The sequence below is a fragment of the Alterirhizorhabdus solaris genome (genome assembly GCF_007785815.1).
GTDB lineage: Bacteria > Pseudomonadota > Alphaproteobacteria > Sphingomonadales > Sphingomonadaceae > Alterirhizorhabdus > Alterirhizorhabdus solaris.
In genome coordinates, this window is sequence record NZ_VNIM01000003.1 from 1 (window position 1) to 112,689 (window position 112,689).

99 protein-coding genes and 1 tRNA gene are annotated in these 112,689 nt (G+C 68.7%); 38 read left to right on the top strand and 62 right to left on the bottom strand.

The features are described from left to right. Positions 1-24 precede the first annotated feature (24 nt). The 4 genes from FOY91_RS01305 (at position 25) to FOY91_RS01320 (ending at position 2,068) form a co-directional block, all read left to right on the top strand. Positions 25-441: a VOC family protein gene (locus FOY91_RS01305; RefSeq protein ID WP_145147333.1), complete on the top strand. Its 417-nt coding sequence runs from the start codon at positions 25-27 to the stop codon at positions 439-441. Between the two features lie 5 nt (positions 442-446). Then, complete coding sequence (locus FOY91_RS01310; RefSeq protein ID WP_145147335.1) at positions 447-821, top strand: VOC family protein; 375 nt, start codon at positions 447-449, stop codon at positions 819-821. After that, entirely contained in the window at positions 805-1,542 is a 738-nt protein-coding gene (gene gloB, locus FOY91_RS01315; protein WP_145147337.1) for a hydroxyacylglutathione hydrolase, read from the top strand. The genes FOY91_RS01310 and gloB overlap by 17 nt, the downstream gene beginning before the upstream one ends. 124 nt (positions 1,543-1,666) lie before the next feature. Next, positions 1,667-2,068 (top strand): hypothetical protein, encoded by a 402-nt coding sequence (locus tag FOY91_RS01320; protein WP_145147339.1) that lies wholly within the window; start codon positions 1,667-1,669, stop codon positions 2,066-2,068. 4 nt (positions 2,069-2,072) lie between these two features. Here the strand turns inward: FOY91_RS01320 and FOY91_RS01325 are convergent, their stop codons facing one another. From FOY91_RS01325 to FOY91_RS01335, 3 genes are read right to left on the bottom strand one after another with little or no spacing between them, the layout of a single operon-like run. After that, positions 2,073-3,863, bottom strand: coding sequence for an AMP-dependent synthetase/ligase (locus tag FOY91_RS01325; RefSeq protein WP_145147341.1), 1,791 nt, complete (start codon positions 3,861-3,863; stop codon positions 2,073-2,075). A 19-nt stretch (positions 3,864-3,882) separates the two neighbouring features. After that, entirely contained in the window at positions 3,883-5,553 is a 1,671-nt protein-coding gene (ggt, locus tag FOY91_RS01330; RefSeq protein ID WP_145147343.1) for a gamma-glutamyltransferase, read from the bottom strand. A 43-nt stretch (positions 5,554-5,596) separates the two neighbouring features. After that, on the bottom strand, positions 5,597-6,631 hold the full coding sequence (locus tag FOY91_RS01335; RefSeq protein WP_145147345.1) for a quinone-dependent dihydroorotate dehydrogenase: 1,035 nt from the start codon (positions 6,629-6,631) through the stop codon (positions 5,597-5,599). Positions 6,632-6,923: 292 nt separating this feature from the next. Between FOY91_RS01335 and FOY91_RS01340 the strand changes: the two genes are divergently transcribed. Continuing rightward, on the top strand, positions 6,924-7,793 hold the full coding sequence (locus FOY91_RS01340) for a helix-turn-helix domain-containing protein (protein ID WP_145147347.1): 870 nt from the start codon (positions 6,924-6,926) through the stop codon (positions 7,791-7,793). A 54-nt stretch (positions 7,794-7,847) separates the two neighbouring features. After that, entirely contained in the window at positions 7,848-10,529 is a 2,682-nt protein-coding gene (ppc, locus tag FOY91_RS01345; RefSeq protein WP_145147348.1) for a phosphoenolpyruvate carboxylase, read from the top strand. A 418-nt stretch (positions 10,530-10,947) separates the two neighbouring features. Here ppc and FOY91_RS01350 read toward each other — a convergent pair whose 3' ends face one another. The 8 genes from FOY91_RS01350 to FOY91_RS01385 form a co-directional block, all read right to left on the bottom strand. Beyond that, positions 10,948-12,945, bottom strand: a complete 1,998-nt coding sequence (locus FOY91_RS01350; protein ID WP_145147350.1) for an acetyl-CoA carboxylase biotin carboxylase subunit — start codon at positions 12,943-12,945, stop codon at positions 10,948-10,950. 296 nt (positions 12,946-13,241) lie between these two features. Continuing rightward, the gene (gene bioB / locus FOY91_RS01355; protein WP_145147352.1) at positions 13,242-14,267 is read right to left on the bottom strand and encodes a biotin synthase BioB; all 1,026 of its coding nucleotides are present in this window, start codon (positions 14,265-14,267) and stop codon (positions 13,242-13,244) included. After that, complete coding sequence (locus FOY91_RS01360; RefSeq protein WP_145147354.1) at positions 14,255-14,623, bottom strand: lysozyme inhibitor LprI family protein; 369 nt, start codon at positions 14,621-14,623, stop codon at positions 14,255-14,257. The genes bioB and FOY91_RS01360 overlap by 13 nt, the downstream gene beginning before the upstream one ends. Continuing rightward, positions 14,620-16,773 carry a methylmalonyl-CoA mutase gene (gene scpA / locus FOY91_RS01365; protein ID WP_145147508.1) on the bottom strand — a complete coding sequence of 718 codons (2,154 nt, stop codon included), beginning with the start codon at positions 16,771-16,773 and terminating at the stop codon, positions 14,620-14,622. Before scpA ends, FOY91_RS01360 begins: the two co-directional genes overlap by 4 nt. 61 nt (positions 16,774-16,834) lie before the next feature. Further along, positions 16,835-17,272, bottom strand: a complete 438-nt coding sequence (gene mce, locus FOY91_RS01370) for a methylmalonyl-CoA epimerase (protein ID WP_145147356.1) — start codon at positions 17,270-17,272, stop codon at positions 16,835-16,837. Beyond that, a complete protein-coding gene (locus tag FOY91_RS01375; protein WP_145147358.1) occupies positions 17,269-17,481 on the bottom strand; it encodes a hypothetical protein in 213 nt (70 codons plus the stop codon). Before FOY91_RS01375 ends, mce begins: the two co-directional genes overlap by 4 nt. Continuing rightward, positions 17,478-17,765: a hypothetical protein gene (locus FOY91_RS01380; protein ID WP_145147360.1), complete on the bottom strand. Its 288-nt coding sequence runs from the start codon at positions 17,763-17,765 to the stop codon at positions 17,478-17,480. The genes FOY91_RS01375 and FOY91_RS01380 overlap by 4 nt, the downstream gene beginning before the upstream one ends. 52 nt (positions 17,766-17,817) lie before the next feature. Next, complete coding sequence (locus FOY91_RS01385) at positions 17,818-19,350, bottom strand: acyl-CoA carboxylase subunit beta (protein WP_145147362.1); 1,533 nt, start codon at positions 19,348-19,350, stop codon at positions 17,818-17,820. A 98-nt stretch (positions 19,351-19,448) separates the two neighbouring features. On the opposite strand from FOY91_RS01385, the gene FOY91_RS01390 reads away from it, so the two are divergent. Next, positions 19,449-20,879, top strand: a complete 1,431-nt coding sequence (locus tag FOY91_RS01390) for a helix-turn-helix domain-containing protein (protein ID WP_238995165.1) — start codon at positions 19,449-19,451, stop codon at positions 20,877-20,879. Between the two features lie 16 nt (positions 20,880-20,895). Here the strand turns inward: FOY91_RS01390 and FOY91_RS01395 are convergent, their stop codons facing one another. Then, positions 20,896-22,992 (bottom strand): RelA/SpoT family protein, encoded by a 2,097-nt coding sequence (locus tag FOY91_RS01395; RefSeq protein ID WP_145147364.1) that lies wholly within the window; start codon positions 22,990-22,992, stop codon positions 20,896-20,898. Positions 22,993-23,090: 98 nt separating this feature from the next. Next, complete coding sequence (locus FOY91_RS01400; RefSeq protein ID WP_145147366.1) at positions 23,091-23,336, bottom strand: hypothetical protein; 246 nt, start codon at positions 23,334-23,336, stop codon at positions 23,091-23,093. A 231-nt stretch (positions 23,337-23,567) separates the two neighbouring features. On the opposite strand from FOY91_RS01400, the gene FOY91_RS01405 reads away from it, so the two are divergent. Next, positions 23,568-24,506, top strand: a complete 939-nt coding sequence (locus tag FOY91_RS01405) for a methyltransferase (protein ID WP_238995166.1) — start codon at positions 23,568-23,570, stop codon at positions 24,504-24,506. 13 nt (positions 24,507-24,519) lie between these two features. On the opposite strand, the gene FOY91_RS01410 is transcribed toward FOY91_RS01405, so the two are convergent. The 3 genes from FOY91_RS01410 to FOY91_RS01420 form a co-directional block, all read right to left on the bottom strand. After that, complete coding sequence (locus FOY91_RS01410) at positions 24,520-25,206, bottom strand: SDR family NAD(P)-dependent oxidoreductase (protein WP_145147370.1); 687 nt, start codon at positions 25,204-25,206, stop codon at positions 24,520-24,522. A gap of 73 nt (positions 25,207-25,279) precedes the next feature. Further along, positions 25,280-26,389 (bottom strand): GGDEF domain-containing protein, encoded by a 1,110-nt coding sequence (locus tag FOY91_RS01415; RefSeq protein WP_162527096.1) that lies wholly within the window; start codon positions 26,387-26,389, stop codon positions 25,280-25,282. A 184-nt stretch (positions 26,390-26,573) separates the two neighbouring features. After that, positions 26,574-27,047, bottom strand: a complete 474-nt coding sequence (locus FOY91_RS01420; protein WP_420822848.1) for a Ros/MucR family transcriptional regulator — start codon at positions 27,045-27,047, stop codon at positions 26,574-26,576. Positions 27,048-27,488: 441 nt separating this feature from the next. Here FOY91_RS01420 and FOY91_RS01425 point away from each other — a divergent pair, with 441 nt between their 5' ends. Genes FOY91_RS01425 through FOY91_RS01440 form a run of 4 tightly spaced genes read left to right on the top strand, consistent with a single transcriptional unit; the run spans position 27,489 to position 29,599 of the window. After that, the gene (locus FOY91_RS01425; protein WP_145147377.1) at positions 27,489-27,992 is read left to right on the top strand and encodes a hypothetical protein; all 504 of its coding nucleotides are present in this window, start codon (positions 27,489-27,491) and stop codon (positions 27,990-27,992) included. Between the two features lie 7 nt (positions 27,993-27,999). Then, the gene (locus FOY91_RS01430; RefSeq protein WP_145147378.1) at positions 28,000-28,272 is read left to right on the top strand and encodes a hypothetical protein; all 273 of its coding nucleotides are present in this window, start codon (positions 28,000-28,002) and stop codon (positions 28,270-28,272) included. Continuing rightward, positions 28,259-28,663, top strand: coding sequence for a YbaN family protein (locus FOY91_RS01435; RefSeq protein ID WP_145147380.1), 405 nt, complete (start codon positions 28,259-28,261; stop codon positions 28,661-28,663). Before FOY91_RS01430 ends, FOY91_RS01435 begins: the two co-directional genes overlap by 14 nt. Positions 28,664-28,714: 51 nt before the next feature. Beyond that, positions 28,715-29,599, top strand: coding sequence for a GNAT family N-acetyltransferase (locus tag FOY91_RS01440; protein WP_145147382.1), 885 nt, complete (start codon positions 28,715-28,717; stop codon positions 29,597-29,599). Here FOY91_RS01440 and FOY91_RS01445 read toward each other — a convergent pair. Further along, on the bottom strand, positions 29,545-30,129 hold the full coding sequence (locus FOY91_RS01445; RefSeq protein ID WP_145147384.1) for a DNA-3-methyladenine glycosylase I: 585 nt from the start codon (positions 30,127-30,129) through the stop codon (positions 29,545-29,547). The genes FOY91_RS01440 and FOY91_RS01445 overlap by 55 nt on opposite strands. Positions 30,130-30,225: 96 nt before the next feature. On the opposite strand from FOY91_RS01445, the gene FOY91_RS01450 reads away from it, so the two are divergent. Continuing rightward, positions 30,226-31,257, top strand: a complete 1,032-nt coding sequence (locus FOY91_RS01450) for an extracellular catalytic domain type 1 short-chain-length polyhydroxyalkanoate depolymerase (protein WP_145147386.1) — start codon at positions 30,226-30,228, stop codon at positions 31,255-31,257. Between the two features lie 300 nt (positions 31,258-31,557). Here FOY91_RS01450 and FOY91_RS01455 read toward each other — a convergent pair whose 3' ends face one another. Next, entirely contained in the window at positions 31,558-32,421 is an 864-nt protein-coding gene (locus FOY91_RS01455; RefSeq protein ID WP_238995167.1) for an acid phosphatase, read from the bottom strand. A gap of 109 nt (positions 32,422-32,530) precedes the next feature. Next, positions 32,531-34,204, bottom strand: coding sequence for an MFS transporter (locus FOY91_RS01460; protein ID WP_145147389.1), 1,674 nt, complete (start codon positions 34,202-34,204; stop codon positions 32,531-32,533). Between the two features lie 282 nt (positions 34,205-34,486). Here FOY91_RS01460 and FOY91_RS01465 point away from each other — a divergent pair, with 282 nt between their 5' ends. Both FOY91_RS01465 and FOY91_RS01470 read left to right on the top strand, forming a co-directional pair. Continuing rightward, positions 34,487-35,161 (top strand): glutathione S-transferase family protein, encoded by a 675-nt coding sequence (locus FOY91_RS01465; protein WP_203234457.1) that lies wholly within the window; start codon positions 34,487-34,489, stop codon positions 35,159-35,161. A gap of 174 nt (positions 35,162-35,335) precedes the next feature. Beyond that, a tRNA-Arg gene (locus tag FOY91_RS01470) sits at positions 35,336-35,412 on the top strand. 323 nt (positions 35,413-35,735) lie between these two features. Here the strand turns inward: FOY91_RS01470 and FOY91_RS01475 are convergent. The 3 genes from FOY91_RS01475 to FOY91_RS01485 all read right to left on the bottom strand — a co-directional run bounded on the left by FOY91_RS01475 (position 35,736) and on the right by FOY91_RS01485 (position 39,261). Further along, entirely contained in the window at positions 35,736-36,011 is a 276-nt protein-coding gene (locus FOY91_RS01475; RefSeq protein ID WP_145147390.1) for an acylphosphatase, read from the bottom strand. 2 nt (positions 36,012-36,013) lie between these two features. Beyond that, positions 36,014-37,948, bottom strand: a complete 1,935-nt coding sequence (gene acs, locus FOY91_RS01480; protein WP_145147392.1) for an acetate--CoA ligase — start codon at positions 37,946-37,948, stop codon at positions 36,014-36,016. A gap of 122 nt (positions 37,949-38,070) precedes the next feature. Continuing rightward, positions 38,071-39,261 carry a penicillin-binding protein activator gene (locus FOY91_RS01485; protein ID WP_145147394.1) on the bottom strand — a complete coding sequence of 397 codons (1,191 nt, stop codon included), beginning with the start codon at positions 39,259-39,261 and terminating at the stop codon, positions 38,071-38,073. A gap of 12 nt (positions 39,262-39,273) precedes the next feature. Here FOY91_RS01485 and rsmI point away from each other — a divergent pair, with 12 nt between their 5' ends. Both rsmI and FOY91_RS01495 read left to right on the top strand, forming a co-directional pair. Continuing rightward, positions 39,274-40,173 carry a 16S rRNA (cytidine(1402)-2'-O)-methyltransferase gene (rsmI, locus tag FOY91_RS01490; RefSeq protein WP_145147396.1) on the top strand — a complete coding sequence of 300 codons (900 nt, stop codon included), beginning with the start codon at positions 39,274-39,276 and terminating at the stop codon, positions 40,171-40,173. Further along, entirely contained in the window at positions 40,170-40,538 is a 369-nt protein-coding gene (locus FOY91_RS01495; protein WP_145147398.1) for a YraN family protein, read from the top strand. The genes rsmI and FOY91_RS01495 overlap by 4 nt, the downstream gene beginning before the upstream one ends. 7 nt (positions 40,539-40,545) lie before the next feature. On the opposite strand, the gene FOY91_RS01500 is transcribed toward FOY91_RS01495, so the two are convergent. Next, entirely contained in the window at positions 40,546-40,920 is a 375-nt protein-coding gene (locus FOY91_RS01500; protein ID WP_145147400.1) for a hypothetical protein, read from the bottom strand. Then, complete coding sequence (locus FOY91_RS01505) at positions 40,917-41,777, bottom strand: hypothetical protein (protein ID WP_145147402.1); 861 nt, start codon at positions 41,775-41,777, stop codon at positions 40,917-40,919. Before FOY91_RS01505 ends, FOY91_RS01500 begins: the two co-directional genes overlap by 4 nt. 231 nt (positions 41,778-42,008) lie before the next feature. Here FOY91_RS01505 and gshB point away from each other — a divergent pair, with 231 nt between their 5' ends. Beyond that, on the top strand, positions 42,009-42,968 hold the full coding sequence (gene gshB / locus FOY91_RS01510; protein WP_145147516.1) for a glutathione synthase: 960 nt from the start codon (positions 42,009-42,011) through the stop codon (positions 42,966-42,968). Next, positions 42,961-43,563: a DedA family protein gene (locus FOY91_RS01515; RefSeq protein WP_145147404.1), complete on the top strand. Its 603-nt coding sequence runs from the start codon at positions 42,961-42,963 to the stop codon at positions 43,561-43,563. Before gshB ends, FOY91_RS01515 begins: the two co-directional genes overlap by 8 nt. Positions 43,564-43,971: 408 nt before the next feature. Here FOY91_RS01515 and FOY91_RS01520 read toward each other — a convergent pair whose 3' ends face one another. Beyond that, positions 43,972-44,904: a tyrosine recombinase XerC gene (locus FOY91_RS01520; protein ID WP_145147406.1), complete on the bottom strand. Its 933-nt coding sequence runs from the start codon at positions 44,902-44,904 to the stop codon at positions 43,972-43,974. Positions 44,905-45,023: 119 nt separating this feature from the next. On the opposite strand from FOY91_RS01520, the gene purB reads away from it, so the two are divergent. Further along, positions 45,024-46,340 (top strand): adenylosuccinate lyase, encoded by a 1,317-nt coding sequence (gene purB / locus FOY91_RS01525; protein WP_145147408.1) that lies wholly within the window; start codon positions 45,024-45,026, stop codon positions 46,338-46,340. Positions 46,341-47,033: 693 nt separating this feature from the next. Here purB and dnaJ read toward each other — a convergent pair. Next, a complete protein-coding gene (gene dnaJ, locus FOY91_RS01530; protein WP_145147410.1) occupies positions 47,034-48,155 on the bottom strand; it encodes a molecular chaperone DnaJ in 1,122 nt (373 codons plus the stop codon). A gap of 56 nt (positions 48,156-48,211) precedes the next feature. Further along, positions 48,212-50,119 carry a molecular chaperone DnaK gene (dnaK, locus tag FOY91_RS01535; protein WP_145147412.1) on the bottom strand — a complete coding sequence of 636 codons (1,908 nt, stop codon included), beginning with the start codon at positions 50,117-50,119 and terminating at the stop codon, positions 48,212-48,214. A 170-nt stretch (positions 50,120-50,289) separates the two neighbouring features. Between dnaK and FOY91_RS01540 the strand changes: the two genes are divergently transcribed. Continuing rightward, entirely contained in the window at positions 50,290-50,754 is a 465-nt protein-coding gene (locus FOY91_RS01540; protein ID WP_145147414.1) for a copper chaperone PCu(A)C, read from the top strand. Positions 50,755-51,054: 300 nt separating this feature from the next. Next, positions 51,055-51,483: a hypothetical protein gene (locus tag FOY91_RS01545; RefSeq protein WP_145147416.1), complete on the top strand. Its 429-nt coding sequence runs from the start codon at positions 51,055-51,057 to the stop codon at positions 51,481-51,483. On the opposite strand, the gene FOY91_RS01550 is transcribed toward FOY91_RS01545, so the two are convergent. From FOY91_RS01550 to hrcA, 3 genes are read right to left on the bottom strand one after another with little or no spacing between them, the layout of a single operon-like run. Continuing rightward, positions 51,450-51,980, bottom strand: coding sequence for a hypothetical protein (locus tag FOY91_RS01550; RefSeq protein ID WP_145147418.1), 531 nt, complete (start codon positions 51,978-51,980; stop codon positions 51,450-51,452). The two genes, FOY91_RS01545 and FOY91_RS01550, sit on opposite strands and share 34 nt — an antisense overlap. 56 nt (positions 51,981-52,036) lie before the next feature. Beyond that, positions 52,037-52,594, bottom strand: a complete 558-nt coding sequence (grpE, locus tag FOY91_RS01555; protein WP_145147420.1) for a nucleotide exchange factor GrpE — start codon at positions 52,592-52,594, stop codon at positions 52,037-52,039. Beyond that, positions 52,591-53,649, bottom strand: coding sequence for a heat-inducible transcriptional repressor HrcA (gene hrcA / locus FOY91_RS01560; protein WP_420822849.1), 1,059 nt, complete (start codon positions 53,647-53,649; stop codon positions 52,591-52,593). Before hrcA ends, grpE begins: the two co-directional genes overlap by 4 nt. A gap of 313 nt (positions 53,650-53,962) precedes the next feature. On the opposite strand from hrcA, the gene rph reads away from it, so the two are divergent. The 4 genes from rph to FOY91_RS21515 all read left to right on the top strand — a co-directional run bounded on the left by rph (position 53,963) and on the right by FOY91_RS21515 (position 56,782). Beyond that, on the top strand, positions 53,963-54,679 hold the full coding sequence (rph, locus tag FOY91_RS01565; protein ID WP_145147422.1) for a ribonuclease PH: 717 nt from the start codon (positions 53,963-53,965) through the stop codon (positions 54,677-54,679). Beyond that, positions 54,676-55,287: an RdgB/HAM1 family non-canonical purine NTP pyrophosphatase gene (rdgB, locus tag FOY91_RS01570; protein ID WP_145147424.1), complete on the top strand. Its 612-nt coding sequence runs from the start codon at positions 54,676-54,678 to the stop codon at positions 55,285-55,287. The genes rph and rdgB overlap by 4 nt, the downstream gene beginning before the upstream one ends. A 101-nt stretch (positions 55,288-55,388) precedes the next feature. Continuing rightward, the gene (gene hemW / locus FOY91_RS01575; RefSeq protein ID WP_238995174.1) at positions 55,389-56,510 is read left to right on the top strand and encodes a radical SAM family heme chaperone HemW; all 1,122 of its coding nucleotides are present in this window, start codon (positions 55,389-55,391) and stop codon (positions 56,508-56,510) included. A 104-nt stretch (positions 56,511-56,614) separates the two neighbouring features. Continuing rightward, positions 56,615-56,782, top strand: a complete 168-nt coding sequence (locus FOY91_RS21515) for a hypothetical protein (protein WP_162527097.1) — start codon at positions 56,615-56,617, stop codon at positions 56,780-56,782. 482 nt (positions 56,783-57,264) lie between these two features. Here the strand turns inward: FOY91_RS21515 and FOY91_RS01580 are convergent, their stop codons facing one another. After that, a complete protein-coding gene (locus FOY91_RS01580) occupies positions 57,265-57,657 on the bottom strand; it encodes a hypothetical protein (protein ID WP_145147429.1) in 393 nt (130 codons plus the stop codon). Further along, a complete protein-coding gene (locus FOY91_RS01585; protein WP_238995168.1) occupies positions 57,657-59,189 on the bottom strand; it encodes a L,D-transpeptidase family protein in 1,533 nt (510 codons plus the stop codon). The genes FOY91_RS01580 and FOY91_RS01585 overlap by 1 nt, the downstream gene beginning before the upstream one ends. Positions 59,190-59,394: 205 nt before the next feature. Between FOY91_RS01585 and FOY91_RS01590 the strand changes: the two genes are divergently transcribed. After that, positions 59,395-60,030, top strand: a complete 636-nt coding sequence (locus FOY91_RS01590; protein ID WP_145147431.1) for a murein L,D-transpeptidase catalytic domain family protein — start codon at positions 59,395-59,397, stop codon at positions 60,028-60,030. Between the two features lie 8 nt (positions 60,031-60,038). Here FOY91_RS01590 and bla read toward each other — a convergent pair whose 3' ends face one another. The 3 genes from bla to FOY91_RS01605 all read right to left on the bottom strand — a co-directional run bounded on the left by bla (position 60,039) and on the right by FOY91_RS01605 (position 64,234). Then, a complete protein-coding gene (gene bla / locus FOY91_RS01595) occupies positions 60,039-61,151 on the bottom strand; it encodes a class A beta-lactamase (protein ID WP_145147434.1) in 1,113 nt (370 codons plus the stop codon). Between the two features lie 86 nt (positions 61,152-61,237). Further along, positions 61,238-61,810 carry a peptidase S14 gene (locus FOY91_RS01600; RefSeq protein ID WP_145147436.1) on the bottom strand — a complete coding sequence of 191 codons (573 nt, stop codon included), beginning with the start codon at positions 61,808-61,810 and terminating at the stop codon, positions 61,238-61,240. 192 nt (positions 61,811-62,002) lie between these two features. Continuing rightward, the gene (locus tag FOY91_RS01605; protein ID WP_238995169.1) at positions 62,003-64,234 is read right to left on the bottom strand and encodes a putative bifunctional diguanylate cyclase/phosphodiesterase; all 2,232 of its coding nucleotides are present in this window, start codon (positions 64,232-64,234) and stop codon (positions 62,003-62,005) included. 103 nt (positions 64,235-64,337) lie between these two features. Here FOY91_RS01605 and FOY91_RS01610 point away from each other — a divergent pair, with 103 nt between their 5' ends. The 4 genes from FOY91_RS01610 to FOY91_RS01625 all read left to right on the top strand — a co-directional run bounded on the left by FOY91_RS01610 (position 64,338) and on the right by FOY91_RS01625 (position 70,835). Continuing rightward, positions 64,338-65,033, top strand: a complete 696-nt coding sequence (locus FOY91_RS01610; protein ID WP_145147440.1) for a TorF family putative porin — start codon at positions 64,338-64,340, stop codon at positions 65,031-65,033. A 302-nt stretch (positions 65,034-65,335) separates the two neighbouring features. Next, complete coding sequence (locus FOY91_RS01615) at positions 65,336-67,543, top strand: putative bifunctional diguanylate cyclase/phosphodiesterase (RefSeq protein ID WP_145147442.1); 2,208 nt, start codon at positions 65,336-65,338, stop codon at positions 67,541-67,543. Further along, positions 67,540-69,810, top strand: a complete 2,271-nt coding sequence (locus FOY91_RS01620) for a TonB-dependent receptor (RefSeq protein WP_145147444.1) — start codon at positions 67,540-67,542, stop codon at positions 69,808-69,810. The genes FOY91_RS01615 and FOY91_RS01620 overlap by 4 nt, the downstream gene beginning before the upstream one ends. Before the next feature lie 164 nt (positions 69,811-69,974). Continuing rightward, positions 69,975-70,835, top strand: coding sequence for a DMT family transporter (locus FOY91_RS01625; RefSeq protein ID WP_145147447.1), 861 nt, complete (start codon positions 69,975-69,977; stop codon positions 70,833-70,835). A 6-nt stretch (positions 70,836-70,841) separates the two neighbouring features. Here FOY91_RS01625 and FOY91_RS01630 read toward each other — a convergent pair whose 3' ends face one another. Then, positions 70,842-71,576, bottom strand: a complete 735-nt coding sequence (locus FOY91_RS01630; protein WP_145147448.1) for a GNAT family N-acetyltransferase — start codon at positions 71,574-71,576, stop codon at positions 70,842-70,844. A gap of 203 nt (positions 71,577-71,779) precedes the next feature. Between FOY91_RS01630 and FOY91_RS01635 the strand changes: the two genes are divergently transcribed. The 3 genes from FOY91_RS01635 (at position 71,780) to FOY91_RS01645 (ending at position 77,228) form a co-directional block, all read left to right on the top strand. Then, complete coding sequence (locus FOY91_RS01635) at positions 71,780-72,280, top strand: hypothetical protein (protein ID WP_145147450.1); 501 nt, start codon at positions 71,780-71,782, stop codon at positions 72,278-72,280. Positions 72,281-72,709: 429 nt separating this feature from the next. Then, positions 72,710-74,017: an MFS transporter gene (locus tag FOY91_RS01640; RefSeq protein WP_145147452.1), complete on the top strand. Its 1,308-nt coding sequence runs from the start codon at positions 72,710-72,712 to the stop codon at positions 74,015-74,017. A gap of 154 nt (positions 74,018-74,171) precedes the next feature. Next, entirely contained in the window at positions 74,172-77,228 is a 3,057-nt protein-coding gene (locus tag FOY91_RS01645; protein WP_238995170.1) for a TonB-dependent receptor domain-containing protein, read from the top strand. 112 nt (positions 77,229-77,340) lie between these two features. Here the strand turns inward: FOY91_RS01645 and FOY91_RS01650 are convergent, their stop codons facing one another. From FOY91_RS01650 to FOY91_RS01670, 5 genes are all read right to left on the bottom strand, one after another. Further along, entirely contained in the window at positions 77,341-79,722 is a 2,382-nt protein-coding gene (locus tag FOY91_RS01650; protein ID WP_145147456.1) for a CaiB/BaiF CoA-transferase family protein, read from the bottom strand. 25 nt (positions 79,723-79,747) lie between these two features. Next, positions 79,748-80,392 (bottom strand): glutathione S-transferase family protein, encoded by a 645-nt coding sequence (locus tag FOY91_RS01655; protein WP_145147458.1) that lies wholly within the window; start codon positions 80,390-80,392, stop codon positions 79,748-79,750. A 20-nt stretch (positions 80,393-80,412) separates the two neighbouring features. Next, entirely contained in the window at positions 80,413-81,912 is a 1,500-nt protein-coding gene (locus tag FOY91_RS01660; RefSeq protein ID WP_203234458.1) for a carboxylesterase/lipase family protein, read from the bottom strand. Between the two features lie 119 nt (positions 81,913-82,031). Further along, on the bottom strand, positions 82,032-82,859 hold the full coding sequence (locus tag FOY91_RS01665) for an aldolase/citrate lyase family protein (protein WP_145147460.1): 828 nt from the start codon (positions 82,857-82,859) through the stop codon (positions 82,032-82,034). Continuing rightward, entirely contained in the window at positions 82,853-83,683 is an 831-nt protein-coding gene (locus FOY91_RS01670) for an HTD2 family dehydratase (protein WP_145147462.1), read from the bottom strand. The genes FOY91_RS01665 and FOY91_RS01670 overlap by 7 nt, the downstream gene beginning before the upstream one ends. A 254-nt stretch (positions 83,684-83,937) precedes the next feature. Here FOY91_RS01670 and FOY91_RS01675 point away from each other — a divergent pair, with 254 nt between their 5' ends. Both FOY91_RS01675 and FOY91_RS01680 read left to right on the top strand, forming a co-directional pair. Then, positions 83,938-85,311 carry an MFS transporter gene (locus FOY91_RS01675; protein WP_238995171.1) on the top strand — a complete coding sequence of 458 codons (1,374 nt, stop codon included), beginning with the start codon at positions 83,938-83,940 and terminating at the stop codon, positions 85,309-85,311. Positions 85,312-85,314: 3 nt separating this feature from the next. Further along, a complete protein-coding gene (locus FOY91_RS01680) occupies positions 85,315-86,787 on the top strand; it encodes an aldehyde dehydrogenase family protein (protein WP_145147464.1) in 1,473 nt (490 codons plus the stop codon). A gap of 23 nt (positions 86,788-86,810) precedes the next feature. On the opposite strand, the gene FOY91_RS01685 is transcribed toward FOY91_RS01680, so the two are convergent. The 8 genes from FOY91_RS01685 to FOY91_RS01720 all read right to left on the bottom strand — a co-directional run bounded on the left by FOY91_RS01685 (position 86,811) and on the right by FOY91_RS01720 (position 95,122). Continuing rightward, positions 86,811-87,446, bottom strand: coding sequence for a flavin reductase family protein (locus tag FOY91_RS01685; RefSeq protein ID WP_145147465.1), 636 nt, complete (start codon positions 87,444-87,446; stop codon positions 86,811-86,813). Between the two features lie 4 nt (positions 87,447-87,450). Then, the gene (locus FOY91_RS01690; RefSeq protein ID WP_145147467.1) at positions 87,451-88,248 is read right to left on the bottom strand and encodes an enoyl-CoA hydratase/isomerase family protein; all 798 of its coding nucleotides are present in this window, start codon (positions 88,246-88,248) and stop codon (positions 87,451-87,453) included. An 84-nt stretch (positions 88,249-88,332) separates the two neighbouring features. Further along, positions 88,333-89,025, bottom strand: a complete 693-nt coding sequence (locus FOY91_RS01695; RefSeq protein ID WP_238995172.1) for a TetR/AcrR family transcriptional regulator — start codon at positions 89,023-89,025, stop codon at positions 88,333-88,335. Positions 89,026-89,130: 105 nt separating this feature from the next. Continuing rightward, entirely contained in the window at positions 89,131-90,669 is a 1,539-nt protein-coding gene (locus tag FOY91_RS01700; protein WP_145147471.1) for an AMP-binding protein, read from the bottom strand. Positions 90,670-90,684: 15 nt separating this feature from the next. Continuing rightward, positions 90,685-92,010: an MFS transporter gene (locus tag FOY91_RS01705; protein ID WP_145147473.1), complete on the bottom strand. Its 1,326-nt coding sequence runs from the start codon at positions 92,008-92,010 to the stop codon at positions 90,685-90,687. A gap of 117 nt (positions 92,011-92,127) precedes the next feature. Then, positions 92,128-93,357 (bottom strand): acyl-CoA dehydrogenase family protein, encoded by a 1,230-nt coding sequence (locus tag FOY91_RS01710; RefSeq protein ID WP_145147474.1) that lies wholly within the window; start codon positions 93,355-93,357, stop codon positions 92,128-92,130. A 17-nt stretch (positions 93,358-93,374) separates the two neighbouring features. After that, positions 93,375-94,109, bottom strand: coding sequence for an SDR family NAD(P)-dependent oxidoreductase (locus FOY91_RS01715; protein WP_145147476.1), 735 nt, complete (start codon positions 94,107-94,109; stop codon positions 93,375-93,377). Beyond that, positions 94,106-95,122 carry a phosphotransferase family protein gene (locus FOY91_RS01720; RefSeq protein WP_238995173.1) on the bottom strand — a complete coding sequence of 339 codons (1,017 nt, stop codon included), beginning with the start codon at positions 95,120-95,122 and terminating at the stop codon, positions 94,106-94,108. The genes FOY91_RS01715 and FOY91_RS01720 overlap by 4 nt, the downstream gene beginning before the upstream one ends. Before the next feature lie 157 nt (positions 95,123-95,279). Between FOY91_RS01720 and FOY91_RS01725 the strand changes: the two genes are divergently transcribed. Continuing rightward, positions 95,280-96,452 carry an acetyl-CoA C-acetyltransferase gene (locus FOY91_RS01725; RefSeq protein WP_145147480.1) on the top strand — a complete coding sequence of 391 codons (1,173 nt, stop codon included), beginning with the start codon at positions 95,280-95,282 and terminating at the stop codon, positions 96,450-96,452. Positions 96,453-97,679: 1,227 nt separating this feature from the next. On the opposite strand, the gene FOY91_RS01735 is transcribed toward FOY91_RS01725, so the two are convergent. From FOY91_RS01735 to FOY91_RS01795, 13 genes are all read right to left on the bottom strand, one after another. Then, entirely contained in the window at positions 97,680-99,365 is a 1,686-nt protein-coding gene (locus tag FOY91_RS01735) for an acyl-CoA dehydrogenase family protein (RefSeq protein ID WP_145147483.1), read from the bottom strand. Continuing rightward, positions 99,362-100,243 carry an enoyl-CoA hydratase gene (locus FOY91_RS01740; RefSeq protein ID WP_145147485.1) on the bottom strand — a complete coding sequence of 294 codons (882 nt, stop codon included), beginning with the start codon at positions 100,241-100,243 and terminating at the stop codon, positions 99,362-99,364. Before FOY91_RS01740 ends, FOY91_RS01735 begins: the two co-directional genes overlap by 4 nt. A 32-nt stretch (positions 100,244-100,275) precedes the next feature. After that, entirely contained in the window at positions 100,276-101,058 is a 783-nt protein-coding gene (locus FOY91_RS01745) for an SDR family NAD(P)-dependent oxidoreductase (protein WP_145147487.1), read from the bottom strand. Continuing rightward, the gene (locus FOY91_RS01750; protein ID WP_145147489.1) at positions 101,048-102,310 is read right to left on the bottom strand and encodes a CaiB/BaiF CoA transferase family protein; all 1,263 of its coding nucleotides are present in this window, start codon (positions 102,308-102,310) and stop codon (positions 101,048-101,050) included. Before FOY91_RS01750 ends, FOY91_RS01745 begins: the two co-directional genes overlap by 11 nt. A gap of 9 nt (positions 102,311-102,319) precedes the next feature. Continuing rightward, positions 102,320-102,691 (bottom strand): c-type cytochrome, encoded by a 372-nt coding sequence (locus FOY91_RS01755; RefSeq protein ID WP_145147491.1) that lies wholly within the window; start codon positions 102,689-102,691, stop codon positions 102,320-102,322. A 68-nt stretch (positions 102,692-102,759) separates the two neighbouring features. Then, positions 102,760-103,968, bottom strand: a complete 1,209-nt coding sequence (locus FOY91_RS01760; protein WP_145147493.1) for an acetyl-CoA C-acetyltransferase — start codon at positions 103,966-103,968, stop codon at positions 102,760-102,762. A gap of 13 nt (positions 103,969-103,981) precedes the next feature. Then, positions 103,982-105,133, bottom strand: coding sequence for an acyl-CoA dehydrogenase family protein (locus FOY91_RS01765; protein WP_145147494.1), 1,152 nt, complete (start codon positions 105,131-105,133; stop codon positions 103,982-103,984). 94 nt (positions 105,134-105,227) lie between these two features. Beyond that, positions 105,228-106,436 carry a CoA transferase gene (locus tag FOY91_RS01770; RefSeq protein ID WP_145147496.1) on the bottom strand — a complete coding sequence of 403 codons (1,209 nt, stop codon included), beginning with the start codon at positions 106,434-106,436 and terminating at the stop codon, positions 105,228-105,230. After that, positions 106,433-107,443 (bottom strand): NADP-dependent oxidoreductase, encoded by a 1,011-nt coding sequence (locus tag FOY91_RS01775; RefSeq protein WP_145147498.1) that lies wholly within the window; start codon positions 107,441-107,443, stop codon positions 106,433-106,435. The genes FOY91_RS01770 and FOY91_RS01775 overlap by 4 nt, the downstream gene beginning before the upstream one ends. A gap of 12 nt (positions 107,444-107,455) precedes the next feature. After that, the gene (locus tag FOY91_RS01780; protein WP_145147500.1) at positions 107,456-108,586 is read right to left on the bottom strand and encodes an acyl-CoA dehydrogenase family protein; all 1,131 of its coding nucleotides are present in this window, start codon (positions 108,584-108,586) and stop codon (positions 107,456-107,458) included. Positions 108,587-108,600: 14 nt separating this feature from the next. Then, positions 108,601-109,794, bottom strand: coding sequence for an acyl-CoA dehydrogenase family protein (locus FOY91_RS01785; RefSeq protein WP_145147502.1), 1,194 nt, complete (start codon positions 109,792-109,794; stop codon positions 108,601-108,603). A 146-nt stretch (positions 109,795-109,940) separates the two neighbouring features. After that, entirely contained in the window at positions 109,941-110,147 is a 207-nt protein-coding gene (locus FOY91_RS01790; RefSeq protein WP_145147504.1) for a ferredoxin, read from the bottom strand. Continuing rightward, positions 110,144-111,367, bottom strand: a complete 1,224-nt coding sequence (locus FOY91_RS01795; protein ID WP_145147506.1) for a cytochrome P450 — start codon at positions 111,365-111,367, stop codon at positions 110,144-110,146. The genes FOY91_RS01790 and FOY91_RS01795 overlap by 4 nt, the downstream gene beginning before the upstream one ends. 280 nt (positions 111,368-111,647) lie before the next feature. Here FOY91_RS01795 and FOY91_RS01800 point away from each other — a divergent pair. After that, on the top strand, positions 111,648-112,689 hold a 1,042-nt coding region (locus FOY91_RS01800; protein WP_203234461.1), incomplete at its 3' end, for a CoA transferase.

Sequence of the window (112,689 nt, forward strand, 5' to 3'; positions counted from 1 at the left end):
CGCCCGGCCCCTACATGGGCGGGCATGAAATATCTCCACACCATGATCCGCGTGTCCGATCCGGACGCCACCGTGAAATTCTTCGAGCTGCTCGGCCTGCGCGAGGTGAGGCGGATCGACAACGAGAAGGGCAGGTTCAGCCTGATTTTCCTCGCAGCGCCGGGCGACGAGGCCGCACAGGTGGAGCTGACCCACAACTGGGGCGAACAGGGCTATGACGGCGGTCGCAATTTCGGCCACCTCGCGTACCGCGTCGACGATATCTACGAGACGTGCGCGCGGCTGGCGGAGGCCGGCGTGACGATCAATCGCCCGCCCCGCGACGGCCACATGGCCTTTGTCCGCACGCCCGACGATATCTCGATCGAGTTGCTGCAGGCGGGCGATCCGCTGCCGGCCGCAGAGCCGTGGGCCTCGATGCCAAACACCGGCGTCTGGTAGGCGCCGTGCCGCGGCTGCTGGTCAATATCGACGTGCCCGATCTGGCAGCGGCCGAGGCCTTCTATACGCAGGGGCTCGGCTTCGTCCCCGGTCGCCGGTTCGGCACGGCGGTGACGGAACTGACCGGCGGCGAGACCCCGCTGTATCTTATCGCCCGGCCCGAACGCGACTATGCGCGTCACTGGACGCCGATGCATCTCGATCTCGTCGTCGACGATCTCGAAGCGGCGGCGGCACAGGCCGAGGCCGCGGGCGCCGTGCCGGAGGGTGGTCTATGCTCTGCCGGCTATGGCCGCATCGCCACCTTTGCCGATCCGTTCGGCCACGGTTTCTGTCTCATCCAGTTCAGTGCGGAGGGTTATGATGCCATCGCCGATTGAAGTCGTCCGCATCCCCGTCCTCAGCGACAATTATGTGTGGCTGATGCACGATCATGACAGCGGCGAGACGGTGGCGATCGACCCGTCGGTCGCCGAGCCGGTGCTGGCGGCGGCGGCTGCGAAAGGCTGGCGGATCGGGCAGGTCTGGAACACGCACTGGCACGGTGACCACACCGGCGGCAACGCCGCGATCAAGGCGGCAACCGGCTGCACCATCACCGGCCCGGCGTCGGAGGCGGCGAAGATCCCGACGCTGGACCGTACCGTCGCCGAGGGCGATGCGGTGCGGATCGGCGCGCACGCCGCGACGGTGATCGAGGTGCCGGCGCATACCGCCGGCCACATCGCCTTCCATCTGGCGGAGGACGCGATCGTCTTCGTTGGCGACACTTTGTTTGCAATGGGTTGCGGCCGGCTGTTCGAAGGGACGGCGGCGCAGATGTTCGCCAACATGCAGCGGCTGGCTGCGCTGCCACCCGAGACGACGGTGTATTGCGCGCACGAGTACACCGAGTCGAACGGCCGCTACGCCCGCGTCGCGGAGCCGGACAATCGCGCCATCGCGGAGCGGCTGGACACCGTGCTGGCGGCACGCGCCAAGGGCGAGGCGACCGTACCGACCACGATCGCGCTGGAACGCGAAACCAACCCCTTCATGCGTGCCGCAAGTGCGGACGAACTGGCCGAGCGGCGCGCGGCGAAGGATTCGTTCAAGGGTTGAGCGCCGGCCGGTGCTGCGCGATTTATCCGCCGGATCAGTAGGTTGAAATCGACAAATGCCATCGCGTGGCAAATGCGAACCATGCTACCGTCTGCGGGCACGCCGCCCCGAAAGGCCTAGCCCCATGCGTATCGCGATCGCCCTCGCCGCCCTCGCCCTGCCGCTGTCGGTACTTGCTGCAAAGCCCGAGCGCCCGCCGATCCCCGAAACCCCCAGTCCCAGGCTGGCCCAAGCCCTGAAGGGGCGCATCGCCGGCAAGCCCGTGGGCTGCATCAACCTGCGGCCGCAACTCTCTTCGCAGATCGTGGATAGTACGGCGATCATCTACAAGGAGAGCCGCCGCCGCTGGTATGTCACCTACCCCAATCGCGGCGACTGTCCCGGCCTCGCCCCCGGCCGCTCGATCATCACCCGTACGCCCGGCACGCGGCTATGCTCGGGCGATCTGGCGCGGGTTGTCGATCTGCCGATGCGCTTCGAATATGGCAGTTGCGCGTTCAGCGACTTCACACCCTATGTGAAGTGACGCGCTATTTCCCCCGGTAAAGGGCGTCCAGCCGGTCAACATAGGCCGTGCGGATCACGTGGCGGCGGATCTTCATCGAGGGGGTAAGCTGTTCGTTCTCGATGGTGAAGGGCGCATCGGCGATCAGGATACGGCGCACCTTTTCGGTCGTCGACAAATGGGCGTTTACCCGATCGACCGCTGCCATCAGTGCGCGCTGGAACTTCGGCTCCTCGTGCAGCGTGGCAGGATCGAGCCCTTCCGCCGCGCCCCATGCGCGTGCCCATTCCGGATCGGGCACGATCAGGCCGACGAGGTGCGGCCGGCTGTCCCCCGCCACCATCGCCTGCAGGATTTCCGGCTCCAGCGTCAGCATCCCCTCGATCCGTTGGGGCGCGACATTGTCGCCCTTGTCGTTGACGATGAGGTCCTTCTTGCGATCGGTGATGACGACGCGACCCTGCGCGTCGAGGTGGCCGATGTCGCCGGTATGGAGCCAGCCGTCCTGCAACACCCGCGCGGTTTCCTCCGGGTTGCGCCAGTAGCCGTGCATCACCAGTTCGCCGCGCACGAGAATCTCGCCATCGTCGGCGATGCGCACCTCGGTATCGGCGATCGGTGGCCCGACCGAATCCATGCGGATGCCGGCCTTCGGGCGGTTGCACGAGATGATCGGCGCTGATTCGGTCTGCCCGTAGCCTTGCAGCAGGGTGATGCCGAGCGAGTGGAAGAACAGGCCGACCTCTGGATTGAGCGGCGCCCCGCCCGCCACCATCGCCTTCAACCGCCCGCCGAACTTCGCCCCGACCTGCGGGCGCAGCGTGCGCGAGAGGATCAGGTCCAGCGGCCGGTCACGCAACCGCATTCCGCCGTGCGCCTCGGCCGCCGCGCCGATCGCCAGCGCGCGGCGCAGCAGATATTGCGGCACCCTGCCCTGCTTGCCGATCGCCTTCAGCACGCGGGCGCGCAGCACCTCGAACAGGCGCGGCACCACCACCATGATCGTCGGCCGCACTTCCTCGATATTCGAGGCGAGCTTCTCCAGCCCTTCCGAATAATAGATCTGCGCGCCCAACCCGATCGGCAGGAACTGGCCCCCGGTGTGCTCATAGGCGTGGGAGGCGGGCAGGAAGCTGAGGAACACCTCGTCCCCCCAGCCGAAATCCTCGGCGATCACGGCGGAGGCGCCGGCGACGTTGTGCAGGATCGCGCCGTGATGCTGGCACACCCCGCGCGGCGCGCCGCCGGTGCCGCTGGTGTAGATGATGCACGCCAGATCCTCGCGGGCGAACCCGGCGGCGGCGGCGCAGGCGGCCATCTCGCCGGGGTGGGCATCGATCAGCCCCTGCCAGTCGTGAACGTGCGCCGCGCCGGACTGGCCGATCCGCAGCGGCTCGATCCCGATCACGATGCCGCAGGCGGACGAGCGCATCACCGCCGGCATCAGCGTGCGTGCCAGCTTCGGCGTCGAGACGATCACCGCGCGCGCGCCGCTGTTCTCCAGGATGTGGGCGTGGTCGCGTTCGGTGTTGGTGATGTAGGTCGGCACCGTCACGCAACCGGCGGCCATGATCGCCAGATCGGCGATGCACCATTCGGGTCGGTTCTCCGACACCAGCATCACCCGGTCGCCGGGCATCAGGCCGATCGCGCGCAGCGCCTTCGCCATCGCCGACACCTGCGCGCCGGCCTGCGCCCAACTGGTCGATCGCCACGCCCCCTCATGCTTCGCCCAGAGGAACGGCGCGTCGCCCAGCGTCGCCACGCGCGCTGCGAACATCGCGACGAGGTTCGGGAATCGTTCGAGTCTGCGCATCGCCTCCCCTTCCCGCCGCTTATTCGGCCAGTGCCACGCCTTCGCTGCGTGGATCGGCGGCGCCGCGCCAGCCGGTTGCGGTGCGCTCGATCGCGTTGACCTTCGATCCGACGTCCGCGACGACGACGGTCTGGCCGAGACGCTCCAGCGCCGGCTTCATCGCGGCAAGGCTCGTGCCCCGTTCCACCAGCAGCGCGCCGCCGCCGAAGTAGATGTTGGGCAGCGCGATCGCATCGGCCACCGGCAGCCCCCAGTCGAGCACGCCGACCAGCGTTTTCAGCACATGCATCGGGATGCGTCGCCCCCCGGCCGAGCCGAGGGCCAGCACCACCCTGCCCCGCGCATCATAGACGATCGTCGGTGCCATGGAGGAGAGCGGCCGCTTGCCCGCCTCAACCCGATTGGCGACGGGGGCGCCGTCCCACTCGGGCGCGAAGCTGAAATCGGTCAGCTCGTTGTTGAGCACCATCCCGTCCGTGACGATCTGGCTGCCGAACGGCCCCTCGACGGTGGAGGTCATCGTGACGACATCGCCCTGCCCGTCGACGGTGACGAAGTTGGTGGTGGCCGGCACCTCCGACGAGACGGCGGCGGTGCGCGGGGCGGCGCCGGGGGGCGTGCCCGCCTCGTAGCGGGGCAGCGAACTTGCCGGGTCGATCAAGAGCGCGCGACGGGCGATGTACCGCTTGTCCAGCAGCCCGGCGAGCGGCACCGCGACGAAATCGGTATCGCCCAGATATTTGTCACGATCGGCGTAGGCCAGCTGCATCGCCTCCCCGATCAGGTGCCACGATATCGGATTGTCCGGCCCCAGTGCCTTCATGTCGAAACGTTCGAGCAGGCCGAGGATCTGGAGCACCGTCATCGCGCCGGCCGAAGGCGGCCCCATCCCGCACAGCCGGTATGTCCGGTACGGCGCGCACACCGCCGGCCGTTCCTTGGCCTCGTAGCCGGCGAGATCGGCGGCGGTCAGCGCGCTGGGATTGCGCTTCGCCGTCGCCCCCGCCGTGGTGATCGAGGCGGCGACGGGGCCGGTGTAGAAGGCATCCGCCCCCCCTTGCGCGATCGTCCGCAGCAGCCGGGCAAGCGCGGGGTTGCGCAGCGTGGCGCCCGCCACCGGCGGCTTGCCGCCCGGATGGTAGAGCGCGGTGATCGCGGGAAAATCGCCCCACAGCCGGTCCACCGCGCCCACCGCCGCCACCAGCCGGGGGGTGGCGGCAAAGCCACCGTCGGCCAGCGCGATCGCCGGCTCGAACAGGGTGGCCCACGGCAGTCGGCCCCAGCGCCGGTGCGCCGCCGCCATCAGCCGCACGTTGCCCGGTACGCCCACCGAAAGCCCACCGGCCACCGCCTGCACGAACGGCAGCGGCTTGCCGTCCGCCCCCAGGAAACGGCGCGGGCCGGCGGCGGCGGGGGCCGTCTCGCGGCCGTCGATCGTGCTCACCTGCCCGCGCGCGTCGCTGTGGACGAGGAAGCCGCCGCCGCCGATGCCGGACGATTGCGGCTCCACCACGGTCAGCGCGATCATCGTGGCCATCGCCGCATCGGTGGCGGTGCCGCCGGCGCGCAGCATCGCCTGCCCCGCCGCCGCCGCGCGCGGATCCGCGGCCGAGACGACGCCGCCCTTCGCCAGCGCCACGGCCGGCAGGGAGAGGAACAGGACGAAGGAGAGGAGGAACCGCTGGATCATCCGCCGGACAGTAAAGCCTCGCGGGAAGGCGGCAAGCCCCCGCCTATCCCCGCCCCACCGCATCGGCCACGGAGCCGAAACCGTCCCGCGCCAGCAACGTGGCCAGCCCGTCCGCGATCCGCTTCGCCAGCCCCGGCCCCTGATAGACGAGCGCGCTGTACAGCTGCACGAGGCTCGCCCCCGCCAGGATGCGGGCATAGGCCTGATCGGCGGTGGCGATACCGCCCGCCGCGATCAGCGGCATGTGGCCGGCGGTGGCCGCGCGGAAATCGATCAGCCGACGCAGCGCCAGATCGTGCAGCGGTGCGCCGGAAAGCCCGCCCGTCTCCCCCGCCAGCGGCGACAGCAACGAAGGCCGCGAGATCGTGGTGTTCGACACGATCAGCGCATCCACCCCCCGGCGCAGCGACACCTCGGCGATGTCGTCCATGTCTGCCGGCGTCAGATCGGGCGCCAGCTTGAGGAAGATCGGTGGCCCCTGCCGACCCCGCGCCTCCACGACTGCGGCCAGCAGTTCATCCAGCGCATCGCGCGACTGGAGCGTGCGCAGGCCCGGCGTATTGGGCGACGAGACGTTGACCGTGAGGTAGCTCGCGACGCCGCGCATCACCGTCACGCCCGTCACATAGTCGGCGATGCGGTCGGTCGCATCCTTGTTGGCGCCGATGTTCACGCCCACCACGCCGCCACGCGCGCGCCGTCGCAGCAGTCGCTCCAGCGCCGCTGCCTGCCCGCCGTTGTTGAAGCCGAAGCGATTGATGACCGCCTCGTCCTCGACCAGGCGGAACAGGCGCGGGCGCGGGTTGCCCGGCTGCGGCTGCGGCGTGAGCGTGCCGACCTCGACGAAGCCGAAGCCCGTCGCCAGCATCGCATCGGGCACCTGCGCGTCCTTGTCGAACCCGGCCGCCAACCCGACCGGCGAGGGGAAGTCGATGCCGGCGATCCGGCTGGCCAGCACCGCCGGAAACTTCGGTCGTCGCCCCCCCGGGCGAAGGCGCAGCGCGGTGATGGTCGCACGATGCGCCTTCTCGGCGTCGACGGAGAAAATCAGCGGACGGAGGGTGCGATACAGACTCATTCGCGGGGCTATGGCGCAGCCGTCCGGCTTAGGCGACCCCTGACGGATCACCGACAATTGCCTCCATTCCGGCGGCATCCATTAAATAGACAGGAGTGTGTCGTTTCCATCCAATGCAGCCGCCGGCGCCCGGTCTAGAAGGTGTTTGCGACCCGAAGGAGCCTTACTCACGTGAGGTACCTTTCACTTAGGGCCCGGCCGAGAGATCGGCCGGGCCTTTTTTTCGATGACACGATCTTCGATCGGTGCGACCGCATGAGCGGGTCGTAAGGCGAACTGGGGTTTCGTTGTCATGCGGATACGTTTGCCGGGGGCGGCGACAAGCATCGGCCTTCGCTATTTCGAGCCGGCGCCCGATCTCGCGGCGCTCGTATCTTCCTATTACCTGTTCCGCGCGGACGTGACGCGGGTGGCGGACGTGATGCGCGCCGATCTCGGCCAGATCCGCTTCATGTTGCGCGGCTGCGGGCATTACATGTTCGGCGACCAGATCGTCGAGACGCCCGAGGTCTGCCTGCTCGGGCCGAGCAACGCGGCGACCCGGTTCGACGTGGCCGGCCCGCTGCTGGTGTTCGGCATCGGCCTGCATCCGGCCGGCTGGGCCGCACTCGTCCGTGAGGACGCCAGCCTCCACGCGGATCGTGCCGGCAATGCGGTAGGCCGCTTCGGGCCGCTGCTGGAGGATGCGCTCGACGCGATGAGGTCCGCGCCCGACACGCAGGCGATGGTCAGCATCGCCGACGTGGTGATTCGCGCGCTCACCCCGCAGGCGGCGGAGGCACCGTTCGACCTGACCCGCATCACCGATGCCTGGCTGACCGGCGCGACCGACCCGAGCGTGGATGCGCTGGTCGCCAGCCTCGGCGTATCGGCGCGGCAGGCGGAACGGCTGACCAAGCGCATCTACGGCGCGCCCCCCAAGCTGCTGGCACGCAAGTATCGCACGCTGCGCGCCGCCTCGCTGATCGGCACGAGCGAACTGCACTGGTCCGAGGCGGCGGGCGATGCCTTCTTCGACCAGTCCCACTTCATCCGCGACTTCAAGCGGTTTACCGGGCTGACCCCCACCCTGTTCCAGAACGATCCGCCGCCGGTGACGCGGCTGACGCTGCAGCGGCGCGGAATCACCGGAAATATTGCCCCGCTCGCGCGGATCAGCTGAACCGGCCGACGATTCGGGGTTGAGCGCCCGGCGGGTGCGGTGCAGCAATAGGCGATGGCACAGGCACCGATCACCCAGAATCCCGACATCCGATTCCTCGGCAAGCAGCTGGGCGACGTCATCCGCGCCTATGGCGGCGAGGCGCTGTTCCGGCGGATCGAGTATATCCGCTCCACCTCGGTCGATCGCCATCGCGGGATCGTTGAAGCGGATGCGATCGACGCCGGGCTTGAGGCGCTGACGCTGGACGACACGCTGGCCTTCGTGCGTGGCTTCATGCTGTTCTCGATGCTCGCCAATCTGGCGGAGGACCGGCAGGGCGTGGCGACCGAGCCGGGCGCCGATCTCGCCTCGGCGGTCGAGCGGCTGGGCAAGGAAGGCGTCGACCGCGAGGCGATCATGGTGCTGCTCGATCAGGCGCTGGTGGTGCCCGTGCTCACCGCCCACCCCACCGAGGTGCGGCGCAAGAGCATGATCGACCACCGCAACCACATCGCCGCCCTTCTCCAGCTGCGGGATCGCGGACGCGAGGAGACCGACGACGGCGAGATGATCGACGATTCGATCCGCCGCCAGATCGCCCTGCTCTGGCAGACCCGCCCGCTGCGGCGCGAGCGCTTGTACGTGCAGGACGAGATCGACACCGTGCTCGCCTACATGCGCGACATCTTCCTGCCGGTGATCCCGGCGCTGCACGCCCGCTGGAAGCGCACGCTGGGCGAACGCGCACCCTCGTTCCTGCGGCTGGGCAACTGGATCGGCGGCGATCGCGACGGCAACCCGAACGTGAACGCCGACACGCTGCGCTACGCGCTGCGCCGCCAGTCGGAGGTGCTGATCGGCCATTATCTCGAACTCATCCACGCGCTCGGCGCCGAGCTTTCGATCTCCACCGAACTTGCCGAGGTGACGCCGGAGGTGGAGGCGCTGGCCGACAGGAGCCATGACCAGAGCCCCGCCCGCCGCGACGAGCCATATCGCCGCGCGCTTTCCGGCATCTACGCGCGCCTCGCCGGCACCTATCAGGCGCTGACCGGGAACGGCCCGCCACGCCCCGGCACCGTCGCGGCCGACCCCTATGAAAACCCGGAGGCGCTGCGCGAGGATCTGGTCGAGATCGGCCATGCGGTGAAGAAGGGCGGCGGCGGCACGCTGGCCAACGGCGGCGCGATCGGCCGGCTGATCCGCGCGGTCGATACCTTCGGCTTCCACCTCGCCACGCTGGACCTGCGCCAGAACGCCGACGTGCACGAGCGCGTCGTCGCCGAATTGCTGAAGGTCGCCGGGGTGGAGGCGGATTATCTCGCGCTGGACGAGGCGGCGCGCGTTGCGCTGCTGCGCGACGAGCTGGCCGGCGGACGGCTACTGTGGATCGCCTATGCCGATTACTCGGACGAAACCCGCTCGGAGATCGCGATCGTGCAGGCCGCAGCCGAGGCGCACCGGCGCTACGGCCCCCAGTCGATCACCACCTACAACATCTCCAAGGCGGAGAGCGTCTCCGATCTGCTGGAGGTGCATGTCCTGCTGAAGGAGGCGGGCCTGTTCCGCCCCGGCACGGGTGAGACCCCGCCCAGCGCCGCGATTATGGTGGTACCGCTGTTCGAGACGATCGGCGATCTGGAGAACGCGCCCAAGGTGATGGCGGACTGGTTCGCCCTGCCCGAGGCCGCCGCGATCACCGCCGCGCGCGGTCATCAGGAGGTGATGGTCGGCTATTCGGATTCGAACAAGGACGGCGGCTATCTCACCTCGGTCTGGTCGCTGCACCAGGCCAGCCGCGCGCTGGCGCCGGTGTTCGAGCAGGCGGGGGCGGCAATGCAGTTGTTCCACGGGCGTGGCGGCGCGGTCGGGCGCGGCGGCGGTTCCTCGTTCGCCGCGATCCGCGCGCAGCCGCCCGGCACGGTGAAGGGCCGCATCCGCATCACCGAACAGGGCGAGGTGATCGCCGCCAAATACGGCACGCGCGAGAGCGCCGCCGCCAATCTGGAGGCGATGGCCTCCGCCACCCTGCTCGCGTCGCTGGAAAAGCCCTCGCTGCCGCAGAAGGATTTCGAGCGGTATTCGGCGGCGATGGACACGATTTCGTCCGCCGCCTTCACCGCCTATCGCGAGCTGGTGTACGGCACCGACGATTTCCGCACCTTCTTCCGCCAGTTCACTCCCATCGCGGAGATCGCGACGCTCAAGATCGGCTCGCGCCCGGCCAGCCGCACCAAGAGCGACCGGATCGAGGATCTGCGAGCGATCCCGTGGGTGTTCAGCTGGGCGCAGGCGCGGGTGATGCTGCCGGGGTGGTACGGCGTCGGCCACGCACTGAAGGGCTTCAAGGATCAGGCGCTACTGCGCGAGATGCTGGATGCATGGCCGTTCCTGCAGGCGACGCTTGCCAATCTGGAGATGGTGCTGGCTAAATCGGACATGGTGATCGCCAGCCACTATCTGCCGCTGGTGGAGGATCAGGCGATGGCGCAGGCCACCTTCGGCAGCATCCGCGACGGCTGGCAGGTGACGCACGACTGCCTGCTGTCGATCACCCGCCAGACCCGGCTGCTGGAGAAAAGCCCGGCGCTCGATCACTCGATCCGGTTGCGGCTGCCCTATATCGAGCCGCTCAACCACCTTCAGATCGAGCTGCTCAAGCGCCACCGCGCGGGCGAGGACGACCCCCGCATCCGCGAGGGCATCCAGCTCTCGATCAACGCGATCGCGACGGCGTTGCGGAACAGCGGCTAGGCGAAACGCGCCCCTTCCTTGAGGCGGAGGGCAAGGAGGTTACCTGAGGCGGACGCCCCTTGCGCGTGGTGACAGCCAGTCGCAGGCGACAGGGGCGCACCACCGCCCGTCACGCCGACCCACCCGTACCCCGGCCCACCCGTACCCCGGACCACCCGTTCCGCCGGCTTCGTGCGGAAGTTCACGGTGGATCGAGCACGGTGGATCGAGCGACGCCGCCTAACGTCTGATGACGCCGCCCGGAACCCGGACTGCGGCGCCCTCGGAACGGTGGACCCCGGAACAAACTCGGGGCGATGACGCGAGCGTTTCCTCCTCCCATGACGGGACAGCGATCCGCCGTGAGAGCGCCCCGGGAAGGATCTCGCCCGATCCGCCTGTCACAGCCCCTCCCCCCGAAAGGGAGGGGCTGAAAACCTTATTCGAACTCCAGGATCACCGCGTCCACCGCCAGGCTCTCGCCCGCCTTGGCCATCACCGCCTTCACCTTGCCGCTCTTCTCGGCGCGAAGGATGTTCTCCATCTTCATCGCCTCGACGATGGCGAGCGGCTGGCCCGCCTCCACCGCGTCGCCCTCGGCCACGTTCACCGCCGTGACGAGGCCCGGCATCGGGCACAGCAGGAAGCGGGAGAGATCCGGCGGCACCTTCTCGATCATGTGGTGCGCCAGGTCGTTCACCGCCGGGCGCAGCACCCGCAGCGAGTGCGACGCGCCGCGCGTGGTGAAGCGCCAGCCGGTGCGCTTGCGCTCGACCCGGATGATCAGCGGATCGTCGTCCACCGTCGCCTCCACCAGCCGCTGGCCGGGCACGTAGGGCGCATCGACCACGACGACCTCGCCGTCCACCGTCACCGCGCCGACCCCGATCGAGACGAGGTGCTCGGTCCCGTCCAGCGTCACCACCCAGTCATTAGCGGCGGTCGTGGTCGCGACCGCGCTGGACGGTGCGAGCTGGCCGTCGATCAGCCCGGCGCGATCCGCTTCCACGCTAGCGATCATCCCCGCCACCGCCGCGAGCCGCGCGATGAGCCGCGCATCGGCAGGTGCGCCCTTGAACCCCTCGGGATATTCCTCGGCGATGAAGCCGGTGGTGATGTTGCCCGAACGGAAACGCGGATGCTGCATCAGCGCCGACAGGAAATCGACGTTGTGGCCGATGCCGTCGATCTCGAAATTGTCGAGCGCGGCGATCTGCCGGTCGATCGCTTCCTCGCGCGTCTCGCCATACGTCACGAGCTTGGCGATCATCGGATCGTAGAACATCGAGATTTCGGAGCCTTCGTACACCCCGTCGTCCACGCGCACGTTCTCCTGTCCGCTCGGCGGGCGATAGCGCGAAAGGCGCCCGGTCGAAGGCAGGAAGCCGCGATAGGGATCCTCGGCGTACACCCGGTTCTCGATCGACCAGCCCTTGAGCTGCACCTCGTCCTGCGTGAAGGCCAGCTTCTCGCCATAGGCCACGCGGATCATCTGCTCCACCAGATCCAGCCCGGTGATATATTCGGTGACGGGATGCTCCACCTGAAGGCGGGTGTTCATCTCGAGGAAATAAAAGCCCTGCCCCGTGGTGTCCGCACCGGAGACGATCAGCTCCACCGTGCCGGCCGAGAAATAGCCTACCGCCCGCGCCAGCGCGACGGCCTGCTCGCCCATCGCCTTGCGCATCGCCGGGGTGACGAACGGCGACGGCGCCTCCTCCACCACCTTCTGGTGGCGGCGCTGCACCGAGCATTCCCGCTCGTTCAGGTAGAGGATGTTGCCGTGCTTGTCGCCGATCAGCTGGATCTCGATGTGGCGCGGGCTTTCGATGAACTTCTCGATGAACACGCGATCGTCGCCGAAACTGGCCAGCCCCTCGCGCTTGGTCGCCTCGAAGCCCTCGCGCACGTCCTTCTCGCTATAGGCCAGCCGCATGCCCTTGCCGCCGCCGCCCGCCGAGGCCTTCATCATCACCGGATAGCCGATCTCCCCGGCGATCTTCACCGCTTCGTCGGTATCGGCGATCTCGCCGAGGAAACCGGGCACCACGTTGACGCCGGCCTCCTTGGCCAGCTTCTTCGATTCGATCTTGTCGCCCATCGCGGCGATCGCGTTCACCGGTGGGCCGATGAAGGCGATGCCGGCGTCTTCCAGCGCCTGCGCGAAGCTGGTGCGCTCCGACAGGAAACCGTAGCCCGGATGCACCGCCTGAGCGCCGGTGGCCTTGCAGGCGGCGATGATGGCATCGGCCAGCAGGTAGCTCTCGCCAGCCGGCGGCGGCCCGAGCCGCACCGCCTCGTCCGCCATCTGCACATGCTTGGCGCGCGCATCGGCATCGGAATAGACGGCGACCGTCTTGATGCCCATTCTCTTGGCCGTGCGGATCACGCGGCAGGCGATTTCGCCGCGATTGGCGATCAGGATTTTATCGAACATCTATTCGCGTCCTTAGCGTTCGGTTCGTTCACAGACGTTCAAGCCACTATGGCCGGCGTCCCGCTTGCATTTGTAACCACACTCATAGTCACCTTCAGTCTTCTCACCGCTCTGATACCGATTAAAGTTTGCGAGAAGAGGACGAGCGGAATTTCGGCATTCATCAAGACTGTCGAAAGCACCGATCGGAATATCTTGGGTCAGATCTGAACCATCTGGATAAACCCAGCCTTTCCAAGCCGGCGTCGTGTTGCACGCCGTCAAGCAAAGCGCTGCTAGAGTAACTGCCGTCTGCCTCACTCCGCCGCGATCCGCTCCGGCTCGGCGCCCTGCATCGGCTTCAGCCCCAGCGTGGCGAACAGGCGGGCGTCGCTGTCGTCGCCGGCGTTGCCGGTGGTCAGCAGCCGGTCGCCGGTGAAGATCGAGTTCGCGCCGGCCAGAAAACACAGCGCCTGCGTCGAGACCGGCATGCTCTCACGCCCGGCCGACAGCCGCACGATCGCCTCGGGCATGGTGATCCGCGCCACCGCCACGGTGCGGACGAACTCCACGTCGTCCACCGCGGGCGGCACGTCCTTCAGCATGTCGCCCAGCACGGTGCCGGCGATCGGCACCAGCTCGTTCAGCGGCACGCTTTCGGGATGCGCGGGCAGCGTGGCGAGCGCGTGAATGAAGCCCACCCGGTCGGCCCGCGTCTCACCCATCCCCATGATCCCGCCGCAGCACACCGACATGCCGGCCGCGCGCACCTGCGCCAGCGTATCCAGCCGGTCGGCATAGGTGCGGGTGGTGATGACCTCGCCATAATATTCGGGCGAGGTATCGAGGTTGTGGTTGTAGTAATCCAGACCCGCCTGCTTAAGCCGCACCGCCTGATCGCCGTCCAGCATCCCCAGCGTCATGCAGGTTTCCAGACCCAGCGCCTTTACCCGGCTCACCATGTCGAGCAGCGCGGGCATGTCGCGCTCCTTGGGGCTGCGCCAGGCGGCACCCATGCAGAAACGGTCAGAGCCGGCCGCCGCCGCCGCGCGTGCCTCGGCGACCACGGTTTCCACGTCCATCAGCTTCTCGGCTTTCAGGCCGCTGTCGGCGAAGGCGGACTGGCTGCAATAGCCGCAATCCTCGGCGCATCCGCCGGTCTTGATCGAAAGCAGCGTCGAAAGCTGAACCTCGTTGGCCGGGTGGTAGGCGCGGTGTACCCCTTGCGCCTGCCACAGCAGGTCGTTGAACGGCAGATCGAACAAGGCGGCGATCTCGCCGCGCGTCCAGTCGGTGCGTACGCCGGCTGCGCTGTCGCGCGGATCGACGGTCAGTCCTGCCATATCAGTTCCTTGAGTTGGGCTGCGCGCACGGTCGTGAGGTTCGCCTTGCAGAAGGCGACGGTCATGCCCTGGGCCGAGCCGCCGGCGTAACGCCCACCTTCCACCCGGCACTGGGCATCGCGATAGGCGATCCAGGCGCGCTGGCTGGCCAGTAGGGCTGCGGCATGGCCGAAGGCGCCGCCGCCCGCACCGCGCCGCTTCATCGCGGCGTAGGTGCCGGTCCACTGGCGGTTGAGCGCACCGTCCGCGCGCGCGTAGGCGGTGGCCGCGCACCGGTTGAGCGCGGCCTGCCTCACGTCCTTGCCGCACGCATCGGCCATCGCCATCGCCGCGCCGAACAGCAGCACCATGCTCATTCCGCCGCCTCGGGAACGCCCTCGGGCGGCACGTTGTGGCCGAGCAACTGGAGCACCGAGCCGGCCGCATCGACCAGGTTGGTGCCCGGCCCGAAGATGCCCTGCACCCCGGCATCGCGCAGGAACTGGTAATCCTGCGCGGGGATCACGCCGCCGGCGATCACCTTGATGTCGGTGCGCCCGGCGTCTTTCAGATAGCCGATCAGTTCCGGGATCAGCGTCTTGTGCCCGGCGGCGAGCGACGAGGCGCCCACCACGTCGACATCCGCCTTGATCGCCAGCTCGGCGGCTTCCTTCGGCGTCTGAAACAGCGGGCCGGCGACAATCTCGAACCCGAGATCACCGAAGGCCGACGACACGAGATTGGCGCCGCGATCGTGCCCGTCCTGGCCCATCTTGGCGACGAGCATCTTCGGCTTGCGGCCCTTGCGCCGCTCGATCGCGGATACGCCGTCGATCAGGTTGCTCCAGCGCTGGTCGTCGCCATAGGCACCGCCGTACACGCCCTTCACCGGCGTCGGGTTGGTGCCGTAGCGGCCGAACACATCCTCCATCGCCTGGCTAATCTCGCCCAGCGTGGCACGCTGGCGGGCGCATTCCACCGCCAGCTCAAGCAGGTTGCCGGTGCCCCGGGCGCCCTCGCGCAGTGCATCGAGCGCGGCGGTGCATGTCGCCTCGTCGCGCCCGGCCTTCACCTTCTCGATGCGGCGGATCTGCGCCTCGCGCACCGCGACGTTATCCACATCGAGGATGTCGATCGCATCCTGCTCGGCCAGCTTGTACTTGTTGACGCCGACGATCACCTGCTCGACGCGATCGACCCGCGCGGCCTGCGCGGCGGCGGCCTCCTCGATCATCGCCTTGGGCCAGCCCGCCGCCACGGCCTTCGCCATGCCGCCGTCGGCCTCCACCTTCTCGATGATGGCCCACGCCTTATCGACCAGTTCCTGCGTCAACGCCTCGATGTAGTAGCTGCCGCCGAGTGGATCGACGACCTTGGTCATCCCCGTCTCTTCCTGGATCACGATCTGCGTGTTGCGCGCGATGCGGGCGGAGAAATCGGTTGGCAGCGCGATCGCCTCGTCCAGCGCGTTGGTGTGGAGCGACTGCGTGCCCCCCAGCATCGCCGCCATCGCCTCGATCGTGGTGCGCATCACGTTGTTGTACGGATCCTGCTCGGTCAGCGAGACGCCGCTGGTCTGGCAGTGCGTCCGCAGCATCTTGCTGCGCTCGTCCTTCGCGCCGAGGTTCGTCATCACGCGGTGCCACAGCACGCGCGCGGCACGCAGCTTGGCGATCTCCATGAAGAAGTTCATGCCGATCGCGAAGAAGAAGCTCAGGCGCCCGGCGAACTTGTCGATATCCAGCCCGCTGGCGACGCCGTACTTCACATATTCCTGGCCGTCGGCGATGGTGAAGGCCAGCTCCTGCACCTGCGTCGCGCCAGCTTCCTGCATATGATAGCCGCTGATCGAGATGCTGTTGAACTTCGGCATCTCCCGGCTGGTGTAGCCGAAGATATCCGAGATGATCCGCATCGAAGGCTCGGGCGGGTAGATATACGTGTTGCGGACCATGAACTCCTTGAGGATGTCGTTCTGGATGGTCCCGTCGAGCTGCGCGCGCGGCACGCCCTGTTCCTCGCCCGCCACGATGAAGAAGGCGAGGATCGGGATCACCGCGCCGTTCATCGTCATCGAGACGGACATCTTGTCGAGCGGGATGCCGTCGAACAGGATCTTCATGTCGTCGATCGTGTCGATCGCGACACCGGCCTTGCCGACGTCGCCGGTCACGCGCGGATGGTCGCTGTCGTAGCCGCGATGCGTCGCCAGATCGAACGCGACCGACAGCCCCTTCTGCCCCGCCTTCAGGTTGCGGTGGTAGAAGGCATTGGAGGCTTCCGCGGTCGAGAAACCGGCGTATTGCCGGATCGTCCACGGCCGCCCGGCATACATCGAGGCGCGCACGCCGCGCGTGAACGGGGCGAAGCCGGGAAGGCCGGGATCGGTCTTCACGTCATCCGCCGTGTAGAGCGGCTTGACCGCGATCCCTTCCGGCGTGTTCCAGGTGAGATCCTTGCCCTTCACCTCCTTGGCGGCGGCGGCCTCCCACTTGTCGAGCGTGGGGCGAGCGGAAGGCTCGGGCAGGTCGCGCGCCTTCGGGGCGGCGCCGGCATCCTCGCCCGTGTTCAGCTCGATGTTCGCCGGATCAATGCTGCTCACTGGGCGTCTCCATGATCTCGGTCAGCACGCCGTTCATATCCTTGGGGTGCACGAAGAAGATAGGCGTGCCGTGCGCGCCGATGCGCGGCTCGCCCAGCACGCGCGCGCCCTTGCCCTCGAACCACGCCTTGGCCTCGTGGATGTCGGCCACCTCGTAACACATGTGATGCTGCCCGCCGGCCGGGTTCTTGGCGATGAAGCCGTGGATCGGCGAGGCATCGCCCAGCGGCTCGATCAACTCGATCTGGGTGCCGGCGGTGCCGTTCTCCCCCGGCGTATCGACGAAGCACACCTTCACCCCCTGCGCGGGCAGGTCGAACGGCGCGTGGATCTTCGTCGCGCCCATCACGTCGCGATAGTAAGCGATGCTCTTGTCGAGCGACGGCGTGGCGACGCCGATGTGGTTGAGGCGGCCGAGTTTCATCCTTCAATCCTTGCCAGGGGGCTAAGTCCGCCACGCACTTCCTCGATCGTTTCCAAGCGGATAAGCCGCCGGTCGATCTGGATGATCATGCGCGCGATCTGCCTCACGTCGTCATTGGTCCGCGCCAGTTCCTCGTTGAGCCGTTCGACCTTGCCGCGGAGCAGAACGACCGATTCGATCGTCCGCATGGCGTCGCCCATCAGGCTCATGCGCGCAGGCCGGCGTCGCGCATCAACGTATCGACCTCGGCCCGCAACTGCTGTTGTCCGGCGATGGCGTCGTCCAGCGCGGCGTGCATCGCGGGCAGCGCCTCGTTCAATTCGCGAACCAGAAGCTTGAAGCTTTCTTCCTCGCCCATCTCGCTGTCGGCGACGTAGCGCGAGGACGCCTCGCGCAGCACATGCCCGACAGACTGGCCACTGCCACGCGCAAAGGCATCCAGGGCCGCCTTATGATCGGGCGTGGTGAGGAACGTCACGCGTTCGGTCTGCATCCCATGTCTCCTTCACATGACATGATAATGCACACAATCTGGCCCGACAAGATCACAGCGGGATGTTGTCATGCTTCTTCCAGGGGTTCTCGAGCTGCTTGTTACGCAGCTTGCGCAGGCCCTGCGCGATACGGCGCCGGGTGGTCTGCGGCATGATGACCTCGTCGATGAAGCCCTTGCTCGCCGCCACGAACGGGTTGGCGAACCGCTCCTCATACTCCGCCGTGCGTGCCGCGATCTTGTCCTTGTCGCCGATGTCCTTGCGGAAGATGATCTCCACCGCGCCCTTGGCGCCCATCACCGCGATCTCGGCGGTGGGCCACGCATAGTTCAGGTCGCCGCGCAGATGCTTGCTGCTCATCACGTCGTAGGCGCCGCCATAGGCCTTGCGGGTGATGACGGTGATCTTCGGCACGGTCGCCTCGGCATAGGCGAACAGCAGCTTGGCGCCATGCTTGATGATGCCGTTATGCTCCTGCGCGGTGCCGGGCAGGAAGCCGGGCACGTCCACGAAGGTGATGATCGGGATGTCGAACGCATCGCAAAAGCGCACGAAGCGCGCTGCCTTCTTCGACGAGTTGATATCCAGTACGCCCGCCAGCGCCATCGGCTGGTTGGCGACGATGCCGATCGTGCGCCCCTCGATCCGCGCGAAGCAGGTGACGATGTTGGGCGCGTGGGTGGGCTGCACCTCGAAGAAGTCGCCCTCGTCCACCACCTTGGCGATCAGCTCCTTCATGTCGTAGGGCTTGTTCGCGCTGTCGGGGATCAGCGTGTCGAGGCTGGCCTCGTTGCGATCCCACGCATCGCCGGTCGGCCGCTCCGGCACGTCCTGCCGGTTGGACAGCGGCAGGAAGTCGACGAACTCGCGGACCGACAGCAGCGCCTCGATATCGTTCTCGAACGCCACGTCGGCCACGCCGGACTTGGTGGTGTGCGTCACGGCACCGCCCAGCTCCTCCTGCGTCACGACTTCGTTCGTCACCGTCTTCACCACGTCCGGGCCGGTGACGAACATGTAGCTGCTGTCCTTCACCATGAAGATGAAGTCGGTCATCGCCGGCGAATATACCGCGCCGCCCGCGCACGGCCCCATGATGACGCTGATCTGCGGGATCACGCCCGAGGCCATCACGTTGCGCTGGAACACCTCGGCATAGCCGGCGAGGCTGGCGACACCCTCCTGGATGCGCGCGCCGCCGCTGTCGTTCAGGCCGATCACCGGCGCGCCGACCTTCATCGCCATGTCCATGATCTTGCAGATCTTCTGCGCGTGCCGCTCCGACAGCGAGCCGCCGAATACGGTGAAATCTTGGCTGAAGACGAACACCAGCCGGCCGTTGATCGTACCCGATCCGGTGACGACGCCGTCGCCCGGGATCACCTGATCCTGCATGCCGAAATCGATGCAGTTATGCTCGACGTAGGTGTCCAGCTCCTCGAACGAGCCGGGATCGACCAGCACGTCGATCCGCTCGCGCGCGGTGAGGCGGCCCTTCCGGTGCTGCGCATCGATGCGCGCCTGCCCGCCGCCAAGCTTGGCCTGATCGCGCTTTTCTTCCAGCTTCTGCAAAATCGCCAGCATCGGGCCTCGTCCAATCGATCGTTCGGCATTCCCCTTTCCAAGCCGGGCGCGGCAGTGCAAATGTGAATTTGCGGAATTGCGAAGAGGGTGTTTGCAGAATGTCGTCCCCCGCCATGCCTCCCCGCCGGCGCCTTTTCGCAGGACCGGCCCTGCGCGCGCTGCGCCAGCGGCACAGCCTGGGGCAGGCCGCGATGGCGGCGCGGCTCGGCCTGTCGGTCAGCTACCTGTCGCAGCTGGAGAACGACGACCGCCCGATCACGCCGATGGTGTCCGACGCGCTGGCCGGCGCCTTCCCGCTCGACTGGAACCCGGCCGACGCCGGGGGCGCCGCGCACCTCGCCACGTTGCGCGCCGCGATCGCCGACCCGCTGTTCGCCGACCTGCCCGCCGAGCGGCAGTCGCTGGAACGCGCGGCCGAGCAGCAGCCGGGCCTCGCCGAACGCTTCGTCCGCCTGCATGCCGCCTACCGCCGCAGCGAGGAACAGCGGCTGATCGCCGACGAGGCGATCGGCAGCGGTGTGCCCGGCGGCGGCCGCCTGCCGTGGGAAGAGGTGCGCGACTGGTTCCACGACGCCGGCAACTACGTCGACCCGATCGATCGCGCGTCGGAGGCGCTGGCCGATACGCTGGATGCCGAGCCGATCCCCGACGCGCTGCTGATCCATGCGCTGAAGACGTGGCACGGCGTGGACGTGGTCGCCTCGGGCGACGAAACCACCGCCCATCCGCTTCGCCGCTTCGACCGCGCGCGCGGGCTGCTGACGCTGGACCGGGCGATGCCGCAGGCCACCCGCCGCTTCTTCCTCGCCCACCAGCTCGTCTCGCTCTCGCTGGCGGACGTGATCGCGCAGGTCCGCCACGAGGCCGAGCTGGTCAGCGGGGAGGCGCGGCGCCTGCTCTCGGTCGGCCTCGCCAACCATGCGGCGGGCGCGCTGCTGATGCCGTACGTGCGGTTCCGCGAAAGCGCGCGGGCCTGCCGCCACGATATCGACCGGCTGTGCCAGCGTTTCGGCGTCAGTTTCGAGCAGGCCTGCCACCGCCTCTCCACGCTGCAACGGCCGGGCGCGCGCGGCATCCCCTTCTTCTTCTGCCGGGTGGACATGGCCGGCAACATCACCAAGCGCCATTCCGCCACGCGGCTGCAGTTCGCCCGGTTCGGCGGCGCCTGCCCGTTGTGGATCGTGCACGAGGCGGTGGCGATCCCGGATCGCATCCTCGTCCAGCTCGCCGAGACGCCGGACGGCGTGCGCTACGTCTCGATGGCCAAGGGGCTGGTGAAACCGAGCGGCAGCTACACCCGGTCGCCGCGCCGCTATGCCGTGGCGCTGGGTTGCGAGACGGAACATGCCGGCGACTTCATCTATGCCGACGGCCTCGATATCGCCAGCCGCGCCGCCGCCACGCCGATCGGCATCTCCTGCCGGCTGTGCCCGCGCAGCGACTGCGACCAGCGCGCCTTCCCCCCGGCCGACCGCGCGATCGCGGTGGACCCGGATCTGCGCGAGGTGGTGCCCTACCGCGTGCTGTGACACGGGGGCGCCTGCGCTAGAGCCGCTCCGCCGAGGACACCGCATCCGCCGCGCGCAGCGCCGCGAGGATCCGCATCAGGTGCTGCACGTCACGCACCTCCACCGCCAGATGGAAGGTGTGGAAGCTGGCATCGCGGTGCACCAGCAGCAGGTTGACGATGTTCGCGCTCTGGCTGCCGAGGATGCCGGCCATCACGCCCAGCGCGCCCGCCTCGTTGCGGATCACGATCGCCAGCCGCGCGGTGCCGCCATCCGACACATCGCCCCACGCCAGATCCACCCAGTCCGCATCCACCCCGTCGGCCAGACGCGGGCAGTCTATCGCGTGGACCTCCACCGCCTCGTCCGGGCGGCGCAGGCCGACGATGCGGTCGCCCGGCACCGGATGGCAGCAGGGCGCCAGCGTATAGGCGACGCCGGGGGTGAGCCCGCGGATCGAGATCGCCTCGCTCTGCGGCGCGGCAGCGGCGCGCACGGCCAGCGCCGCGCCACCCGCACCCGGCATCAGCGCCTCCAGCACCGCCGCATCGCTGACCGACTGGAGCGCGATCGCCTCCATCAGCGCGTCCTGATCGGGCAAGCCCAGCCTCTTCAGCGCCTGTTTGAGAGCCTGGGGGCCAAGCTGCGCCGGCAGCCGTTTGATGATCTCGTCGTAGAATTTGGTGCCCAGCGCCACCCGCTCGCCACGTTCCTTCTGGCGGACGTAGCGGCGGATCGAGGCGCGCGCCTTGCCGGTGGCGACGAAGTTCATCCAGCCGGGCTGCGGCTCCTGCGCCTTGGACCGCAAAATCTCCACCTGATCGCCGTTCTCGATCACGGTCCGCAGCGGCATCACCCGCCCGTTGATCTTGGCCCCCACCGTCTGGTCGCCGAGATCGGTGTGGACGGCGTAGGCGAAGTCGACCGGCGTGGCGCCCTTGGGCAGCTGGATCAGCTCGCCGGTGGGGGTGAAGGCGAAGATGCGATCCTGATACATCGCCATGCGGGTATGTTCGAGCAGTTCCTCCGGGCTTTCGGCATGATCGAGGATCTCGACCAGATCGCGGATCCAGCTGGACTGGCTGTCCGGCTTGCCCGTCTTCTGCTTGTAGGCCCAGTGGGCGGCGAGGCCATGCTCGGCCTGCCCGTGCATCTCCTGATCGCGGATCTGGATCTCGATCCGCATCCGCTCCGAATGGATCACGGCGGTGTGCAGCGAGCGGTAGCCGTTGCGCTTGGGGGTGGAGATGTAATCCTTGAACCGCCCCGGCACCATCGGCCACTTGCGGTGGATCAGCCCCAGTGCGCGATAGCACTGGTCCGGATCGGCCACGATCACGCGAAACGCCATGATGTCCGAGAGCTGCTCGAAGCTGATGTGGCGCTCGGCCATCTTGCGCCAGATCGAATAGGGATGCTTCTCGCGCCCCGACACCTCGGCGCGGATGCCGTGGCGGCCGAGGTGCAGCGTGATGCCCGAGCCGATCCGGGCGATCTGGTCCCCGCCGCCCTCGCGCAGCTGCTCCAGCCGGCGGGTGATCGATTCGTAGGCCTCTGGCTCCAGCTCGCGGAAGGCGAGCGTCTGCATCTCCTTCATGAACTCGTACATGCCCACCCGCTCGGCAAGGGGCGCGTAGATATCCATCGTCTCGCGTGCGATCCGGCGGCGCTTCGCCTCGCTGGGGATGTGATGCAACGTGCGCATGTTGTGCAGCCGGTCCGCCAGCTTCACCAGTAGCACGCGGATATCGTCCGACATGGCGAGCAGGAACTTGCGCAGGTTCTCCGCGGCGCGCTCGTTCTCGGTTTGCGCCTCAATCTTGGAGAGCTTGGTCACGCCGTCCACCAGCCGCGCCACGTTCACGCCGAACTTGCGTTCGATCTCCTCGTGCGTGGCGACGGTATCCTCGATCGTGTCGTGGAGGATGGCGGTGGCGATCGTCTCGTCGTCCAGCCGCAGGTCGGTGAGGATGCCGGCCACCTCGATCGGGTGACTGAAATAGGGGTCGCCGCTGGCGCGTTTCTGGCTGCCGTGCGCCTGCATGGAAAAGACGTAGGCGCGATTCAGCAGCGCCTCGTCGGCATCCGGGTCATAGCCAAGCACCCGATCGATAAGTTCATATTGTCTCAGCACCTGCCCAACATGGGGCGATGGCGGGCCTCGACGCAAGAGAGCGTTGTCGCTTCTCTACGACCGAGGCCGACAAACCCCGCCAGCACCGTCCCGGTGCTTCAGGCGGCCACGCTCATGATATCGGGGCTGAACGATGCAATCGCGCCGAGCGCGGCAAGGGCCGCTGCATACGTGGCAAGATAAAGTCTCGAACCACGCTCGACCTCGCTCCAGTCGATCTTCCAGCTGCGATGATAGACATCGTGCCAGATCTTGGCGGCCAACTGGTCGATCTCTTCAGCACGCGGTTCGCGGCCATCGACAAGACAAGCGACGGCGGCGGGGGCAAACATGGGGGATTTCATCAGGCTATCCTCGGCCTCGCCGCTCTTATGGCGACGATGGAGTGCTGTATTAGCACGATTATTTGGCGTTGTCATGTCCGTACCACAGCCGGCGCCATGCCTTTGCAGTAGCAGATGCAGTAAGAACAATCGGCCCCGCGGGCCGTTCCCGGCGCAACAAACTGATTTGTGGCGATGGCCGGGCGGCGTCCGGCGGGCTACGGCCGGCCGCTGTCGTATCGAGGAACCACCGTGCTCAAGACCCCCGCCGCCCGCGATGCGCTGCGCGACCTGCTCGCCCGGCTCGAGTCGTCAGGCTATGATTTCGTCACGCCCACCCCCGCCACCCATGCCCGCATCCTCGCCCGGCCCGGCCGGCAGGTGGCTCGCGATCTGCGCGACGTGTTCGGCTGGAGCCTGCCGTTCGCCCCGGCGCTGCTGCCGCCGCAACTGATCGCCGCGCTGGAAGCGGCCGGGGCGGTGGAGTTGCACCCGGCGGGGCTGAAGGCGTCGTTGCGCGTGTCGCGGGTGGGCGGCACGCTGTTCCTCCATTCGGCCTACCCCACCGAGCATCGGGATGCCGTATTCCTCGGCCCCGACACCTATCGCTTCGCCGATTTCATCCGCACCCGGCTGGAGTGGACGCCGGAGCCGACCCGGATCGTCGACATCGGCACCGGCGCGGGCGTCGGCGGGGTAATCGCCGGGCTTCGCCATCGCACCGCGACGCTGACACTCGTGGACATCAACCCGGATGCGCTGTTCCTGGCCGAGATCAATGCCGTCCACGCCGGCCTGCATGCCGTCACCCGTCTGGGCAGCGGGCTGGACGGGCTGGACGGGCCGTTCGACCTCGTGCTGGCCAATCCGCCGTTCATCGTCGATCCGGGCGCTCGTGCCTACCGCGACGGCGGCGACATGCACGGCGCGCGCATCTCGATCGACTGGGCGGAGGCCGCAGCACGGCGGCTGGCGCCCGGCGGGCGGCTGCTGCTGTATACCGGCAGCGCGATCGTGGACGGACGGGATGCGATGCGCGAACGGCTCGCCGCCGATGCCGCCACGCTCGGCTGCACCTTCGACCATGCCGAACTGGACCCCGACATCTTCGGCGAGGAGCTGGACCAGCCGGCCTATGCCGATGTGGATCGCATCGCCGCCGTTCGGATCGTGATGACGCGGATGGCATAGCCCCCGCCCCGCATCACCAGCGGTGGGGCGCTCCGGTCCAGTCGAAGAAACCGCCGGTCGTCTCGGGCGTGAGCGCGGCCGTGCCCTTCGCGATCCCCGCCGCACTCTGCGCCGGGGAAATGTCGGCCCCCGACCCGCCCATGTCGGTCTGCACGAAGCCGGGGTGGACGAGGCCGATCAGGATACCGCGCGCCTTCACGTCCACCGACATGCTGCGCATCAGCCGGTTCAGCCCGGCCTTGGCGGCGGCATAGGCATAATAGCCGCCATGCCGCCACGTCGAGGCACCGATCTGGCTCGTCACGTTCATCACCCGTGCGGTGCCGGCACGCTCCAGATTCGGCAGGAACGCCTGCAGCACCCGGAACGGGCCGATCAGCATCACCTCGTTGACCTCACGGAACACCTCCGTCGTCATGGCAAGGCCCTGCCCCGGTGGATTGATCCCGGCGTTGTTGATGAGCACGTCCACCGCCGCGCCGTCGAGCGCGGCTGCACCGCCCTGAACGGAAGCATCGTCGGCCACGTCCATCGCATGCGCCGTCAGCCGGCCAGAGGAGGACGTCGCCAGCGTGGCCAGCGCCTCCGCCCCTGCCGGATCGCGACAGAAAGCGAACACCCGATCGCCCGCGGCGGCATAATGCCGGGCCAGCTCCAGCCCGATGCCCCGGCTCGCCCCGGTGATGACCACGTTCGCCATGTCGACTCCTCGCTCGTTCGCAGCGCTGCGGTCAGGCTCGTCCGCGCCCAACCCTCGCCGGCCGATCGAACGGCTAGATGCCCAGTTCGATCCGGTTCCGGCCGTCCTGCTTGGCGCGGTACAACGCGGTATCGGCGCGTCGCACGGCATCGCGCACCGCCTCGCCGGGCGCGACCGTCACGACCCCGCCGGAGAAGGACAGCCGTTCCAGCGTCTCGCCGCTGCCCGCCACCTTGAAGCTGCGAGCACTGATCGCCGCGCGGGTGGCATCCAGCGCCTGCGCCGCCTCGACCGCATCGCAGCCGTCGAACAGCATCACGAATTCCTCGCCGCCATACCGGGCCACGACCGCATCGTCGCAGCCGTCCGCCAGTTGCTTGCCCACCAGCCGGATCACCCGGTCGCCGACATCGTGGCCGTGCCGATCGTTGATGCCCTTGAACATGTCGATGTCGCACATCGCCAGCGACACCGTGCACGGGATCGGCCGGTTCATGAGATCGGCGAACCGGGTCTCGAATGCGCGGCGGTTGGGCAGGCCGGTCAGCGGATCGGTCCCCGCATCCTGCCGCGCCGCCGCCAGGCTGGCCCGCAGGTCGTCCATCTCGACCGATGCGGCACGCAGCTGCTCCTCGGCCGAGCGGGTCTTGCCGATCATCGACTGGGTAAGGGCGAGCAATGCCGCCAGCGTCTCGGCCTGTGCGGCGGCCGCACTGGCGACCGGCGTGAGCGTGGCAGCGCCGCTGACGAGCGCGTCGCCGTAATCCTGCGCGTCGCGCCGGGAGGTATCGACGATGCCGGCGAATCGCTCGAAGCGCTCGCGCGCATCGTCGATCGACCGCATCAGGTCGGCCATCGCGGCGGCGGCCGCCTGCGTATCCGCGACTGGGACCGCGACAGGGGCAACCGGTTGTGCAAGCCCGCCGATGCGATCCGCTTGCGCCTGGGTAAGCCTGACATCGCCGAACGTCGCCTCGGCGACCGCCCGCAATACCGTGGCATTGCCATCCGTCACCACGACATGCGCGAGCGCGTAATTGGCAGGGGTCGGCTCCAGCCGGTGATCCGCGAGGAACTTGCCGATCCGGCGGAACAGCCCGCCCTGCTCGTCACAAGAGCCGGCGAAGATCCCGTCAAGCCGCCAGGATCGTTTCGAAGATGCTGCGGATAATCTGCCGATCACATTCCCGACCCGGTGATGCCTGAACCGGCGCCCGGTATCGGGGGTAAACCTTTCGCAACCACCAACAGCGTTCATAATCTGCGTTAGTTTCTGCGGGCGGGGCGGATCGTTACTTGCGACGACGAAATCTGCCCCAGATCGGGCCGGCGCGCGATCCGCCACGGCAGGATCGCGCGCCGGGGCCTTACTCCGCGTCGGCCACCTTGCGCGACTGACGCCGACGCGGTGCCTCGACCGGCTCGACCGGCTCGGGCGTGCGCTTGTGGCCAAGGCCGATGCGGTGCGCCAGTTCCTTGCGCTGTGCCGCGTAATTGGGCGCGACCATCGGGTAATCGGACGGCAGATCCCACTTGCGGCGATAGTCGTCCGGGGTCATCCCGTAGCTGGTGAGGAGGTAGCGCTTGAGCATCTTCAGCTTGCGGCCCGACTCGAGCGAGATCAGATAATCGGGCTTCACCGAAGCCCGCACGGACACGGCCGGCTCCGGACGGGGAGCGACGGCCTCAGGCTCGTTGCCCAGCCCGACGAGCGATGTGTGGACGGTCGTGATGAGTGCCGGAACGGCCTCGATCGGGACATTGTTGTTACTGACATGAGCCGCGACGATGTCCGCGACGAGAGCGAGAATATCCGGCGACGGCGTTTCGGTGGACACGATGGCGACCTTTCTTTTTTGGATGTACCGGCCGCCTCATCAGCATGCCCGGAACCCGGTGTCATATAGGTGTAGTAATCAGCGTACGCCACTACCCAACAAGACAAGCTGCCCGCAAAAACGGACAAGAAGCGAGCGATTACGGACATCGCAATGGTTACACCCAGTAATCCAGGTCGTCCGCGTGGAGTTTGGCCACGCCGTTGCAGTCAACCTTGTCCGTCGACAACAAAGAACGATGATTGCCTCTGGCCGTCGCTGTCGCAACAAACTTGCGCCTGTCCCGCCTTCGACGATGATTGACCGGCATTGAAGTTGGCGCTTGCCACCTGCGTCGCCGTCGTTCGCACCGCCCGATATGCGGTCGCCCGTGGGTGAAAACGGACGGCGGGCATGGCCCGACCGCAAAATCTTCCCTAAGCGGAAAGCCCCCTGGAGTTTTGCATGACTGTCCAAGAGACCCTCGATCCCGCCGTCAGCGCGCCGCCCCCCGCGACGTTTCACGATCTGATGGCCGGCGTCGGCTACACGCTGTTCCAGTGGAGCATGGTCGAGCAGTCGCTCGACGACGAGATCCTCGAACTGCGTCGCGCCGCCGGCGATATCGCGGCGCCGCACGTTCGCCCGCGCTCGATCAGCGAGCGGCTGGGCGAATGGCGCGCTTTGCTCGGCCGCGGACGCCGCCGCAATGCCGACCAGCATGCCGGGATCGAGCAACTGGGCGACCGCGTCCAGGATGCATTGCGGCTGCGCAACCTCGTCGCCAACGGGCTGACCTCGGCGGCGATCGAGGGTGACGAGCCGGTGATCCGTTGCGCGCTGGGCTCAGCACGGGTCGCCGGCGCGGAAGAGGTGCGGCTCGGCATGACCGACCTGCTCGCCGCGATCGACGCGATGGAACGGATCCGCGCCGACCTGCCGTCGTTTCGCGGCCACGGCGAGTCCTGAGCGCCCCATGGACCTCGACGCGCTGCTGTATCACTACCTCGGCACGGACGACCCGGCCACGGCGGACGCCGCCACGCTGGCCGCCGCGACCGATCGCATCGCCATCGACCTAGGGGTCGAGCGCGAGGCCGGCCGCCGTTTCGCGCTGTGGGCGCTGATGGCGGTGCTGGGCCGCGCGCCCGACTCGGAGACGACCTTCAAGGGAGCGACCGAGCGCCGGGCGGCGCATGATTTCGCCCGCCTGCTGCGCCGGGGTGAGGCGCTGGATGACGCCGGCTGAACCGCCGCCACCGGTACTGACACCGCCCGCCGGCGTCTCGACCGCCCGGCGGCGGCTGTTCAACGCGCTCGGCATCACATCGTTCGTGGTCGGCAGCATCGGGATCGCGTTGCCATTGCTGCCCACAGTGCCGTTCTACATCCTCGCCGCCTTCCTGTTCGGCAAGGGCAACCCCGCGTTCGAGCGACGCCTGCTCGACCATCCGCATTTTGGCCCGCACATCCGGGCGTGGCGGGAACGTGGCGCGATCAGCCGACGCGGCAAGATCGCCGCGATCGTGATGCTGGCCGGCAGCGGCGTGATGGGGTTGATCTTCCTGCCGGCGCCATGGGCCTATGTGCCTGCCGGCGTCGCGCTCCTCTCCGGGACCTGGATCGCCACCCGCCCCTGACGTAGCGGATCGCCGATTGTTCGACGCCAACGCCTGTCCTATCCCGTCGCGATGGCGGAAGACGGCGAAGCGGACGAACTGCGCGCGATGGCGTCGCATCGCGGCTTTCGCCTCGTCCGTTCGCGGCGGCGCACGCCGGGGGTCGGCGATTATGGTCGGTACGGCCTTGCCGATCCGGCCACGGGCAAGCCGCTGTTCGGCATCGCCGACGACGGCGCCCTGACCGCCACCGCCGGCGAGGTGGCCGATCACCTGCGCGGCAGTGTCGCGGCGGGGTGGCGCGAGTCGGCCGATGCCACGCCCGACCCCCCGAAGCGTCCGGCCGGAAAACGACCGCCTGACAGCAGATCTCTCGCCGTATCGAAACCGGCCGCCGCACTGCCCGCGGGTGAACGCGACCGTGGCGACACCCGGCCTTCCGCGCCGGAACCCGCTCCCGCACCGAAGCGTCGCCGTGCCGCCAGACCCGAGCATCCGCCGAAGCCCGCTGCCCCGCCCCCCGAACCGGTACTGGCGATCCGCCATGCCACGCGCGCCGATGCGCCCGCCATCGCCGCGCTGCTTGGCATGTCATCGGCGGCGATCGAACGGCATATTGCGGCACAGGCGCGGGCTAGGGCGCCGTTGCTGGTCGCCGATCGCGGCGGGGTCGCCGGTTGCCTCGGCTGGCATCCGATCCCGCTGCCCGATGGCGCGATAGGCCGCCTCGTGACGCTGGTGGTGGCCGAGCGATCGCGGCGACAGGGCATCGGCCGTGCGCTGGTCGAGAGCGCGATCGCCGCGATCACGGCGCGGGGCTGTAGGGCGATCGAGGCGATGAGCGATATCGAGGTCCGCAACGTCCACGGCTTCTTCCGCGCCACCGGCTTCACGCAGACCAGCTATCGCTTCGCGCTGGACATCCCTTCGCCGCGACGGAAGCAATCGACCGCGTGATCGTCGACGATGCCGACCGCCTGCATCCATGCATAGACGATCACCGGCCCGACGAACTTGAAGCCGCGCGCCTTCAGCGCCTTCGATATCTCGGCGGAAAGCGGCGTCTGGGTCGGGATCGTCACGCCGTCGCCGCGTAACGGCACGCCATCGGTGAACGACCAGCAGAAACCGGCGAAGCCCTCACCCGCCTCCTGCATCGCCAGCCACGCGCGCGCGCCGCCGATCGTCGCCTCGATCTTGGCGCGGGAGCGGATGATGCCAGCGTCGCCGAGCAACCGCGCCACATCCGCCTCGCCGAACCGTGCCACCACCGCCGGATCGAAGCCGGCGAAGGCGGCACGGAACGCCTCACGCTTGCGGAGCACTGTGATCCACGCCAGCCCGGCCTGAAAGCCGTCGAGCGCCAGTTTCTCCCACAGCGCGCGGCCGTCCCCCTCCGGCACGCCCCATTCGGTATCGTGATAGGCCCGCATCAGCGGGTCGCCGCGCGCCCAGCCACAACGGACCGGCTCCTCCCGATCATCCATCGTTCATCCTTTTGCTGCACTGCGGGATCGACCCCTCGGTCCCGTGCGTTGACCCCGAGATCGGCACGGCTGGTCCGTGGGCGCAAGGTGAAATCGATGCAGAACCCGTTCCGTACGATTGCCAGGGCGCAGAAGCTGGTCCGCACCGGCCGCCCTTTCGCCGCCGCCACCGCGTTGCACACCCTGCTCGCGCCGCCTCCGGCGAAGCCCCGTGCCGCGCCGAAACGACGGACGAAACCCCCGCTGCCGGCACGCCCCGCCCCCGGCACCTTCGTGCAGGGCCGGCACACCAGCGCGCAGGGGGAAATGATCTACAAGCTCTACACCCCCGTCGGCTCCAACCGGCGGAAGTTGCCGCTGGTGGTGATGCTGCACGGCTGCGGCCAGTCCGCCGATGATTTCGCGGCCGGTACGGCGATGAACCGCCTCGCCGACGAATACGGCTTTCTCGTGCTGTATCCCGAACAATCGCGGCAGGCCAATTTCGGGCGCTGCTGGAACTGGCACCGACCCGGCGACCAGGTCCGCAGCGGCGAGCCGAAAACGATCGCCGCGCTGACCCGCGACATCGCAGTGATCTGTCATGCCCATCCCGGCCGCATCTACATCGCCGGCATCTCGGCCGGCGGCGCGGCGGCGGCGATCACGGCGGCGGCGTATCCGGAGCTGTTCGTCGCCGTCGGCGTGCATTCCGGCGTGGCGCGGGGTGATATCACGACGCTGACCGGGGCGCTGGGGGCGATGCGGAGCGGTAACGGCGGCGGCACCGGCAAGGCCCGCACCCCGCCGCCCACGATCGTTTTCCACGGCGACAGGGACAAGATCGTCCACCCCGCCAACGCCGCCGGTTTCCTCGGCCACCTGCGTCGTTCGACGACGAAGCCGCTCGTCAGTCGCGTCTCGCACGGGCGATCGGCGGGCGGGCGGGATTACACCTGCACCGTCCATGCCCACGCCGATGACGCGGTGGTGCTGGAGGATTGGGTGATCCACGGCAGCGGGCATGCGTGGTCGGGCGGCAGCGTCGCCGGCTCGCACACCGATCCGGCGGGGCCGGACGCCTCGCGCGAGATGATCCGCTTCTTCCTCGCCCGCCGCCGCCCGACCGCACCGAAACACGCGGCATAGCGCTCGACGCCGGGGCCGGGCCGGCGGATATCGCCATGACGCGCCTTGTGCCGGTTGCCGGACGTTCGTGCAGTCGGCAACCATACGGTCGGATGGGAGGGGCGGCATCTTACCCAAACCGTCAGGACGATGGTCGTCCTCAAAAAAGTGTTGCAGCGCGGCCACCGTTATATCGCGCAGATTATGAGACTTTCCCTATAAGCCATTATAGGAAAGGGGACTTTCACGGCGCGCTTCCAGCACCCCGGAAGACCTTCAAACGTCATGGAGAGGTCAAGCTTTCCGATCGGCGGTCGATCGTCAGCGGTCGGTCGCCGACGCCGCTCCCGCCTCGCTTGCACAGTCACGTGGCTCCGCGCGAACCTTCTTCAGCTCCTTGCGTGCGCGATCCATATCCTTCCGGAACACGGGGTCGGCGTTGAGCCGCGCGACATTCGCAGCGGCCGCGATCCGCCCCTCTTCCACGTCGCTCAGCCAGTGGACGTTGCAGATGCGGCGGCTGTCGCCGAACGCACGGCCCCTCGCCACCAGCGCGGCGGCCCGATCGGGGATCACCTCGGCCAGTATCAGTCCCCAGCCGAAGCCGATGGCACTGTGGCCCGAGGGGTAGGAGCCGTCGCGTCGCAGCAGCGGTTCCCAGTCAGGGGTGCAGGTCGGCTGGCCGTTGACCATGAACGGACGCGGCCGCTGATACCGACGCTTGATCGCCGAGGTGGAGAGGCCGAGGTCCGCCATCGACTTGCGCATGAGCGCGTCGGTCTTCGGCGTCGTCTGCGGCCCGATCTCCACCCCCGCCGCGCAGGAGAAGCCGCTGGTGGCATGTGGGCCGAACAGTTCGGCGTCAGCCGTCGCCTGCGCCCAGCGCGGGGTGCCGCGCAACGCCAGCGCCGCCTGCATGCCCTCTGTGTCGCGCGCATCGGCAGCCGATCCCGCCACCGGCGGCGAAGGCGACAGGCCCGCATCGGCGGACAATGCCGGCTCGGCGAGATAGCCGGCCGCCATACGGTTCGGCGCGGCCGTGCCCGGCGAATCTGATCGCGCCATCGCCGGTATCGATGCCGGGGCCGTAGAAGGCTCGGCCGGAGATGCCTCGACCAGCCCCTGATGCCCCGCGAACAGGACGGCACCGGCCGCCAGCATCGCCCAACGGTTCGCCATCGTCATCGTCTTCCTTCCACCACCTGCCGTATCGCCACCGGCCCCATAATCCGGCCGCATGGCACCTGTGCGACAGGCCGCGTCGCCGGCCTGCCCCGCCCGAACGGACCGCCGCTCAGGGGGCGATATAGCCCAGCGTCTGCTGCTGCGGATCCGGTGAATCCGCCCGCCAGCGGACCGAGCCGAACGGCCGCTCCAGCCGGCGGCGGACGTGCCGGTCGGCCGGTGCCCTGCGATCGAAGCTGTTGGCATGCTCCTGCGCGGTATGATCCGTCTGGGTGAAGCGCGCGCGCATCCGCAGGTAATCCCCCCACGTCTGGCACTGATAGCGCTCCGTCCATCCGGCGGAGTCGGCGATATCGCGCGAGATCGACCAGCCGAACGCGCCGTTGCGCAACCGCACCCGCTGCACCTTCAGCATCGCGCCATAGAATTCGCGCGCATCCGCCGGGTCCACGTCATAATCGATCTCGATCACCACCGGGCCGGATCGCGGGGTCAGGGCGAGCGCCACCTCCGGCGTGTTCGTCAGTTCCACCAGCGCGACGTCGGCCTGGCTTACCTCCGGCAGCGGCAGCAGGCGGGCGACCAGCGGCATCGCCAGCAACATGACGCCCGAAGTGACGATCGCGCCCGACAGCGACCATTCCCCTGCGACCGAACCCCACACCCAGGCGCCGAACGCGATGCCGCCGGTGAGCGCGGAAGAGAACAGCGACAGCGCCCGGGCCGTCACCCAGCGCGGCGCGGAAAGCTGGACGGAGATGTTGAACAGCGCGATCGTGACGATGTTGGCGCCGCCTGCAATGCCCAGCATCGCGCAGGTCAGCGCCAGCGAGTGGCTCAACCCGATTACGACCAGCGCCACGCCCGAGACGGCGGCCAGCAGCCTGGTCGAGATTTCGGTGCCCAGCCTTTCGCGAAAGCGATTGATCGTGAGCGCCCCCACCACCGCGCCGACCCCGCTGGAGCCCAGCATGATGCCATAGGTGCCGGCATCGCCGCCCAGCATGGTCTTGGCGATCAACGGCGCCAGCGCCGTCGTCGTCGCACCAGCCATGCCGAACAGGAAGGCACGGATCAGCACCACCCGGATCGAACCGGCGTACAACACATAACGCGCGCCCGCGACGATCGCCCGGTCGATCCGCTCCGGCGGCAGACGCGAGGGGATATGACGGCGGCGCCAGATAAGATACGCAAAGAGCAACGGCGCATAACATACCGCATTGATGGCGAAAGCCGCCTTCGCGCCCGCCGCCAGCACGATCACCCCGCCCAGCGCCGGGCCGAAGCTGCGCGCCAGATTGTAGCTGATCGTGCCCAGCGCGACCGCGGCGGGCAGATGCTCCGGCACCACCTGTTCACCGATCGAGGCCTGCCACGACGGTGCATAGAGCGCGACGCCGGCGCCGATCAGGAAACAGAAGGCGAGCAGCACCCACGGCGTCGCCAGCCCCGCCCACGCAAGGGTCGTCAGGATCGCACCGAACAGCATCGAGATCGCCAGCCCGATCATCGCCACGCGGCGGCGATCGAACATGTCGGCGATGGCGCCGGCAGGCACCGCCACCAGCATCAGCGGCAGCATCAGCGCAGTCTGCACCAGCGCCACCATGCCGGGCGAGGAGGTGAGCCGGGTCATCTCCCACGCAACGCCGACACCCAGGATAAGCTGGCCGAAGTTCGACAGCAGGCTCGCCGTCCAGATACGCCGGAATACCGGCTCGCGCAGCGGCTCGAACGCACCTACCTTGCGCGCCGTATCGCTGCTGCTACTTGCCACCATTTCGGCGCGATCCCCCGTAGTCCATTGATATTGCGTGGAACGAAACGCACCGTCAGCCCGCAGGACGACCTGGCCACCCGTTCCGGCCGATACCATGATTGGCCGTCCGACCCGTCGCAGCGGGAGTGGCATGGCCCCGGCGGGCACGCAATAGCCGAGCACCGTGGTTCTCCCGACGGGCCACGGCATTGTCTTTGCGGCCGGCCCCCGGCACGATCCCGCCATCGAGTCGTACCATCGGGCACCGACCGGGGGACGGCTGCCACAATGTGGGAGAGGTTCGTGATCCCTGTCATCACGACATTTGGCTGGGTGCCGCCTTTCGCGCGCGGGTTCGTCCGCGATCTGCGCCCGCGCTGGGCCTTCGAGGAAGTCGGCCAGCCTTATGAGGTCGCGCTGATCACCGATGCCAAGACGCCCGAGCATCGTCGGCACCAGCCTTTCGGGCAGGTGCCGAGCTACCGAGACGACATCGTCGACATCTTCGAGTCGGGCGCGATCGTGCTGCATATCGCCGAGCGCGCGGCCGTGGCCGGTGCGGGCCGCCTGATTCCGGCCGATGGAGCGGCGCGTATCCGGGCGATCCAGTGGCTTACGGCGGCGCTCAATTCGGTCGAGCCGTTTGTCATGGCCCTGGCGATAAATGACATCTTCGAGGCCGACCGGGAATGGTCGGCCGCGCGCCATGCCAAGGTGGTCGAGGATCTCGATGGGCGCCTTGCCGACCTTCAGACGGCATTGGGCGAAAGGACGTGGCTGGAAGGCGAGGATTTCGACGTCGGCGACCTGATGATGGTGTCGGTGCTGGGCGGCCTGCGAGGCACCGGCGTCCTCGATCGCTTTCCGGCGCTTGCCACCTACGTCGCGCGAGGGGAGGAGCGCCCCGCCCACCGCAAGGCGATGGCGGACCATCTCGCGACATTCGAGAAGCCGTTCCGGACCGAGGGGTCAAGATGATGCGCCGCCGCCCCGGATCTGCCTGCCGGGGCGACGGCATCGTCGGTTTCCAACTGGCCGACCCGGCCGAAGTGTTCGACCGGACGCGGCGGTGGCGGATCACGCCGGAGCGATGACAGGCCTGGAAATATCGACAACGCCACCTCGCCGGGTTATGCCGGGCGGGCGTGGAGCGGCCTCTTAGCTCAGCAGGACAGAGCGCCACATTCCTAATGTGGGCGTCGGGGGTTCGAGTCCCTCAGAGGCCACCACGCTCATTCCTGCTGCGACGTGATTTTCCGGAGTTATCCGCTACACTTGGCAACCTCCTGATGAGGTTGGCCAATCCTGGCGGGCGTGAGCAGGGGTCGAGCAACGCCCTCACTCGTTGCTTCCATCGGCATTGTCGCACGCCGGTCCGACGGTTTGTCCCGCTCTCCAGCCCCGGCTTTCCTTGTCGACGGGCGGTGATGCTCCATAAGCCTGCCCCGGCAGAAACCGGCACGTCATTCCAGGGCAAGACAAAACAATCGAGAGAGCCGGGGAGCCTCATAAACTGGATTAGGTCTAGCAGACAGCCAGTTGCGGACGTTACCTATCCGGTCGTCCGCCGCTCGAACCCGGTCGTTCCGACCGGCGGCAGGTCGGTCGCCTCCACCGCTTCCACCCGTGCGCCGGACGGGCCGTCGCGACAGGCGTCGATGAACGCGGCGATGGCCGTCTCCTCGCCCTCCGCCACGATCTCCACCGTGCCGTCCGGCCGGTTACGGACCCAGCCGGTGAGGCCGGCGGCCCGGGCGCGGTCCTCCGTCCAGTAACGGTAGCCCACGCCCTGCACGCGGCCGCGCACGATCAGATGGCGCGCGATCATGCTCAGGAAACCCGGTTCGCCACGAGGTGATCCACCACCGCCGGATCGGCCAGCGTCGAGGTATCGCCCAGCGCGCCCACCTCGCCCTCGGCGATCTTGCGCAGGATGCGGCGCATGATCTTGCCGCTGCGGGTCTTGGGCAGGCCGGGGGCGAACTGGATCGCGTCGGGGCTGGCGATCGGCCCGATCTCGCGGCGAACCCACTGGACCAGTTCCTTGCGCAACGCCTCATCGCCCTCGACGCCGGCGTTGAGCGTGACATAGGCGTAGATGCCCTGCCCCTTCACGTCGTGCGGCATCCCCACCACGGCGGCCTCGGCCACCTTGGCGTGGGCGACGAGGGCGCTCTCCACCTCGGCCGTGCCCATGCGGTGGCCGGAGACGTTGATGACGTCGTCCACCCGCCCGGTGATCCAGTAATAGCCGTCGGCATCGCGGCGCACGCCGTCGCCAGTGAAGTACTTGCCCTTGTAGGTGGTGAAATAGGTCTGGAAGAAACGGTCGTGGTCGTTCCACACCGTCCGCATCTGGCCCGGCCATGAGGCGGCCAGCACCAGATTGCCCTCGGTGGCACCCTCCAGCACCACGCCCTCGGCATCCACCACCTGCGGCAGCACACCGAAGAAGGGCTTGCTCGCCGACCCCGGTTTGAGATCGGTCGCGCCCGGCAAAGGCGAGATCATGATGCCGCCGGTCTCGGTCTGCCACCAGGTGTCGACGATCGGCAGTTTCCCCTCACCGACGACGCGATGATACCATTCCCACGCCTCCGGGTTGATCGGCTCGCCGACCGAACCCAGCAATCGCAGGCTCTTGCGTGACGATCTTGTCACCCAGTCGTCGCCTTCGCGCATCAAGGCGCGCAGGGCGGTCGGGGCGGTGTAGAAGATATCGACCTTGTGCTTGTCGATCACATCCCAGAAGCGGCCGTGGTCGGGCCAGTTAGGCACCCCCTCGAACATCAGGGTCGTGCCGCCGTTGGCGAGCGGGCCGTACACCGTATAGCTGTGGCCCGTCACCCAGCCCACGTCGGCGGTGCACCAGAATACCTCGCCCGGGCGATAATCGAACACCGTTTCATGGGTATAGGCGGCCCACAGCAGATAGCCGCCGGTGGTGTGCAGCACGCCCTTGGGCTTGCCGGTGGAGCCGGAGGTGTAGAGGATGAACAGCGGATCCTCCGCCCCCATCGGCTCGGCCGGGCAATCAGGCGCGGCGGCGGCGATCGCCTCGGCATAATCCGTGTCGCGGCCGGGCTGCATCGTCACCTCGCCGCCGGTGTGGCGCACCACCAGCACCGTATCGACCGAGGTGCAGTGCGCCAGCGCGGCATCGACGTTGGCCTTCAGCGGCACGCGCTTCCCGCCGCGCCGCCCTTCATCGGCGGTGATGAGGAGGCGGCTGTCGCAATCCTGGATTCGGTTGGCCAGCGCATCGGGCGAGAACCCGCCGAAGACGATCGAGTGGACCGCGCCGATCCGCGTGCAGGCGAGCATCGCCACCGCCGCCTCCGGGATCATCGGCAGATAGATCGTCACGCGATCGCCCTTCGCCACGCCCTTCGCCTTCAGCGCGTTCGCCAGCCGGCACACGTCGGCGTGAAGCTCGCGGTAGCTGATCCGACGGCCGTCGGCGGGATCGTCGCCTTCCCAGATGATCGCGGTGTCGTCGCCGCGCGTGGCGAGATGGCGATCGAGGCAGTTGGCGCTCACGTTCAGCGCGCCGTCGGCGAACCACTTGATGTGGAAGTCGGCCTCGTCGAAGGACCAGTCGCCGATCTGCGTCGGCGGCGTCGTCCAGTCGAGCCGCTCCGCCTGACGGCGCCAGAAGCCATCGGGATCCTGCGCCGCCTCGGCATAGAGCCGCTCGTAGGCGGCGGCATCGACATGGGCGCGCGCCGCATCCTCGGGGCGTACTGGATAGATCGCTTGGCTCATTCGGCTCTCCCGTCTCTTTTCGTGGCGGCTACTCTATTGCGCCAGCGCGGCGCGTAAAATCCGTATGGCGGGCCGATCGGCGCAGGTCATGCCGCCCCGCCGCCCGGCCGGTGCCGCCGCCCTCAGCCGCCGAAGCCACGCGGCGCGGGCGCGATCACGGTGGCGCCGCCCGGCCCGATCTGGTGCACCGCCAGCGATCGCTCGGCGATGCCATCGGCGCGGAAGCGGAAGGCGCCGTCCACGCCGGAGAAGCCGCCCTTGTCGGTCAGCGCCTTGGCCGGAAACGGCGCGCCCGTCTTCCAGTCCGCCGCGATCCGCACGGTCAGCAGCACCGCATCGTAGCCGAGGCTGGCGAGCCGGTAGGGTGCCTTGCCGAAGCGCGCGCGATACTTGGTGCCGAGCTGGCGGTACATCGCATCGGGCACGCTGGCGAACCACGCGCCCTGCATCGCCGGATTGTTCGCCAGCGCCCCCTCCGCATTCCACAGTTCGGTGCCGAGCAGCTGCGTCGCCCCCTGCCGGCGCAGTAGCGGGGCGGCCTGCGTGGCGATGCGCCCGCCATCGGCGATCAGCACCGCCTCATAGGGCTGGCCGGCGGCGCGCGTCTGCCCGATCCGCCCCACGGCGGCGGCGAGCGAGGCGGGCGTGCGATCGTAGGTCTGCATGGACACCACGCTGCCGCCCGCCGCCTCGGCGGTGCGGAGCAGCACATTGGAGGCGTTGCGGCCATAGGCGCCCGTCGGCATCAGCCCGGCGAACCGCGTCATCCCGCGCGAGCGGGCATAGCGCACCACCCGATCGACCGACTGCGCGGGCGAAAAGCCCATCAGGAAGGTGCCGTTGCCCGCCACGGCGGCATCGTTGGAAAAGGCGATCACCGGCACCCCCGCCGGCCGCGCCGCCGCCGCCGTGGCGCGCACCTCGTCGGCCAGCAGCGGGCCGAGGATCAGCCGGTTGCCGTCCGCCAGCGCGCGCGCCGCCGCCGCCGCCGCGCCCGGCCCGGTATCGTAGGTCGTCACCCGCACGCGCGCGCCGCCGGTATCGAGCAGCGCCAGATTGGCGGCGTTGGCGATGGACTGGCCCACCGCCGCGTTCGGCCCGGTCATCGGCACCAGCAGCGCCACACGGTTGCGTGCCTCGTCCTGCGGCAGCGCGCCGGTATCGGCGGGCCGATCGGCGATCGGGGGCGGCACCGCCTTGGGCGGGCCGCTTTTGGGCACCATCGTCTGGCACGCGCCCAGCAGCAGCGCGGCGACGACGGCCCCTGCGCGCAGGAACCGACGCGGTTGCGGGAAGGGCGAGCCCTCTGCCATGACGTACATCCTATGAACGATCCTCATCCCGACACGCTTGCTTCCGACAGACCGGCTTCCGACAGGCTGGCGCCCGGTCTCTATATCGTCGCCACCCCGATCGGCAATCTCGGCGACCTGTCTCCGCGCGCCGCGTCGATCCTGTCGCGCGCCGATGTGATCGCGGTGGAGGACAGCCGGGTGACGGGCAAGCTGCTCAACCACATCGGGGTGAAGCGGCCGATGACCGCCTATCACGATCACAACGCCGATCGCGTGCGCCCCGGCCTCGTCGCGCGGATGGGGGCGGAGGCGATCGCGCTCACCTCGGACGCGGGCACGCCGCTGATCTCCGACCCCGGCTTCAAGCTGGTGCGCGATGCGCGCGCCGCCGGGCATGCGGTGGTGACGATCCCCGGCCCGTGCGCCGCCATCGCCGCGCTGACGCTGGCGGGGCTGCCGACCGACCGCTTCTTCTTCCTCGGCTTCCTGCCGGCCAAGGAGAAAGCCAAGGCCGATGCGATCGCCGAGGTGGCGGCGGTGCGTGCCACGCTGATCCTGTACGAAAGCGGCCCGCGCCTGGCCGCCACGCTTGCGCTGCTGGCCGAGGGGCTGGGCAACCGCGAGGCCGCCGTCGCGCGCGAGATCAGCAAGGCCTATGAGGAATGCGTGACCGACACGCTTTCGGCGCTGGCCGCGCGCTATGAGAACGCGCCGCCGAAGGGCGAGATCGTCATCGTCGTCGCCCCGCCCGGCGAGGCCGCCGCCCCGCCCGAAGCCGACGTGGACGACGCGCTGATCGAGGCGATGACCCGTCTGCCCACCGCCGGCGCCGCCGGCGAGGTGGCCAAGGCGACCGGACTGCCCCGCCGCGATCTCTATGCGCGCGCGATGGCGCTGCGGGACGAGGCGAAAGGCGCGGAGGACGCGTGAAGCCGCCGCCCGCACCGAAACGCCGTCACGCCGAGCAGCGTGGCCGCGCCGGCGAGGAGGAAGCCGCGCTGCATCTGCGCCGCCACGGCTGGGCGATCCTCGCCACCCGCGTCCGCACGCCCGCCGGCGAGGTCGATCTGGTCGCCCGCCGCGACACGATCGTCGCCTTCGTGGAGGTGAAGACGCGGGCTTCTGCCGCCGAGCTGGACTATGCGATCGACGCCCGCCGCCTCGCCCGCGTGGCCGCCGCCGCCGAAATCCTGATCCCCCGCTTCACCGGCCCCGACGACGACATCCGCATCGACGTGATTTTGATCGCGCCGGGTGTGCCGCCCCGGCATATCGAAAACGCCTGGTGCGGGTGAGTGCGTATCAGGCGGGTAGCCAACCGGGTATCAAAATGCCGAACAGCTTTTTCAACGGCATCGCTGCCCAGCCGTATTTCTCGTAGATCGCCCGCGCCGTATCGCCAAACGATGCCCACCCGCCGGGCCTGGCGGTTTCCATCGACTTTTTCAGGATAGCCAGTTCGGCCTTCAGGCGCTCGATCTCATCCACGTCCGCGACGTCGTTAGGTTGGCGCGCGCCCTCCCGATCGATCGCCTCGCAGGCGTCCGCCAACGCCGCATCAGTCTGCACGACTGTATGCTGCGTACCGGCGGTGATTGTCGCCCCATCGCCCTGAATGACGTTACCGAAGGCGACGCCGTTTCCCCCGCCGACGCTGATACTGATGCCGTTGCTCACTTGCCTGCCCCCTTGGCCGAGTTGACCACCCGGTTCATCGCACCCTGCACCACATTCCCCATCTGCACCTGACCGCCGGAGATGCTGATGTTCATCACCTGCATCCGCTGCACCTTCAACTCGCTCGTATCTATCCCGTTGTGTTCCAGTTCCTCGATCAGCGCGTTGAATACCACCTCGTGAAACCCTTTTACCTGCGTCTCCACGTCGAGATAATTATAGGTCGAGGAGTACAGGCTTCGCAGCCTCGGCACGATATCGTGATCGCGGCGCAGATAAGGGATCAGCCAGAACCAGATCGTCAGCGGCGCATAGGCGACGAAATTGAACTTCTTGTCCCTGTCGACATATCCTCCGGCCAGAACCCACCACTGCACCGACTGCAACTGACCGAACCGCGCATAACGCAGCAGCAACGTCACCGTCGTTCCCCGACTGGTCGTCCCGGCCGTAGATACCCTGAATGTACGCTCCTCGGGATCGCGCAATTCGCCGTCGATATCGGTGATGGTAATCGCCTTCAACGGCGAGACCGGCACCTGCGCCTTGAGCGCCCGGTCGATGGTGGCCAGCGTTCGCTCCTCCAGATCCTGGCCGTGGCAGAAGACATGGGTGAACTCTCCGAACGAACTCCCGAAGTAGCGGAACGGATAGGATTTCTTAAAATGGAAGGCCTCGTTGGCGATCGCCGCAAGCTCCCTACCGCTGATGACATAGGCGGCTATCCATGAGGGTATCGCGATAAGCAATACGATCCCGGTCGTAATCGAGATGACGGCCAAGTGGATTATGATAGCGACGATAACGGATCGTATCTTGGTCCGATTGGAAACGACACCATGATCCAGCACGGCCATCCCACCCTCCGATCTAGCGGATGACTGAAAGCTATCATTCCAGGTTTTGAAGTCAATCTATCGTTTCTTTTCTGTCATTCCATCTGCAATTGCCGGTCCTTACCCAGTCGAACCGCCGTCGTTTCGTGACGTGATGGGCCGCAACGGACCGAGGGGTGACAATCCCAGGCCCCTCCCCTACCTCGCCCGGTGAAACGACGAGAAGGCACCCACCCCCCCATGTCCCTGCCCATGTCCCTGCGCGTCGCGGTCCAGATGGATCCGCTCGAAACGATCAACATCGCCGGCGACAGCACCTTCGCCGTCATGCTCGGGGCACAGGCGCGTGGGCATCGGCTGTTCCACTACAACGCCGGCGATCTCAGCTATCGCGACGGGCGGGTGATGGCGCCGGCCCGCCCCGTGTCCGTCCAGCGGATCGAAGGATCGCACCACGCCTATGGCGACTGGCAGACGCTCGATCTGGCCGAGGATGTCGATGTCGTGCTGATGCGGCAGGATCCGCCGTTCGATCTCGCCTACATCACCGCCACGCATCTGCTGGAACGCATCCAGCACCGCACGTTGGTGGTGAACGACCCCGCCGCCGTCCGCAACGCGCCGGAAAAGCTGTTCGTGCTCGACTATGCCGAGTTCATGCCCCCCACCCTCATCACCCGCCGGCTGGAGGATGCGCGCGCCTTCCATGCCGAACATGGCGAGGTGGTGGTGAAGCCGCTGTACGGCAACGCCGGTTCGGCGGTATTCCACGTCGGCCGCAACGACGCCAATCTGGCCGCGCTGACCGAACTGTTCGGCCAGGTGTGGCGCGAGCCGTTCATGGTGCAGGCCTTCCTGCCGGACGTGTCGAAGGGCGACAAGCGCATCGTGCTGATCGACGGCAAGGCGGCGGGCGCGGTCAACCGCCTGCCCAAGCCGGGCGAGATCCGATCGAACCTGGCGGTCGGCGGATCGGGCGCGGCGGCCGAGCTCACACCACGCGAGCATGAGATCTGCGACAAGCTCGGGCCGGAACTGGCGCGGCGCGGGCTGCTGTTCGTCGGCATCGACGTGATCGCCGGGCACCTGACCGAGATCAACGTCACCTCCCCTACGGGCATCGTCGCGATCGACCGCTTCAACGGCACCGACACGCCGGCGCTGATCTGGGAGGCGATCGAGGCCAGGGCGGCGGCGCGCGCGAATGGCTGATTTCGTCCGCGAGTGGATCGAGGGCGCGGGCTATCTCGGCGTCGCCTTCCTGATGTTCCTCGAAACGGTGTTCCCGCCGATCCCGTCGGAGGTCATCATGTCGCTGTCCGGGCTACAGGCCCAGCGCGGCACGATGACCTTGTGGGGCGCGATCGTGGCCGGCACGATCGGCGCGATGCTGGGCAACATCGTGTGGTACGTGGTGGCGCGCTGGCTGGGCATCGACCGCTTCCGCCCGCTGGTCGAGCGCTTCGGCCGGGTGCTGACGCTGGACTGGCGCGAGGTGGAACGCGCCGACCATTTCTTCGACCGCTACGATCGCTTCTTCGTATGCTTCGGCCGCATGATGCCGACGATCCGCTCGCTCGTCTCCGTACCCGCCGGCCTGTTCGGCATGAAGCCGCTGCCGTTCATCCTCTGGTCCACCCTCGGCACCGCCGGCTGGACGAGCGCGCTGGCGATCGCCGGTTACGCACTGGGCGCCAACTGGAAGGACGTGGACAAGTATCTGGGGCCGCTTTCCACCGGCGTCGTGGTGCTGCTGCTGGCGTGGTATCTGTTCCGGGTGGTGACTTGGAAGCCGCGGCGGGGATGAAGGCGATCCGTACCCCGACTGACCTTCGGATCATGAATGCGATCTACGATCGTTACGTCCAGAGTTTCAGAACGCATGAGTTGGAGGGGGCGCTCTATCGGACATATCTTCCTATCGACTTGGATGCGATTGCAAACGATTTGGGTTACGAGAGCTACGAGCTATTTGGACGCCTATATTATATGATCGACCGTAAGTTTTCTTACGCACAGGATAATGGATCGAAGGTCCATTTCTTCGCTAGGGTCGTTGGCGATGATCGACATTGTATCAATTTCCCGTATCTTGTCAGCGTAAGGGGTGATCTTCTACAGGCTGACAGACGAGCAAAAGCGCCTCTCGTCATTTCCCTCCTATCGCTAACCGTTTCTCTGGTTGCCTTGCTCCGAACTCTACTTTTGTCCTGAATCAAGCCCGCGGATGCGCGTTCCGATAGACGTCCATCAGGTGCGCCGCATCCACCGCCGTATAGATCTGCGTCGAGGACAGGCTCGCATGGCCGAGCAGTTCCTGCAACGATCGCAGGTCCGCCCCCCGGCCCAGCAGGTGCGTGGCGAAGCTGTGGCGCAGGGCGTGGGGGGTGGTGCGGTCGCCCAGGCCCAGCCGGGCGCGCGCGCCGCGTACTGCCAGCCGCACGATGTCGGGCGAAAGCGGGCCGCCCTTCGCGCCCCGGAACAGCGGGGCGTCGCGGCTCACCGGCCACGGGGTGAGCGCCGCATAGGCCTCGATCGCGGCGGCCACGCGCGGCAGCAGCGGCACCACGCGGGTCTTGTCGCGCTTGCCGGTCACGCGGATCGTCTCGCCCAGCGGCAGGATCGCGCCCGTCAGCGCCACCGCCTCGCCCACGCGCAGGCCCGCGCCGTAGAGCAGCAGCAGCACCGCCAGATCGCGCGCGGCGATCCACGCCACGTCGCTGGCGTCGGCCACGTCTTCGGCCAGCGCGATCGCCTGCGCCGGGGAGACGGGGCGCGGCACCCCGGCCTTCACGCGCGGCCCCTTCACGCGCGGCACCGCCCCCCCGGCAAAGGCGAGGAAGCCGCGCACCGCCGAAAGCTCCCGCGCGGCGGATGCATTGCCGATCGCCGCGTCGCCGCCCTCGCCCGCCCCGCGCCGGGCGGCAAGGAAGGCGCGCAGGTCCGCCTTGTCCAGCGTCGCCAGCAGCGCCCGGTCCACCGCCGCCCCGCGATGCGTGCCGAGGAACGCCACCAGCCGGTGCGCGGTCGCCACATAGGCGCGCACGGTATGGTCCGACCGGCGCCGGTCCCGCCGCAGATGCTCGCCCCATTCGGCTGCCAGCAGGCGGGCGGGATGATCGTCGAGGGTGAGCGGGGGCGTGGCCATCGCCCGATCATGCGCGATCCGGCGTGGCCGGGGAAGCCGCGCCGCCCCGCCACCTCGATTGAAGCCGGGGGCCGGCTCTGCTACCCGCGCGGCACCCCTTTCATCACAGGATATTGCCGATGATCCCGCGCTACTCGCGGCCCGAGATGGTGGCCATCTGGGCACCCGAAGCCAAGTTCGCCATCTGGTTCGAGATCGAGGCGCACGCCACCGATGCGCTGGCCGAACTCGGCGTGGTGCCCAGGGAAGCGGCCGCCGCGCTGTGGCGCTGGTGGGATACCAAGCCCACGATCGACGTCGCCGCGATCGACGCGATCGAGGCCGTCACCAAGCATGACGTGATCGCCTTCCTCACCTGGGTGTCCGAGCAGGTCGGCCCGGAGGCCCGCTTCATGCACCAGGGCATGACCTCGTCCGACGTGCTGGACACCTGCCTCAGCGTGCAGCTGGCGCGGGCGACCGACCTGCTGCTCGCCGATCTCGACCGGCTGCTGGAGGTGCTGAAGCGCCGCGCGCTTGAGCACAAGATGACGCCGACGATCGGCCGCAGCCACGGCATCCATGCCGAGCCGGTGACGTTCGGCCTCAAGCTGGCGCAGGCCTATGCCGAGTTCGACCGCAACCGCCAGCGGCTGATCGCGGCGCGCGCCGACATCGCCACCTGCGCGATCTCCGGTGCGGTCGGCACCTTCGCCAATATCGATCCGCGCGTGGAAACGCATGTGGCGGACAAGCTCGGCCTCGCGGTGGAGCCGGTCTCCACGCAGGTCATCCCGCGCGATCGCCACGCGATGTATTTCGCCACGCTGGGGGTGATCGCCTCCTCGATCGAGCGGCTGGCCACCGAGGTGCGCCACCTGCAACGCACCGAGGTGCTGGAGGCCGAGGAATATTTCTCGCCCGGCCAGAAGGGCTCGTCGGCGATGCCGCACAAGCGCAACCCGGTGCTGACCGAGAACCTCACCGGCCTTGCCCGCATGGTGCGCGGCTATGTCACCCCGGCGCTGGAGAATGTGGCGCTGTGGCACGAGCGCGACATCAGCCACTCCTCGGTGGAGCGGTACATCGGGCCGGATGCCACGATCACGCTCGATTTCGCGCTGGCGCGGCTGACCGGGGTGATCGACAAGCTGCTCGTCTACCCCGAGCGGATGCAAAAGAACCTCGACCGGATGGGTGGCCTCGTCCACTCGCAGCGCGTGCTGCTGGCGTTGACGCAGGCCGGCATCAGCCGAGAGGACAGCTATCGCCTCGTCCAGCAGAACGCGATGAAGGTGTGGGAATCGGACGGCGCGCTGTCGCTGCTCGAACTGCTCAAGGCCGATCCGGAGGTTTCCGCTCGCTTGAGCGCGGCCGAGCTGGAGGACAAGTTCGACCTCGGCTACCATCTGGCGCAGGTGGACGTGATTTTCGATCGAGTTTTCGGGACGAAATAACCGTTGAACGCAGCGGGGTATGGCCTCGCGGCGATATCCAACTGATAGATAACGACAATTCAATCCAAGGCAGATCGCCCGGCGATATGGTTGCAACAATTGCAACCGTATCGCCGGGCTTTTTAATTGAACGTAAACACTAACGTGGCTAAGTATGCTGCATCGCAAACATAGGGCGGCTCGTAGGCGCCATGCCTTGTCGGAGAAGCATCATGTACAAGTTCGAATCGGCCACCAGCTTCCTTCTCGCCATCGCCGCGCAGGCTCTCGCCGTCGGCTTTGTCTTCGCACTTTGAGTCTACTAACCATTTGATAGTACTTATGAGTTTGTTCATGTAAACCGCACTGCCGGCTAGCCATCATACGGTTGTGGGTGCGGTAGACCGACATGGTGAGACCAATCATGGGCGATTGCGTGTGACGCAACCGCGTCGTAGCGTTTTCAAATTGAGATAGGCCGACAGAGCCCTATCTATGTTGCACTGCACAAGCAGGGGTCAGGCACGTCGAGTACGGCGGCCATCGGAGAACAGACATGTCGATTTTTGAATCTGCCACCAGCTTCATGCTGGCGGTGGCGGCGCAGGCGCTTGCCGTGGGCGTCGTCCTCGCGCTGTAAGCGTACAGGCGTTACCAAAAAGGCCCGCCGGCAGGGATGCCGACGGGCCTTTTTGGTATCAGTTCCAGATCGCCTCAGTCGCTGGCGAACATGCCCTTGATCCGCGAGAAGAAACCCTCGGACTGAGGACATTCCGCGCCGGTCTCGGTCGCGCGGAATTCCTCCAGCAACTCCTTCTGGCGGGCGCTCAGCTTCGTCGGCGTCTCGACATCGATCTGCACGACCATGTCACCCGTGCCCCGCCCGTTGAGTACCGGCATGCCGGCTCCGCGCTGACGCAGCTGCTTGCCGGACTGTATGCCGGCCGGGATTCGGATCGAATGACGCTGGCCGTCCAACCCCGGCACCTCGATCGTACCGCCCAGCGAGGCGGTGGTGAACGATACCGGGCAACGTGCGAACAGCGTGTTGCCCTCTCGCTCGAACAGGCCGTGGCGGGCCACGTGGATGAAGATGTAGAGGTCGCCCGCCGGTCCCCCGCGCGCCCCCGCCTCGCCCTCGCCAGTCAGGCGGATGCGGGTGCCCTCGTCCACGCCGGCCGGCACGTTCACCGACAGCGTCTTGGCCTTGTCCACCCGGCCCTCGCCATTGCAGGCGGGGCACGGGTCGGCGATCATCTGGCCCGCACCGTGGCAGGTCGGGCATGTCCGCTCGACGACGAAGAAGCCCTGCTGCGCCCGCACCTTGCCGTGGCCGGCGCAGGTTGAGCAGGTGCGCGCCGCCGTCCCGGCCCGCGATCCGGTGCCGTCGCAGGTGTCGCACAGCGCCGCCACGTCGACATGGATCTCCGTCGGCTTGCCGTGAAAGGCTTCCTCCAGCGTGATCTCCATGTCGTAGCGCAGGTCCGCGCCACGTGCCGGCCCGCCACGGCCACCGCGCTGGCCGCCCATGAACTCGCCGAAGATATTGTCGAAGATGTCGGAGAAGCCGCCCATGTCGGCGCCGCCCCGGCCGCCGCCCGGGCCGCCCTGCTGGAACGCGGCCTTGCCGAAGCGGTCGTAGGCGGCGCGTTTCTGTGGATCCTTGAGGCAGTCATAGGCCTCGCTGATCGCCTTGAACCGCGCCTCGCTGTCCTTGCAGCCCGGGTTCTTGTCCGGGTGGCAGATCATCGCCAACCGGCGGTACGACGACTTGATCGTCTTGTCGTCGGCGGTGCGCTCGATTTCGAGCAGCTCGTAATATTCGGTATCAGCCATGCAGTCCCCCGGCGCGGATCAGCCCCCGCTCCGTGATGGAGCGGGGGCCGTCGCCGTCAAGCCTTGCGGTCTTCGTCGACTTCCGAGAACTCGGCATCAACCACGTCGTCGGCCTTCGCCGTCTCGCCGCCGTCGCCACCCGGAGAGGCAGCCGCCGCCTGCTCCTTCTCGTAGATCGCCTGACCCAGCTTCATCGACACCTGCGCCAGCGCCTGCGCCTTCTCGGTCATCGCCTCCGGCTCGCCGCCCTCGACCGCGGTCTTGGCCTCGGCCACCGCCGCCTCGATCTCGGCCTTCAGCGACGCATCGATCTTCTCACCATGCTCGCGCAGCTGCTGCTCGGTGGTGTGGATCAGGCTTTCGGCGTTGTTCTTCGCCTCGGCCGATGCGCGACGCTTCTTGTCCTCCTCGGCGAACTTCTCGGCGTCTCGGACCATCTGATCGACGTCGGCGTCGGACAGACCGCCCGATGCCTGGATCTTGATCTGCTGCTCCTTGCCGGTGCCCTTGTCCTTGGCGGTCACGTGCACGATGCCGTTGGCGTCGATGTCGAAGATCACCTCGATCTGCGGCACGCCGCGCGGTGCTGGCGGAATGCCGACCAGATCGAACTGGCCGAGCATCTTGTTGTCCGCAGCCATCTCGCGCTCGCCCTGGAACACGCGGATGGTGACGGCGCCCTGATTGTCGTCGGCGGTGGAATACACCTGCGACTTCTTCGTCGGGATCGTGGTGTTGCGATCGATCATCCGGGTGAACACGCCACCCAGCGTCTCGATGCCCAGCGACAGCGGCGTCACGTCGAGCAACAGCACATCCTTGACGTCGCCCTGCAGCACGCCCGCCTGGATGGCGGCGCCCATCGCGACGACCTCGTCCGGGTTAACGCCGGTGTGCGGCTCCTTGCCGAAGAACGCCTTCACCGCCTCGCGCACCTTGGGCATGCGCGTCATGCCGCCGACCAGCACCACCTCGGCGATGTCGGCCGCCTTCAGCCCGGCATCGGCCAGCGCCTTGCGCATCGGCTCCTGCGTGCGCTTGATGAGATCCTCGACCAGCCGCTCCAGATCGGCACGGGTGATGTTCTTCACCAGATGCTTCGGCCCCGTCGCGTCCGCCGTGATGAACGGCAGGTTCACTTCGGTGCTCTGCGCCGACGACAGCTCGATCTTGGCCTTCTCGGCTGCTTCCTTCAGGCGCTGGAGAGCAAGACGATCCTTCTTGAGATCGATCCCCTCGGCCTTCTGGAACTCGGCTGCGAGATACTCGACCAGCTTGGCGTCGAAATCCTCGCCGCCGAGGAAGGTATCGCCGTTGGTCGACTTCACCTCGAACACGCCGTCGCCGATCTCGAGGATCGAAACGTCGAACGTGCCGCCGCCCAGATCGTACACCGCGATCGTCTTGCCGTCCTGCTTCTCCAGCCCGTAGGCGAGCGCGGCGGCGGTCGGCTCGTTGATGATGCGCAGCACCTCGAGGCCGGCGATGCGGCCGGCGTCCTTGGTTGCCTGCCGCTGGGCGTCGTTGAAATACGCCGGCACGGTGATGACCGCCTGCGTCACGGTCTCGCCGAGATACGCCTCGGCGGTGTCCTTCATCTTCTGGAGCGTGAAGGCGGAAATCTGAGCGGGGGAATAATCCTCGCCGCCGGCCTTCACCCACGCATCGCCGTTGCTGCCCTTGACGATGTCATAGGAAACCAGCTCGGTATCCTTACGCGTGACGGGATCGTCGAAGCGGCGGCCGATCAGGCGCTTCACCGCATAGATGGTGCCGTCCGGGTTCGTCACCGCCTGCCGCTTGGCCGGCTGCCCGACCAGTCGCTCGCCATCCTTGGCGAAGGCGACGATCGAGGGCGTGGTGCGTGCGCCTTCGCTGTTCTCGATCACCTTGGGCTTGCCGCCCTCCATCACCGACACGCAGCTGTTGGTGGTGCCGAGGTCGATACCGATCACTTTTGCCATAGTCTGACCTTTCAACTCCTATATGCCCCTGCTGCCCCGACCACCCCCTTGCCAGTGAAGCGAGGCAGTCTCCGGGCAACGTTACGGTGGGCGATATAGGGGGGCTTTCGCTTGCCGCAAGTCGCCTGCACGCCTTATGGCAGCGGCAGTTCCCGACGATCGGAGTCCCGATGCGAAACATCCGCCTGCGCGCATTCGGCGTGGCTTTTCTTGGCCTTGCGCTCTCCGCCTGCCAGCCATCCGCGCCCGATGCGGTGGCGGTAAAATATGCGTGGGCGCGGCTTTCGCCCGTCGCGGGCCGCCCGGCGGCGCTGTATTTCACCCTCACGGGGGCGGCGAAACCCGATCGGCTGGTCGCGATCGACAGCGCGCTGGTGCAGCGGATCGAGCTGCACGAGAGCATGGGTGGCGGCACGGAGGGCATGATGTCGATGAAGCCGCTGGCCGGGGTGGACGTGCCGCCCGGCGGCTCGGCGCTGTTCCAGCCCGGCGGCAAGCACGCCATGCTGTTCGGTGTCGACCCGGCGATCACGCCCGGCACCGCCATTCCCCTGCGCTTCCGCTTTGCCAGCGGCAAGGCGGTGGAAGGTGAGGCGAAGACCGTGGGCGCGGGCGGCGAGGCGCCCGGTTTCTGATCCGCACGACACCGCCCGCCCTGTCGGCCAACCGGTTGAGCCGGCGGTCTAAGGCGCGCATCATCCGCTCGTCCGCCGCCGGGCAGGCATGCGCATCGGCGATCGCCTCGGGAGAGCACAGCGATGGTCGATGAAGACGGAACCGGCCGCTCCAGCGTTCGTCGCGAGATCGGGCGGACCGGGGACGTAGCGCATCCGGCGCGCGGTGTTATCGGCAAATTCCCCCGCCGCGTCAGCACCGCCGCGCGATGGGTCTGTCGCCATGTGCGCGGCCGGAGGCTGACGGCAGGCGAGCTCGACATGATCGACGCGATGTTCGGCACGACCAGGGGCATCGCCTCCGCCCGCATCTTCCCCTTCAACTTCTGGTGGCCGTACCCCAACGACCGCGCGATGACGCCGGACGGCAGCATCTATTTCCCCCGACGCGATTACCGCGACGATTTCAGCGCCCCCACGGTGTCGATATCGTTGAGGGCGCTGTTCCTGCACGAGGCGACCCACCTCTATCAGACGTACGTGCTCGGCTATTACCTGATGCTCTCCGGGCCGTTCGACCGGAACTACGAATATACGCTCGTCGCCGGCAAGCGGCTCGAGGATTACGGCATCGAACAGATGGGCCAGATGGTTCAGGACTATTATCGGCTCATCCACGGCGTCTCGATACTGGGCGGTGTCTACATGCCGGATGATTACAGGGACGCCCTCCCCGTGAGGACAGGGTAGAACCCGTCGCCACCTCCGTCCTGCTCGCGATGCTGGCGGGATGCGGCGACCCCCGCGTGGATATGGCGGGTGACGCACCGGGAGCGGCTACGCCGAAGCCATTCGGATAGAGCGACAGCAGCCAGGCCGGAGGAGATACGTCGATATCGGACCGAACCGGCGCGCTGATCGTCGGCGGCTTCGACCGCATCGGCGCGCGTCGGCCAGTAGCAACGCTTGGGCAGGACAATCGAGCAGGCCGTCGACGGCCCCGGAGAGCCGCGCGAGGCCGGCCCGCAATAGAGGTCGGCCCGCCATATCTGCATCTGCTGTTCGAGCGCGGCCTCGGTCGGGCGCCGGATGCGATCCCGGTCGATCCGGTCCTCTCCGCCTGCTGGCACCGGATCGAGACGATCCGCAACGACGCCCCCGAACGCCGCATCGTGCTGCGACGCCAGCGCCTTCCCCGCTTCGATCGTCGGCCAATCGGGGTCGAGCGACCGCCGGCGCACAGGCATGAACAGGCCGCCGCAGTTGCCTGCGGCGGCCTGTTCATCAGCAAGCGAGCGGCCGGTCAGGCCTGCGCGTCGACCTTCGTGCCAGCGGCACCGGCCTTGGCCACGCCCACCATAGCGGGGCGCAGCAGGCGGTCCTTGATCATATACCCGGCCTGCATCTCATGCACGACGGTGCCCGGCTCGGCGCCGTCCTGCTCCATCTCCATGATCGCCTGATGCCTGTTCGGATCGAGCTTGGCGCCCATAGCCTCGATCTTCGAGATGCCGTGGCGGCCGAACACCGTCTCCAGTTCCTTGCCGGTCATCTCGATGCCGGTGACGAGGGGCTTCATCTTCTCGTCCTCGCGCAGCGAATCGGGGATCGCGGCCAACGCGCGTGCCAGATTGTCGCTCACCGACAGCAGATCGCGCGCGAAGCCGGTCGTGGCATAGGCCTGCGCGTCCTGCTTTTCCTTTTCCAGCCGGCGGCGCACGTTCTGCGTCTCGGCCTGTGCGTAGAGCACCTCGTTCTTCAGCCGTTCCAGCTCGCCCTCCAGCCGGGCGAACGGGTTCTCGTCGGCAGCGTCAGCCGCCGTCTCGTTGGTGTCGATGTTCGTCGTATCGTCTTCGTTCATGCCATCAATCTCGATAGTGCCTGTGCCGTAAAATCCACCATGGGCACGACGCGCGCATAGTTCAACCGCGTCGGCCCGATCACCCCCACCACGCCGACCACCCGGCCCTCGCCATCGTGATAGGGTGCCGCGATCACCGAGGAGCCGGAAAGCGAGAACAGCTTGTTCTCCGATCCGATGAAGATCTTCATCCCCGCGCCGCTGCGCGCGCGATCGAGCAGGCGGGCGATCTCCTCCTTGCCTTCGATCTCGTCGAGCAACTGGCGCACCCGTTCCAGATCGGCGGCGGCGGTGGCGTCGATCAGGTTGGCGGCGCCGCGCACGATCAGCACCGGCCGCGCCGCATTGTCCTGCGACCAGACCGCCAAGCCGCGCGCGATCAGTTCATGCGCGGCGCTATCCAGCGCGGCGCGGCCCTCGCCGATCTCGTGGCGCAACCGCGCCTCCGCCTCGCGCAGGGTCAAGCCCGCCAGCCGCTCGGTAATGTAATTGCCCGCCTCCACCAGCGCGGAAGGCGGCAGCCCGCGCGGCAGGTCGACCACCCGGTTCTCCACCGTGCCGTCATGCCCCACCAGCACCGCCAGCGCCTGCCCGTGCGAGAGCGGCACGAAACCGAACTGGCGCAATACCGGCTCCCGCCGCGGCACCAGCACGATGCCGGCGCAGGCGGACAGGCCGGAGAGCGCGGCGCTGGTGGCGGCCAGCGCCTCCTCGATCGGCCCGCCGCCCAGCGCCCGCGCCTCGATCGCCGCGCGTTCCTGCGCCGAAGGGGCGGCTGCCTGCATCATCGCATCCACGAACAGCCGCAGCCCCGTCTCGGTCGGCAAGCGGCCGGCGGAGGTGTGCGGGGAGGCGAGCAGGCCGCGCTCCTCCAGATCCTGCATCACGTTGCGGATCGAGGCGGGCGACAGGTTCAGCCCCGGCAGCCGCGCGATCGTCTGCGAGCCGACCGGCTGGCCGGATCCCAGGTAATTTTCCACCACCAGCCGGAACACGTCACGCGCGCGGGCGGACATCTCGCCGATCGGCGCGGCGGACAGGATGGGGCCGTTCATGGCGCCGATATAGAGCAACCGCCCCGCCCGCTCAACGAGGCCGCCGTCGTGACCGCCCCCGCAGCCCCACGCCGACCGCGGCGCACAGCACGAAGCGCGGTGCCCACGGTTGCCGATCGCGCCTGATGCCGGGGGCGAGCCACCGGATCGGCCCGTCCCCTGCCCGATCCCCGGTGGCCCATCGCCAGCGCCGCGAAGTCCACGATCCGCAACAGTCGGGCTATCGCCCTCTCCTTCACACTGGCGGCCGGGTGCCGCTGCCGCTACATGCGCCTGCCGCCCCGATCAGCCCAGACCAAGCAAGGACATTCCGATGCGCCCCTCCGGCCGTGCCCCAGACCAGATGCGACCCATTTCGATGGAGACCGGCTTCACCAAGCATGCCGAGGGTTCGTGCCTCGTCAGCTTCGGCGACACCCGCGTACTCGTCACCGCCTCGCTGGAGGAGCGCGTGCCGCCGTTCCTGCGCGGCAAGGGCAAGGGCTGGGTGACGGCGGAATACGGCATGCTGCCGCGCGCCACGCACACCCGCGGATCGCGCGAGGCGGCCAAGGGCAAGCAGTCCGGCCGCACGCAGGAGATCCAGCGGCTGATCGGCCGATCGTTGCGCACCGTGGTGGACATGGCAAAGCTCGGCGAGCGCCAGATCACGATCGACTGTGACGTGATCCAGGCCGACGGCGGCACCCGCACCGCCGCCATCTCCGGCGGCTGGGTGGCGCTGCGCCTCGCGGTGGACAAGCTGCTCGCCTCGGGCGCGCTGACGCAGGATCCGATCGTCGCGCAGGTCGCCGCCGTCTCGTGCGGCATCCACGAGGGCACGCCGGTGCTCGACCTCGACTATATCGAGGATTCGAACGCGCACGCCGACGCCAATTTCGTGCTGATCGGCGACGGCAACATCGCCGAGGTGCAGGCCACCGCCGAGGGCGCGACCTACGACGAGGAGGCGCTGCTCCGTCTGCTGCGCCTCGCCCGCATCGGCTGCGGCGAGATTTTCGCCGCGCAGCGCCGGGCCACCGGCCGGTGACGGGCGCGCATCGCAGGCTCGCCCCCGGCCGGCTGGTGATCGCGAGCCACAACGAGGGCAAGGTGCGGGAAATCCGCGCCCTGCTCGCCCCCTTCGGGATCGAGCCGGTGTCCGCCGCCTCGCTCGACCTGCCGGAGCCTGAGGAAACCGGCACCACCTTCGCCGCCAATGCCGAGCTGAAGGCGCGTGCGTCGGCCGATCTCTCCGGCCTGCCCGCGCTGGCCGACGACAGCGGCCTGTGCGTCGAGGCGCTGGGCGGCGATCCGGGCATCTTCTCGGCGCGCTGGGCGGGCGAGAGCAAGGATTTCGGCGTGGCGATGCAACTGGTCGAGGATGCTCTCGGCAAGGCCGGGCCGGAGACGGGGCGCGATGCGCATTTCGTCTGCGCGCTGTCGCTGTGCTGGCCGGACGGGCATATCGAGACGTTCGAGGGGCGCAGCGACGGCACCCTGGTGTGGCCGCCACGCGGGCAGCAGGGCTTCGGCTACGATCCGATGTTCCTGCCCAACGGCCACAAGCAGACCTTCGGCGAGATGGACCCGGACGCCAAGCACGCGATGAGCCATCGCGCCAAGGCGTTCGCCAAACTCGTCGCGGCGGTATTTTGAATCCCTCCCCCGGGCCGGGTCGAGGGGCGGCGTTACGGGAGAACCGTGGCGACCCCTCGACTGCGCTCGGGGAACGGCAAGGCGGCGACCTCGCGCTTTATATCCACTGGCCGTTCTGCGTTTCCAAATGCCCATATTGCGACTTCAACAGCCACGTCCGCGCCGGCGTGGACGAGGATCGCTGGCGTGCCGCGTTGCTGTCGGACATGGCGCATGAAGCAACGTCGCTGCCCGGTCGCCGGCTGACCTCGATCTTCTTCGGCGGCGGCACCCCCTCGCTGATGCCGCCCGCCACCGTCGCGGCGCTGATCGCGGCGGCGGAGCGCCACTGGGGCTTTGCGCCCGATATCGAGATCACGCTGGAGGCGAACCCCTCCTCGGTGGAGGCGGCGCGCTTCGCCGATCTGGGCGCGGCCGGCATCAACCGCGTCTCGCTCGGCCTGCAATCGCTCGACGACGATGCGCTCGCCTTCCTCGGCCGCGCGCATGGCGTGGCCGAGGGGCTGGCCGCGCTGGAAACAGCACAGGCCGCGTTCGCCCGCGTCAATTTCGACCTGATCTACGCGCTGCCCGGCCAGTCGCTGGCGGCATGGCAGGCGATGCTCACCCACGCGATCGGCCTCGGCACCGGCCACCTCTCGCTCTACCAGCTCACCATCGAGCCGGGCACGCGCTTCGCCACGCTGGCCGCACAGGGCAAACTGGTGCCGGCCGACCCCGATCACGCCGCCGACCTCTTCGAGGCCACCCGCGCGCTCACCACCGCCGCCGGGCTGCCCGCCTACGAGGTGTCGAACCATGCGCGGCCGGGCGAGGAGAGCCGCCACAACCTCACCTACTGGCGGCAGGGCGACTATGCCGGCATCGGCCCCGGCGCGCACGGCCGCCGCCATGGCCACGCCACCATCCGCCATCGCAAGCCGGAAAACTGGCTCGCCGCGATGGACCGCAACGCCCACGGCATCGCCGAGGACGATATCCTCACGCCCGAGGCGCGCGCCACCGAGGCGCTGCTGATGGGGCTGCGACTGGCCGAGGGGATCGATCCGGCCGCCATCGCCGCGCGTACCGGGATCGCGACGGCTCGGTTGGTCGATGCCGCCGCCGTCGCCAGGCTCGAGACGCTCGGCCTCGTTGCGCAGAGGCGCGACCGGCTGATCGTGACGGAGGCCGGCATGCTGCTGCTCGACGCGATCCTGCCGCAGGTCGTGGCGATCGGCTGACCTGCCGCTACGGCAAGGCCGCCGCTGCAACATGGCGCAACATCCCCGAAATCCGCCTGCGATCCACCCGGCCTATCCCCTGCGCACCACGCAGGAGACACCCCTTGAGACGTTCGCGCATCACCGATTGCCGCGCTGGCATCCACCAGCCCGACCGTTCGACCGCACGCGGTGACGACGGCATCCAGCGCAGCAGTTGCCGCGGTTGCGGCTGCGCGCTGATGCGCACCGGCGCGACGCGGATCTGGTTCCTTTCCAGCCTGATCGGCTGACCGGCGACGGGAAGAGTGACGAACAGTTTCGGCCACGCGGCATACTTTGCGCGCTTTCATGACCCCATGACTGCGACCGAGAGATCGGTAGTAGTAATCACCTGCCTTCGGGGGTCTGATCGGAGAGGCCAACCAATCCGTCGGCTTGCCGGGATGGCTTGATAGCCGACAGGGCGGTCTAGCTCTGCCCCACGTGGCCCAGCGGCCAGTCAGACCTTTAACCCCGCTCCCCTACGTCAGCGACCTTGAAACGTATCGAGCCTATGGCGCCCTCCGGCACCGCAGCGAAGACAGGAGGCAGGGTTCCCGGTCAGCCAGTCTTCGGGCGAGGCAAGGTGCCGCTACGAAGCAAGGCCGCTGGCAGTGCCACCGGCCCCCGGCACCTCAAGTGCCCCGTCAACGACTGATGCCGCCGTCCGGACCGCTTACCTGCCTCGAGCCCAGTCCGCGTGACGCGAAGCCGCGTGCGACCCGCCAGCGCTTTACGGCGTGCCGTCAGACGCGGGCGCGGCCGTCTCGCCCGATCCGTCCGCAGCATCCTCGGTCCGTGTCACGCGGGAGGTGAGGCCGCTGGCGTCGGCATCTTCCAGCATCTGCGCATCGGGGGACGGTGGCTCTTCGGCCGGCAGCGCGTCGGCCACGTTGGCATCCGGCTCGGGCAGCTTTGGCGGCGGCGTCACCTTTTCCACGACGGGTGGCGGCTCGGCCGGAGTGGGCAGCACCTCCACCACTTCGTTCGCGAAGGTGTCGTCCTCACGCTGGGGCGGGGATTCGGAACACCCCGCCAGCACCGCCATCGCCAGCCCCGCCACGATCAGCCCGCGCCCGATCGCTCCGCCACGCTTCGCGTCGCGCCGTTCCCCCGTCATGCCCATCACGCCCCCCCGGAAACCGATGCCGTCACCACCGGCGCACGCCGCGCGCTCGCCGCCACCTTGTTCGCCAGCGTGTCGTCCCAGCCATAGGGGTCGGCCCGGAAGCTGACCTGCCCGTTGGCGCTGGCGAATGCCGTCCAGTAGAGCAGATAGACGGAAATCGGCTGCGGCAGCCGCGCACGCACGGTATCGCCCTTGTCGATCGCGGCCTGCACCGCATCGCCCTCCCACTTCGCGTCGCCCGTCAGCGCCAGTTCGGCCAGATCGACCGGCCGCTCTAGCCGCACGCAGCCGTGGCTGACCATGCGGGCATAACGCGAGAAGGTGGCGCGCGACGAGGTGTCGTGCAGGTACACCCCATAGGGATTGTCGAAATCGAACTTGATGCGGCCCAGCGAATTGCCCTCGCCCGGTTTCTGCTGCAACCGCGTGCCGCCACCGTCGAGCGGGATGATCTTGAAGCCGGCGCGCTTCAGATAGGCAGCGCCCTTCGGCATTAATTCTTTCTTCGCGATCGACTGCGGCACGTTCCACGGCGGGTTGATGACGATGCTGTGGATGCTCGATTGCAGCATCGGCGTCTCGTCGCCCGGCCGCCCGGTCACGGCGCGCATCGAGGTGACGGGGGTATCACCCTTGAACATCGTCAGCACGGCGGCGGCGATGTTCACCTGGATGCGGTCGGCCGGCAGATCGGCCGGCAGCCAGCGCCACCGCTCCATGTTCGCGACGATCTGGCGCACGCGCTGCGCGGCCGGTACGTTCAGCGCGGCGAGCGTCTGCTGGCCGGCGGTGCCGGTCGGCTCCAGCCCGTAACGCTTCTGTGCGCGGCGGACATGCTCGGCCAGCTTCGTGTCGAACTTGTCAGAGGTGCCGAGGTCGGCGTCCTTGTCCTCCACCGCCAGCCGCTTGCGCAGCGCCACCACGCGCGGGCCACTGCTGCCGGGGCCGATATCCGGCCCGGCCGGGACCACCGGCCAGCCACCGCTCGCCTCGATCTGGCGATAGGTGGTGAGGCCACGACGCAACGCATCGTAACCGGCGTAGGGCGGCGGCAGCGATGCGATCCAGCTCGCCAGCCGGTCCTGCGTCACTGCCGCGACGAAGCCCGGCCACGGATCGTAGGCGGCGGGGCGCAGCCCCCACGCCGGGAGGTAGTCGGCCTTGGTGAGGCGCCCTGCATGCAGCGCGCGGGCATGATCCATCACCGCCCCGATCAGCGCCGGATCATCCGGTCCGAGCGCGACCGGCTGGACGGACGATTTCGCCGGATCGGCGGTCAGGCCGTGCGCCGAGGCACCGTCGAGCATCTGACGCAGCAGTTTTGCCTGCGCCGAGGTCAGCGTTGGGGCGGGGAGCGGAGGGGTGGCGACGGTGCGGTCCAGCGGCAAGGGCATCACCGTCATCGGCGCGTCGGGCACCGGCACCTGCGATTCGACCGGGGCGACCGCGAGGCCTGTCATCAGCGCGGCCGCGCCGATCCCGGCCAGCCAGGCGGGCATACGCATCCCGCCGTTCGACAAACTGCTCATTTCCACGCCCCCGTCTGCCATGCCACCATACGCGGGGCATGTCGCTGAAACCCTATAGTCGGCCACCGGCCGCGCAAGCCCTGCCGCATCATGACGGCCGGCAAACCACTCGAAACCGGACCGCGCATCGGCTACCGCCCGGCTCTGCGAACGCGACCCCGCGTCCCGCAATGTCCCTAACGAAGACGAGGCCGCTTCGCTCCCGATGACCGAACGATGCCCTGCAGGCCAGTCCTGGGTCGCCCGCCGCACGCTTCTTGCCGCCGGCCTCGGCCTCGCGCTCTCCACGAGGGCGGCGGGCGCGGTGCCGCAGGCCGGGCTTGCGGCGATCGCGCGGGACATCCGGCCCGATCTGGTGGCTGCGGCGTCGGCGGCGCTGGCACGGCACGAGTCGGCGATCTGGTCGCGCGATGCGATCGCAATCGTCGATTTCGCGCTGCCGTCCGCCACGCCCCGGCTGTACCTGATCGACCTGCTCGGCGGCACCGTCACCACGATGCTGGTGGCGCACGGCAAGGGGTCCGATCCCGATCACAGCGGCATGCTCGCCGCCTTCTCCAATGTGGAGGGGTCGGCCGCCACCTCGCGAGGGGCCTACCTTACCGGAGAGGCATACGACGGCATCCACGGCGCCTCGCGCCGGCTGATCGGGCTGGACCCGAGCAACGACCACGCCGAGGCACGTGCCATCGTGATCCATTCCGCCTGGTACGTCGGGCCTGAGATCGTCGCGCGACAGGGCGTGCTCGGCCGCAGCGACGGCTGCTTCGCCGTCTCGACCGCCGATATCGGCCCGTTGCTGGCGCGGCTCGGGCGCGGGCGGCTGCTGTACGCCGGCTGAGGCTTCGCTCAAGACGGCCGCGCACCGGCGAACGACACCACCGCCCGCGTCACGTTCTGCATCAACTGCATCCGCGCCCAGATCGGCTGGCGGGTGCTGGCGATCATTACCGCCACCGCGAAGGTGCGGCCATCGGGCGCGGTGAGCAGGCCCACGTCGTTGTAGCCGGTGGCGAGGCTGCCCAGTTCCTGTCCCGTCCCCGTCTTGTGCGCGAAGGCCCAATTCTCGCCCAGGCCGCCCTTCAGCCGCTGCGGCCCGGTCTTGCTCTGCGCCATGATCGACAGCAGCACCTGCGTCGATCCCGGCGAAAGGATATCGCCCTTGCGCAATCGGGCGAGCGCGGCAACCATGCCTTCGGGCTGCGCGCCGTCCATCGGATCGGCGAGGTAGCGTTCCAGCGCGGCGCGGCGCACCTCCAGCGGCAGCGCGGCGCGGGCGACGAGCCAGCCCTGCCCGCCGGCATATTCCGGCTTCCATTCCATGCCGGCGATCCGGCTCTGCAACAGTTTCTCGCCCGGGCCGAAGGCGATGCCGGAAATGCTGGCGCGGGTGAAGAAGGCACGCACCGCCGACGGGCCGCCCACGCGTTGCAGCAGCACGTCGTTGGCAGTGTTGTCGCTCTGCGTCATCGCGATGGTCAGCAGGTTGCGGATGCTGGTGGTGAAACCGTCCGGCCCCATCATCGCGCGGACCGGCTGGTGAAACAGGGTGAGGTCGGACCGGCGGACGGTGATCGGGTCTTCCAGCCGCAACGTGCCGCGATCCACCGCGTCGAGCAGGGTAAGCGCCACCCACAGCTTGCTCACGCTCTGCTGCGGGAAACGGCCGGTGCCGTTCCACGACACGCTCCATCCGGCCTGCACGTCGCGCACGGCGATGCCGACGACGCCGTCGAACCCGCGCCCCAGCCGCTCCAGTTCGCTCAGCAGCATCGCGGGCGGGCGCGGCGTGGCGCCGGGCGGCACGACACGCGGCTGCACCACCCGCACCGGCGGTGTCGGTGTGGACACCCGCTGCGGCGCGGAGGGCGAAACGCAGCCGGCCAGCAAGACCGGCAACATGATCGCCGCCCGATGCCGGCCGCCGGCCCGCCGGATCGTCTTCCGCAACTCGCTCGTCATCCGTTCACCCCGATTTTGCCGACCCTATGATCGGCCGGGATGAATCCCACCTGTATCGCCGGTCAACCGTTTTCCGCAGGCGGAGGCTAGAGGACCGCCTCGATCAGTCCGAGCGACCGTGCTTCCTCCGCCTCGATGTACCAGTTGCTGGGCGCGCGCTCGAGCACCTCGTCCATCGTCACGCTCGATCCCTGGATCAGGCTGGCAAAGCCCTCGTTCTGGATCAGGATCGAACATTCGATCTCGTGGAGCAGCGCCGTCACCCCGGCGATGCAGGTGGTCAGCGGCCCCTCGACATGAAGATCCTTCTTGATCTTGCGCTCGTGGATCATCAGCCGGGTGCCGCGGGTGAGATAGCGGTTCGGCCGCGCGAAAAAGCTCATGAAGGTGGTGCCGGCCGAATAGATTGCCGCCTTCCCGAGGAAGACGAAGCGGCGCTGTCCGCCAGAGATGTCGCTGTGGAAGCGGATGTCCTCGCCCATCATCCGCGCCACTTCGGGATCGCCGCCCAGCGTGGTCAGTTCGACCACCACGAGGCCGCTCTCGGGGGCATTGTCCAGCTGCTGCCGGAACAGCTTGTACATGTCGTAATCGACCGTGCCGGACAGCAGGATCGCGGGGGCATGGAAATCGGCCGCCTGTAGAAGAGTGGTCTGCATGGTCGCTCCCGATGGCTGGAATTGCGGGGGCGAACGCCGCCGGTGGTGGTTCGATCCGTCCGGCGTGCAAAAAGACCCATTCGGACGCCATGTCCGCCATCCGGCGATATGCCGCCGGGGACGGTCAGCGGCGTCGGCGATCATGCCGGACGATCGCGGGCGATGGGGGCGATGGGGGATCGCCGTTGCGAGCTAGACGCCGTGCCACACCGTACGGGCCGGGGCGGGCAGCAACCCCGGGCCGCCCCCGTCGGCCAGCAGCCGGGCGATCGCGGCGGCGGGGAGCGGGCGCGCCAGCAGGAAGCCCTGCACCTCGTCGCATCCCATCGTCGCCAGCGCCGCATTCTGCCCGGCCGTCTCCACCCCGCCCGCCGTCACGTGCAGGCCGGTCGCCTGCGCCAGCCGGATGATCGCGGCGATCACCGCATCGCCATCCGCATCGCGGTCGATCGCCTGCACGAACGAACGGTCGATCTTCACCCGGTCGATCGCGCACTGGCGCAGCGAGCCGAGCGAGGAGAAGCCGGTGCCGAAATCGTCCAGCGCCATCTGCACGCCGTTGGCGCGCAGCAGCATGATGTTCGGCCGGCAATCCTGCGCATGTTCGATGTAGCGGCTCTCGCCGATCTCCAGCTGCAACCGCGCCGGCTCGAACCCGCTTTCGGCCAACAGCGCCATCACCCGCGCGGCGAACCCCGGCCGGCGAAGCTGGAGGGCCGAGACGTTGATCGACAACCGTCCCACCGGCCAGTCGCGCGCCGCGCGGGTCGCCTCGCGCAGCACCCATTCGCCGATCGCCTCGATCAGCCCGCTTTCCTCGGCCACCGGCAGGAAGGCGGCGGGCGGCATCATCCCCTTGGCGGGGTGATGCCAGCGGACGAGCGCCTCCACCCCGGTCATCGCCCCGCCGCGCATCGCGAACTGCGGCTGATAGTGGACCGCCAGTTGATCCCCCGCCAGCGCGGCCCGCAGATCCTGCTCCAGCGAACGGCGCGAACGCAGCGTCGAATCCATTTCCTCGGCGAAGACGGTGAAGCGGCCGCGCCCGTGCGATTTGGCATGATAGAGCGCGATGTCGGCCTTCCGGCTCAGTTCCACCCGCTCGACGCTGTGGACCGGCGCCAGCGCCACGCCGATGCTGATGCCGACATGCGCCTGCCCGCCCAGCACCTCGAACGGCGCATCGACCGCCTCGATGATCCGCAGGCAGAGGATCTCGATATCGGCAGGCGAGCCAACGCCCGTCTGGAGAATGGCGAACTCGTCGCCGCCCAGCCGCGCCACCGTATCGCTTTCGCGCACCAGCATGGCGAGGCGACGGCCCAGCTGCCGGATCAGGTCGTCCCCCGCCGGGTGGCCGAGCGTGTCGTTCACGTTCTTGAACCGGTCGAGATCGAGATACAGCAGCGCCGCCCGCCCCGCCCCGCGCCGGACGCCGGCCAGCGCCTGATCGAGCCGGTTCTCGAACAGGGCGCGGTTGGGCAGCCCGGTCAGGCTGTCATGGAAGGCCAGATGCTCGGCGCGCGCGCGGCTCAACTGAAGCTGGGCGGTGCCCCGGCGGAGGCGCAGCATCAGCCAGCCCAGCACGCCGCCGATCAGCATCAGGCCGAGCGCCAGCCCCGGCGCCAGCCGGCCGAGCACCCGCGCCCCCGGCTCGAACGGCCGCCACGCGATCCGCCCCAGCAGCACGCCGTCTGCCGAGCGCAGCGGCACGCCGATCTCGCCGGGCCTCAGCTCCCCCGGCGGGGCGAAGCGGACGTCGCGGAACCAGTAAGCGCCGGCCAGCCGGGTCAGGAAGCTGCGATCGAGGAAGCGCACGCTGACGTGGAGGAACTCGCTGCCCGCCGCCTGCCGGATCCTGCCCGTATCCGAGACGATCGGCTTCACGCTGACGATCGCCGGCCGCCCCGCGACCATGCCGAGGTCGCTCGCGCCGTCGCTCAGTACGGTCGTATCGCGACGGGGAACGGGATCGCGCATTTCGGCGCGCAATCGCATCATCAGCGGACCGGCGGTCGGTTCCGCCACGGCGTAGCGTGACGGCGCGGTCCTGCGCCCGTCCTGCATGGCGTACACCGGGCGCCCGCGCGGATCGACGACATAGGTCTGGTCGTGACCGTAATAGCTGTGCATCCACACGCCGAGATTGGCATCGAGCCAGTCCCTGTCGAGCGGTGCGCGGCGGACCTGCACGACAGCGTCGTCCCAGACGGTGGACGCCTCCTGATCGTGGGCGACGGCGCGAATGCTGTCGTGCAGCACCACTGCGAACAAGCCGGCCTGCCGCTGCCGCGCGGCCTCGTCCACGGCATGGGTCGACCAGGCGAGCAACAGCGCCAGGACAGCCGCCGTCAGGCTCAGCGCGATCGCGACCGGCAGCACCACCTGCGCGAGAAACTGTCGCTTCGCCCGATATTCCTGCACGCCATCCCATCCGACCGTTCGGCTGACATTCGATAGGACGAGATGTTTAACAAGCGGTTCTGGTGCAAACCTCGTTTTAACCACGGTCGGGCAAGAAACGACGATGGTTCCGCCTCCCCGTCCACGCGCCCGCCCCCTCGGTGCGATCCTGCTGGCCATCGTGCTCGCATCGGCCGCCCGTGCGGCGCCGGCCGATCTGTCCGCCAACATCGGCGTCGTGTCGGACTATCGCTTTCGCGGCGTCAGCCTCTCGAACCGGAAGCCGGCGTTGCAGGGCGGCGTCGACCTCGGCCTCGCGGGTGGCTGGTATGCCGGCACCTGGGGATCGACGATCGCGCGCTACGGCGGATCGCGGGCGGAGGTGGACCTGTACGGCGGGCGGACGGGCCATGTCGCCGGATTCGACTACAGCCTCGGCGCGTCGCTCTACCTCTATCCGCGCGGACGGCGGGTGAACTATGCGGAGGTGCGCGCCGAATTCAGCCGCCCGGTCGGCCCGGCGACGCTGGCGGTCGAGGCCGACTACGTGCCCGAGCAGCATAACAGCCGCACGGACAACATATACGTCGGCGCACGCGCCACCCTCGTCATGCCGGATACGCCGTTCTCGCTCACGCTGCGCGGCGGATATGAGGATGGCTTCTATGCCCGCAAGCTGGACTGGGAGGCCGGCCTCGCGGTGGGCGACGACCACCTCTCCGGTTCGGCCTCGCTGACGGGCAGCCATCAGGGCGGCGCCGGCGATACCGGCCGGCTGGGGCGAACCGGCCTGCGTTTCGCATTGGCGGCGAGTTTCTGAACCGGCCAAACGCGCCATTCGACTTTCGTCGAATGATCCAGGGCGCCAAGCGGCCGTGCGCTGCCATCTGCATTGGGTTCCGCTACGGCATGACGGGGCAGTCGACCCGAATCATCCGAAACGGATCAATGAGATGATCCGCCGTTTACCCATTGCTAACCACGTTTGAAAGCGATGTCGAAAGCATCCCTCTGCCATCATTCTAACGGGTTCAATGGTTAAAGGCGCGGTGAGGAGTGGGCAGGCTTTCCTCCGTCGTCCGCGATGTCCGTCACGGAAGGCAGATCATTCTGGGAGCTTCGGTGGTGCTGGCGCTCGCGCTCGGCGGCATCCTGGCCATTGCCCTCGCCGGCATCTCGATGAACCGGGATGCCGTCCGCAACCAGACCCAGCTCGTCGACAACGCCCTCAGCCAGGGGGTCGTGGATGCGCTCAACGGCGTCCAGACCGTGGCTTTCTGGGACAATACGGTACGCAAGCTGCAGGCCCGGCCGCTCGACAAGGCGTGGCTCGACTACGAGATCGGCGAGTATCTGACGCAGGTCTATGGCCACAGCGCGGTGTGGATCCTCGACCCTGCCAACCGCCCGGTCTATGCCTATACCCCCGGCGATGCGGCGCACGCCGCCCGGCTGGGCGAGTTCACGTCCGATCTGGATGAACTCGTCGCCGTCGTCCGCGGCGGGCGGGAAGACGGGCGGCGGATGCGCAACGCCTCGTTCCGCAGCAACCAGAGCCGCTATGCGCAGAACTCGCTCGGATCGCGCGGCAACTGGACCGCGCACATCGTCGCCAACCGCGGACAGGCCGTGATCCTGTCGGTGATGACGATCGTGCCGTCCACCAACCAGGTGACGATCCAGGGCCGCCCCTTCCTGATCGTCACCGCCGTGCGGATCGGCGCGAGCCAGCTTCGCGGGTTCGCCGATTCGCTGCTGATCCCCGACCTGCGGGCCGTGCCGCTCTCGGCGCCGCCCCGGCTGTCAGGCCGGTATATCGTCACCTCCGATCGCGGCGTGCCGATCGAGCGGTACGAATGGACCGCCCGCGTGCCCGGCGCGATGCTGCTGCACTACGTGCTGCCGCTGTTCGTGGTCGTCACCCTCATCGCCGGGCTGCTGCTGCTCGTCACGCTGCGGCGGATGCAGACCATCTCGGTGTCGCTGGTGGACAAGGAGAAGGAGGCGAGCTTCCTCACCAACTACGATCCGTTATCGTCGCTGCCCAACCGCCGATTGTTTTCGCAGAAACTGGATGCGGCGCTGGCGACACCCGAAAACACGACGCTCGCTTTCTGCGATCTCGATAATTTCAAGACGATCAACGACACGCTCGGCCACGAGCTGGGCGACCTGCTGATCCAGATCGTCGCCCGCCGCCTGCGTGAGAGCTTTCCGGAGTGCGTCGTCGTCGCGCGTTTCGGCGGCGACGAGTTCGCGCTGATGCATTCGGAACGATGGCTGTCGGTGGAGGAGTTCGGCGCGCGCATCCAGCAGGCGTTCGCCGAGCCGGTCGATCTGGGAGGCACGCCCACGCGGATCGGCATCTCGGTCGGCATCGTGACCGCGCCCGAGCATGGCCGTGACGCGACCGACCTGATGCGCAACGCCGACATTGCGCTCTATCAGGCCAAGGATGCCGGCCGGGCGCGCTGCGCGATCTACCATCGCGGGATGCGCGACCTGATCTTCGTCCGCAAGGAGCGCGAGGCGCGCATCGTGCAGATGCTCGAGAGCGAGCGGTTCGAGCTGCACTACCAGCCGATCGTCGATATCCGCACGGCGTGCGTTTCCGGCATGGAGGCGCTGCTGCGCTGGCCGTCGGACGATCCGATGCCGATGTCGCCGGCCGAGTTCATCCCCATCGCCGAGAGCGCCGGGCTGATGGTGCAGCTGGGCGACTGGATCATCCGCCGGGCGTTCGCGGATTCACTGCGCTGGCCCAAGCTGTGGATCTCGATCAACCTGTCGCCGTTGCAGATCAAGGCGCCCGACCTGCTCGACCAGCTCGAGCGCCACCTGCGCGCCACCGGTGCCGATCCCCGCCGGATCATGTTCGAGATCACCGAGGGGCTGCTGCTCGATTCCACCAGCCGCACGCGCCAGACCCTGCACGGCATCCGCGCGATGGGGTTCCGCATGGGGCTGGACGATTTCGGCACCGGCTATTCCAGCCTCAGCTACCTTCAGGAATTCACCTTCGACAAGCTCAAGATCGACCGCAGCTTCATCTGCGACGGCAAGCTGGAGGAGCCGCGTTCCGCCTCGCTGGTGAAGGCGGTGATCGATGTCGGCCGGGCGCTGGGCATCGAGGTGGTGGCCGAGGGGGTGGAGCATATCAAGGAAGCGGTGATCCTCAAGATGCTCGGCTGCGACCAGATCCAGGGCTGGCTCTACGGTCGCGCGTTGCCGCCCGCCCGGGCGACCGAGCATCTCGCGGCGCTGACCGAAACCCTGCGCGACCCGCCCGAAACAGGCCCGGCGCCGACGCTTCGACTGCTGAGTTCGTGATCCGCCGGCGGACGATCGCGGCGGGTGCCGTGCCGGTGGCGCTGATCGTCGCGGCGACCGGGCCGGCGATCGCGCAGGACGCGGGCGAGATCGTGGTGACGGCGCAGCGCCGGGTGGAGCGCCTGCGCGACGTGCCGGCTGCCGTCACCGTGGTATCCGGCGCGACGATGGAGGCGGCGGACCTTTCCGACGCCAAGGCGATCATCCGCTTCACCCCCGGCTTTTCCGGCGCGGCGGACAATAATTTCGTCGACGGCATCGCCATCCGCGGCATCGCCTCCAACGACTACGGGATCGGCGGCGATCCCTCGATCGGCGTGTTCCGCGACGGCATCCACCTCGGCCGCACGGGCACCGCGATCACGACCAGCTACGATCTGGCGCGGATCGAGGCGTTGCGCGGGCCGCAGGTATTCCTGTTCGGCCGCAATGCCATTTCGGGCGCGCTGGCGATCGTCACCGTGGCGCCCGATCCCGATCGCGCCGGGGGCTATGCCAGCGCGCGGCTGGGCACGCGCGATCGCCACGAGGTGCAGGGCGCGTACAATGTGCCGCTGGGCGACGGCTGGGCCTTCCGCCTCGCCGCCGACCGCGAGACGGAGGACGGATCGACCCGCAACGTGGCGCTGCCCGACGCCCGCCGGCTCGGCTGGCGCAATGTCGCCGCCGTGCGCGCCTCGCTGCTGCACCGGGGCGAGACGACGACCGTTCGCCTCACCGGCGAATATGAGCACCGCCGGCTGAGCGGCGCGGCCCACCGCGCACAGGACGATACCGAGGTGTTCGCCACGCTCGCTTCCGTCGCGCCCGATCTGGCGATCGGCGGCGGGCGGCGCGATGTGGACAGCGACGTGCGCGCGCCCGTCGATGCAACGCGGGTCGGCTCGCTGACCCTGCGGATCGACCATGTCGCCGGCGACTGGACGTTCGCCTCGCTCACCGGGGTGCGCGCGCACCGCTATCGCTATCTAGAGGATTACGACGGCACGCCGCTGACGATCGACACCTACGGTGTGCGTCAGCGGGGCGATTACGCCAGCCAGGAATTCACCGCCGTCTCCAGCGGCGGCCCGGTGACATGGAGCTTCGGCGTCTCGGCCTATCGCGAGCGGATCAGGAGCGTCCACACCAATGCCATCGCCGAGACCATCGTCTGCGGCCCGGCCTGGGGCTACACCGATTGCGACGCGCTCACCGCCGATTTCTACGGCACCCCCTACGTCCCCTCGCCGGATGGCACGCTGACCGACATCAATCGTGCGCGTGGCGCCAACCGGGGCGTCTCCGCTTATGGCGCGGCCGACTGGCAGGCCACCCCCACCCTCACCCTCGGCGCCGGCGCCCGCTGGACGCGCGACCGCAAGCGCTTCGACCTCGACGTGCCGCCAGTGGCGAGCTCGCTCGGCAACATCTTCCTCTCGACCTATCATACGGACGGCTACGTGCGCGCCGCCAGGACGTGGGACGGCCTCTCGCCGCGCCTCACCCTGCGCTGGCAGCCGAGCCGGGCGTGGACGCTCTATGCCAGCGCCACGCGCGGCACCAAGGCGGGCGGATCCGGCACGTTCAGCCTCCCCGGCCCGGGCGCGCTCGACGATTACGGCCCCGCCCCCGCCGGCACCCGGCCGGACGACTACGGCGAGGAGAAAGTGCGCAGCATCGAGGCAGGCGCCAAGGGCCGCCTTCCCGCCGGGCTGGGCACCGCCGCGCTCACGGTTTTCCACTACATCTACGACGATCTGCAGGCCAACGTGTTCGATCCGGTCACCCACAGCACGCAGGTCGTCAACATCGGCCGGGTATATGGCAGCGGCGTGGAGGCGGAGGCGACATTGACGCTGGGCCGCCATGTCGACCTGACGATCGAGGGCGCCTATATCCACACCCGCAAGACGCGCGACCGGGAATGCACCGCGCGCGACTGCGGCGGCCTCGGCAACCCCGCGCTCTCCGGCGGGGCGATCCTGCGGGTCCATGCCCCGTTCCGCGGCGGCGAGGCGTATGCGCAGGGCGAGGCCAGCTATGCCGGCCGCGCGCGCCGATCGTTCGACGATCGCGGGTTCGGCCGGGTGCCGGCCTGCGGCCGGGCGGACATGCGCGCGGGCTATGCCGCCGATGCCGGCTGGACGGTGGAGGGCTATCTCCGCAACGTGACCGATGCGATCTGCTACGCCGGGGCGGACAACGGCGGCGGCACATCCCCCGCGACGCGGTGGGCGCCGATCCTCGCGCGCTCGGCCGGGATGACCGTTACCCGCCGCTTCTAGTCTTCGGCCGCGCCCGCGCCCGGACGCCGATGAAAGCCAGATCCGCATCCTGGGCGGAAAGCGTGCGGCGCTTCCACGCCGGGCGATCAGGCCCTAGAGGCGCGGGATGACCGGCAGACCCCGAACGGCCGTGCGCCGCCCCGCCCCGCCCCGGCGCTGAACAGATGCTGTTCGGCCTGCTCACCGCCCTGTTCTGGGGCGTCACCGATTTCCTCATCAAGCTGCTCGGCGGCCGGCTGTCGCTGAAAAGCTCGCTGGTCTGGACGCAGGGTGCCTCGGCACTGGCGGTGCTGGCGCTGGTGCTGGCCGGCGGACGGCTTCCCCTCGCCGGCCTGCCCCCGTCGGTGCTGCCGATGCTGCTGGCAGTCGCCGTCACCAACGCGTTCGGCCTCGGGTTGCTCTACGCCGCGTTCCAGAACGGGCGGGTGGCGGTGGTGGCGCCGGTGATCGGTTCCTACGCCATCGTCGCCACCGCGATCGGCATGGCGACCGGCACGGAGGCGGTGTCCGCGCCGCTGCTCGTCACGCTGGCGGTCATCTCGGCGGGCGCGATGCTGGTGATGCTGGAGTCGGGCGGCGACGGTGGCCTGCGCCCGCGCGCGGGGGCGGCGGCGGCGGCGGGCAGCGCGTTGTTCAGCGGCCTCTCGATCTGGCTGGCGGCAGTCCACGTGCTGCCGACGACGCCGGTGGCGGACGTGCTGTTCGCCAACTTCGCGCTGCTGGCGATCGCCGCCGCCCTGTGGCCTGCGGGACGGATCGAGCGGCCGGTGGGCCGCGTCACCTGGGCGATCATCCTCGGCATCGCCGCTGGCTGCGTAGCGGGCTACGGTTTCTACAACGTCGGGCTGGCGCGCGGTGGCATCGCCGTGGTGAGCGTGCTGGCCACCCTCTCCAGCGCCGTCACCACGCTTCTCGCCGCCGCCGTGCTGAAAGAGCAGGTGCGCGGTATCCAGCGGCTCGGCCTCACCATCGTGCTGCTCGGTCTGCCGCTGCTCGCGCTGATCCGGGAGATGCCGGCCGGCTGACCGGCCTCAATGATACCAGACGTTCGGCTCGACATAGGTGCCGATCCCGCGTTCCAGATCGATTGTCACCGGCGCCAGCCCGCCCGCGATCGGGAACCGGCCCGATGCCTCGTACCGCTGGCCGGACCACGCCTCCCAGAAATTCACCGGCTTGCGGATCACCATCGATTCGCGACACAGGCCCACCATTCGCCCGCCGGCCCCCTCGTGGCTGCGCAGCCACGGATCGAACAGCTTGCCGTCGTCCCGCCGCCACGTCACGTAGTCGGCGATGTCGATATCGAGGTGAAACTCGCGCATCGTCGGCCGTACCGGCAGATAGGGCGTGCCCAGCCCCTTGCTCTCGGCGAGGTTGCGCATCGCCCCCAGCACCACCCGCGCCAGCCCGCGGTTGCGATAGGCATCCGGCACGGAGACGGAGAGGCCGACTACCATGTTCGGCGCACGATCCACCGTGGCCGCCGCCTGCCTCAACGCCCAGTCCCATCCGCCGTCCGGCAGGGTCGACAGGTCGTCATGATAAAGCGGTATGAGGTTGCCCGTGGCGACGACGAAGTCCCGCTGACGGTCGACGACGGCGATCTGATAGTCGGGATACCGCTCCATCAGGTCGAAATAATGCACGAACGGATCGCTGAAGTTCAAGAATCCGAGGCGCGCCCACACCGCCTTCTCGATATAGTCCGCCGCGTCCGCGATCTTCGGAGACTCCGCGAACGTCGTGATAAGCAAATCTTCCATGACCCAGCCACCCCCTGCTGGACCCCGACCGGGACAGCCGGCGTCCGTTGCTTATGCGTCGATTAAGCACGTTGAACCAACCCAGGTAAAGCACTTCGGTCGGCCGGATCGGGCGGAAGGCCCGCCCGCGTTGATCCTCGATTAACCGCGCCGTGCGACAACCGTGCGTAGCCGCCGGACGCCGCGGCGCGGAGAAACTGTTGATGTCCAGGGTTGTCGCCCGCGCCCGCATTGCCGCCAAGCCGGCGATCTGCCCGGCCGTGTCCGTGCCGCGCACGATCAGCGGCTGCGCGCGCGCGCTGCTCCGCTGGCACGGCATCGACCCGCTCGATGCGGAGAGCCGGACGACGGCCGGGGTCGCCGCCTCGATCACCGTCGCGGATGTCCGCTGTATCGATGGCCACCTGACGATGACGCTCACCCTGCCGATGCCCTACGGCGATGCCCGCATGACGATACGCACCGGCGACGGGGCGAGCATCACCTTCCCCGGCATGACCCTCTCGTCGGCCGTGACGGCGGCGACCATCGGCCGGCCGATCGGGCGGCTCACCGGCAACCGCGCGTTCGACGGGCTCGACTTCCTCCGCGTGACGGCCGTGCGACAGGGGGAACAGGCCGGGCGCGCCGCGACGATCCTCCTGTTCGACGACACGGCGGATGCCATCGCCGGCCCGCGCGAGACAGCAGGCTCGCTCCAGTAGGCCGCTCGCCGAAACCGACCATCGCCACCGGCGAGCGAGAGTAGACGCCGGGGCGCTGCCACGCACAACAGGCAACGCCGCTGCCTTTGTGGCGCACAATCGGTTTGTGACGGGACACCGTCGATCCGTTCCGGGCAACCACCCCCGTACCGCAGCAGGATACCGCAACGCGCGACGCCCGGATTGCGGGACAGCCGTTCGGCCACCCTCCCCGAGACTCGATCGCCTTGACCCGATGCGCGCGATCCGCAGACCGCAAATCATCAAAACTGCCCTATCGTGCATAATATAATAGGCGCAGTCATCCGTCCGTGGCATGAAACGTCAAGCCGAAGACATCGGCGGCGGGAGGGGACCGATGGGGATGCGGACATTCGCGACGATGTCGCCCGGCGATGACAGATCGTCGAACCGGCCGGAGGTGCTCAAGTGAGCGCGCCGGCCGACACCAGAACCCCGTACCCCAGCCCGGCGCTCGCCTGGCTCGGCGTCGCCATCCTGTTCTTCTTCTACATCCGCTCGCTGGCCGACCGCTATCTGATCGCGCTCGTCGTCGATCCGATAAAGCAGGACCTCGGCCTCTCGGATTTCCAGATCAGCCTGTTGCAGGGCCCTGCCTTCGCCGTGCTGTACTGCCTGTTCGCGATTCCGGTCGGCCTCGCGCTCGATCGCTACAACCGCCGGTGGGTGCTGTTCGCCGCGGTCGTGGTATGGAGCGTCGGCGCCGCCGGTTGCGGCTTCGCCGGCAGCTTCATGGCGCTGGCGGTGGCCCGCGCGCTCGTGGGCGGGGGCCAGTCCGGCTTCTCGACCGGCGCCTATTCGATCATCGGCGAGAGCTTCCCCCCGTCCCGACTCTCGCTGGCGATGTCGATCTTCGTGATGGGCGGGATCATGGGCGCCGGCATCGTCTTCCTGCTGGGCGGCCCGTTCGTGGAGTTCGTGCTCGGTGGCGGCGTCGCCGGCTGGCCGCTGATGGGCCATTTCCGGCCATGGCAGCAGGTATTCGTACTGACCGGCGTGCCGGGCATCGCCGTCGCCGCGCTCGTCTTCCTCGTGACGGAGCCGGCCCGCCAGGCCCGGCCGGCGGCGGTCGATGCCGGCGGCTACGGCGAGGCGATCCGTTTCCTCGGCATGCGCAAGCGCCTGTTCTGCGCGATCCTGCTCGGCTTCGGGATGCTCTACACCAGCACGATCTCGCTGCAGCTGTGGTTGCCGGCCTATTTCGTCCGCGTCCACGGGTGGAGCTATACGCGGATCGGCGTGGTGCTCGGCATCGTGCAGATGCTCGCCGCGCTCAGCCTGCCGGTCCACGGGTGGATCGTGAACCGCTTCTACAAGGCGGGACGCCGCGATGCGCCGCTGTTCTGGTGCATCATCGCGATCGCGATCGCGGCCCCGGCGATCACGGTGGCGCTGCTGGCGAGCAACCCGTGGGTCACGGTCGTCATGTTCGGGATCTACCTGACCTTCATCCTCTCCTCCGCCTCGATGGGGCCGGCCGCCACGCAGGTCGTCACGCCGCAGGCGCTGCGGGGGCGCGTCTCGGCGATCTACGTGCTCGTCACCGGCCTGATCGGCATGGCAGCCGGCCCGTCGCTGGTGGGCTTCCTGACCGATCACGTCTTCGGCTCGCCCAGGGCCGTCGGCACCTCGCTGCTCACCGTGGTGCTGGCCGCGCTGATCCCCTCGGCGCTGCTGTTCCTCAGGGGGCGCGAGGAGATGCGCTTGGGGGCGTGATAAATCTGCAATGGTGAGCAACTTTCATTGGAACCACCGTTGACAAGCCAAGGCGCCGCCCCGTAAAACTGCATGGTAGGTCAAAAATAAGCGGATGGCTCAATCCGCTCGTGCCACGGGGAGAGAGAGAATGCGTCGCCTAGCAGGGTTCCTGATGAGTAGCGCGGGTCTGGCCGGTCTGGCCGCACCCGCCCTGGCGCAGGAGCAAGCCGCTCCCGCACCGGCGACACCGTCGCCCGCGACCACCGAGGACCAGACGGCCACGCCCGCGGTTTCGGCCACCGCCAGCGCGAACGACGATGCCGCACGCCCCGCCAGCGACATCGTCGTGACCGGTTCGCGCATCGTCCGCGACGGCTATACCGCGCCGACCCCGGTGACGGTCGCCACCACGGCGGAACTCGTCAAGACCACGCCGTCGAGCATTCCCGACGCGCTGAACAAGCTGCCGCAGTTCTCGAACTCGCTCAGCCCCGCCCGCTCTGCCAGCAACTTCTCCGCCGTGCCGATCCAGGGCAACGTGCTCAACCTGCGCAGCCTAGGCATCCCCAGCAACAACCCCAAGGGGCCGCTGCGCACGTTGATCCTGTTCGACGGCATCCGCGTGCCGCCGACCACCTTCGTCGGCACGATCGACACCAACGTGCTGCCCGAACTGCTGATGCAGCGGGTCGACGTCGTCACCGGCGGCGCATCGGCGGCATGGGGTTCCGATGCGGTCGCGGGCGTCGTCAACTTCGTGCTCGACAAGAAGTTTACCGGCATCAAGGGCGTGGCGCAGGCGGGCGTCGCCCAGCGCGGTTACAATGCCAGCCAGCGCCTCGGTCTGGCCGGCGGCTGGGATTTCGCCGGCGGCAAGGGCCACGTCCTGCTCAGCGGCGATTATCTCAACAACGACGGCATGGACCGCAACGATCGCGCCATCGGCCGGCTGAACGCCACCTACGTGGGCAGCAACAGCGCGCTGTGCGCACAGGCTCCCGGCGCGCAGTTGCGTACCTGCTCGGCGGCGCCGGGCACGCAGATCAACCCCTATACCATCGCCACCGACGTGCGCATCTCGGCGCTGGCCGACTCGGGCCGCATCGTCGGCTCCAGCGTGACGGGCAACCCGTTCGTCGGGCAGGTGATCGGTCAGGGCGGCGCGACCCGCACGTTCAACCTGGGCACGGCCGTCGGCACCACCGGCTTCCAGCAGGGCGGCGACGGTTACAAGATCCCGGACAACACCAGCGCGATCGTACCGACCCGCAACTACCAGAGCTTCGGCCGGCTGAGCTACGAGATCACGCCGGACGTGACCGCCTATGTGCAGGGTGTCTATTCGCGCGCCGAGGCGCAGTTCATCACGCAGGCCAACGCGCTGGTGCCGCCGGGCGAAACGATCACGATCTACCGTGACAATCCGTTCCTGCCCGCCAACATCCGCGCCACCTTGCCGACCGCGAACGATTTCGTGACGTTCGGCCAGTATAGCGCCGGCCAGCCGCAGCCCGTCGCCCGCAACAAGACCGATTTCTGGATGGCGACCGCCGGCCTGAACGGCACGTTCGGCGATTTCAAGTGGAACGCATCGTACACCCACGGTGATTCGACGCTGACCAGCCGGGTCGACGGCCTGTACGACAACCGCAAGCTGTTCGCCGCGACCGACGTGGTGTCGGTGAACGGCGTGCCCACCTGCCGCGTGCTCACCACCGCCGCGGCCGGCGCCTTCGGCGGCTGCACCCCGCTCAACGTGCTCAGCGGCAATCCGGCGGCGGCGACGCCCGCAGGATACGCCTATGCCACCGGCACGTCGCGCTACCGTGCGAAGATCAAGCAGGACTCGGTCGTCGCCAGCATCAGCGGCAGCCTGTTCGATCTGCCCGCCGGCCCTGTCGATGTCGCCATCGGCGGCGAGTATCGCAAGCAGACGCTGGATCTGGTCAGCAACGCCGACCCGGCGGGGCTGGACACGACGGCGGAGCGCACCGCCTATTTCGCAGGGCTGCGCAACGTGCCGGCCGGCGCGCTGTATTACTGGCTCACCAACGTGGGCGGGGCGAACGGCAGCCTGAACGTGAAGGAAGCGTTCGGCGAGATCGCCGTGCCGATCCTGAAGGACACCCCGTTCTTCCAGGAACTGAGCGTCAACGGCGCGGTGCGCTACACCGATTATTCCTTCAGCGGCACCGTCACGACGTGGAAGGTGGGCGGCACATGGAAGCCGATCACCGACGTGCTGTTCCGCGGCACCTATTCGCGTGACATCCGCGCGCCCAACCTGTTCGAGCTGTTCGCCGGCCCGCAGAGCGGCGTGGGTATCGTCAACGACGCGCGCAATTCCGCCGGTACCTACGGTTCGGGCCAGAACATCAACGTCAGCAGCCTGACCAGCGGCAACGCGAACCTGAAGCCGGAGGTGGCGAAGACGCTGACGGCGGGTGTCGTGTTCTCGCCGGCCGCGATCCCCGGCTTCTCGCTTGCGGTCGATTACTACCGCATCCGCGTGGGCGGCCTGATCGAGCAGTTGACCGCGCAGGAAATCCTCACCGGCTGCCTCAACGCCGGCGGTGCGGGTTCGCCCGAATGCGCCCAGATCGACCGCGCCACGCCGACGAGCTTCCCGACGGTGGTGCGCATCCAGCCGGCCAACAGCGCGTTCCTGAAGACGGCGGGCATCGATATCGATGCGAGCTATCGCACGCAGCTGGGCGAGGGCGCGCTGTCGCTGCGGCTGTATGCCAACTATCTCGACAAGTTCGTCGCCCAGCGTTTCGCCGGGGCGCCGCTGTCGCGCTACACCGGGGTCAGCGTCGTCGGCAGCAATCCGGCCGGCTTCCCGCGCTGGCGCGGCAACTTCACCGTCGATTATGCGATCGGCAACTTCGGCATCACCCTGTCGGAACAGTATATCCACAAGATGCGGCTGGATATCCCGCCGGGCGTCGCCAACCCGCTGCTCGCCAGCGGAGGCGTGGTGCCGGTGCTGCCCGCCGCGTTCGTGAACGACAAGGTCAAGGCGGTCGCCTATACCGATCTCTCGATCCGCTACACCGTGCCCCACGGCGACGGCAACATCGAGCTGTTCGGCACGGTCAACAACCTGCTGGACAAGGATCCGCCGCTGATCCCCGGCACGATCCCGGGCGTGAACATCCCGACCAACATCGCGGTGTACGATTTCGTCGGTCGCGCCTTCACCGCCGGCGTGCGCTTCAAGTTCTGAACGGGGCGGACGGCGCCGGCGGCCACAAGGCTGCCGGCGCCGTCGTCGTATCCGGCGTGTATCGCCTGGGTTGCGGGCGCACCGGCGTCGTCCTGCCTTGCATGCCAGCCTGTCAGGCCGGGCCGCGCCCCTCGCCCGCCGCGACCATGCGGGCCACCACCGGATCGATGGTCTCGAGCACCTTCTCGCGGATCAGTACGTCGATCTCGTGTTCGCCAAGCCCGAGCCACTCGCGCACCACCTCCCGACTGTGCTCGCCCATCAGCGGCGCGGGGCGCGCATCCGGCTCCGCCAGCAATTGCGAGACGGCATGGCGGCGTTCGGCGACGACCGGCTCGTTCATGTGCGGGTGTCGATCGACGCGGAAGAACCGGCGCTGGCGGTAATAATCGAAGTCGGGCAGGTCGGCGATCCGCAGCATCCGCGCCGCCGGCACCCCGGCCGCCTGCAACGCATGCATCGCCGTGTCCGCATCCTGCCCGGCCATCCACGCGGCGACGTCCCGCTCGATGGAGGCGCGGCGCGCGCGGCGCTGCGCGGCGGTGGCGAGATCCGCCCCCTGCCAGTCGGGCCTGTCCAGAACCCGCGCCAGCGATGCCCAGTCGCCATCGTGGCGCACGGTGACGACGCACCATTGATCCTCGCCCGCCGCCCGGAACACGCCCCACGGCGCATCCGGCGGCCCGTCCGCCGCCAGGCCGATGCTGGCGGCCGCGATGTCCGTGGCGAAATGGCTCAGCATCACCTCCAGCTGCGAGATGCCGGCACGCCCGCCGCGCCCGGTCCGCAGGCGGCGGGTGAGCAGGGCCAGCACGGCGATGGCGCCATAGCGCGCACCGACATGATCGGGATAGATCGTGATCGAGTCGCTGTAGCTGGCCGGATCGTCGGCATAGCGCCATTGCGCCGTCAGCCCCGCCGCCGCGCGGACGAGCGGGCCATAGCCCATCCGCCCCGCCCACGGCCCGGTCGATCCGAACGCGCTGCTTTCCACCATGACGATGCCGGGGTTGATCGCGGCCATCTCGTCATACCCCAGGCCCAGCGATTCCATCGTGCCGGGCTTGAAGTTGGAGAGGATCACGTCCGCTCCGGCGGCCAGCCGGCGGAACAGCGCCTTGCCCTCGGCGTGGCGCAGGTTGAGGCCGAGGCTGCGCTTGTTGCGATGGCCGGCGGCAAAGCTCACCGACAGGCCGGTCGGCAGGTAGGAATGGCGCGTGCCATCCGGAAAGGCGGATGATTCCACCTTGATGACGTCCGCCCCTATGTCCGCCAGCAAGCGGCTCTGCTCCCCGCCGACGACGATCACGCCGAGATCCAGCACCTTCAGCCCCGCCAGCGGACGCCGTGGATCGGCCGGCGGCGTTTTCGACCGCCGGCCCGCCTCGACCGCCGGCGACGGGGGCGTCGTCGGGGGCGCGAGCGCGCTCATCCGCACCCCGTCGATCTCGATCACGCCGTCGGGCAGGCGGAAGTCCGCCCCGCCGGTGGTGGTGGCGGTCGCGATCGCGTGACGCTCGACGAGGTGCGGCGCATCGAGGCATTCCGCCAGCGAGTTCAGGCCGGAGATGGGGACACCGCGCGCGGCGCCCTCGCGTTCCAGCTCCTCGCGCGTCTTGTCGGCAAGGAAATCGGCCAGCGCCGCGAGCAGTGCCGCAGACCCCTGCCGCACGGCCGTGTTGTTGAACACGGGGTCGGCGAACTCCGCCGGCTCGCCCATCCAGCGGAACATGGTCTGCCATTGCCGCGGTGCCAGCAGGCACAGCCGCACGTCGCCATCGGCGCACGGCAGGATCGGATACTGGAATCCCTTCACGGGCCGGCCCGGCGGCAGATGCACGGCCGCCCGGCCCAGCGTGGCGCTGCCCGATATGCCGTACCCCGGATCGAGCGCCTGCATCGCCGCCTCCACCAGCGAGACGTCGATGCGGTCGCCCCGTCCGGTCAACTGCGCGGCATGGAGCGCGGCCATCCCGACATAGGCCGCCTGCGCCATCGCGCATTGCAGCGCCAGATCACCGGGCGGCAGCAGCGGCGCCCGCCCCTCGATGCCGGAGCGCGACAGTTCGCCGGTCAGCGCGTGGAGCACCGGATCGGTCGCCTGCCAGTTCGTATAGCCCGACCCGGCGCCGAACATGCTCACCGTCATCACCACGGTCGCATCGCGGCGGTCCGGCCGCAACAGTGTCGCGATATCGGGCGATCGCAGGCCGGTGACGATCAGGTCGGAGCGGTTGGCGAATGCCGCCAGCCCAGTGTCGTCCCCCGCCTCCACCAGCGTCTTGCCCAGATCGTCGATCCGCCGTCGCAGATCCGCGCGGGACGGCACCGCCGTATCGCCGGCCGGGCGCGGCGGGACCGGGCGGATCACCTCGGCGCCGAGTTCGGCATAGATCCTGGTCACGCCCGCGATCCCGTCGTCGAGCAGGTCCAGCACGACCATGCCGGACAACGGCCGGTCGATGGCGGCGGACGATGCCGTGGCGTCGGTCATGGGCATGTTTCCTTCGGGCGGCGGTTCACGGCACGGGCGTGCCGGGGGCGAGCGGAACGCCAGCCTCGTCGCGCGCGATCGCGCGGGCGTAGGCTGGCCGCTCGGCGAGGCTGTCGAACCACGCATTCAATGGCGGGGCGACGCGATCGACGAGGCCGATCTTGCGCGCCAGCAGGATCGCATAGGCGACGGCGATGTCCGCCACCGTGAAGCGGTCGGCGCACAGGAACCGCCGCGTCTCCAGCCGGCGCGCCACCTTGGCCTGCCGTTTGGCGAACCAGTCGGCATAGAGTTCGCCGGCCCGCTGCAACCCCAGATGCGGCTCCAGCACGGCGTAACGCAGATACACGGTCTGCGGAAAGGTGAGGGTCGCATCGGCGTGGTGGAGGAAGTCGAGATACGGCCCATAGTCCGGCTCGTCCGGCTGCACGGCCAGCGTGTCCGGGGCGTAGCGGGTCGCCAGATATTGCGCGATCGCCGAGGATTCGGTCATCACGACCGCGCCGTCCACCAGCGTGGGCACGGTGCCGACGGGGTTGAGGTCCAGATAACCGGGCACCAGCCGGCGGGGCGGGAACCGCAGCTCCCTCAGCTCGCACTCGAGGCCGATCTCCTCGATCGTCCACAGCGCGCGCAAGCCGCGCGACCCGCCGCAATGATAGAGTCTCACGCGTCCCTCCCCCGTGCCGCTCAGGGCAGCATCGCCACGCCCGTCTCTCCGGACCAGCGCCCGTGCCAGTAGGCCATCCGCCGGGCATGAGGCGCCGTCGCGATCCCGCTGGTGTCGTCCGTCATCAGGACCGCGGGCCGGCCCGGGGCCACGCACGGCCAATCGGGCAGGCCGGGGCCGTTGGGGTCGCCGGTGGCGATGAAATTGTACCAGTAGCGCTGCTGCCGTTCGGCGACCGCCACGTCGTCCGCACTGCGGCGGGCATCGTCGGCGAAGATGTAGGGCATGTCGGCGCAGTGCGACGCGCCGGGCTTGCCGCCCCGCCGGGCAGCCGGCACGTAATCGAAATGATAGGCCCACGTCGGCGCGCTGCGGGCGGCAAAGGAAGCGAGGCCGAGGCTGGCCGAGGTGAACAGGAAATCGGTCTGCACCCGCCGCAGCAGTTCCGCATCGGAAAGCGGGCCGTCCTCCTCGTACACCCCCCGCACCTCGCCGAGATCGATGCCGAAGCGCGCCCGGAGCGTCGCGGCATCGAACCCCATCATGCCGAAGATGCTCGCCTCGTTGCCGGTCGATCCGACGATCAGCGGCACGGGCGCGCGCCGCCCTTCGGCAAAGCTCACGGCGATCGGGCGCGTGATGAGATGCCCGTCGATGATCGCGCCGAAATCGGGCGGGCCGGGATCGCCCGCCAGGATCTCCTCCACCGTCAGCGCGCGCAGTTTTTCCAGCACGGCCGGATCGTCGGGCGCGATGCCGCAGCGTCGGGCAAAGGCGATCCCCTCCGCTTGCGCGCGCGCCAGCGGCCGCGCCGCATTGAACAGGCCGCCACCCGAATGGCAGGCCGCCGCGGCGAACAGGCCGTGCGCCACTTCGGTCGTCAGCAGCGCGTTGACGCTGGAGCCGCCCGCCGAACAGCCGAGGATGGTGACGTTCGCGGGATCGCCGCCGAACCTCGCGATGTTTCGCTGCACCCAGCGCAGTGCGGCGATCTCGTCGCTCAGCCAGAAATTGCCGGTGCCCCGCCCCGCCTCGGCGGTCAGCGCCGGATGCGCGAGGAACCCGAACCGACCCAGCCGGTAGTTCGCCGACACCAGCACCACCCCGCGCCGCACGATCGGCGACAGATCCTTGTCGGCGATATAGCGACCGGAGCCGACGAAGAACGCCCCGCCGTGGATCGAGAACAGCACCGGCAGCCCGGTGCCGCCCACATCGGGGGTGACGATGTTGAGCGTCAGGCAATCCTCGCCCTGCGGCACCGGCGGCGCACCGGGCGAGACGGCCTGCGGGCAGGCGAAGCCGAAACGGCTCGCATCCAGCGTACCGGACCATGCGGCGGCCGGCTGCGCCTCGCGCCAGCGCAGCGGCCCCACCGGCGGTGCCGCGAACGGGATGTCCCGGAACGCCGCTGCCCCGCCGCCAAGCGAAACGCCGCGCACCGCGCCGAGATCGGTCATGACGACGGGTGCATCCGCACCGCCGGAAAGCGCGGGCGTCTCGTTCAGGGTGTCAGGCACGCTTCCTCCCTCCTGTCCCGCCTGCTCTTTTCGGCGACCGGGACATCGGGGCAGCGCCCCGCCCGTTGAATGAAGGGCGGTGGGGAAGAACGCAAGGAATATTGCACGATAGGTTGGTTTTACCCGGCCAGCCGCCGCGCCCAGCGCACCATCGCCACGTCGATCATCTTGCCGTCCAGCACGCCCACGCCATCCGGTGCCGCCGCCATGATCCGCCGGGCAAGGTCGTGCTCGGCATCGGTGGGCGAGAAGGCCGTGCCGATCGCGTCGAGCTGCGCGGGGTGGATCGCCGCCTTGCCCCAGAAGCCGGTGTCGCGCCCCGCCCGGCATTCGAGGACATGCCGGTCCGGCTCGTCGATCGCGAAGAACGGTGAGTCGATCGCGGCGATCCCGGCCGAGGCGGCCGCGTTCACTACCGTCGCCCGCGCGAAATCGGGGCGGAAGACGCCGACCTTCTGGCCGAGATCGGCGGCATAGTCGGCCGCGCCGAACAGCAGCGCGACGAGGCGCGGAGTCGCCCCGGCGATGTCGGCGGCGCGCGCCACGCCGCGCGCCGATTCCACCAGCGCGGCCAGTCGCGCGGCGGACCCCGCCTCTTCCAGTACGCGGGCCGCCAGTGCCAGTTCGGCCGGCTCCTCCGCCTTCGGCACGAGCACATAGTCCGGCGCGCGTGCGAGGCGGGACAGGGCCACCAGATCCTCCAGCCCGACGCCGCGACCGAGCGGATTGATCCGCACCGCGATTCGCTGACGGACGGCGGGCGCGCCCGCGAGCCAGGCGACGACGTGCCCGCGCGCCTCGACCTTGCGCTCCTCGGCGACGGCGTCCTCAAGGTCGAGGATCAGCGCATCGGCGGCGCTGGCCGCCGCTTTGGCGAAGCGATCCGGGCGCGAACCCGGCGTGAACAGCCAGCTGCGCGGCACGGCGCCGCCGTCCGCGTTCAGCATGTCACCGTCGCGATCATGTTTTTCGTTCCGCCCTGTTCGGTCCACAGCGTCGCCCCCGAGCCGGTCGGCGCGCCGCAGACGTGCAACATGGTGCCGTCGAACGCCGGCTGCTGCCCGCGAAAATCGAACGCCGTGATCGGCGCATCGAGCCGGCGCGCGGCCAGCCCGGCGAGCAACGTGGCCTGCAACGGCCCCTGGACGACGAGCGCCGGATAGGCTTCCTCGTCCATCGCATAGGGCCGGTCGTAATGGATGCGGTGGCCGTTCATGGTCAGCCCCGAATAGCGGAACAGCAGGACGGCATCGGGGAACACATCCTGCCGCCACGCCGCGCCGGCCGGCTCGACATCGCTACCTGGCGCGGCGACCGACCCCGGCGACGCGGCCCCCTTGTACACGATATCCTGCTGCTCGATCACCGCCGGCCCCTGCCCGCCGGCCAGCACATGCTCGACCGTCACGAACACGAGGTCGCCGCTGCGCCCGCTCTTCGCCTCGACCTTGAGGATGGTCGAGGTGCGCGTCACCCGTTCCCCCAGGATCAGCGGGCGGACGAAGCGAAGCCGCCCGCCGGCCCACATCCGCCGGGGCAACGCGACCGGCGGCAGGAACCCGCCGCGCGCCGGATGCCCGTCGATGCCGAGCCCCTCGGGCGGGCGCACGTCCCAGAAATAGAGCCAGTGGTGGAGCAACGGCAGCGGCGCGCCGCAATCGAGCCGGGTGGCGTCGCCCAGCGCCGCCAGCAGCGCACTGGATCGGGCCGGATCGAGACTGTCCGGAACCTCCTCGGTGCGGCCGACCCAGGCCGAAAAGTCGTCGCTCATGCTCGTCTCACCCAGTTTGGGGATGGTGCGTTGCGCCCCGCCCGATGCCTTGCCGGAACAGGCGCCGTCCCGGTGCGGACGGCTGGCAGTCGCCCCACTGCCAATTCTGCTCCTACATGCACTTTTCACCACCGCCCCCGCCTGTCAATGAAATGTATCCGGCCGCAGGGGGGCCTGCCAAAACAGTTGCGGTCGCCCCCCGGGAGATGCAATATATTGACCTGTGGTGCAGAAAGTGCCCCGAGGAGAGAGCCATGTCGTCCGCCCCGCTCGCGGCCGCCCCGCCGGGCCATGCCCCGTCAGGCGATGCCGTGCCGCCCGCCGCGACGGAGACGGCCTATCCGACGCCGGCGATGGGCTGGCTCACCGTCGCCATCCTGTTCCTGCTCTATATCCTGTCGCTGACCGACCGGAACATCATGGCGCTGATGGTCGGCCCGATCAAAGCCGACCTGAAGCTGTCCGATCTCCAGATCAGCCTGTTGCAGGGGCCGGCCTTCGCGATCCTGTTCTGCATCTGCGCGCTGCCGGTGGGCATGGCGCTCGATCGCTACAGCCGCCGGCTGATCCTCTACATCTCGGTGACGGTGTGGAGCATCTCGGCGGCGTCGTGCGGCCTCGCCAGCAGTTTCATGATGCTGTTCGTCGCCCGGGCCGGGGTAGGCGCCGGCGAATCCGGCTTCGGCACCGGCAGCTATTCGGTGGTGGGCGACAGCTTCCCCCCGCACCGCGTCTCGCTGGCCATGTCGATCTTCATCATGGGCGGGGTGATGGGATCGGGTATCGTGCTGCTGGTCGGCGGGCCGATCGTGGCGGCGGTGATGGCCGGCGGGCCTTCGGTGTGGCCGGTGTTCGGCCCGCTCCAGCCCTGGCAGGAAGTGTTCATCATCACCGGCACGCCGGGGCTGCTGCTCGCCTTCCTCGTCTTCCTGTTCCGCGAGCCGCCGCGCCGGCGCAAGTCCGCCACGGGCCACAAGGGCTATGGCGAGGCCGCCGCCTTCCTCGCCGCGCGCAAGCCGCTGGCGGTGGCGATGTTCGCCGGCTTCGGCATGGCGCAGGCCGTCACGATCGGCTTCCAGTTGTGGACGCCGAGCTATCTGGTGCGCGTCCACGACTGGGCGCCGGGGCGGATCGGCGTCGTGCTGGGCATCACCCAGATCGGTGCCGCCGCACTGATGCCGGTGCATGGCTGGATCGTCGATACGCTGTTCCGGCGAGGCCGCCGCGACGCGCACCTGTTTTGGGCGATGACGACGCTGCTGCTCGCCGCCCCGTTCGGCATCGCCGCCTTCCTCGTCGCCGATCCGTGGATCACGGTCGCCTGCTACGGCGCATTCATGGCGCTGATCCTGTCCACCGCCGGCCTTGGCCCGTCGATCGTGCAAGTCGTCACCCCACCGCTGCTGCGCGGCCGCGTCTCGGCGCTGTACGTGCTCGTCACCGGCATCATCGCGCTGGCCGGCGGGCCGGTGCTGGTCGGCCTCATCACCGATCTGGTGCTGGGCGACGAGAAGAGGGTCGGCACCTCGCTGATCCTGATCGTGATCGCCGTGCTGCTGCCGGCGGCGCTGCTGTTCCGGCTCGGCGGGGCGACGATGCGCCGCTCGCTCGCCACCCCTCAAGGATAACCGATGACCGATCATGACGCGCTGCTCGCCGCGACCCCCACGCAACTGCTGATCGACGGGCGCTTCGTCCCCGCCGCCTCGGGCGAGACGTTCGCCACGCTGAACCCCGCCACCGGCGCGGCGATCGCGCAGGTCGCGCTGGGCGGCACGGAGGATGTCGATCGCGCGGTCGCGGCGGCACGCGCGGCGCTCGATGGCGCGTGGGGGCGGATGAAACCGGCCGAGCGGCAGGCGATCCTGCTGCGCCTGGCCGATCTCGTCGCGCGCGATTTCGAGCCGCTGGCGCTGCTCGATACGCTGGAGATGGGCCGGCCGATCACCTCGACCCGCGCGATGCAGGATATCGTCGTGCGCGCGCTGCGTCATTTCGCCGGCCTCGCCACGGCGATCCACGGCCAGACGCTGGCCAATTCCTTCGCCGTCGAACTGCTGTCCTATACGGTGAAGGAGCCGATCGGCGTGGTCGGCGCGATCATCCCGTGGAACGGGCCGTTGTTCAGCGCCGCGTGGAAGATCGCGCCCGCGCTCGCTGCCGGGTGCACCATCGTGCTGAAGCCGGCGGAGGATGCCTCGCTCAGCCCGCTGCGGTTCGGCGCCTTATGCATGGAGGCGGGCGTGCCGGCCGGCGTCGTCAACATCGTCACCGGCATGGGCGCGACCGGCTCGGCGCTGTCGGACCACCCGGACGTGGACAAGATCACCTTCACCGGATCGTGCGAGACGGGGCAGAAGATCATCCGCCAGTCGGCCGGATCGGTGAAGCGGGTGACGATGGAACTGGGCGGCAAATCACCCAACATCCTGTTCGCCGATGCCGATCTGGAGCGCGCGATCCCCGCCGCCGCGATGGGCGTGTTCAACAACGCCGGGCAGGTCTGCGCCGCCGGCACGCGGCTGTTCGTGGAGCGGCCGATCTACGAGGAAGTCGTCGCCCGCGTCGCCGCCTTCGCCGACACGCTGCGCGTCGGCCCCGGCCTCGATCCGGCGAGCCAGATCGGGCCGCTGGTGTCGGCCCGCCAGTATGCGCGGGTGCAATCCTATCTCGATGCCGGGCCGGAGGACGGCGCGCGCCTCGTCACCGGCGGGCGGCGGCTGACCGATGGCCCGCTCGCCACCGGCCATTATGTCGCGCCCCCGGGGTTCGCCGACGTGACCGACGACATGCGGATCGCCCGCGAGGAGATTTTCGGCCCGGTCATGTCGATCTTCCCGTTCGACGGGTTCGACGAGGTGATCGCGCGTGCCAACGCCACCCGCTTCGGCCTGGCCGGCGGCGTGTGGACGCGGGACATTACCAAAGCGCACGCCGCCGTGCGCCGCATCCGCGCCGGCACCGTGTGGGTGAACCATTATTTCGCGATGGACCCGTCCGTGCCGTTCGGCGGCTACAAGATGAGCGGCTACGGGCGCGAGGGCGGCTTCGAGCATGTCGAAAGCTACCTCAACACCAAGAGCGTGTGGATCCGGACGGACTGACCCGCGCCGATAGGCCGCGCGGCTCAGTCGGGCGCGTGGCCGTCCGTCTTCGCGGCGTAGCTCGGCCGCTGCATCTGGAACTGGTCGCTGCCGCGCTGATACCAGCCGGCGCCGTGCGTGCGCGCGATCAGCTTCATCGCCGGCGTATCGAGGTGCATCCGCTTCACATCCGAGACGAACTCGTCGCGGATGTGGGTGACGAGGACTTCGGCGATCACCACCGTCTGCCCCGGATAATCAAGCAGATCGAGCACCTTGCACTCGAAGCACACCGGCGCGCTGACGATCAGCGGGGCCGAGACGCGGGCGGCGGGCATACTCTCGATCCCGGCCAGTGCCAGCTCGTTCACGCCGCGCGGGGAATCGATCGCGGTCAGGTTCATCCGTTCGCCATCGGCCTCGCTGACCAGCGCCACGACGAAATCGCCGCGCGCGCGGATATACGCCGCCGTGTCCTTGTCGTTTCCGCCGACCTTTATCAGCCCGAGCACGATCATCGCCGGATCGCTGCCGAGCGCATTGAAGAAGCTGTGCGGCGCGCAGTTGGGCACGCCCGCCTCGTCCACAGTCACGGTCCAGCCGATCGGCCGCGGCGTGATCGTGGAGTTCATGATCTTGTAGCGGCTGCCGAACGGGAGATCGGCCATGTCGAACTGCATCGTCTTACTCCGCTGCCGGCGCGCGCCGCGCCTTTGCTTGCGCGATGAACGCGTCGCGTGCGCGCGCCACCTCGTCGCCGGTCTGGCAGATCGCGCAATAGGCCAGTTCGAGCGCGTGGCTGCCTTCGAGGCTGCTCTCCTGCGCGCCGTGGATCAGCCGCTTGGCCAGTTCGGTCGCCTTGCGGTTGCCCTTGCCGGTGGCGCCAAGGAACGCGGTCGCCTCGCCCAGCGCGGTGCCCTTCGCCACGATGCGGCTGACCAGCCCCATCCGTTCCGCCTCGTCGGCGGCGATCGTGCGGCCCGACAGGATCAGTTCGGCGGCGCGATAGCGGCCAAGCTGGCGTTCGAGGAGCCACGCCGCGCCGCCATCGGGCACCGTGCCGTAATCGATGAAGGGGGCGCCGAACTTCGCGTCGCCGGCGGCGAACACCAGATCGGCGGACAGCGCCAGCGCCCAGCCGATGCCGTACGCCCCGCCCTCCACCGCCGCGATCACCGGCATCGGCAGGCGCCGCAGCCGCGCGACGATGCGCTGGCCCATCTCCAGCCGCTGCGCCGGGGCGAGCGCGCCCTCGCCCCGCGCGGGGGGCAGCTTCACGTCGCCGCCGATGCAGAAGAAACCGCCCGCGCCGGTCACGACCAGCCCGCGCGCCGGCGTCTCCCGCTCCAGCGTGTCGAGCGCGGTGGCGAACGCCTCCCACATCTCGAACGAGACCGAATTGACGGCATGGCGACGATTGAGCGTGACGATGGCGACATCGTCGGCGGTCCGCTCGAACAACAGCGGCATATCCTCGCCCATCCGGTGGCTCCCTCTTGCCCGTTGCCCGAGGGCTTATCCGCTTTGGGGGGGTGGCTCAAACGAAATTGCACCGCCGTATAGATTTCATTCCGACGCCGGTGTCTCCATGGGCGTCACCAGCGGGGCGGGAACAGTGAACCGCCCCTCGCTCAGGTCGCGGATCATCTCCTCGATCTCCGACCGCGCCGCGCCGCGCGTGGCGCCCAGCATGAAGGTGAGGTAGCTGGTCAGCAGGTTCGGCACGAAATCCTCGTCGGCGATCAGCCCGCGCGCCCAGTCGTTGATCGTCGCATATTCGAAACGGACGATATCGTTCGCCAGCGTCCCGGCATCCACCCACGGCTGCAGCTGCCGGCGCTTCTGCAGGTTGTGGATCCACTCGAGGTTCGATTCCACCGCGATCGAATGCATCGCCTGCCAGATATCCGGCACCCCGTCCGGTCCGAAATAAACCGCCATGATGGCGCGGATATAGTTGCGGATCTTGCGGTTGCGCCGACCGACCGCGACGATCCGCTCGACGTTGCGCTGCAACGTGCCGACCTCGCCCTGATACTGGATGCGGCTGAGATACTCGAGGAAATACTCCTGGATCGCCGTCGCGATCAGCCGCTCGCGCGTCTGGAACGCGTTGTACAGCGTGCGTTTGGCGACGTGGGCGCGCTCGCACAGCTCGTTCATGCTGAAATTGCCGATGCCCTGCTCGGCGATCAGCGTGCGGGTTTCCTCCAGGATGCGCCGCCGCCGCTCAAGGATGGCCGGGCTGGAATACGTCAATGGTTTCTCGCCGGATTCACGCAAACTCAGTCATCCCGATACTACCCGACTTCATTATCAGGTGGGGGCAGGATGCGTCAAACCCGCACGGCCGGGCAGATTACGTCATCCGCCGATCGTTCGGTCCGATGGCCAGTAGGGGCGGCGCAGATCGCGCTTGTTGATCTTGCCCATCACGTTCCGGCCGATATCGTCGACGATGTCGTAGGAGCGCGGGCACTTGAACCCGGCGAGATGCTCGCGACAGAAACGGCGCAGATCGTCGGCCGTCGGCGGCGCGACCGGGTCGGCGGGGATGACGAGCGCCTTAGCGGCCTCGCCCATCTCGGCGTCCGGCACGCCGATCACCGCCACGTCGGCCACTTGCGGATGGCGCAGCAGCACCTGCTCCGCCTCGGCGGGGTAGATGTTGACGCCGCCCGAGACGATCATGTCCGAAACGCGGTCGGTGATGAAGACGTAGCCCTCGTCGTCGACATAGCCCATCTCGCCGAGCGTGAAGACGCCGGGGGCGATATGCGCGGCCGCCGTTTTCTCGGGATCGCCGTGATAGACGATGCCGCGCCCGCTCGGATCGCGCACGTAGAGCTGGCCGATCTCGCCCGGGCCGAGCGGCGCGCCGTCCTCGCCGATCACGACCGTTTCCAGCGGCGCCACCGCGCGACCGACCGATCCGGGCTTGCGCAGCCATTCCTCGGACCCGATCGCGTGGGTCGTCCCCGCCTCGGTGCCGCCATAGGCCTCCGCCAGCACCGGGCCGAACCAATCGATCATCGCCCGCTTCACCTCACGCGGGCAGGCGGCGCCGGTGTGGGCGAGCCGCTTCATGCTCGATACGTCGTAGCGCGCGCGCACCTCCGCCGGCAGCGCCAGCAGGCGCTGGAAGTGGGTTGGCACCATCACCGATCCGGCGATCCGCTCCCGCTCGATCAGCGCCAGCGCGTGTTCGGGGTCGAAATGCTCCATCACCACCAGCGCGCTGCCGCCGGCCAGGCTGCGCACCATCGTCAGCGGCCCGGTGTGATAGAGCGGGCCGACCACCAGCCCCGGCGACGGCGTGGCGCGCGTGCGCAGGATCGCGACGAACGACGCCATGTCCGGCGCGGGCGGGAAATAGCCCGGCGGCGTCTCGGTCGCCTTCGGACGGCCGGTGGTGCCCGAGGTGAAATGCAGGTGCGGGCGGGGGGGCTGGTCGACCGGCGGCGCGGCCTCGGAGGCGGCGGCGAGCCAGCCCTCCCACGCGGTCAGCCCGTCCTGCGGCGGGCAGCGCCAGCCGATCACCGTATCGATGCCCGTCCGCCTGGCCGCCGCCAGCCCGGCCGCCGCCGTCTCCGGCCCGACGAACAGCGCCGCCGCGCCCAATACGCCGAGGATGTAGGCAAGCTCTTCCTCGTTGAGGTGATAGCTCGCCGGCGCACTCGACACGCCGGCCTCCAGCGCGGCGACGTAGGCGATCACCGTCTCGGCGGCGTTGGGGGCGAACACCGCCACCCGCCGCTCGCCCGGATAGTCGAGCGCCCGCATCGCGTTGATCGCCCGGTTCAGCACCGGATCCAGGGTATTCCAGCTATGGCGCACCCGCCCGTCCGCCAGCGCGAGCGCGTCACGCTCGTCCGGCGCGATCCCTGCAACGGTCAGCGACATCTTCCGGGCTTCCTTTCAGGCGATACGGTTGCGCGCCACGGCCGGCGCGAGATAGCGCAGCGACAGCCGCAGCGAGACGAAGGCGATCGTCGCCCCGGCGATAACCACCACCGCGAGCGACTGGCCGATCTTGGCCTCGTCGCGGAACACATGGTCGGTCAGCACCGCCACGATCGCCGGGCCGGCGCCGAGGCCGAGGATGGTGAACACGAACAGGAACATCGCCAGCATCTGCGCGCGCAGCGCATTGGGTGCGAGCAGCGCCATCACCGACGAGACATAGACCATGAACGGCACGGTGATGAACTGCACCACGCCGTAGCAGGCGAGGAACAGCCACACGTTGGGCGCGAAGAAGGTGAACAGGATCACCGGCGACAGGCCGAGGATCAGCCAGCTGTAGAACCGCAGGTGGGCGTCATCCATGCCGCGCCGGTAGAGCCGGTCGACGATCCCGCCGCTCACCACCAGCGAACCGGCCGCGATCAGGTTCATCGCGGACAGCCACCAGCCATATTGCACCGGCTCCAGCCCGTAGCGCCGCTCGATGAACGCCGGGACCCAGTTCGTCATCGAATAACCGCAGATCGACAGGCAGGAGGTGCCGAGCAGCATCAGCCCGATCAGCCGAGCGTTCTGGCGGAGGAACGCGCGCATCGCGCCCTTGCCCGCCTTCGCCCGCACGCCGCCGGCCGACGTGCCGCGCCGCGCCGGCTCGGGAAAGGTGAACACCAGCAGCGCCAGCACGAAGCCGGGGGCGCCGGCCATCATCAGCACCATCTGCCAGGGTTGCGCCGGGCCGTGGAACGGCAGGTCGATCCCTGCGCGCGCGGTGGCAAAGGCGATGGCCATGCCGCCGAGGCCGAAGGCGGCGGCCGAACCGATCTTGCCCGCCATCTGGAACACCGAGGTCGCCAGCGTCAGCCGGTCGCGCGCGAATGCATCCGAGATCAGCGAGTAGGCCGCCGGCAGCAGCGCCGCCTCCCCCGCGCCCACCATCACGCGGCCGACCAGCAGCGCCTCGTAGGATCGGGCGAAACCGCACGCGACCGTCGCCGAGGCCCACACCAATACGCCGCCGAAGATGATCCAGCGCCGGCTGAAGCGATCCGCCGCCCAGCCCAGCGGCAGGCCGAACAGCGCGTAGAAGATGGCGAACGAGGTGGAGGTGATCATGCTGACCTGCACGTCGGTGAGCAGCAGGTCGACCTTGATCGGCGTCACCAGCATCGACAGGATCAGCCGGTCCAGCCACGAAAAGGCGTACATCAGGAACAGCGCGGCGACCATCCACCACGCCTGTGCGCCGCCGGCAGGTTCGTCGCTGGAAGAGGATGTCATATCACCCGCCTCTCCCCGAGCGAAGTCGAGGGGCGCGCCACAAACGCGGTGCCTCGTGTCTCGACTTCGCTCGACACATGGAGCCTGAAACGGGAGGTCGGCGTCACCTCATCCGGCCTAGCGTTGCGGCAACGCGGCGAGTTCGGCGATCTTGAGCTTGCCGAGCTGGGCCATGTGCACCTCGTCCGGCCCGTCGGCCAGCCGCAGGTAGCGGCTGGTGGCGAAGATGCCGGCGATCGGCGTGTCGTCGCTCACCCCCTGCCCGCCGAACGCCTGCATCGCGCGGTCGGCCACCGTCTGCCCCATCAGCGGCGCGACGATCTTGATCGCGGCGATCAGATCCTTGGCCACCTTGTTGCCGTGGCGGTCCATCGCGTCGGCCGCCTTCAGCGTCAGCAGCCGCGCCATCTCGATCTCGCAGAACGATTTCGCCACGTCCTGCCGGATGCTGCCCTGATCGGCGAGCCGCTTGCCGAACGCGACGCGCCCGTCCACGCGACGCGCCATATATTCCAGCGCGCGCTGCGCCTGCCCGATCACCCGCATGCAGTGATGGATGCGCCCCGGCCCCAGCCGCCCCTGCGCGATCTCGAAACCGCGCCCCTCGCCCAGCACCACGTTCTCGACCGGCACCCGCACGTTGTCGAAGCGCATCTCCACATGGCCGCCGGGGGAATGATAGGCGCCCAGCACGCTCAGCGGGCGGACCACCTCGATGCCCGGCGTATCGCGCGGCACGAGGATCTGGGTGTGCTGCTGGTGGCGCGGCCGATCCGCGTTCGCCGTCTTGCCGAGCACGATCAGCACCGCGAGGCGCGGGTCCATCATGCCCGATATCCACCATTTGCGGCCGTTGATGACATACTCGTCGCCGTCGCGCTCGATGGTGGTCGCCACGTTGGTCGCGTCGGACGAGGCGACGTCGGGTTCGGTCATCGCATAGGCCGAGCGGATCTCGCCCGCGAGCAGCGGTTTGAGCCAGCGTTCCTGCTGGGCGGGCGAGCCGAAGCGCGCCAGCACCTCCATGTTGCCGGTATCGGGCGCCGAGCAGTTGAAGATCTCCGACGCGCCGAACACGCGCCCCATCAGCTCGGCCAGCGGGGCATATTCGAGGTTCGTCAGCCCCGGCGACCATTCGCCATATTCGTGCGGCAGGAACAGGTTCCACAGGCCCGCCTCGCGCGCCTTGGCCTTCAGCCCGGCCAGCCCCGGCCACACCGTCCACTGGTGCGCCGGGTCATGATCCCAGTGATATTTCTCGCGCTCGATCGGATAGACGTTCTCGTCCATGAACGCTTCCAGCGTCGCGCGCAGCGCCTGCACCTTGTCGGAATATGCGAAGTCCATCGTGACGTGTTCCGCTGCTAGAGGGTCAGGCCGCCATCGACGATGATCGTCTGGCCGCAGATATAGCCGGCGAGCGGCGAGGCGAGGAACAGGGCCACGCCCGCCATCTCGTTCACCGTGCCGAAGCGACCGAGCGGGATCTTGGCGATGGCCTTCTCGCGCCGCTCGGGATGCTCGGTGGTGATGCGTGTCATCTTCGTCTCGACGAGGCTGGGGGCGAAGCCGTTGACGCGAATGCCGTCCGGCGCCCACGCCTGCCCCAGCGTCCGCACCAGCGCCACCGCCGCCGCCTTGGAGGCGGCATAGGCCGGGTTACCCATCGTCGCGCGGATCGAGGCGACCGAGCTGACCACGATCACCGATCCACCCGCCGCCTTCAGCGCGCCGTGAAACCGCTGCGAGATGTGCATCACGCTGTCGAGATTGATCGCCATCACCCGGTCCCAGCCCTCGGGCGCGAACTCCTGCCGCTTGTACAGCACCGCGCCCTGCGACAGCACCAGCACGTCCAGCGTGTCGAACGGCGCGGGGGCGGCGAACAGCGCCCCGGTCGAGGCGACATCCACCTGCGTGTAGCCGAGGCCGCTCAGGTCCGACCCCGCTTCGTCCGCATAGTCGGTGGCGGACGCGCGCGTCCCCCACACGTGCACCTCGGCCCCGGCGGCGCGGAATTCCTGCGCGATGCCGTTGCCGATCCCGCTCGACCCGCCGACGACCAGCACGTTGCGGCCGGTGAAATCGAGTGCGTTCATGCCATCCACCCCCGTGCCCGGCCGAACAGCGCCACCGCCCGGCCATGCAGCCGGTCGCCCATCTCGCGCGGCGCCTTGCCGGCGCAGGCGCGCGCATGGGTGCCCTCCAGCAGGATCGCCAGCTTGTACGCCGCCAGCACGCGATACCAGCCGATCGCCGACAGGTCGCGCGTGCTGCGCGCGGCATAATGCGCGACCAGTTCGTCGGCGGTGGGGAAGCCCTCCCACGGCATGATCCTCATCGTGCCGCCGCTGCCGTCCGGCTCGGGCCATGTCGCCAGCAGCCAGCCCAGATCGATCAGCGGATCGCCGATCGTCGCCAGTTCCCAGTCCACGATCGCCGCCAGTTCCGGCCCGTCGTTGCGCACCATCACGTTGGCGAGGTGATAGTCGCCGTGGATGATGCCCGGCGTGAAGCCTTCCGGCATGTTCGCATCGAGCCACGCGGCCACGCCGTCCACGTCGCCCAGCGCCGCGCGCCCGTCCCATTCCGGGGTCGCCGCATAGCCGTCCAGCTGTCGCCGCCACCGCGCCACCTGGCGCGCCAGATACCCCTCGGCCTTGCCGAAATCGGCCAGCCCCAGCGCCACATGATCGAGCGCCCCCAGCGCCGCGATTCCCTCGACCAGTGCCAGCCCCATCCGGTGGCGGATATCCGGCGATCCGGCATGCAGCGGCGGCAGGCCGGAGGCCGGGTTATACCCCTCGACGGGCGCCATCAGGTAGAAGGCCGTGCCCATCACCGCCTCGTCGCCGCACGCCGCGATCAGCGCCGGGTGCGGTACGGCCGTCCCCTCCAGCGCCCCCAGGATACGTGCCTCGCGTCGCATCGTCTCGCTCGATTCGGGGCGGGGATGCGCCGGGGGTCGGCGAAACACGTAGCTGTCGGCGCCGCGCGCGAAGCGGAGCAGGATGTTCTGCGTACCGCCGGCGAGCGGCACCACGTCGCGGATCGGTCCGCTGCCGACACCCTGCGCGTCCATCCATGTCTCGAGCGCCGCGGTGTCGATCATCGCCGACCTGTCCTCCCCTTGCTTACCCTCCCGTTCATGCCCGCCACTGGGGGTTAGCGCAACATAATTCTGACCCATAACGCAGAATTGATCCCCGCCCATCCAGGTGATATGGCACGGCCAACTTTATACGATAGTGCAGGATTGGGAGAGGCACATGGCAGATGCATATATCGCCGCGATCGCGCGCAGCGCCGGTGGCCGCCGGGGCGGGCGGATGGCCGGATGGCACCCGACCGACCTCGCCGGCGCTATCCTGCGCGCCGTCGTCGATCGCGCCGGTGCCGATCCCGCGCTCGTCGAGGATGTCATCATGGGCTGCGCGTGCCCAGGTGGCGAGCAGGGCGCGAATATCGGCCGCTACGCCGCGCTCGCCGCAGGCTTCCCCGATACCGTGCCCGGCACCACCGTCGATCGCCAGTGCGGCTCCTCGCAGCAGGCGCTCCACTTCGCCGCCGCCACGGTGATGGCCGGGTTACAGGATGTGGTGATCGCGGCCGGCGTCGAGTCGATGACGCGCGTGCCGATGGGCCTGCCGTGGACGCTCGCCGCCAAGCACGGCTTCGGCACCTATCGCAGCCCCGGCCTCGACACGCGCTTCGGCCCGGAGCCGTTCAGTCAGTTCTCCGGCGCGGAGATGCTGGCCGGGAAGTACGGCATGGACCGCGAGACGCTCGACCGCTTCGCGCTGGAAAGCCACGACAAGGCAGCCGCCGCCGCCGATGCCGGCCGCTTCGCCGACGAGATCGTGCCGCTGGCGATCACGCTGGAGGACGGCACCACCGCGATGCACGATCGCGACGAGGGCATCCGCCCCGGCTCCACGCTGGAAAAGATCGGCAGCGTGAAGACGTTGCAGGAGGGCGGCCGCATCACCGCCGCCAACGCCAGCCAGATCTGCGACGGCGCCGCCGCCCTGCTCGTATGCAGCGAGGCCGGGTTGAAGGCGACCGGCGCCACCCCGCTCGCCCGAATCCACCACATGAGCGTGCTCGGCGGCGACGCCCGCATCATGCTCGACACCCCGATCGCCGCCACCGCCCGCGCACTGGCGAAGGCCGGCATGACGATCGACGACATCGACCTGTACGAGGTGAACGAGGCCTTCGCCCCCGTGCCGCTGGCATGGCTGCAAGAAACCGGCGCCGACCCGGCGAAACTCAACATCAACGGCGGCGCGATCGCGCTGGGCCACCCGCTCGGCGCGAGCGGCGCGAAGCTGATGGCGACGCTGATCTCCGCCTTGCACCAGACCGGCGGTCGCTACGGCTTGCAAACGATGTGCGAAGCTGGCGGCATGGCCAACGTGACGATCGTGGAGCGGCCGTAACGGGCGTCGGGGGGGGGGGCGGCACTCAGCCGCCCGCCCCCACGACGTCATCCTGAACCCAATTCAGTATCCATGCGCTCCTCGAACACACGCAGACGTTAGAGACGGACACGGCGTACTGCATGGTCCTGAATCGAGTTCAAGATGACGAATTACCTACTTGTGTAATCCGATCAGCAACGGCCGCTGTCGCCCAGTTGCCGCCATTCAGACTTCATGCAAGTTGGGCTGCATGATACCTCCCCATTCGCGGTTAGCCGTAACACTGCTCGCCTCGCTGTGCATCTTGGCGACCACCAGTTGCGCTGAAGGATGGAAGGCCAGCGACACTGAGGCACGCGATTGGCTACCCGGTGCAATTCCGCGCCTCCACAAGGTGATCGTGCTCCTGCGGACGTGTCAGCCGCGCCGTTCCGGTGATTATAACACCATCTGGGCGGATGGAAGCGACGGTGGCGCAGAGCCCGCGCACTGCTCTTTCGGTGGAGAGGAAGGGCTTAAAGAAATACAAGCCCAGCTACGGCAGGTGGGGCTCTTAGGCGTGTCATACTTCCCAAGCGGGAGCCCGAACAGGGCCGTAAGTTGGGCTGCGTTCATACTCTTCCGGGAGGGCATGGTCACCTCGGGATCGATGACCTCCGTGATCTACAAGGCTCGGCCTGAGCCGTGCAAGGTTACGAGCGAGGGTGATGAGGCCTTTCGGGTCGTTCGCCGTCCGATCGGAACAGCACCATGCCGATGGTTTTGGGAGCGCTCCGAAGGCTGAGCGGGAACGGCAGCTAACCACCACTTTCCGCCATTCGAGCAGGACGAAGTGGAAGCCCGAAGCGGCCGGGCAGAACCATTTAGCAGCCGTTGGCGTCCACCCCAAATACGACTGGCTTCCCGCGAGAGACGGGCTCCCAACCGGCCGCCAAGGCAGCGCGCACTCCGTTTTCGATAATACGCTGGTTCACCTGCGGACGGCGTAGTTGCGGTTGCAGTTTCGACCGACGCGCAGATGGCATCGGGAACTCCAAAATCGCTTCGCGTTGGGCATCATGTAAGCGGAGAGCTATGGTCATGCCTTTCCAGCCGTCAACCGTGCACCACTGCGGCTCGCGCTGAACGGCCCACTCATATCGTAGGCCATCAACCTCGATGGTGCCAGCAAGATCGCGGGTGTGAAGCATGTCGTAGGACTAGCACAGCAATGGCCGCCTACCACCAATCCCGGTCACACAGCCCTCAATTAACCCCACCGTCCAGCAGCCGCCGCGCAATGACCTGCGCCTGAATCTCCCCGGCGCCCTCGAAGATGTTCAGAATCCGCGCGTCCGCCAGCAGCCGGCTCACCGGATATTCCATCGCGAAGCCGTTGCCGCCGTGGATCTGCAGCGCATTGTCCGCCGCCGCCCATGCCACGCGCGCGGCGATCAGTTTGGCCATGCCCGCCTCCAGATCGCAACGCCTGCCCTCGTCCTTCTGCCGCGCGGCATGGTACGTCAGCTGGCGCACGCCCATCAGCTCCGCCGCCATCATCGCCAGCTTGTTGGCGATGCGCGGAAAGGCGATGATCGCGCGGCCGAACTGCTTGCGGTCCACCGCATAGGCCAGCCCCACATCGAGCGCCGCCTGCCCCACGCCGATCGCCCGCGCCGCCGTCTGGATGCGCGCGCTCTCGAAGGTGGACATCAACTGGCGGAAGCCCTGCCCCGTCTCGCCGCCGAGCAGGTTGTCGCCGGGCACCGCGAAGCCGTCGAAACCCAGCTCATATTCGCGCATCCCGCGATAGCCGATCACGCCGATCTCGCCGCCGCTCATCCCTTCGGCGGGGAAGTCCGCGCCATCGGTGCCGCGCGGCTTGGGTGCGATGAACATCGAGAGGCCGCGGTGGTCCTTCGTCGCCGGGTCGGTGCGCGCCAGCAGCATCATCACGTCGGCCCGCGCCGCATGGGTGATCCACGTCTTGCTGCCGGTGATCGACCAATCCGCGCCGTCCCGCACGGCCCTCGTCCCGAGCGCGCCGAGGTCCGATCCGGTGTTCGGCTCGGTGAACACGGCGGTCGGCAGGATCGCGGCCGAGGCGATGCCCGGCAGCCATGCCCGCTTCTGCGCCTCGGTGCCGCCGCCCAGGATCAGCTCGCCCGCGATCTCGGACCGGGTGGCGAGCGAGCCAACGCCGATCCACCCGCGCGACAGTTCCTCGGAGACGACGCACATCGCCGTCTTGCCCATGCCCAGCCCGCCATATTGCTCGGGCAGGGTCATGCCGAACACGCCCATCTCGCCGAGTTCGCGGACGAGGTCGAGCGGGATCAGCTCGTCCTTCAGGTGCCATTCGTGCGCGAACGGCGTTACCTTTTCGGCGGCATAGGCGTGGAACTGGTCGCGGATCATCACGCTGGTCTCGTCCAGCCCGGCATCCTCCAGCACCGCCTGCCCGCGCGCCACGACGAGCAGTTCGGCGATCCGGGTCTTGGCAGTTTGCGTGCCGCCGTCGCGGATCACCCGCAACAGGGCCGGCGCATCGAGCAGGGCGATCGTGGCGGGATCGTCGGTCAGGTCGGCGGGGCGGATCACCTCGCCCTGGTTCATCGGCAGCCCACCGCGCAACTGCGCGCCATATTCGGCGAACAGCAGGCCCGCCAGCAGCCGCTCGACTTCGCCGAACCGATCGTCGGCCGCCAGCCGTTCGGCCCAGTCGACCACCTCGGCCATCAGTTCGGCATAGGAGGCGTACCAGCCGAAGCCATGCACGCGGTGCTGCTCCAGATCGGCGGCCTTGCGATCGATCCGCCCGTCCGCGCCCGCGATATGCGCGCGCACCCCGGGCTTCACCGCCTCGACGAAGGCGCGCGCCGCCCTTGCTACGTCCCCCAGCAGGCCGATCAGGTCGTCCGGCTTCGTTTCGATCACCGCGCTCGCCATCATTCGGATCCTGCCCTGTTCGCTGCCGCCATCTCCTTCAGGCTCACCCCGCCGACGAGGCTGCCGCTCGTCAACTGGTTCTGCGCATGGGCGAAATGGTGCATGTGGAATACGCCGTCCATCGCGGTGCGCTTGCCGCGCAGATCCTCGACGAAGCTCACCGCCTGCTTGGTCAGCGCCAACCCCAGCCGGGGCTTTTTCGCGATCTCGGCGGCGATCGTCGCCCCCTCCGCCGCCAGATCGGCACGCGGCACCACGCGGTTGACCATGCCGTACTGATAGGCCCGCGCCGCCGGCATCCGCTGGCCGAGATACAGGAACTCGCGCGCGATCCTGGGTGGCAGCTCGAAGGCGTGGGCGAAATATTCCACGCCCGGCTGCGCCATCATCACCACCGGATCCTGGAAGAAGGCGTCGTCGGCGGCGACGATCATGTCGCACACCCACGCCAGCATCAGCCCGCCGGCGATGCACGCGCCCTGCACCATCGCGATCGCCGGCTTCGGCATCGCCGCCCAGCGCCGGCACAGGCCGAGGTACACGTCCTGCTCCAGCACATATTGCCGCTCGGCCCCGTCCTTGTCGGTGTGATCCCACCACAGGTCGACCCGCTCGCGCCGAAGGTGCGTGTCCTTGTCCGGCGTGCCGAGATCGTGGCCGGCGGAGAAATGCTTCCCCTCGCCGCCCAATACGATCACCTTCACCGCATCGTCGTCGATCGCGCGGCGGAAACAGCCGTCCAGCTCGTCGAGCAGGCGGTAGTTCTGCGCGTTGCCATATTGCGGCCGATTCAGCATCACCCACGCCACGCCCTCGCGCACGTCGTAGGTGACGAACCGGGGGGCGGTCGCACCGGCCGGCGCCTCGTTCGGGATTTCCATCGGTCGATCCTTTCGCAGCGCCGGTGCGGCGTTCAGCGCGGGGCCATGCGGATGCCGCCGTCCAGCCGCACATCCTCGCCATTGAAATAGTCGTTCTCGATCATCGCCAGCGCCAGCCGGGCGAACTCCTCCGGCCGGCCGAACCGCTTGGGGAACGGCACGGTGGCGGCCAGAGAGTCCTTCACCTGCTGGCTTGCCCGGCCCATCAGCGGCGTATCGAAGATGCCGGGCAGGATCGTGTTGACGCGGATGCCGTCGTTCATCAGGTCTCGGGCGATCGGCAGCGTCATCGCCACCACGCCGCCCTTGGAGGCGGCATAGGCGGCCTGCCCGACCTGCCCGTCCTCCGCCGCCGAACTGGCGGTGTTGACGATCACGCCGCGCGCGCCTTCCTCGGTCGGGGTCAGGTCCAGCATGCCGCGCGCCGATTTCGCCGTGCAACGGAACGTGCCGATCAGGTTGATCTGCAACACGCGCTCGAAGGCATCCAGCGGATGATGCTTCGTCTCGCCGGTCGCCCGGTCGCGGCTCGCGGTCTTCACCGCGATGCCGGTGCCGGCGCAGTTGACCATGATCCGCTCCTGCCCGTGGGCCGCACGCGCCCTGGCGAAACCCTCGTCCGCCGAGGTTTCGTCCGTCACGTTCACCGCACAGAACAGGCCGCCGATCTCGCCGGCCAGCGCCTCGCCGCGTTCGGCGTCGAGATCGAACAGGGCCACCCTCACGCCCCACGCCGCCAGCGCCCGCGCTGTCGCCGCGCCAAGCCCGGAGGCACCGCCGGTCACCACCGCCGCCACCGATGAATCAAGCTTCATGCATCGTCTCCCTCACATCCGCGCGATCGGCGATGACGCCTGCCGCCGCGAGCGAGTCCAGCTCGCCATCCTTCAGGTCCAGCCACTCGTTCAGCACCGCCCGGCTGTGCTCGCCCAGCCGGGGCGGCATCCGGCGGAAGGCGGCGGGTGTCGCCGAGAGCTTTCCCGGAAACGCCACGCTCGGCACGCTGACGCCGTCGTCGCGGGTGAAGCGATGCACCGTGCCACGCGCCTCGACGAACGGATCGGTCAGGATCTCGCCCACGTCGTTCACCGGGCCGGCGGGCACGCCGCCCGCGATCAGCGCCTCGGTCAACGCCACCGAGGGCCATGTCGCGGTCAGCTCGCCGATGCGCGCCTCCAGCGCGTCGCGGTTGATGACGCGGCTACCGTTGCTGGCATAACGCGGGTCGCTCGCCAGGTCGGGCGCGCCCAGCACCGCCGCCAGCCCCCTGAACTGGCCGTTGTTGCCCACCGCGATCACGATCGCGCCGTCCGCCGTGTCGAACAGGCGGTACGGCACCACGGTGGGATGGGCATTGCCCAGCCGCCCCGGCGAGGTGCCGCCGACGAGATAGGTGAGCGCCTGATTGGCCAGCATGGAGATCTGCGTATCGAGCAGCGAGCAATCGACATGCTGCCCCTGCCCGGTCCGCTCGGCATGGCGCAGCGCCATCATCGTGCTGACGGTGGCGTACATGCCGGTGGAGAGATCGGCCATCGCCACGCCCACCTTCAGCGGTGCGCCTTCCTTCTCGCCGGTGATGCTCATCAGTCCGCCCATCGCCTGCGCGACGAAATCATAGCCGGGGCGGTTGGCATAGGGGCCGGTCTGGCCGAAGCCGGTGATCGAGGTATAGACGAGCCGCGGGTTGATCGCGGCGAGCGAGGCATAGTCGAGGCCGTAGCGCGCGAGGCCGCCGACCTTGAAGTTCTCCACCACGATATCGGCCTCGACCGCCAGCCGCCGGATCAGGTCTGCCCCGCGCGGATCGGCGAGGTTTACCGCGACCGAACGCTTGTTGCGGTTGCACGACAGGTAATAGGCGCTCTCGCCCTTCTCGTCTTCGGTATCGCCGGGGCCGGTGAGGTAGGGCGGGCCCCAGCTCCGCGTGTCGTCGCCGTGCCCCGGCGCCTCGATCTTGATGACGTCGGCGCCGAAATCGGCGAGGATCTGGGTGCACCACGGCCCGGCGAGCACCCGCGAAAGATCCAGTACCTTGATCCCGTCAAGCGCGCGCGCCCCGTCCATCCCCGTTCCTTAGTTCTTGAGAGTCGCCAGCCAGGCGATCAGGTTTTCGCGGTCGGCCGCCAGCGGCAGGCCCATGAAGATCATCTTCGTGCCCGGCACCGCCGTGCGCGGCGCGGCGAGATACCGGTCCATCGCCGCCGGCGTCCATGTGATCGCGCTCGCCTTCATCGCCGTCGAGTAGGTATAGCCGGGCACGGTGCCGGCCTTGCGGCCCATCACCCCGGCCAGCGTGGGGCCAAGCCCGTTGCGCCCGGCCACGGTGGCATGGCAGGCCATGCAGCGGGCGAACACCGCCTTGCCCTTCGCCGGATCGCCGGCGGCGTGAGCCATCTGCGGGAGCATCAGGGCGGCCGTCGCCGCCAGCAGGCCAAAGCGTTTCATGTCATTCCTCTCAGGGGGTCGTTGCGTCGCCGCTTGTGCCCGCCGGGGGCTGAACCGCCGCTGATCCCTCATGCCCGCTCGAACACGGCGGCCATGCCCTGCCCGCCGCCGATGCACATCGTCTCCAGCCCGTAGCGCACCTCGCGCCGCTGCATCTCGCGCAGCATCGTGGCGAGGATGCGCCCGCCGGTCGCGCCGATCGGGTGACCGAGCGAGATGCCCGAACCGTTGACGTTGAGCCGGGCGCGCTGCTCCTCGCTGTCGCCCCAGCCCCAGCCCTTCAGGCAGGCGAGCACCTGCGGCGCGAACGCCTCGTTGAGTTCGACCAGCCCGATATCGTCCCAGCCGAGCCCGGTGCGGCGGAACAGCCGCTCCACCGCCGGCACCGGGCCGATGCCCATGCGCGAAGGCTCGCACCCCGCCGCCGCCCAGCTGTGGAACCACGCCATCGGCTCCAGCCCCAGTTCGGCCAGCTTGTCCTCGGCCACGACGAGGCAGGCGGCACCGGCATCGTTCATCTGGCTGGCGTTGCCGGCCGTCACCACGCCGCCCTGCTCGATCGGTCGAAGCTGGCCGAGCGACTCCGTCGTCGCCTCGGCACGGATGCCCTCGTCGCGCGCGAACATCACCGGATCGCCGCGCTTCTGCGGCACCGGCACCGGCACCAGCTCGTCATCGAACCTGCCCTCGGCCCAGGCGGCGGCGGCGCGACGATGGCTTTCCGCCGCATAGGCATCGCACGCTTCGCGGCTGATGCCGTAATCGGCGGCGAGGTTGTTCGCCGTCTCGATCATGCCAGAGATGACACCGAACCGCTCGATCGGCTGCGACATCACCCGCCCGCGCGAGAGCCGATCGTGCATCACGGTGGAGCCGGAACGCGCGCCGTGGCGATGGTCGATCGAATAATATTCGACGTTGCTCATGCTCTCGACGCCACCGGCGACGACCACGTCGGCCGCCCCGGTCTGCACCATCATCGCGGCATCGACCACCGCCTGCAGGCCGGAGCCGCAGCGCCGGTCCAGCTGATAGCCGGGCACCTCGATCGGGAAGCCGGCCGCCAGCGCCGCCCAGCGCCCCACCGCCGGCGCCTCGCCGTTGCCATAGCCCTGCGCGAACACGACGTCGTCCACCCGCGCCGGATCGATCCCGGTGCGCGCCACCAGCGCCTTCAGCACGATCGCGCCAAGCTCGCCCGCCGGGATCGCGGCGAGGCTTCCGCCGAACTTGCCGACGGCGGTACGGATGGGGCAGACGATGGCGGCGCGGCGCACGGGCAGTCCTCCTTCAGGCGCTGGCGGCGGCGCGGAGCATCGCCTTGGCGATGATCGTCTGCTGGATCTGGCTGGTGCCCTCGTAGATCCGCAGCAACCGCACGTCGCGATAGAAGCGCTCGACCTTGTATTCGGCCATGTACCCCGCCCCGCCGTGGATCTGCACGGCGCGATCGGCGATCCGGCCCACGGCCTCGCTGGCGTAGTATTTGAGTGCGGAGCAATCGAGGCTCACCTTCTCGCCCGCGTCGAAGCGCGCGGCGGTGGCGTTCATCAGCGCCTCGGTGGTCAACTGGTCCACCTTGCAGTCGGCCAGCATCCCCTGCACCAGCTGGAAGTCGGCGATCGGCGAACCGAACTGCCGCCGCTCCATCGCGTAGCGCAGCGACATCTCGATCAGCCGGTCGCACATGCCCAGCGACACCGCCGCGATGTGAATGCGCCCGCGATCGAGCACCTTCATCGCCGTCTTGAAGCCGAGGCCGGGGGTGCCGCCGATGATATTCTCGGCCGGTATCATCACGTCGTCGAAGATCACGTCGCACGTCTTGGCGCCGCGCTGGCCCATCTTGCGGTCCGGCGCGCCCAGGCTGATGCCGGGTGTGTCGGCCGGTACGATGAAGGCGGAGATGCCGCCCGACCCCTTCACGCCCTGATCTGTGCGCGCCATCAGCGTGAACATCGTCGCGCGCGGGGCATTGGTGATATACCGCTTGGTGCCGTTGATCCGGTAGCGGTCGCCCTCCAGCACCGCCGTGGTACGCAGCGATCCGGCATCCGATCCGGCCTCCGGCTCGGTCAGCGCGAAACTGGCGATCACCTCGCCGGCGGCCAGCCGGGGCAGCCATTCGCGCTTCTGCGCCTCGGTGCCGTCGATCACGATGCCCTGGCTGCCGATGCCCACGGTGGTGCCGATCACCGACCGGAACGAGACGGAGGCGCGCGTGATCTCGCGGATGATGCCCGCCTCTTCCGCCATCGACAGGCCGAGGCCGCCATATTCCTCCGGCACGGAAAGGCCGAACAGACCCATCTCGCGCATTTCCGAGACGATCGCCTCGGGCACGGCGTCGTCCTGCTCCACCTGATCCTCGGCCGGGATCAACCGCTCCTCGACGAAGCGACGCACGGTGTTGCGCAGTAGATCGAACGTTTCGCTATCCATCGCTCGGCATCCTTCCCCGCCGGTCGTGCCGGCCTGTCGCGGTTATCCCGCCGGCCCGACCTAAAGTCAATCAATTCTGCACGGTGGGGTAGTTTTATGCGACCACCCCCCGGTCGTGCAGAGCGGCGATCGCGCCGTCGCCGAGGCCGAGCACGCTCGCCAGCACCTCGTCGCTGTGCGCCCCCAGCCGGGGCGCGGGGGCGACCGGGCCGCGCTCGGTGCCGGCGAAGTGGATCGCCGGGCCGGCGGCGGGATAGGTCAGCCCGCTCGGGTGCGCGATCGTCTCGAACGTCGGGTTGCCGTCGAACAGGCGCGGATCGGCGGCCGCCTCGGACAGGGTGCGATATTCGGACCACGTGACGCCCGCCCGGTCGAACGCGCTGCCAAGATCGCCCGCCGTCCGCGTCACCATCGCCGCCGCGAACAGCGGGAACAGGCGCGCGCGGTGGGTAAAGCGCGCGCCTTCGTCGCGTGCGAACCGCACGCCCACCTCCGCCTCGATCGAGTCCACCGCCGCCGCGATGCCCAGCACATCGATCAGCCCGGACCATTGCTTCGGCGTGATCGCCACCAGCATCAACCGCCGCCCGTCCGCCGTCGCGAAATCGCGGCCGAACGCGCCGTACAGGTCGTTGCCCATGCGCGGCCGGTCGCCGCCCATCAGCGTCTCCGCCAGTTGCCCGCTCTGCGACAGGCACGTCGCCGCGACATCGGACAGCGCGATCCGCACGTCCGCGCCCTTGCCGGTCCGCCGCCGTGCCGCCTCGGCCGCGACCATCGCGAACGCCGCCTGCGCGCCGGTGATGAAATCCCACGCGGGGAACACGTGATTGACCGGTTCGGCCGAGTCCTTCGGCCCGGTCATCAACGGCACGCCGACCGAGGCGTTGATCGTGTAATCGAGCGCCGGCGCGCCATCGGCCCACCCCATCACGCGCACGCACACGATGTCCGCGCGCCGCGCCGCCAGCGCTTCGTACGAAAGGAAGCCGCGCACCGGGAAGTTGGTGAGGAACAGGCCGCCATCCTCGCCCGGCGCCGTCGCCAGCGCCACCGCCAGCTCGCGCCCCTCGCCGGAGGACAGGTCGATCGCGATCGATTTCTTGCCCTTGTTCAGCCCCTCCCAATAGAGGCTCTCGCCATTGGGCGCGAGCGGCCAGCGGCGGAAATCCGGCCCGCCGCCGATGGCATCGATGCGGATCACCTCCGCCCCCATCTGCGCCAGTTGCATGCCCGCCGACGGCCCGGCGATGAACGCCGCCGCCTCCACCACGCGCAAGCCTGCGAGAAGATCGTAGGTCATGCCGCCGCGTCCCCGAGGCGGACGAGCATCTTGCCCAGCCCCTCGCCGTTGAACAGGCCATCGAAGGCATCCAGCGCGCGGTCGATACCGTCGTACACCGTCTCGGCCTGCACCATCTGCCCGGCGGCATGCCACGCCGTCACGTCGGCGAGGAACTGCGCCTCGTGGTGCAGGTGGCTCAGCGCGATGAACCCCTCCAGCCGCAATTCCTTGGTGACGGCCTGCGTCAGATTACGCGGCGCGGCGCTCGGCTCGGTAGCGTTGTACTGCGAGATCATGCCGCACAGAGCGAAGCGCGCGCGCGGATTGGCGATCGACAGCGCCGCTTGCAGATGATCGCCGCCGACATTGTCGAAATACACGTCGATGCCCTCCGGCGCGGCGCGGGCCAGCGCCTTGGTCAGGCTCGGTTCCGCCTTGTAGTCGATCGCCGCGTCCAGCTTGAGCACCTCGGTGAGGAACGCGGACTTGCGCGGCCCGCCGGCGGCGCCGATCACCCTGTGCCCCTTCAGCTTGGCGATCTGGCAGACGACCGAGCCGACCCCGCCCGATGCCGCCGACACGAACACCACGTCGCCCGGCTTCAGCGCCGCCACGTGCAGCAGGCCGACATAGGCGGTCAGCCCGGTCATCCCGGCAAACCCCAGATAGGCCTGCGGCGGCAGCGTGCGCGCGCGCTTCTGCACCCTATCGGCCGGCGCGGTGAACGCCTCGCGCCAGCCGAGCCGCGACCACACCAGATCGCCGGGCGCGAAGGCGGGATCGCCCGAGGCGACCACCTCGCCCACCGCCGGCCCCTCCATCGCGCGGCTAAGCTCCAACGGCGGCACATAGCTGCGCGCGTCGCTCATCCGCCCGCGCATCGCCGGGTCCATCGTCATCCACAGGTTGCGGACCTGCACCTCGCCGGCCGCGGGGGCCGGCACCGCCACCTGCGCGATCGAAAAGTCCTCGCGCACGGGCGCTCCCTGCGGCCGTCGCTCCAGCCGGACTTCGCGTGAGTTCATGCGCAATATCCTTCAGTAGCCGGCAAGGCGGCCGTATCGTTCGCGGTGGAAGGCGCTGCTGCCCCAGGTCGCGTCGGCCACCGCCGCGCGTTTCAGGTACAGGCCGGCGTCATGTTCCTCGGTCATGCCGATGCCGCCGTGCATCTGCACCATCTCTCGCGCGACGCGGTGCAGCGTCTCGCCCGCCAGCGCCTTGGCCAGCGACACCAGCATCGGCGCATCGGCGCTGTCGGCATCCAGCGCGGCGAGCGCCGCCTCGACGGCGGAGCGCGTGAGGACGAGTTCGGCGTACATGCCCACCGCGCGATGCTGGAGCGCCTGGAACGAGCCGATCAGCTGGCCGAACTGCGTGCGCGTGCCGAGATAGTCGATCGTCGTCTCGAACGCCTGCGTGGCGCTGCCGAGCATCTCGGCGGCAAGGCCCGCGCGGCCGCGATCGAGGATATGGTCGAGCAGCGCGCCGCCCGTCTCCGCGCCGCCCAGCATCGCGTCGTCACCCACCGTCACGCGATCGAGGCGCAGCCGCGCGGCACCGCGCCCGTCGATCCGGGCGAGCGGCTCGCGGGACAGGCCCGGCGCATCCGAGGGAATGAGGAACAGACCGATGCCGTCCCGCCCGTCACCCGCCACGCGCGCGGCGACCACAAAGGCATCGGCGGCCATGCCGTCCGGCACCGGCGCCTTCACCCCGACGAGCCGCCAGCCTTCGCCTTCGCGGGTTGCGGCCAGCGCGATGCGCGAGGGATCGTGGCGCCCTTCCTCCTCCAGCGCCAGCACCACCACCGCCTCGCCCGTGGCGATACGCGGCAGCCATGCCGCCTGCTGGACCGCGCCGGCACCGAGCGACAGCGCGCTCACCCCGACCAGTCCGCTCGACAGCAACGGCGATGCGACGAGCGTGCGGCCGAGCTGTTCCAGGATCAGCCCCACGCCGACGAAGCCGAAGTCCGATCCGCCATGTTCCTCCGGCACGAGGATGCCGGCCCAGCCCATCGCCGCCATGTCGGCGAACAGCGCCGGGTCATAGCCCGTGCCGGGCGCCTCGTGCAGCATCCGGCGCAGGGCCGTCACCGGCGCGCGATCGGCGACCCATTCGGCGGCCATGTCGCGCAGCAGCGCCTGCTCCTCGGTCAGCACGGCCATGCCGCTCCCTTCCGTCACTTGCGCACCGGCGCATCCGGCAGGCCCAGCGTCCGCTTCGCCGCGATATTGTTCTGGATCTCGTAGCTGCCGCCGTAGATCGAGAAGGCGCGGCTGTGCAGCCACTGGCGCGCCGCCTCGATCTCCGTCTCGCCATAGCCTTGCCCGGTCCAGCCCAGCCCCTGCTCGCCGAGCAGTTCGAGCATCAGGTCCGCGCGGTCCTGCGCCACGTCGGACCCGAGGTTCTTCAGCACCGGCACCATCGCGTCGCCCGGGATGCCGGCCTTGATCCCGGCGCCGATCCGCGCCCGCGTCAGATTGTAGGCCTGCACGCGCATCGCGTGGCGGATCAGGCGGGCGCGCACGTCCGGTTCGGCGATCCGGCCCTGCGCATCCACGCCGAGCCGTTCCCGCGCCAGCGGGAGCAGGCTCGCCCCCCCCCCGCGCCCTTCGGAAAGGCTGTCGCGCTCGAACTGCAACAGGCGCTTGGCGATGCCCCAGCCCTCGTTGATCCGGCCCACCAGATTGTCCTTGGGCACGCGCACCGCGTTCAGGAACATCTCGCAGAAATGGCTGGATCCGCTGATGAGCGTGATCGGTCGCGTCTCCACGCCGGGGGTGGTCATGTCGATCAGCAGGAAACTGATGCCGCGCTGCTTGGCCGACGTATCGGTACGGACGAGCGCGAAGCACCAGTCGGCGTGGTTCGCGCCGGAAGTCCACACCTTCTGGCCTTCCACCAGCCAGTGATCGCCCTCGTCGGTGCAACGGGTCTGGAGCGAGGCGAGATCCGATCCCGCGCCCGGCTCCGAAAAACCCTGGCACCAGCGCACCCGGCCGGCAGCGATCCCGGGCAGATGCGCCGCCTTCTGCGCGTCGGTGCCATATTCCAGCAGCGTCGGCCCGAGCATCGTGTAGCCCGTCATCTTCATCGGGTTGAACGCGCCGATCCGCGCCATTTCCTCGGCGAGGATCCGCACGTCGCCCGCATCGAGCCCGGCGCCGCCATAAACGACCGGCCAGCCGGGGGCGCCCCAGCGCTGCGCCGCCATGCGATCGCGCCACACTTGCCAGTCCGCATCCGCCTCCGCGAAGGCGGCGTCGTTCTGGTAGGGCACCGGATTGCGATAGGCGAGCGACGGCGGGAAGTTGGCCTCCAGCCACGCGCGCGCCTCGGCGCGAAATCCGGCGGGAGCGTCCGATCCTGTCATTCCTTGCCCCTCCCTGCCCGGCGATTCCGGTCGTCTTCATAAAACTGCATTATCGGATACAATTTGGATTGCCCCGACGCAATGTCATTCGCCCGGTGCGGCGGTGAATGGCGCGGTTTCCGCCGCCACCCGCGGCAGTCGCCGGATCATGCCGCGGTCGCGCCGTCATCGATCACCAGCGCGCGCTCCGGGCAGGATTTCGCCCCGCGCCACGCGGCCCGCTCCTGATCCTCGGGCACGGCGATATCGCCGGGCGTGATGTAACCCTCGTCGTCCAGCACGAACACGTCGGGCGCCTGCGCCCAGCAGCGCGCATGGCCCTGACACTTTTCCCGCAGCACCCGCACGATCATGCCGCCACCGCCTTCTCGCCCCAAGCGAGTTCGAGATCGTCGATGCCGAACACATGCCCGCCGTAGGTCAGCGGGGCGGTGCCTTCGGCGATGCGGAAGGACGGGATGCGCGCCAGCCATTCCTCCATCGCGATCACCAGCTCGCGCCGCGCCAGATGCGAGCCGAGGCAGCGGTGCGGCCCGTAGGCGAAGGCGACGTGGCGGTTGTTCTCGCGCGTCAGGTCGATGCGGTTCGGGCACTCGAACTCGGCCGGATCGCGGTTGGCCACCATCGACGGGCAGGAAACCCGGTCCCCCGCCTTGATGAAGATGCCGTCGAACTCGGTATCGTGCGAAGCGATCCGGGTCATCAGCACCGTGGGGAAAGCGCGCAGCAGCTCCTCCACGGCGAGCACGATGGCGGCGGGGTCGCCGCGTAGGCGTGCCTGCTCCTCCGGGGTCTCGGCGAGATAGCGGAAATTGAAGCCGATCGCGGCGGCGACGGTATCCAGCCCCGCGACGAACAGCAGCGCGCCCATCCCCACCGCCTCGCGGTCGCTCATCGGCTGCCCGTTCACCGTGGCCTGCACCACGAAGGTCATGAAGTCGTCGGCCGGCTCGCGGCGGCGCAACGCCACCAGCTCGCGCATGAAGCCCACCACCGTGCGGATCGCCTCGCCGCGCTCCTCCGGCGTGCCGTGGAACTGCTTGTCCGCCCAGCCGAGGAACTCGTCGCGGCGCGATTGCGGCAGGCCGAGGAATTCGAGGAATACGCCGACCGCGAACGGGAAGGCGAAGCCCTGCATCACCTCGCAACGACTACGATCCTTGAGGCCCTCGATCAGTTCCACGGCACGCGCGCGATTGGCGGTTTCCATCGCCATCACCCGCTTCGGGCTGAGCAGCGGGTTCAGCAGCGAGCGATAGGCGCCGTGCTCCGGCGGGTCGATCTCGAGCGGGATCGTCGGCAGGTCCTCGCCCAGCGCCTGCTCGAACAACCTACGGTGGCTGGAGAAGGTTTCGGCATCCTGCAGCACGCGGCGCTGGTCCTCGGCGCGGACGAAAACCCAAGTGCCGTGGCCGTCATAGGTGTTGTTCGGCGCGTAGAACACCGGTGGCCCGTCGTGCAGCCCTGCCAGCGCGCCCTGCGGATCACCCCCGCGCTCGGGGGCCATGCCGGGGGCCGTCCAGTAGCTGAAATCACGCACAAGTCCGGCGGGGACATGCTCGGGAACGGACATCGGCCTCTCCGTACAGATGATCTGTATTGACGACGAAAAGTAGCCAGTTGAGCAATATTGTCAACGGCTATCCGTCTCATCCGATGTGCGGGTGGGAAAACGACACGATCGCCACCGCCCGTACGCCATGCCGCCCGTGCGGTACGTCATACGCCGTCGAATTATGCCCGATGATGCAGTTTTGCTTGCACTTCCTCCCCAAGCGGGTGATGGAGGGCGGCGAAGGCGCGCTCGAAGGCGGCCACGCCATGATGCGTCGATCCGATGCGAGAGGATGAGAATGACCGGACCGCTGCAATCGCTGCGAATCATCGACGCCTCGCAGGTCATGCCAGGCGCCATCGCCAGCATGCTGCTCGCCGATCATCACGCCGACGTGGTCAAGGTGGAGCCGCACGGCGGCACGTTCTTCGCCCATGATCTCACCCGCAAGGCATGGGATCGCGGCAAGCGCAGCGTAGAGCTCGACATGGAAGACCCCGGCGAGCGTACCGAGCTGACCCGCCTGATCGCCGGCAGCGACATCTTCATCCACTCGCTGGAAAGCACCGACGCCGTCCGGCTCGGGCTCGACCATGCCACGCTGGCCCGGACCAAGCCCGGCCTGATCGTCTGCGCGTTGCAGGCCTATGGCGACGATACCCCGCTAGCCGGCCGGCCCTATGGCGAGTCGCTCGCGGCCGCGCGACTGGGCCTGATGATCGACAAGTCCAGCTCGTTCCGGCCGGGGCCGATGTATCCCGGCCACCCGGCGCTGCATTACGGGCAGGCGTTCCTCGCGGTGATCGGTATCCTCGCCGCCGTGCGCGCGCGCCACCGCACCGGCCTCGGCCAGCTCGTCGAGGCGTCTCTGATGGATGCGATGCTCGCGCAATCGCCGATGAACAACTGGTGGCAGGAAGCCGGCCTGTCCTACATCCGCACGGCCGATGCCGGGGCGACCGATCGCTTCGGCGATACCCGGCTGGTGACGGCGATGTTCGAATGCGCCGACGGCCTGTTCCTCCAGATCCATACCGGCGGCCCCGGCGGCTTCCGCGCGGCGATGGACGTGCTCGGCTTCGGCGATCGCATCCAGCAGGTGGAGGGGCCGGAGATGGCCACCCCGCTGAACGCCGAGGAATATCAGATCGCCCGTGTCGAGATCTTCGACCGGATGAAGACGCGCCGCCGCGACGAGTGGATCCCGCTGTTCCACGCCGCCGACGTCGCCGCGCTGCCCGTGCTGCAGCCGGCCGAGATCCTGCTGGACGAGCAGGTGGAGTTCGTCGGCCAGCGCATCGCCCTTGCCGATCCCGACTTCGGCACGATCCACCAGGCCG

Coding starts and splice junctions, on each gene's coding strand:
- FOY91_RS01305 (WP_145147333.1), top strand. CDS start 25: ATGAAATATCTCCACACCATGATCCGCGTGTCCGATCCGGACGCCACC.
- gloB (WP_145147337.1), top strand. CDS start 805: ATGCCATCGCCGATTGAAGTCGTCCGCATCCCCGTCCTCAGCGACAAT.
- FOY91_RS01320 (WP_145147339.1), top strand. CDS start 1,667: ATGCGTATCGCGATCGCCCTCGCCGCCCTCGCCCTGCCGCTGTCGGTA.
- FOY91_RS01325 (WP_145147341.1), bottom strand. CDS start 3,863: ATGCGCAGACTCGAACGATTCCCGAACCTCGTCGCGATGTTCGCAGCG.
- ggt (WP_145147343.1), bottom strand. CDS start 5,553: ATGATCCAGCGGTTCCTCCTCTCCTTCGTCCTGTTCCTCTCCCTGCCG.
- FOY91_RS01335 (WP_145147345.1), bottom strand. CDS start 6,631: ATGAGTCTGTATCGCACCCTCCGTCCGCTGATTTTCTCCGTCGACGCC.
- FOY91_RS01340 (WP_145147347.1), top strand. CDS start 6,924: ATGCGGATACGTTTGCCGGGGGCGGCGACAAGCATCGGCCTTCGCTAT.
- ppc (WP_145147348.1), top strand. CDS start 7,848: ATGGCACAGGCACCGATCACCCAGAATCCCGACATCCGATTCCTCGGC.
- FOY91_RS01350 (WP_145147350.1), bottom strand. CDS start 12,945: ATGTTCGATAAAATCCTGATCGCCAATCGCGGCGAAATCGCCTGCCGC.
- bioB (WP_145147352.1), bottom strand. CDS start 14,267: ATGGCAGGACTGACCGTCGATCCGCGCGACAGCGCAGCCGGCGTACGC.
- FOY91_RS01360 (WP_145147354.1), bottom strand. CDS start 14,623: ATGAGCATGGTGCTGCTGTTCGGCGCGGCGATGGCGATGGCCGATGCG.
- mce (WP_145147356.1), bottom strand. CDS start 17,272: ATGAAACTCGGCCGCCTCAACCACATCGGCGTCGCCACGCCGTCGCTC.
- FOY91_RS01375 (WP_145147358.1), bottom strand. CDS start 17,481: ATGAGCCTGATGGGCGACGCCATGCGGACGATCGAATCGGTCGTTCTG.
- FOY91_RS01380 (WP_145147360.1), bottom strand. CDS start 17,765: ATGCAGACCGAACGCGTGACGTTCCTCACCACGCCCGATCATAAGGCG.
- FOY91_RS01385 (WP_145147362.1), bottom strand. CDS start 19,350: ATGCTGGCGATTTTGCAGAAGCTGGAAGAAAAGCGCGATCAGGCCAAG.
- FOY91_RS01390 (WP_238995165.1), top strand. CDS start 19,449: ATGTCGTCCCCCGCCATGCCTCCCCGCCGGCGCCTTTTCGCAGGACCG.
- FOY91_RS01400 (WP_145147366.1), bottom strand. CDS start 23,336: ATGAAATCCCCCATGTTTGCCCCCGCCGCCGTCGCTTGTCTTGTCGAT.
- FOY91_RS01410 (WP_145147370.1), bottom strand. CDS start 25,206: ATGGCGAACGTGGTCATCACCGGGGCGAGCCGGGGCATCGGGCTGGAG.
- FOY91_RS01425 (WP_145147377.1), top strand. CDS start 27,489: ATGACTGTCCAAGAGACCCTCGATCCCGCCGTCAGCGCGCCGCCCCCC.
- FOY91_RS01430 (WP_145147378.1), top strand. CDS start 28,000: ATGGACCTCGACGCGCTGCTGTATCACTACCTCGGCACGGACGACCCG.
- FOY91_RS01435 (WP_145147380.1), top strand. CDS start 28,259: ATGACGCCGGCTGAACCGCCGCCACCGGTACTGACACCGCCCGCCGGC.
- FOY91_RS01440 (WP_145147382.1), top strand. CDS start 28,715: ATGGCGGAAGACGGCGAAGCGGACGAACTGCGCGCGATGGCGTCGCAT.
- FOY91_RS01445 (WP_145147384.1), bottom strand. CDS start 30,129: ATGGATGATCGGGAGGAGCCGGTCCGTTGTGGCTGGGCGCGCGGCGAC.
- FOY91_RS01450 (WP_145147386.1), top strand. CDS start 30,226: ATGCAGAACCCGTTCCGTACGATTGCCAGGGCGCAGAAGCTGGTCCGC.
- FOY91_RS01455 (WP_238995167.1), bottom strand. CDS start 32,421: ATGACGATGGCGAACCGTTGGGCGATGCTGGCGGCCGGTGCCGTCCTG.
- FOY91_RS01460 (WP_145147389.1), bottom strand. CDS start 34,204: ATGGTGGCAAGTAGCAGCAGCGATACGGCGCGCAAGGTAGGTGCGTTC.
- FOY91_RS01475 (WP_145147390.1), bottom strand. CDS start 36,011: ATGATCGCGCGCCATCTGATCGTGCGCGGCCGCGTGCAGGGCGTGGGC.
- acs (WP_145147392.1), bottom strand. CDS start 37,948: ATGAGCCAAGCGATCTATCCAGTACGCCCCGAGGATGCGGCGCGCGCC.
- FOY91_RS01485 (WP_145147394.1), bottom strand. CDS start 39,261: ATGGCAGAGGGCTCGCCCTTCCCGCAACCGCGTCGGTTCCTGCGCGCA.
- rsmI (WP_145147396.1), top strand. CDS start 39,274: ATGAACGATCCTCATCCCGACACGCTTGCTTCCGACAGACCGGCTTCC.
- FOY91_RS01505 (WP_145147402.1), bottom strand. CDS start 41,777: ATGGCCGTGCTGGATCATGGTGTCGTTTCCAATCGGACCAAGATACGA.
- gshB (WP_145147516.1), top strand. CDS start 42,009: ATGTCCCTGCGCGTCGCGGTCCAGATGGATCCGCTCGAAACGATCAAC.
- FOY91_RS01515 (WP_145147404.1), top strand. CDS start 42,961: ATGGCTGATTTCGTCCGCGAGTGGATCGAGGGCGCGGGCTATCTCGGC.
- FOY91_RS01520 (WP_145147406.1), bottom strand. CDS start 44,904: ATGGCCACGCCCCCGCTCACCCTCGACGATCATCCCGCCCGCCTGCTG.
- purB (WP_145147408.1), top strand. CDS start 45,024: ATGATCCCGCGCTACTCGCGGCCCGAGATGGTGGCCATCTGGGCACCC.
- dnaJ (WP_145147410.1), bottom strand. CDS start 48,155: ATGGCTGATACCGAATATTACGAGCTGCTCGAAATCGAGCGCACCGCC.
- dnaK (WP_145147412.1), bottom strand. CDS start 50,119: ATGGCAAAAGTGATCGGTATCGACCTCGGCACCACCAACAGCTGCGTG.
- FOY91_RS01540 (WP_145147414.1), top strand. CDS start 50,290: ATGCGAAACATCCGCCTGCGCGCATTCGGCGTGGCTTTTCTTGGCCTT.
- FOY91_RS01545 (WP_145147416.1), top strand. CDS start 51,055: ATGATCGACGCGATGTTCGGCACGACCAGGGGCATCGCCTCCGCCCGC.
- FOY91_RS01550 (WP_145147418.1), bottom strand. CDS start 51,980: ATGCCTGTGCGCCGGCGGTCGCTCGACCCCGATTGGCCGACGATCGAA.
- grpE (WP_145147420.1), bottom strand. CDS start 52,594: ATGAACGAAGACGATACGACGAACATCGACACCAACGAGACGGCGGCT.
- hrcA (WP_420822849.1), bottom strand. CDS start 53,649: ATGAACGGCCCCATCCTGTCCGCCGCGCCGATCGGCGAGATGTCCGCC.
- rph (WP_145147422.1), top strand. CDS start 53,963: ATGCGCCCCTCCGGCCGTGCCCCAGACCAGATGCGACCCATTTCGATG.
- FOY91_RS01580 (WP_145147429.1), bottom strand. CDS start 57,657: ATGGGCATGACGGGGGAACGGCGCGACGCGAAGCGTGGCGGAGCGATC.
- FOY91_RS01585 (WP_238995168.1), bottom strand. CDS start 59,189: ATGAGCAGTTTGTCGAACGGCGGGATGCGTATGCCCGCCTGGCTGGCC.
- FOY91_RS01590 (WP_145147431.1), top strand. CDS start 59,395: ATGACCGAACGATGCCCTGCAGGCCAGTCCTGGGTCGCCCGCCGCACG.
- bla (WP_145147434.1), bottom strand. CDS start 61,151: ATGACGAGCGAGTTGCGGAAGACGATCCGGCGGGCCGGCGGCCGGCAT.
- FOY91_RS01600 (WP_145147436.1), bottom strand. CDS start 61,810: ATGCAGACCACTCTTCTACAGGCGGCCGATTTCCATGCCCCCGCGATC.
- FOY91_RS01610 (WP_145147440.1), top strand. CDS start 64,338: ATGGTTCCGCCTCCCCGTCCACGCGCCCGCCCCCTCGGTGCGATCCTG.
- FOY91_RS01625 (WP_145147447.1), top strand. CDS start 69,975: ATGCTGTTCGGCCTGCTCACCGCCCTGTTCTGGGGCGTCACCGATTTC.
- FOY91_RS01630 (WP_145147448.1), bottom strand. CDS start 71,576: ATGGAAGATTTGCTTATCACGACGTTCGCGGAGTCTCCGAAGATCGCG.
- FOY91_RS01635 (WP_145147450.1), top strand. CDS start 71,780: ATGTCCAGGGTTGTCGCCCGCGCCCGCATTGCCGCCAAGCCGGCGATC.
- FOY91_RS01645 (WP_238995170.1), top strand. CDS start 74,172: ATGAGTAGCGCGGGTCTGGCCGGTCTGGCCGCACCCGCCCTGGCGCAG.
- FOY91_RS01650 (WP_145147456.1), bottom strand. CDS start 79,722: ATGACCGACGCCACGGCATCGTCCGCCGCCATCGACCGGCCGTTGTCC.
- FOY91_RS01665 (WP_145147460.1), bottom strand. CDS start 82,859: ATGCTGAACGCGGACGGCGGCGCCGTGCCGCGCAGCTGGCTGTTCACG.
- FOY91_RS01670 (WP_145147462.1), bottom strand. CDS start 83,683: ATGAGCGACGACTTTTCGGCCTGGGTCGGCCGCACCGAGGAGGTTCCG.
- FOY91_RS01675 (WP_238995171.1), top strand. CDS start 83,938: ATGTCGTCCGCCCCGCTCGCGGCCGCCCCGCCGGGCCATGCCCCGTCA.
- FOY91_RS01680 (WP_145147464.1), top strand. CDS start 85,315: ATGACCGATCATGACGCGCTGCTCGCCGCGACCCCCACGCAACTGCTG.
- FOY91_RS01685 (WP_145147465.1), bottom strand. CDS start 87,446: ATGCAGTTCGACATGGCCGATCTCCCGTTCGGCAGCCGCTACAAGATC.
- FOY91_RS01690 (WP_145147467.1), bottom strand. CDS start 88,248: ATGGGCGAGGATATGCCGCTGTTGTTCGAGCGGACCGCCGACGATGTC.
- FOY91_RS01700 (WP_145147471.1), bottom strand. CDS start 90,669: ATGTCGCTGACCGTTGCAGGGATCGCGCCGGACGAGCGTGACGCGCTC.
- FOY91_RS01705 (WP_145147473.1), bottom strand. CDS start 92,010: ATGACATCCTCTTCCAGCGACGAACCTGCCGGCGGCGCACAGGCGTGG.
- FOY91_RS01710 (WP_145147474.1), bottom strand. CDS start 93,357: ATGGACTTCGCATATTCCGACAAGGTGCAGGCGCTGCGCGCGACGCTG.
- FOY91_RS01715 (WP_145147476.1), bottom strand. CDS start 94,109: ATGAACGCACTCGATTTCACCGGCCGCAACGTGCTGGTCGTCGGCGGG.
- FOY91_RS01720 (WP_238995173.1), bottom strand. CDS start 95,122: ATGATCGACACCGCGGCGCTCGAGACATGGATGGACGCGCAGGGTGTC.
- FOY91_RS01725 (WP_145147480.1), top strand. CDS start 95,280: ATGGCAGATGCATATATCGCCGCGATCGCGCGCAGCGCCGGTGGCCGC.
- FOY91_RS01735 (WP_145147483.1), bottom strand. CDS start 99,365: ATGATGGCGAGCGCGGTGATCGAAACGAAGCCGGACGACCTGATCGGC.
- FOY91_RS01740 (WP_145147485.1), bottom strand. CDS start 100,243: ATGGAAATCCCGAACGAGGCGCCGGCCGGTGCGACCGCCCCCCGGTTC.
- FOY91_RS01745 (WP_145147487.1), bottom strand. CDS start 101,058: ATGAAGCTTGATTCATCGGTGGCGGCGGTGGTGACCGGCGGTGCCTCC.
- FOY91_RS01750 (WP_145147489.1), bottom strand. CDS start 102,310: ATGGACGGGGCGCGCGCGCTTGACGGGATCAAGGTACTGGATCTTTCG.
- FOY91_RS01755 (WP_145147491.1), bottom strand. CDS start 102,691: ATGAAACGCTTTGGCCTGCTGGCGGCGACGGCCGCCCTGATGCTCCCG.
- FOY91_RS01765 (WP_145147494.1), bottom strand. CDS start 105,133: ATGGATAGCGAAACGTTCGATCTACTGCGCAACACCGTGCGTCGCTTC.
- FOY91_RS01770 (WP_145147496.1), bottom strand. CDS start 106,436: ATGACCTACGATCTTCTCGCAGGCTTGCGCGTGGTGGAGGCGGCGGCG.
- FOY91_RS01775 (WP_145147498.1), bottom strand. CDS start 107,443: ATGAACTCACGCGAAGTCCGGCTGGAGCGACGGCCGCAGGGAGCGCCC.
- FOY91_RS01780 (WP_145147500.1), bottom strand. CDS start 108,586: ATGGCCGTGCTGACCGAGGAGCAGGCGCTGCTGCGCGACATGGCCGCC.
- FOY91_RS01785 (WP_145147502.1), bottom strand. CDS start 109,794: ATGACAGGATCGGACGCTCCCGCCGGATTTCGCGCCGAGGCGCGCGCG.
- FOY91_RS01790 (WP_145147504.1), bottom strand. CDS start 110,147: ATGATCGTGCGGGTGCTGCGGGAAAAGTGTCAGGGCCATGCGCGCTGC.
- FOY91_RS01795 (WP_145147506.1), bottom strand. CDS start 111,367: ATGTCCGTTCCCGAGCATGTCCCCGCCGGACTTGTGCGTGATTTCAGC.